Source organism: Leucobacter chinensis, assembly GCF_019049105.1.
Lineage (GTDB): Bacteria > Actinomycetota > Actinomycetes > Actinomycetales > Microbacteriaceae > Leucobacter_A > Leucobacter_A chinensis.
Genome location: NZ_JAHQZR010000005.1, coordinates 114,512 through 229,512, shown reverse-complemented (window position 1 = coordinate 229,512; position 115,001 = coordinate 114,512). Strand labels below are relative to the sequence as shown.

General features: G+C 60.2%; 106 protein-coding genes and 1 tRNA gene (2 of these 107 running past the window's edge). 36 read left to right on the top strand and 71 right to left on the bottom strand.

All coding sequences use genetic code 11. From position 1 onward, the window contains the following. From KTJ78_RS07110 to KTJ78_RS07100, 3 genes are all read right to left on the bottom strand, one after another. Nucleotides 1–535: the 5' portion of an ABC transporter permease gene (locus KTJ78_RS07110; RefSeq protein ID WP_217133945.1), read on the bottom strand. Its footprint begins 392 nt before the window's first position; 535 of the gene's 927 nt are visible here — the first part of the coding sequence; the start codon lies at nt 533–535; its stop codon lies off the left edge, out of view. Between the two features lie 166 nt (nt 536–701). Beyond that, nucleotides 702–2,315, bottom strand: coding sequence for a peptide ABC transporter substrate-binding protein (locus tag KTJ78_RS07105; RefSeq protein WP_217133943.1), 1,614 nt, complete (start codon nt 2,313–2,315; stop codon nt 702–704). Nucleotides 2,316–2,544: 229 nt separating this feature from the next. After that, the gene (locus KTJ78_RS07100; protein ID WP_217133941.1) at nt 2,545–3,171 is read right to left on the bottom strand and encodes a hypothetical protein; all 627 of its coding nucleotides are present in this window, start codon (nt 3,169–3,171) and stop codon (nt 2,545–2,547) included. 97 nt (nt 3,172–3,268) lie between these two features. Between KTJ78_RS07100 and KTJ78_RS07095 the strand changes: the two genes are divergently transcribed. From KTJ78_RS07095 to KTJ78_RS07055, 9 genes are all read left to right on the top strand, one after another. Next, complete coding sequence (locus KTJ78_RS07095) at nt 3,269–3,853, top strand: 3'-5' exonuclease (RefSeq protein WP_217133939.1); 585 nt, start codon at nt 3,269–3,271, stop codon at nt 3,851–3,853. An 84-nt stretch (nt 3,854–3,937) separates the two neighbouring features. After that, a complete protein-coding gene (gene ychF / locus KTJ78_RS07090; RefSeq protein WP_217133936.1) occupies nt 3,938–5,011 on the top strand; it encodes a redox-regulated ATPase YchF in 1,074 nt (357 codons plus the stop codon). A 71-nt stretch (nt 5,012–5,082) separates the two neighbouring features. Then, entirely contained in the window at nt 5,083–5,550 is a 468-nt protein-coding gene (locus KTJ78_RS07085; RefSeq protein ID WP_217133933.1) for a hypothetical protein, read from the top strand. Nucleotides 5,551–6,802: 1,252 nt separating this feature from the next. Beyond that, nucleotides 6,803–7,255 carry a MarR family transcriptional regulator gene (locus KTJ78_RS07080; protein WP_217133932.1) on the top strand — a complete coding sequence of 151 codons (453 nt, stop codon included), beginning with the start codon at nt 6,803–6,805 and terminating at the stop codon, nt 7,253–7,255. A gap of 62 nt (nt 7,256–7,317) precedes the next feature. Continuing rightward, nucleotides 7,318–8,322, top strand: coding sequence for an ABC transporter substrate-binding protein (locus KTJ78_RS07075; protein ID WP_217133931.1), 1,005 nt, complete (start codon nt 7,318–7,320; stop codon nt 8,320–8,322). 69 nt (nt 8,323–8,391) lie between these two features. After that, a complete protein-coding gene (locus KTJ78_RS07070; RefSeq protein ID WP_217133929.1) occupies nt 8,392–9,207 on the top strand; it encodes an ABC transporter permease in 816 nt (271 codons plus the stop codon). A gap of 3 nt (nt 9,208–9,210) precedes the next feature. Further along, nucleotides 9,211–9,984 carry an ABC transporter ATP-binding protein gene (locus KTJ78_RS07065; protein WP_217133928.1) on the top strand — a complete coding sequence of 258 codons (774 nt, stop codon included), beginning with the start codon at nt 9,211–9,213 and terminating at the stop codon, nt 9,982–9,984. Next, nucleotides 9,981–10,799 carry an ABC transporter permease gene (locus tag KTJ78_RS13565; protein ID WP_217133927.1) on the top strand — a complete coding sequence of 273 codons (819 nt, stop codon included), beginning with the start codon at nt 9,981–9,983 and terminating at the stop codon, nt 10,797–10,799. Before KTJ78_RS07065 ends, KTJ78_RS13565 begins: the two co-directional genes overlap by 4 nt. 245 nt (nt 10,800–11,044) lie before the next feature. Beyond that, on the top strand, nt 11,045–11,752 hold the full coding sequence (locus tag KTJ78_RS07055) for a hypothetical protein (protein ID WP_217133925.1): 708 nt from the start codon (nt 11,045–11,047) through the stop codon (nt 11,750–11,752). Between the two features lie 139 nt (nt 11,753–11,891). On the opposite strand, the gene KTJ78_RS07050 is transcribed toward KTJ78_RS07055, so the two are convergent. From KTJ78_RS07050 to fepB, 6 genes are all read right to left on the bottom strand, one after another. Further along, nucleotides 11,892–12,944 (bottom strand): acyltransferase family protein, encoded by a 1,053-nt coding sequence (locus tag KTJ78_RS07050; RefSeq protein WP_217133922.1) that lies wholly within the window; start codon nt 12,942–12,944, stop codon nt 11,892–11,894. A 333-nt stretch (nt 12,945–13,277) separates the two neighbouring features. Further along, nucleotides 13,278–14,108, bottom strand: coding sequence for a siderophore-interacting protein (locus tag KTJ78_RS07045; RefSeq protein ID WP_217133921.1), 831 nt, complete (start codon nt 14,106–14,108; stop codon nt 13,278–13,280). Next, entirely contained in the window at nt 14,105–14,980 is an 876-nt protein-coding gene (locus KTJ78_RS07040) for an ABC transporter ATP-binding protein (RefSeq protein WP_217133920.1), read from the bottom strand. Before KTJ78_RS07040 ends, KTJ78_RS07045 begins: the two co-directional genes overlap by 4 nt. A gap of 15 nt (nt 14,981–14,995) precedes the next feature. Next, nucleotides 14,996–16,042, bottom strand: coding sequence for a FecCD family ABC transporter permease (locus KTJ78_RS07035; protein ID WP_217133919.1), 1,047 nt, complete (start codon nt 16,040–16,042; stop codon nt 14,996–14,998). Further along, complete coding sequence (locus KTJ78_RS07030; protein WP_369808020.1) at nt 16,039–17,133, bottom strand: FecCD family ABC transporter permease; 1,095 nt, start codon at nt 17,131–17,133, stop codon at nt 16,039–16,041. Before KTJ78_RS07030 ends, KTJ78_RS07035 begins: the two co-directional genes overlap by 4 nt. A gap of 10 nt (nt 17,134–17,143) precedes the next feature. Further along, on the bottom strand, nt 17,144–18,142 hold the full coding sequence (fepB, locus tag KTJ78_RS07025; protein ID WP_217133918.1) for a Fe2+-enterobactin ABC transporter substrate-binding protein: 999 nt from the start codon (nt 18,140–18,142) through the stop codon (nt 17,144–17,146). Between the two features lie 109 nt (nt 18,143–18,251). Here fepB and KTJ78_RS07020 point away from each other — a divergent pair, with 109 nt between their 5' ends. Beyond that, nucleotides 18,252–19,763, top strand: coding sequence for an AraC family transcriptional regulator (locus KTJ78_RS07020; RefSeq protein ID WP_217133916.1), 1,512 nt, complete (start codon nt 18,252–18,254; stop codon nt 19,761–19,763). Between the two features lie 25 nt (nt 19,764–19,788). On the opposite strand, the gene KTJ78_RS07015 is transcribed toward KTJ78_RS07020, so the two are convergent. After that, nucleotides 19,789–20,964: a hypothetical protein gene (locus KTJ78_RS07015; RefSeq protein ID WP_217133914.1), complete on the bottom strand. Its 1,176-nt coding sequence runs from the start codon at nt 20,962–20,964 to the stop codon at nt 19,789–19,791. A 96-nt stretch (nt 20,965–21,060) separates the two neighbouring features. Further along, a complete protein-coding gene (locus KTJ78_RS07010; protein ID WP_217133913.1) occupies nt 21,061–22,692 on the bottom strand; it encodes a putative Ig domain-containing protein in 1,632 nt (543 codons plus the stop codon). A gap of 1,273 nt (nt 22,693–23,965) precedes the next feature. On the opposite strand from KTJ78_RS07010, the gene KTJ78_RS07005 reads away from it, so the two are divergent. The 3 genes from KTJ78_RS07005 (at nt 23,966) to KTJ78_RS06995 (ending at nt 26,853) form a co-directional block, all read left to right on the top strand. Beyond that, entirely contained in the window at nt 23,966–24,346 is a 381-nt protein-coding gene (locus KTJ78_RS07005; protein ID WP_217133911.1) for a DUF5684 domain-containing protein, read from the top strand. A gap of 53 nt (nt 24,347–24,399) precedes the next feature. After that, on the top strand, nt 24,400–25,215 hold the full coding sequence (locus KTJ78_RS07000) for an alpha/beta fold hydrolase (RefSeq protein ID WP_369808019.1): 816 nt from the start codon (nt 24,400–24,402) through the stop codon (nt 25,213–25,215). A gap of 666 nt (nt 25,216–25,881) precedes the next feature. Next, a complete protein-coding gene (locus KTJ78_RS06995) occupies nt 25,882–26,853 on the top strand; it encodes a helix-turn-helix transcriptional regulator (RefSeq protein ID WP_217133909.1) in 972 nt (323 codons plus the stop codon). 221 nt (nt 26,854–27,074) lie between these two features. On the opposite strand, the gene KTJ78_RS06990 is transcribed toward KTJ78_RS06995, so the two are convergent. From KTJ78_RS06990 to thrC, 4 genes are all read right to left on the bottom strand, one after another. Then, on the bottom strand, nt 27,075–27,974 hold the full coding sequence (locus tag KTJ78_RS06990) for a class C sortase (protein WP_217133907.1): 900 nt from the start codon (nt 27,972–27,974) through the stop codon (nt 27,075–27,077). A gap of 137 nt (nt 27,975–28,111) precedes the next feature. Next, nucleotides 28,112–29,659 carry a SpaH/EbpB family LPXTG-anchored major pilin gene (locus KTJ78_RS06985; protein ID WP_217133905.1) on the bottom strand — a complete coding sequence of 516 codons (1,548 nt, stop codon included), beginning with the start codon at nt 29,657–29,659 and terminating at the stop codon, nt 28,112–28,114. A 69-nt stretch (nt 29,660–29,728) separates the two neighbouring features. Continuing rightward, a complete protein-coding gene (locus tag KTJ78_RS06980) occupies nt 29,729–33,646 on the bottom strand; it encodes a SpaA isopeptide-forming pilin-related protein (protein ID WP_217133902.1) in 3,918 nt (1,305 codons plus the stop codon). Between the two features lie 844 nt (nt 33,647–34,490). Continuing rightward, the gene (gene thrC / locus KTJ78_RS06975; RefSeq protein ID WP_217133901.1) at nt 34,491–35,948 is read right to left on the bottom strand and encodes a threonine synthase; all 1,458 of its coding nucleotides are present in this window, start codon (nt 35,946–35,948) and stop codon (nt 34,491–34,493) included. Between the two features lie 184 nt (nt 35,949–36,132). On the opposite strand from thrC, the gene KTJ78_RS06970 reads away from it, so the two are divergent. Further along, nucleotides 36,133–36,495, top strand: a complete 363-nt coding sequence (locus tag KTJ78_RS06970; RefSeq protein WP_217134032.1) for a zinc ribbon domain-containing protein YjdM — start codon at nt 36,133–36,135, stop codon at nt 36,493–36,495. A gap of 68 nt (nt 36,496–36,563) precedes the next feature. Continuing rightward, nucleotides 36,564–37,355: a TIGR00645 family protein gene (locus KTJ78_RS06965; protein ID WP_369808018.1), complete on the top strand. Its 792-nt coding sequence runs from the start codon at nt 36,564–36,566 to the stop codon at nt 37,353–37,355. A gap of 87 nt (nt 37,356–37,442) precedes the next feature. Here KTJ78_RS06965 and KTJ78_RS06960 read toward each other — a convergent pair whose 3' ends face one another. Then, on the bottom strand, nt 37,443–39,107 hold the full coding sequence (locus tag KTJ78_RS06960; protein WP_217133900.1) for a choice-of-anchor A family protein: 1,665 nt from the start codon (nt 39,105–39,107) through the stop codon (nt 37,443–37,445). A gap of 310 nt (nt 39,108–39,417) precedes the next feature. On the opposite strand from KTJ78_RS06960, the gene KTJ78_RS06955 reads away from it, so the two are divergent. Next, nucleotides 39,418–39,993: a GNAT family N-acetyltransferase gene (locus KTJ78_RS06955; RefSeq protein WP_217133899.1), complete on the top strand. Its 576-nt coding sequence runs from the start codon at nt 39,418–39,420 to the stop codon at nt 39,991–39,993. Nucleotides 39,994–40,066: 73 nt separating this feature from the next. Here KTJ78_RS06955 and KTJ78_RS06950 read toward each other — a convergent pair whose 3' ends face one another. After that, nucleotides 40,067–41,458 carry an amino acid permease gene (locus KTJ78_RS06950; protein ID WP_217133898.1) on the bottom strand — a complete coding sequence of 464 codons (1,392 nt, stop codon included), beginning with the start codon at nt 41,456–41,458 and terminating at the stop codon, nt 40,067–40,069. A 40-nt stretch (nt 41,459–41,498) separates the two neighbouring features. Next, entirely contained in the window at nt 41,499–42,770 is a 1,272-nt protein-coding gene (gene kynU / locus KTJ78_RS06945; RefSeq protein ID WP_217133897.1) for a kynureninase, read from the bottom strand. A gap of 219 nt (nt 42,771–42,989) precedes the next feature. On the opposite strand from kynU, the gene KTJ78_RS06940 reads away from it, so the two are divergent. Beyond that, nucleotides 42,990–43,451, top strand: coding sequence for an Lrp/AsnC family transcriptional regulator (locus tag KTJ78_RS06940; RefSeq protein WP_217133896.1), 462 nt, complete (start codon nt 42,990–42,992; stop codon nt 43,449–43,451). A 115-nt stretch (nt 43,452–43,566) separates the two neighbouring features. Next, entirely contained in the window at nt 43,567–43,791 is a 225-nt protein-coding gene (locus KTJ78_RS06935) for a DUF4287 domain-containing protein (protein WP_217133895.1), read from the top strand. 62 nt (nt 43,792–43,853) lie between these two features. Here the strand turns inward: KTJ78_RS06935 and KTJ78_RS06930 are convergent, their stop codons facing one another. Further along, nucleotides 43,854–44,654 (bottom strand): CPBP family intramembrane glutamic endopeptidase, encoded by an 801-nt coding sequence (locus tag KTJ78_RS06930; protein ID WP_217133893.1) that lies wholly within the window; start codon nt 44,652–44,654, stop codon nt 43,854–43,856. Between the two features lie 32 nt (nt 44,655–44,686). Further along, on the bottom strand, nt 44,687–45,670 hold the full coding sequence (gene glpX, locus KTJ78_RS06925; RefSeq protein ID WP_217133891.1) for a class II fructose-bisphosphatase: 984 nt from the start codon (nt 45,668–45,670) through the stop codon (nt 44,687–44,689). Between the two features lie 134 nt (nt 45,671–45,804). Here glpX and fbaA point away from each other — a divergent pair, with 134 nt between their 5' ends. Further along, nucleotides 45,805–46,833: a class II fructose-bisphosphate aldolase gene (gene fbaA / locus KTJ78_RS06920; RefSeq protein ID WP_217133889.1), complete on the top strand. Its 1,029-nt coding sequence runs from the start codon at nt 45,805–45,807 to the stop codon at nt 46,831–46,833. Between the two features lie 18 nt (nt 46,834–46,851). Then, nucleotides 46,852–47,718 (top strand): DUF6264 family protein, encoded by an 867-nt coding sequence (locus KTJ78_RS06915; protein WP_217134040.1) that lies wholly within the window; start codon nt 46,852–46,854, stop codon nt 47,716–47,718. Nucleotides 47,719–47,908: 190 nt separating this feature from the next. On the opposite strand, the gene KTJ78_RS06910 is transcribed toward KTJ78_RS06915, so the two are convergent. From KTJ78_RS06910 to galU, 3 genes are all read right to left on the bottom strand, one after another. Then, complete coding sequence (locus KTJ78_RS06910) at nt 47,909–48,982, bottom strand: AAA family ATPase (RefSeq protein ID WP_217133888.1); 1,074 nt, start codon at nt 48,980–48,982, stop codon at nt 47,909–47,911. 89 nt (nt 48,983–49,071) lie between these two features. Further along, nucleotides 49,072–49,656 (bottom strand): GNAT family N-acetyltransferase, encoded by a 585-nt coding sequence (locus KTJ78_RS06905; RefSeq protein WP_369808016.1) that lies wholly within the window; start codon nt 49,654–49,656, stop codon nt 49,072–49,074. A 5-nt stretch (nt 49,657–49,661) separates the two neighbouring features. Next, entirely contained in the window at nt 49,662–50,564 is a 903-nt protein-coding gene (gene galU, locus KTJ78_RS06900; protein ID WP_217133887.1) for a UTP--glucose-1-phosphate uridylyltransferase GalU, read from the bottom strand. A 61-nt stretch (nt 50,565–50,625) separates the two neighbouring features. On the opposite strand from galU, the gene KTJ78_RS06895 reads away from it, so the two are divergent. Continuing rightward, nucleotides 50,626–51,216 carry a 5-formyltetrahydrofolate cyclo-ligase gene (locus KTJ78_RS06895; protein ID WP_217133886.1) on the top strand — a complete coding sequence of 197 codons (591 nt, stop codon included), beginning with the start codon at nt 50,626–50,628 and terminating at the stop codon, nt 51,214–51,216. Nucleotides 51,217–51,373: 157 nt separating this feature from the next. Here KTJ78_RS06895 and KTJ78_RS06890 read toward each other — a convergent pair whose 3' ends face one another. The 6 genes from KTJ78_RS06890 to KTJ78_RS06865 all read right to left on the bottom strand — a co-directional run bounded on the left by KTJ78_RS06890 (nt 51,374) and on the right by KTJ78_RS06865 (nt 59,631). After that, a complete protein-coding gene (locus tag KTJ78_RS06890) occupies nt 51,374–51,586 on the bottom strand; it encodes a hypothetical protein (RefSeq protein ID WP_217133885.1) in 213 nt (70 codons plus the stop codon). Between the two features lies 1 nt (nt 51,587). Beyond that, nucleotides 51,588–55,601, bottom strand: coding sequence for a DUF4011 domain-containing protein (locus KTJ78_RS06885; RefSeq protein WP_217133884.1), 4,014 nt, complete (start codon nt 55,599–55,601; stop codon nt 51,588–51,590). A gap of 198 nt (nt 55,602–55,799) precedes the next feature. Beyond that, a complete protein-coding gene (locus tag KTJ78_RS06880) occupies nt 55,800–57,089 on the bottom strand; it encodes a uracil-xanthine permease family protein (RefSeq protein ID WP_217133883.1) in 1,290 nt (429 codons plus the stop codon). A gap of 126 nt (nt 57,090–57,215) precedes the next feature. Next, on the bottom strand, nt 57,216–58,637 hold the full coding sequence (locus KTJ78_RS06875) for an NAD(P)/FAD-dependent oxidoreductase (RefSeq protein ID WP_217133882.1): 1,422 nt from the start codon (nt 58,635–58,637) through the stop codon (nt 57,216–57,218). Between the two features lie 47 nt (nt 58,638–58,684). Further along, nucleotides 58,685–58,858, bottom strand: coding sequence for an HPP family protein (locus KTJ78_RS06870; RefSeq protein WP_217133881.1), 174 nt, complete (start codon nt 58,856–58,858; stop codon nt 58,685–58,687). Between the two features lie 17 nt (nt 58,859–58,875). Beyond that, nucleotides 58,876–59,631 carry a CYTH domain-containing protein gene (locus KTJ78_RS06865; protein ID WP_217133879.1) on the bottom strand — a complete coding sequence of 252 codons (756 nt, stop codon included), beginning with the start codon at nt 59,629–59,631 and terminating at the stop codon, nt 58,876–58,878. A gap of 95 nt (nt 59,632–59,726) precedes the next feature. Between KTJ78_RS06865 and mscL the strand changes: the two genes are divergently transcribed. After that, nucleotides 59,727–60,113 (top strand): large conductance mechanosensitive channel protein MscL, encoded by a 387-nt coding sequence (gene mscL, locus KTJ78_RS06860; protein ID WP_217133877.1) that lies wholly within the window; start codon nt 59,727–59,729, stop codon nt 60,111–60,113. A 26-nt stretch (nt 60,114–60,139) separates the two neighbouring features. Here mscL and KTJ78_RS06855 read toward each other — a convergent pair whose 3' ends face one another. The 4 genes from KTJ78_RS06855 to KTJ78_RS06840 are packed head-to-tail and all read right to left on the bottom strand — an operon-like array spanning nt 60,140 to nt 62,314. After that, complete coding sequence (locus KTJ78_RS06855) at nt 60,140–60,310, bottom strand: hypothetical protein (protein WP_217133876.1); 171 nt, start codon at nt 60,308–60,310, stop codon at nt 60,140–60,142. Nucleotides 60,311–60,363: 53 nt separating this feature from the next. Further along, entirely contained in the window at nt 60,364–61,353 is a 990-nt protein-coding gene (locus KTJ78_RS06850; protein WP_217133874.1) for a M56 family metallopeptidase, read from the bottom strand. Continuing rightward, entirely contained in the window at nt 61,353–61,751 is a 399-nt protein-coding gene (locus KTJ78_RS06845) for a BlaI/MecI/CopY family transcriptional regulator (protein ID WP_217133872.1), read from the bottom strand. Before KTJ78_RS06845 ends, KTJ78_RS06850 begins: the two co-directional genes overlap by 1 nt. Further along, nucleotides 61,748–62,314: a hypothetical protein gene (locus KTJ78_RS06840; protein WP_217133870.1), complete on the bottom strand. Its 567-nt coding sequence runs from the start codon at nt 62,312–62,314 to the stop codon at nt 61,748–61,750. Before KTJ78_RS06840 ends, KTJ78_RS06845 begins: the two co-directional genes overlap by 4 nt. Nucleotides 62,315–62,495: 181 nt before the next feature. On the opposite strand from KTJ78_RS06840, the gene KTJ78_RS06835 reads away from it, so the two are divergent. Then, entirely contained in the window at nt 62,496–63,191 is a 696-nt protein-coding gene (locus tag KTJ78_RS06835; protein WP_217133868.1) for a DsbA family protein, read from the top strand. On the opposite strand, the gene KTJ78_RS06830 is transcribed toward KTJ78_RS06835, so the two are convergent. Next, entirely contained in the window at nt 63,181–64,044 is an 864-nt protein-coding gene (locus tag KTJ78_RS06830) for a cytochrome c biogenesis CcdA family protein (protein ID WP_217133867.1), read from the bottom strand. The two genes, KTJ78_RS06835 and KTJ78_RS06830, sit on opposite strands and share 11 nt — an antisense overlap. 4 nt (nt 64,045–64,048) lie before the next feature. Continuing rightward, nucleotides 64,049–64,741, bottom strand: a complete 693-nt coding sequence (locus tag KTJ78_RS06825) for a DsbA family protein (RefSeq protein WP_217133866.1) — start codon at nt 64,739–64,741, stop codon at nt 64,049–64,051. 177 nt (nt 64,742–64,918) lie between these two features. Between KTJ78_RS06825 and KTJ78_RS06820 the strand changes: the two genes are divergently transcribed. The 3 genes from KTJ78_RS06820 (at nt 64,919) to KTJ78_RS06810 (ending at nt 68,155) form a co-directional block, all read left to right on the top strand. Beyond that, complete coding sequence (locus KTJ78_RS06820; RefSeq protein WP_217133865.1) at nt 64,919–65,566, top strand: hypothetical protein; 648 nt, start codon at nt 64,919–64,921, stop codon at nt 65,564–65,566. 100 nt (nt 65,567–65,666) lie between these two features. Continuing rightward, nucleotides 65,667–66,386 (top strand): YcnI family copper-binding membrane protein, encoded by a 720-nt coding sequence (locus tag KTJ78_RS06815; protein WP_217133864.1) that lies wholly within the window; start codon nt 65,667–65,669, stop codon nt 66,384–66,386. Between the two features lie 2 nt (nt 66,387–66,388). After that, nucleotides 66,389–68,155 (top strand): copper resistance CopC/CopD family protein, encoded by a 1,767-nt coding sequence (locus KTJ78_RS06810; RefSeq protein ID WP_217133863.1) that lies wholly within the window; start codon nt 66,389–66,391, stop codon nt 68,153–68,155. 54 nt (nt 68,156–68,209) lie between these two features. On the opposite strand, the gene KTJ78_RS06805 is transcribed toward KTJ78_RS06810, so the two are convergent. Next, on the bottom strand, nt 68,210–71,122 hold the full coding sequence (locus KTJ78_RS06805) for an aminotransferase (protein ID WP_369808015.1): 2,913 nt from the start codon (nt 71,120–71,122) through the stop codon (nt 68,210–68,212). Between the two features lie 118 nt (nt 71,123–71,240). On the opposite strand from KTJ78_RS06805, the gene KTJ78_RS06800 reads away from it, so the two are divergent. Next, entirely contained in the window at nt 71,241–71,705 is a 465-nt protein-coding gene (locus KTJ78_RS06800) for an Lrp/AsnC family transcriptional regulator (protein ID WP_217133862.1), read from the top strand. Nucleotides 71,706–71,712: 7 nt separating this feature from the next. Here the strand turns inward: KTJ78_RS06800 and KTJ78_RS06795 are convergent, their stop codons facing one another. The 3 genes from KTJ78_RS06795 to KTJ78_RS06785 all read right to left on the bottom strand — a co-directional run bounded on the left by KTJ78_RS06795 (nt 71,713) and on the right by KTJ78_RS06785 (nt 74,792). Beyond that, on the bottom strand, nt 71,713–72,102 hold the full coding sequence (locus KTJ78_RS06795) for a nuclear transport factor 2 family protein (RefSeq protein WP_217133860.1): 390 nt from the start codon (nt 72,100–72,102) through the stop codon (nt 71,713–71,715). Nucleotides 72,103–72,121: 19 nt separating this feature from the next. Then, the gene (locus KTJ78_RS06790; protein ID WP_217133858.1) at nt 72,122–74,140 is read right to left on the bottom strand and encodes an NADPH-dependent 2,4-dienoyl-CoA reductase; all 2,019 of its coding nucleotides are present in this window, start codon (nt 74,138–74,140) and stop codon (nt 72,122–72,124) included. Between the two features lie 79 nt (nt 74,141–74,219). After that, the gene (locus KTJ78_RS06785) at nt 74,220–74,792 is read right to left on the bottom strand and encodes a PadR family transcriptional regulator (RefSeq protein ID WP_217133856.1); all 573 of its coding nucleotides are present in this window, start codon (nt 74,790–74,792) and stop codon (nt 74,220–74,222) included. Nucleotides 74,793–75,112: 320 nt separating this feature from the next. Between KTJ78_RS06785 and KTJ78_RS06780 the strand changes: the two genes are divergently transcribed. The 3 genes from KTJ78_RS06780 (at nt 75,113) to KTJ78_RS06770 (ending at nt 81,252) form a co-directional block, all read left to right on the top strand. Then, a complete protein-coding gene (locus KTJ78_RS06780) occupies nt 75,113–77,569 on the top strand; it encodes an HAD-IC family P-type ATPase (RefSeq protein ID WP_217133854.1) in 2,457 nt (818 codons plus the stop codon). A 50-nt stretch (nt 77,570–77,619) separates the two neighbouring features. Beyond that, a complete protein-coding gene (locus KTJ78_RS06775; protein ID WP_217133852.1) occupies nt 77,620–78,243 on the top strand; it encodes a TetR/AcrR family transcriptional regulator in 624 nt (207 codons plus the stop codon). 231 nt (nt 78,244–78,474) lie between these two features. Further along, on the top strand, nt 78,475–81,252 hold the full coding sequence (locus KTJ78_RS06770; protein ID WP_217133850.1) for a helix-turn-helix domain-containing protein: 2,778 nt from the start codon (nt 78,475–78,477) through the stop codon (nt 81,250–81,252). On the opposite strand, the gene KTJ78_RS06765 is transcribed toward KTJ78_RS06770, so the two are convergent. The 24 genes from KTJ78_RS06765 to KTJ78_RS06650 all read right to left on the bottom strand — a co-directional run bounded on the left by KTJ78_RS06765 (nt 81,245) and on the right by KTJ78_RS06650 (nt 103,831). Next, a complete protein-coding gene (locus KTJ78_RS06765; protein WP_217133849.1) occupies nt 81,245–82,063 on the bottom strand; it encodes an LAVTG motif-containing sortase-dependent surface protein in 819 nt (272 codons plus the stop codon). The two genes, KTJ78_RS06770 and KTJ78_RS06765, sit on opposite strands and share 8 nt — an antisense overlap. Further along, nucleotides 82,060–82,791 carry a hypothetical protein gene (locus tag KTJ78_RS06760; RefSeq protein WP_217133848.1) on the bottom strand — a complete coding sequence of 244 codons (732 nt, stop codon included), beginning with the start codon at nt 82,789–82,791 and terminating at the stop codon, nt 82,060–82,062. The genes KTJ78_RS06765 and KTJ78_RS06760 overlap by 4 nt, the downstream gene beginning before the upstream one ends. Before the next feature lie 11 nt (nt 82,792–82,802). After that, the gene (locus KTJ78_RS06755; RefSeq protein ID WP_217133847.1) at nt 82,803–83,402 is read right to left on the bottom strand and encodes a hypothetical protein; all 600 of its coding nucleotides are present in this window, start codon (nt 83,400–83,402) and stop codon (nt 82,803–82,805) included. A 1-nt stretch (nt 83,403) separates the two neighbouring features. Further along, the gene (locus KTJ78_RS06750; protein WP_217133846.1) at nt 83,404–84,009 is read right to left on the bottom strand and encodes a signal peptidase I; all 606 of its coding nucleotides are present in this window, start codon (nt 84,007–84,009) and stop codon (nt 83,404–83,406) included. A 71-nt stretch (nt 84,010–84,080) separates the two neighbouring features. Further along, nucleotides 84,081–84,683: an alternate-type signal peptide domain-containing protein gene (locus KTJ78_RS06745; protein ID WP_217133845.1), complete on the bottom strand. Its 603-nt coding sequence runs from the start codon at nt 84,681–84,683 to the stop codon at nt 84,081–84,083. A gap of 70 nt (nt 84,684–84,753) precedes the next feature. Then, entirely contained in the window at nt 84,754–86,895 is a 2,142-nt protein-coding gene (locus tag KTJ78_RS13905) for a CLIPPER-2 domain-containing protein (RefSeq protein ID WP_217133844.1), read from the bottom strand. A gap of 471 nt (nt 86,896–87,366) precedes the next feature. Next, nucleotides 87,367–88,710, bottom strand: coding sequence for an acetyl-CoA carboxylase biotin carboxylase subunit (locus tag KTJ78_RS06735; protein WP_217133842.1), 1,344 nt, complete (start codon nt 88,708–88,710; stop codon nt 87,367–87,369). A gap of 16 nt (nt 88,711–88,726) precedes the next feature. Next, nucleotides 88,727–90,283 carry a class I adenylate-forming enzyme family protein gene (locus KTJ78_RS06730; RefSeq protein WP_217133840.1) on the bottom strand — a complete coding sequence of 519 codons (1,557 nt, stop codon included), beginning with the start codon at nt 90,281–90,283 and terminating at the stop codon, nt 88,727–88,729. Beyond that, on the bottom strand, nt 90,280–90,498 hold the full coding sequence (locus tag KTJ78_RS06725) for an acyl-CoA carboxylase biotin carboxyl carrier protein subunit (RefSeq protein ID WP_217133837.1): 219 nt from the start codon (nt 90,496–90,498) through the stop codon (nt 90,280–90,282). Before KTJ78_RS06725 ends, KTJ78_RS06730 begins: the two co-directional genes overlap by 4 nt. 39 nt (nt 90,499–90,537) lie before the next feature. Further along, entirely contained in the window at nt 90,538–92,025 is a 1,488-nt protein-coding gene (locus KTJ78_RS06720) for an acyl-CoA carboxylase subunit beta (RefSeq protein WP_217133836.1), read from the bottom strand. Nucleotides 92,026–92,102: 77 nt separating this feature from the next. Continuing rightward, nucleotides 92,103–94,823 carry an AMP-binding protein gene (locus tag KTJ78_RS06715; protein ID WP_217133835.1) on the bottom strand — a complete coding sequence of 907 codons (2,721 nt, stop codon included), beginning with the start codon at nt 94,821–94,823 and terminating at the stop codon, nt 92,103–92,105. An 18-nt stretch (nt 94,824–94,841) separates the two neighbouring features. After that, nucleotides 94,842–95,465 (bottom strand): TetR/AcrR family transcriptional regulator, encoded by a 624-nt coding sequence (locus KTJ78_RS06710; RefSeq protein ID WP_217133834.1) that lies wholly within the window; start codon nt 95,463–95,465, stop codon nt 94,842–94,844. Between the two features lie 3 nt (nt 95,466–95,468). Then, the gene (locus KTJ78_RS06705) at nt 95,469–96,551 is read right to left on the bottom strand and encodes a YkvI family membrane protein (protein WP_217133833.1); all 1,083 of its coding nucleotides are present in this window, start codon (nt 96,549–96,551) and stop codon (nt 95,469–95,471) included. Nucleotides 96,552–97,702: 1,151 nt separating this feature from the next. Next, nucleotides 97,703–98,269 (bottom strand): hypothetical protein, encoded by a 567-nt coding sequence (locus tag KTJ78_RS06700; protein WP_217133831.1) that lies wholly within the window; start codon nt 98,267–98,269, stop codon nt 97,703–97,705. 163 nt (nt 98,270–98,432) lie between these two features. Continuing rightward, nucleotides 98,433–99,278, bottom strand: coding sequence for a phage major capsid protein (locus tag KTJ78_RS06695; RefSeq protein WP_217133829.1), 846 nt, complete (start codon nt 99,276–99,278; stop codon nt 98,433–98,435). A gap of 177 nt (nt 99,279–99,455) precedes the next feature. Continuing rightward, complete coding sequence (locus tag KTJ78_RS06690) at nt 99,456–99,920, bottom strand: hypothetical protein (RefSeq protein WP_217133826.1); 465 nt, start codon at nt 99,918–99,920, stop codon at nt 99,456–99,458. A 50-nt stretch (nt 99,921–99,970) separates the two neighbouring features. Then, the gene (locus KTJ78_RS06685) at nt 99,971–100,669 is read right to left on the bottom strand and encodes a hypothetical protein (protein ID WP_217133824.1); all 699 of its coding nucleotides are present in this window, start codon (nt 100,667–100,669) and stop codon (nt 99,971–99,973) included. Nucleotides 100,670–100,856: 187 nt separating this feature from the next. After that, nucleotides 100,857–102,047: an AAA family ATPase gene (locus KTJ78_RS06680; protein WP_217133823.1), complete on the bottom strand. Its 1,191-nt coding sequence runs from the start codon at nt 102,045–102,047 to the stop codon at nt 100,857–100,859. Next, nucleotides 102,016–102,390 (bottom strand): hypothetical protein, encoded by a 375-nt coding sequence (locus tag KTJ78_RS06675; protein ID WP_217133822.1) that lies wholly within the window; start codon nt 102,388–102,390, stop codon nt 102,016–102,018. Before KTJ78_RS06675 ends, KTJ78_RS06680 begins: the two co-directional genes overlap by 32 nt. Further along, a complete protein-coding gene (locus KTJ78_RS13900) occupies nt 102,353–102,616 on the bottom strand; it encodes a DUF3039 domain-containing protein (protein WP_217133821.1) in 264 nt (87 codons plus the stop codon). Before KTJ78_RS13900 ends, KTJ78_RS06675 begins: the two co-directional genes overlap by 38 nt. Beyond that, nucleotides 102,613–102,939 (bottom strand): hypothetical protein, encoded by a 327-nt coding sequence (locus tag KTJ78_RS06665; RefSeq protein ID WP_217133820.1) that lies wholly within the window; start codon nt 102,937–102,939, stop codon nt 102,613–102,615. The genes KTJ78_RS13900 and KTJ78_RS06665 overlap by 4 nt, the downstream gene beginning before the upstream one ends. Further along, entirely contained in the window at nt 102,940–103,272 is a 333-nt protein-coding gene (locus tag KTJ78_RS06660) for a hypothetical protein (RefSeq protein ID WP_217133818.1), read from the bottom strand. After that, complete coding sequence (locus KTJ78_RS06655; protein ID WP_217133817.1) at nt 103,272–103,514, bottom strand: hypothetical protein; 243 nt, start codon at nt 103,512–103,514, stop codon at nt 103,272–103,274. The genes KTJ78_RS06660 and KTJ78_RS06655 overlap by 1 nt, the downstream gene beginning before the upstream one ends. Nucleotides 103,515–103,591: 77 nt before the next feature. Further along, nucleotides 103,592–103,831: a helix-turn-helix transcriptional regulator gene (locus KTJ78_RS06650; protein ID WP_254259449.1), complete on the bottom strand. Its 240-nt coding sequence runs from the start codon at nt 103,829–103,831 to the stop codon at nt 103,592–103,594. Between the two features lie 77 nt (nt 103,832–103,908). Here KTJ78_RS06650 and KTJ78_RS06645 point away from each other — a divergent pair, with 77 nt between their 5' ends. Continuing rightward, a complete protein-coding gene (locus KTJ78_RS06645) occupies nt 103,909–104,472 on the top strand; it encodes a helix-turn-helix domain-containing protein (protein ID WP_217133815.1) in 564 nt (187 codons plus the stop codon). After that, nucleotides 104,465–105,583, top strand: a complete 1,119-nt coding sequence (locus KTJ78_RS06640; RefSeq protein WP_217133813.1) for a tyrosine-type recombinase/integrase — start codon at nt 104,465–104,467, stop codon at nt 105,581–105,583. Before KTJ78_RS06645 ends, KTJ78_RS06640 begins: the two co-directional genes overlap by 8 nt. Nucleotides 105,584–105,637: 54 nt before the next feature. On the opposite strand, the gene KTJ78_RS06635 is transcribed toward KTJ78_RS06640, so the two are convergent. The 6 genes from KTJ78_RS06635 to KTJ78_RS06610 all read right to left on the bottom strand — a co-directional run bounded on the left by KTJ78_RS06635 (nt 105,638) and on the right by KTJ78_RS06610 (nt 110,114). Continuing rightward, nucleotides 105,638–105,710, bottom strand: a tRNA-Arg gene (locus KTJ78_RS06635). Nucleotides 105,711–105,765: 55 nt separating this feature from the next. Then, nucleotides 105,766–106,086, bottom strand: a complete 321-nt coding sequence (locus KTJ78_RS06630; RefSeq protein ID WP_369808013.1) for a transcriptional regulator — start codon at nt 106,084–106,086, stop codon at nt 105,766–105,768. Further along, nucleotides 106,083–106,997 carry a hypothetical protein gene (locus tag KTJ78_RS06625; RefSeq protein ID WP_217133811.1) on the bottom strand — a complete coding sequence of 305 codons (915 nt, stop codon included), beginning with the start codon at nt 106,995–106,997 and terminating at the stop codon, nt 106,083–106,085. The genes KTJ78_RS06630 and KTJ78_RS06625 overlap by 4 nt, the downstream gene beginning before the upstream one ends. 125 nt (nt 106,998–107,122) lie before the next feature. Continuing rightward, nucleotides 107,123–107,881, bottom strand: a complete 759-nt coding sequence (locus KTJ78_RS06620; protein ID WP_254259448.1) for an NlpC/P60 family protein — start codon at nt 107,879–107,881, stop codon at nt 107,123–107,125. Between the two features lie 140 nt (nt 107,882–108,021). After that, the gene (gdhA, locus tag KTJ78_RS06615) at nt 108,022–109,374 is read right to left on the bottom strand and encodes an NADP-specific glutamate dehydrogenase (RefSeq protein WP_369808012.1); all 1,353 of its coding nucleotides are present in this window, start codon (nt 109,372–109,374) and stop codon (nt 108,022–108,024) included. Nucleotides 109,375–109,418: 44 nt separating this feature from the next. Continuing rightward, nucleotides 109,419–110,114, bottom strand: a complete 696-nt coding sequence (locus KTJ78_RS06610; RefSeq protein WP_217133809.1) for an iron-dependent transcriptional repressor DtxR — start codon at nt 110,112–110,114, stop codon at nt 109,419–109,421. Nucleotides 110,115–110,213: 99 nt separating this feature from the next. On the opposite strand from KTJ78_RS06610, the gene serC reads away from it, so the two are divergent. Continuing rightward, nucleotides 110,214–111,329: a phosphoserine transaminase gene (serC, locus tag KTJ78_RS06605; RefSeq protein ID WP_217133807.1), complete on the top strand. Its 1,116-nt coding sequence runs from the start codon at nt 110,214–110,216 to the stop codon at nt 111,327–111,329. A 152-nt stretch (nt 111,330–111,481) separates the two neighbouring features. Here serC and KTJ78_RS06600 read toward each other — a convergent pair whose 3' ends face one another. Next, a complete protein-coding gene (locus tag KTJ78_RS06600) occupies nt 111,482–112,099 on the bottom strand; it encodes a DUF3027 domain-containing protein (protein WP_254259447.1) in 618 nt (205 codons plus the stop codon). Beyond that, on the bottom strand, nt 112,083–112,460 hold the full coding sequence (locus tag KTJ78_RS06595) for a cold-shock protein (protein ID WP_217133805.1): 378 nt from the start codon (nt 112,458–112,460) through the stop codon (nt 112,083–112,085). Before KTJ78_RS06595 ends, KTJ78_RS06600 begins: the two co-directional genes overlap by 17 nt. Before the next feature lie 187 nt (nt 112,461–112,647). Between KTJ78_RS06595 and KTJ78_RS06590 the strand changes: the two genes are divergently transcribed. The 3 genes in view from KTJ78_RS06590 to KTJ78_RS06580 are tightly spaced (at most 11 nt apart) and all read left to right on the top strand, a layout consistent with a single transcriptional unit that may run on beyond the window. Further along, nucleotides 112,648–112,917 carry a hypothetical protein gene (locus KTJ78_RS06590; RefSeq protein WP_217133803.1) on the top strand — a complete coding sequence of 90 codons (270 nt, stop codon included), beginning with the start codon at nt 112,648–112,650 and terminating at the stop codon, nt 112,915–112,917. A gap of 8 nt (nt 112,918–112,925) precedes the next feature. Continuing rightward, nucleotides 112,926–114,782 carry a helicase-associated domain-containing protein gene (locus KTJ78_RS06585; protein WP_217133801.1) on the top strand — a complete coding sequence of 619 codons (1,857 nt, stop codon included), beginning with the start codon at nt 112,926–112,928 and terminating at the stop codon, nt 114,780–114,782. A gap of 11 nt (nt 114,783–114,793) precedes the next feature. Continuing rightward, on the top strand, nt 114,794–115,001 hold the start of the coding sequence (locus tag KTJ78_RS06580; protein ID WP_217133799.1) for a DNA repair helicase XPB. It continues 1,451 nt past the right edge of the window; only the first 208 of its 1,659 coding nucleotides appear in the window; its start codon is at nt 114,794–114,796; its stop codon lies off the right edge, out of view.

The following is a 115,001-nucleotide window of genomic DNA, read 5'->3' as shown; positions in this document are numbered from 1 at the left end:
CTGGCAGGAGCAATTCTTGAATCGGGGCACCGCCGCTGACCGTCGGCTTAAACCAGCCAAGCTGAATGCCAAGACCGTACTGTGCGATGAAGGCGATCACGAAGATCGGAATGCTCATGAAGAGCAGGGCGATGATCAGGTTAATGTTGTCAAAGAACTTGCCCTTGCGAAGCCCCGAGAAGAGACCCACGATAATCGCGATGACGAGTTCGATTGCGATTGCCATGAGCGAGAGCTTGATGGTAACCGGGAAGGTGCGGCCAAGAATCTGCGTGACCGGCTCGCCTGAGAAGCTGATACCAAAGTCGCCAACAAAAATGCCCTTCAAGTAGAGCAAGTATTGCACCAAGAATGGCTTATCAAGGTTGTATTGTTCCCTGAGCCGTTCAATGACCGCGTCGCTCGGAACTTTTTCGCCGAACATGGCCGCCACCGGATCGCCCGGCATCGCAAAGACCATAAAGTAGATCAGAAACGTTGTGCCCAGTAGAACAGGGATGACCTGCAGCACTCGGAAGATGATGTATCTCAGCATTGTGAGATCTCCCTATTGTTTTCTTGCATGAAGCGTATTCTCTCGCAAAATCGTTCAGGCTCTCAAGCCCTGTGTCTGAAACCGTTAAAGCGTCATTGCGTGAACGGGTTACACGTAGACAAGCAAGAGGCCCTGGACTGTAAGCCCAGGGCCTCTTGTCGCTGTGCTATTTCTTGGTGATCTCGTTGAAGATCGGCACTGAGTTCCAGCCGAACGTCACGTTGTCAACCGACTCGCTCCAGCCACCAGTGGTGCCCTGGTACCAGAGAGGAATCGATGGGAGATCTTCAAGAAGGATTTCCTGAGCCTCGTGGAACTTCTTCACGGTCTCTTCGTGATCGGTTGCCTCGACGCCTTCCTTGAGAAGCTTGTCAAACTCGGGGTTTGCGTAGAAACCGTGGTTCGAGCTTGAACCGGTTGCGTAGAGCGGGTACAGGTAGTTGTATGCACCCGGGTAGTCGCCCTGCCAGCCCGCACGGAAGGGGCCACCAACGACGTCCTGCTCGCGGTCATCGAGGAACGCGGGGAACGTTGGGTAAAGCTTCGGAGCTGATTCAACACCGAGGTTCTGGTTCCACTGGTTCGCAACTGCCTCGATCCACACCTGGTGTGGGCCGTCTGAGTTGGTTGCAACTTCGATGCTGCCCTCGAAGGGGCTGATCTCGTCTGCCTCGGCCCAGAGCTTCTTGGCCTCGTCAGCGTTGAACTTGAGCTTCTCTGCGCCCTTGAGCTTGTCGGTGTAACCGTCAACAACGGGTGACGTGAAGTCAGTTGCAGGGATGTTCGTGCCGTTGAAGATCACGTCGATGAGCTCGTCACGGTCAATGGCCATTGAGAGAGCCGCACGACGCAGCTTGCCCTCTTCGCCCTTGAAGTGCTCAAGGTTCTCTGAGATGGTCAGCGTGGTGAGCAGTGCGCCACCCTGGAAGACCGCACGGTCACCGAGCGTGTCCTGGAACACGTCGAATGCCGTGTCAGGAATCTGGTCGAGCACGTCAAGGTTCCCTGCCTCAAGATCGGTGTACGCGGCATCGAGTGATGCGTAGACCTTCATGTGCAGACCGTCGTTTGCAACCTCACGGGGGCCAACGTAGGTATCGTTCTTGACGAGGTTGAGCTCGACATCGTGCTTCCAAGCGTTATCGCCATCGAGCTTGTAGAGACCGTTGCCGATGGGGTTCTGCCCAAATGCATCCATGTCTTCGAAGGCGACATCAGGCAGCGGGTAGTACGCCGAGTAGCCGAGACGGTCTGCGAAGTCAGGCGTTGCGTCGATGGTGAAGGTGTGGTCGTCAACGACGACGAGGCCTTCCATCGCTTCCTTGTCGTCTGCCTCGCTGAAGCCAGCAATGTCGGCAAAGAAGGTCTGGTTACCGAGAACGTTTGCAGGGTTTGCCGCGTAGTTCCAGGCATCAACGAAGTTCTTCGCGAGAACAGGAGTGCCGTCAGAGAACACCGCGTCGTCGCGAAGCTTCACTTCCCACAGTCCATCATCGTTGAGCTCGATTGACTCGGCTACACCCATCTGGGTCTGGCCGTCGGCATCGTAGTACACGAGGCCTTCCCACAGAGCGTCAACAACCTTGCCGCCACCAACCTCGGTGGTATCAGCAGGAATCAAACCTTTTTGTGGCTCGGTGATGTTCACCGAGATAATGCCGCCGCCCGTAGCGGTGCCTTCGCCTTTGTCACCTTCGTTGCTCGATGAGCAACTGGTGAGAACGAGTGCACCCGCGGCAGCCATGGCGATTACACCAAAGCCGATACGTGATCGTTTCACTATCTTTCTCCTTATGTAAACGTCGCACGCCGAAAGGGAGCCATAACGACCCGATGCTTGGCGTATGAACATTCAAATCATATCTGTTCGCGCTGTGCTTCTTCCTGTACCCGCAATAACGCAGTCATAACGATTGCACACAATAAAAGGGCGTTCAGTGTTGTTGAAACTCCACTGAACGCCCTGAAAAACGTCTCAAATACTGATATTTGAGCGGTTTTGGCCCGCTTTACGAGAGCGGCTTAGCCGTCTCTTCCATGTGTCTCACGAGCCCGAGCAACTCGGTATAGAGCGCCTCGTTTTCGGTGCACATCTGCTGGGGCGAGTACGCCTTGAAAGATCCATCTTCCATACGTTCAAGACCCCACTGCCCGCGCTGCGCCGAGCACGACTCGGGCAGCGAGTCGATCAGCGACGAATACTGCAGCACGAGATACCGGTTGCCATCTTCAAGCTTGTACCGCCACTCCATACCGAACTTGTTCGGCACCTCGGTGCTCATATGCCAACCCTCGTGCTCGACATCGAGCGAGAACGTCGTGCCAACCGAAACGTCAGCGGTGTCAATCGCATCGTCAGGACGGTTCGGGTCTACCTCAGGCTCTTCTGGCTCTTCAGGCTTTGGGTCAGGCTTTGGCTGCGGATCGGGCTTCACTGGCTCAGGCTTGACCGGTTCGGTCACCTCTGGCTTGTCGGTGTTGTCATCGCCACCCTGAGCACCCGCGAGGTTCATAACGATCAGAGAAACAAGAATCGCAATAATAGCGACCGCGCCGGTCACAATCCACGGGATGAGGTGAGGGCTACGTTCGCGCTCTTCCACCTCTTCAAAGTTGAAGATATTTTCATCGTTCACGTGGCTTAGCCTACCTGCGAAACTGCGAGTTTCCTTGCAATATGCCGCATTCTCGCTCCAAAACTTCACTGTCAGACCCGTGTGACATGATCTTTTCGTGCCCATAGACTTCACTGCCATCGACTTTGAAACCGCCAACTCTTCGAGTGCTTCTGCTTGCCAGGTAGGCCTCGTTCGCGTGCGCGATGGCGTGGTCGTCGAACGCGAAGACTGGCTCATCAGACCGCCAGAGCAGCATGCAACATTCGAGCCCTTCAACGTGCACCTGCACGGCGTCAGCGAGGAGATGACGCGTGGCGCCGAACGCTGGGAAGAGCAGCTCCCCCGCCTACTCAACTTCGTGGGCAGCGATGTTGTGGTGGCACATAACGCAGGCTTTGACATGGGCGTCATTCGCGCCTCTTGCTCGGTCACCGTGCAACCGACGCCCAAATTCAAGTATCTGTGTAGCGTGCAGGTCTCGCGCAAAACGTACGAGATTCCCTCTCATTCACTTCCATTCGCCGCGGCAGAGGCAGGCTTTACCGAGTTTCAGCACCACAACGCACTCGCCGATGCCGAAGCGTGTGCCGCCATCATCGTCGACGCTGCAGCGCGGGCCGAGGCGCCAGACGTGACCACCCTCGCAAAGACGCTCGGGCTCAAGGTCGCGACGTTGAAGGCGATCCCACTGAAACTGTAGAGGGGGTGGCGAAAGGGGCGATCCGCCGCTCATCTCACGCGATTCTGACGCCCCGCCACAGCCGCGTCGCCTAGAATGGCGTACGTGGCTCTAACTATCGGTATCGTCGGCCTTCCTAACGTCGGCAAATCAACTCTGTTCAACGCGCTGACCCGCAACCAGGTTCTCGCGGCTAACTACCCGTTCGCAACGATCGAACCCAACGTCGGTGTCGTGAACCTGCCAGACGAGCGGCTCAACAAGCTCGCCGAGATCTTCGGCTCAGAGCGCATTCTGCCCGCCCCCGTCAGCTTCGTCGACATCGCCGGCATCGTGCGCGGTGCGAGCGAGGGCGAGGGCCTCGGCAACCAGTTTCTCGCGAACATTCGTGAAGCCGACGCGATCGCGCAGGTGGTGCGCGGCTTCAGCGACCCCGATGTGATTCACGTCGATGGCTCGGTGAACCCAGCGAGCGACATGGAGACGATCAACACCGAGCTCATTCTCGCCGATCTGCAGACCCTCGAGAAGGCTCTCGTACGCTACGAGAAAGAGCTCAAATCGAAGAAGATCGACCCCGCCGTCGTCGACACTGCCAAGGCAGCAGTCACCGCGCTCAACGAGGGCAAACTGCTCTCGCTCGCCGGCATCGACCTCGAACCCATTCGCGAGCTCGGGCTGCTCACCGGCAAGCCCTTCCTCTACGTCTTCAACGTTGACGAAGACATTCTGCAAAACCAGGGTCGCCTCGACGAGCTGGCCGCACTGGTTGCCCCCGCTAAGGCAATCTTTCTCGATGCGAAGCTCGAGAGCGAGCTCATCGAGCTCGACCCCGACGAGGCACGCGAACTACTCGAGAGCGTCGGCCAGGCCGAGAGCGGCCTCGACCAACTCGCCCGCGTCGGCTTCTCGACGCTCGGCCTGCAGACCTACCTGACTGCTGGCCCCAAAGAGGCCCGCGCCTGGACCATTCCGGTCGGCGCCACTGCCCCGCAGGCCGCCGGCGTCATTCACGGCGACTTTGAAAAGGGCTTCATCAAGGGCGAGATCATCTCGTTCGAAGACCTCCTTGAGACCGGCTCGGTCGCCGAGGCTCGCGCCAAGGGCAAGGCCCGCATGGAGGGCAAGGAATACGTCATGCAGGATGGCGACGTTTGCGAGTGGCGGTTTAACGTCTAGGCCGAAATAGGGGGAGGGGCTGCGTATGCGCTTAAGCGCATACCGCTGCAGATCAACCTTTGGAGGTAAGTGTGAGTAGTGATCGGTGGACTGATACTCGTGTCGAGCGCGCGGCTGTGCTTGCAGTCGAACGTTCGGTAATTGAACATACGGAGCTGATTACCGCGACTCCAGCTACTGACTTTGGTATCGACCTTCTCGCCTTTCACACGGCCCCCTTCGGCGCTGTGCCAATTCAAGTCAAGGGTGCTTCGTCGGGACTCACCGTGTGGCGAAAGTACACAAGTACGCCCCTGATTATCGCCTACGTGCTTGACCCACTAGGTGACGTTCCGACAACCTGCATCATGACGGGTGATGATGCCTGGCAATTGCCCTTCGAGTACGCCGAGCGAGGTGGCGGAGCCAAGGGACATGATTGTGAGAACGACTCCTACCGTTGGCCGTCAGTGACCAAACTCCTGCACGAGCTCCTCATCGAGCGGCAAGCCACTAAAGCGCGCTGGAATGCCTTATTCGAGGAAGTCAGGGCGCGTTGACAATGCAGTTTAAGTGCGTCATCAGTGCTTGGTGACTTAGGGGCGTGCTTTCTGGAAGAAGCAGTCGATGTTGCCTGACCTGTCGAGCTTAAGCGTGAAGGAGCTCCTCCAGCTAGAAGCAGGGGTTGTGAGTGAGTTACGCAGTCGTAGTCTCGTACGAACGAACAATAAGCCTTTAGGCGATATCGCTGAGCAAATTGTGCTAGCTGCTCGTGGGGGATTCCTTGAGCCAAACTCGACTCGGTCACACGATATTACTGATTCAGAGGGGCGACGAATTCAAGTGAAGGCGATGGGCGGTAGATCGGCTGGCCGGTCTGGGCAATTCAGCCCTTTTCGGAGTTTCGATTTTGACACCGCAGTCTTCTTAATATTTGAAGCAAGCACCTTCAACTTGCTGCTGGCACGGGAGGTTGCGGCGAGCGATGTCAAAGCCGTGGCACCATACAGCGCCCACACGAATGGGCGAGCACCGACATTGAGACGGATCGAGAATCTGGGAACCGACGTGTCACCTGAGATGAGAAGCGCCTACGAGTCGCTTGACGGCAACGTCTGGTGATAGCACTTAACGTCTAGGCGCGCCCTCACCCAGCTCATTGAGTTGCGAGAGCTCTGCCCTGCCCTGCCCAGTGCGTCGATGTAGGACGATGGCGTCGTGTGGTTCGCCGAGTATTTTGGCGCTAAGGCCGCTCGTCACACGTGCATTCGGCCGCATCTCGGGCACATCAATACGGCAGCAGAGCGCACCGACGCCAATACGCATCCCGCAGTAGCGCACCCCAAACCGCTTGCTGCGTCACAGCCGACCGCACTTCATAAGCGCGCCGCTTGATGATCTGTGTTTCATCGTGAATGAGCACAAGACAGCGCGTTCCCTCATGACGTTGACATCGCAACGCAGGCCGGTTTGCTTCGCCACCAGCTCATCACGGGCTGCTGTACCCCTACTGCCGTGAACTTTCGCTTCGTCTCAGGCAGTGAGGTGTCAGCGAACGCACACCCTCTATGCCATTTCTCCTGCCCGCTCCAGGCTGCCCTCAAAGTCCAAAACTATATCTTTCGTCTGGGCTAGCCCAATGATTCCTTCATGAGGGTTCGCCTCTTTGCATGCATATATTTAAAAAGTATCCGAAATGATATATGAATTCCTATATTCCCCTTGTTTTCTGGGATCAAGCATGAATATATTGTTAACAGGTTCACATTAACAAGTGAATGACCTTGACTTCTGAGCTCAATGAGGAGACTGATGCACGAGTTGAAGCACATGCTGCCCACGCAATTTCTACGGATGCGTGAGCTCATGATGGTCCGCTTTCGAGCCGTTTTTGCGACGGTCAATATGACTGATGCTCAGTGGCGCACCCTCCGAGCGGTGCATGAAGCAGGCACAATCGATTTCGCCGTGCTCTCTGAGCGAGCGCTTGTAGCGAAGCCAAGCTTGTCACGGGTACTCAGCAGCCTCGAAGCGAGAGGTTTCGTAGCCCGTTCGGGCGTCGCATCTGATCTGCGCCAAGTCAAAGTTTCATTGACTGAAGAGGGCAACGCGTTCGTCATCTCAATGTGGCCGCTCATCGACGCCGTATACGAAAGCCTCGAACACGATCTCGGGCCGGTTCGCTTGGCGGAAGTTTCTGAGGCTGTAGCGCACTGCATCACTCTTCTCGAAGACGCAGACACCGCTCACACGACTACGCGGTAGACGACGACACCCACAAACCAGAATTTTCATTCCCACCCAACACCTAAGAAACAGAGGAAAACATGACGAAGAAACATCGTTCCTGGGCACTGCGTTCAGGCGTATTAGTCACAGGACTCGCACTTGCACTCTCAGGTTGCGCAAGCGATGACAAAGGCAGCGGATCGGACGAGGGTGGCAAAGAAGCTACTGGATCAATCGTTCTTGGCTACCCTGGAGGACTCGGCCCGGGCGACGCGCCTTCGGCCCTCGCCCTCGAGACGCTCAAAGAAGAGGGCTGGGAAACGGAGTTCATCGAGTTTGATTCGCCAGACGTTCAGACCCAGGCCTTGCTGCGCGGAGACGTGAACTTCGCAGCAATGGGGCCCGCAACCGTGATGTCAGCAAATATCGCTGGTGCAGACATCAAAATGATCACAAACGACGTTCGCAATGACCTTCAAATCATTGTTGCCCCAGATATTGAAGAGTGCTCTGACCTTGATGGCAAGCCCGTCGCTTACCACTCAGAAGGGTCAACGAGCACTGCACATCTTAAACGGTGGCTGGAAGACACATGCCCCGATGCGAAGCCTGAGTTCCTTGTCATCTCGGGCTCGGCAAACCGAGCAACAGCCTTGCTCGAGGGCCAGATTGCCGGAACGGTTGTGCGCCTCGAAGACTGGATCCCTGCAATCAAGGGCAACGAAGGCAAGGCAAAGGTACTCACCTCGCTCTCAGAAGATCAGAGTGAACTACTCGCCCACACAATCACTGCTTCAGCTAAGACCATCGACAACGACTCTGCAATGGTCGAAACGTATCTCGATGCACTCCAAAAAGAATTCACTGCTCTGCACGAAGACCCAGCGGCATACGCCGAGCGAGCTGCAGAACTGCTCGGCATGGAAGTTGACGACCTCGTTGACGTCTATACACAGCTCGTGGAGCAGGGCATGCTGACCGAGACCGTGGGCATTGACCTTGCAGAGGTCGACGCAACCCTGAAGTTTTACCAGGACAACGGCAGCGTTCCCGAGGGAGAACTGACCGCGACCGACGTCGCAGACGATCAGTTCAACCGCTAACCCTTGCCTGTGGTGGTTGCTGCGAATTGGCAGCAACCACCACAACTACACCCAGAAAGGTGCAGTCTCATGACGACAGCTCTCGCAGCGGGAAAGAGCACCCAACGGCAGATTAAAATTCTGCGTTTAGGCACACCAGTTTCACCCCTCAAGACCGTTCTACTGCGCGTCGCAGCAATCGCCGCGTTCGCGCTCTTCTGGGAGTTCGGCGCTCGAGCAGCCGATTCCCTCCTCATCCCCACCTTCACCAAGACGATGAAGGGGCTCTACGAAATCGCTTTTGTCTCGGGCGAACTCTGGCCCGCGCTTCTCACAAGCAATATCGCCCTCTTCTGGGGTTACCTGATTGCGGTAGCAATTGGCGTGCCAGTCGGTCTTGCGATGGCACGTTGGAAAGTTGTTGACCAGGCGCTCTCTCCAATCACCGCAGCAAGTCTCGCGTTGCCGATCTCTCCGCTGATCCCCATCATTCTTATCGCGTTCGGTCTCGGACTCGTGCCGAAGCTTCTCGTGATCGTGCTCTTCTCCTGGGTCTACATCGTGACGAATGTGCGCGCTGGTGTGCGCACCGTTCCCAAAACCCTTGGAGAGATGGCAAAAAGCTTTGGTGCCAGCGAAGCTCAGGTCTGGCGCCGCATCCTTATTCCCGGCGCGTTGCCCGCAATTTTTTCGGGGCTTCGAATCGGCCTGAGCCGAGCCTTTGCCGGCATGGTAATCGTTGAGCTCATTATGTTGCCCGTTGGTATTGGGGCTTCAATGCTCGATTATCGCGGCACATTCCAATCAGATTTGCTTTACGCGACAACCATCGCGGTGGTACTCGAGGCTGTGCTTCTGGCAACGCTGATGCAGTCAGCCGAACGACGTCTTATGAAATGGAAATAACACATGATTACTGTGACTGATCTTTCTCACCGGTACGTAACCGAGGGCCGCGGCGAGACGCTTGCGCTCTCTGATGTAAACCTCGAGATTCAAGACAATGAGTTCATTACCCTTCTCGGCCCGTCAGGCTGTGGCAAAACAACGCTCATGCGTGCCATCGGCGGCCTCGAAAACCCGACCGGTGGTGAGGTTATTGTGAACGGCAAACGCGTCGCCGGGCCTAACCTCGACTGCTCTGTCGTCTTTCAGAACTTCGCGCTACTGCCATGGGCATCGATTCTCGATAACGTGGCTTTCGGCCTGGAAATGCGTGGCATGAAAAAGTCTGAAGCTCGTGAACGGGCTCAGGAGTTCGTTGAAAAAGTAGGGCTCAAAGGTTTTGAAGACAAGTATCCCAAGGAGCTCTCGGGCGGCATGCAGCAACGTGTTGGCCTGGCCAGAGCTCTCGCCGTCGAAACACCGATCATTCTGATGGATGAGCCTTTCGGTGCGCTCGACCAACAAACCCGCCGCTATATGCAAGAGGAGCTTCTTTCAATCTGGGAGAAAGACAAGAAAACCGTTGTCTTCGTGACCCACGATATGGAAGAAGCCGTTCTCTTGGCTGACCGAGTCGTGCTTATGTCGGCCCGCCCCGGTCGCGTTGAAGAGGTCATTGACGTCAATATTCCGAGGCCGCGCAATCAAGAAGGTATCGAGCGAACCAAAGAATTCATCGAGCTCAAAGAGTACCTCTGGAGCCGCCTGCGTGACATGTATCAACTGGGGGTAAAGTGACTTCGACACTCGATACCCGCGCGGTCTCGTTAAAGGATGCTCCGCCAGCCCCGCAGAAGCCGCTCCCTCAGCGACTCCTTCGTTCCTTCATCGTCAATTGGGGATCACTCATCGTGCTCGGCGTCATCTGGGAGATCCTGGGGCACACGCTCAAGCTTCAATGGCTGCCACCGCTGAGCGCTGTTGTGAAAGAACTGTGGCGGTTATTTGCCACCAATGAGCTACCGCAACACCTGCTTTCGAGCTTCACGATGCTTGGAATAGGCCTTGGGCTAGCAATCATCGTCGGTCTCGTTGTAGGCACGCTCATGGGTGTATTTTCAACGGTCTACACCGCGCTCGATGTGTACGTGAATGCGCTGTTCGTGACACCGTCGCTCATCTTTGCGCCAATCTTATTCGCCGTATTCGGGCTCTCAGACATCACGCGCATTTCGGTGGTCTTTCTCTACGGTGTTTTCGTGATCATCATCAATACAGCAACTGCGATTCGTAACGTTGAACGACCGCTACTCGATATGGCCGCATCATACGGTGCTTCACGATGGCAGACTGTCATGAGAGTGGTGATTCCGTCGGCTTTCCCGATGATTCTCGCCGGCCTCCGTCTTTCAGTTGGCCGCTCTGTCAAGGGCATGATCAACGGTGAAATGTTCATCGCGCTCGTCGGTATCGGCGGCCTTGTCTCGAGCTTCAGTAAGCAATATAACTTCAGCGCGGTGTGGGCAATCTCACTCTTCATCATGCTTATTGCGATTCTGCTGAACCAAATCATTGGTCAGATCGAAAAACGCTTTACAAGTTGGGTTGGGTAGCACTCGCTCTTCTCACGAAAGTGCAAGTGCTGACGGCCGTGCGGTCACTCTCACACAGCACGTGGTCAAAAAGTGTCGATATTCCTCAAATCTTCGATACTTTTTGACCACACGGCGCTATCGCAGCGTTGGGTATGAGGCCTGCAGCAGCCTCCATCGAGCCCCAAACGCAACACACCCGGAGCACGTTCTTCGGTAGAGTGCCCACAGAGAGGCTTTCTATACGGCGAGAGGGACGAACACAGATGACGTCGCAGCGAAGCAAGCAGGCGTACCAAACGAAGCGCACGCGCCGGCTGCTATGCACTCCAGCGGCAGCGCTCATCGGCGCACTCGCCCTCGCAGGATGCAGCACCGCCGAAGAAGCGCCGGAACCGACCATCCAAAAACCAGAGACAGTGAAGCCCGCCGAAACCCAGGACGCAACAGGCACCGCAGATGAAGACACAGAGTCGAGGTTTGTACTGCCCGGGCTCTGCGAAGATCTGAACCCCAAGGCCGCTGAAGATTCGCAGAAGGCCATTGCTGATCTCGACATGGTCGTTAAGGTAGAGCCGGTTGGCCTCACGGTGTTCAACCAGTTCTCTGGCCCTCGGGCTGAAGAGGCGTTTCAGTCAGCCATCGAGGTCACTGGCTGCCAATACCCGCTCTATCTCCACGGGCAAAGCGTCTGGCAATGGGCTGCCGAAATCCCCGAGGCTCAAAGCGCTGACTTCATAGCGGCGCTTGAGGCTGACTATGACGAGACCGAAATCGATGGCACTCGGGTGTTTGCTCACACGATGACGCACACCTCAAATGAGGGTGGCCCGTTCGAGAGCCAGATCGTTCACACCGCATACGTTCCCTTCGGCGACGGTCTCTGGCTCGCGAGTATGTATATGGGCAATGAGCCGCTCGATTACGTTGCCGAGGCAATCGCTTCGATGAAGCAATGGAACGATATCGACTAGCGCAAACGCCGCGAAGGGGCGCCGCCTCCGGCTAACATCGCTGCTTCGCCCCCGCACCGAGATTCGCCCTCCCCGCACCGAGTTTTGCTTTCCCCGCACCGAGATCAGCCCAAAATGAGCAAACGCAGCTCGTCCGTTCTCACCGAAATCGATTCGACTCACGAACGTTGGTTTCGCTCACGACATTGCCAAGCGTAATCGCTGGTTTCTCTACGAGATGCCACGATGCTAGCCCGAGCGCGATCGAGGTGGGTAGCACAATCGCGATGCTCTGCCACAGGGGCACGACGCCCGCACAAAGAATGAGGGTTTGTTGCACGGGAAAGCCCCACAGGTACATGCCATATGAGGGGTCGCCGATTCGGTGCAACGTATGACTCAATCGGCTCTTCCGTGAGCCGACCACCACGACAACATACGGTAAGACGATGAACACAACGATGAGGCCGGCCGTTCCGTCGAGCAACACCAGCAGGGCCGCGCCAAGCAGCCCTGGCCACAACGGGTAGCGTCCGGGTCTCGGTACGTCGGCGAACAACGAGCCCAGCACAAAGAAGGTGACTGCGATTGCAGTGGTGCGAAGCGGCCCCGAAAGGTACGGCCCAACAACGATGATCACAAGCACGACCGCCAAGAGCGCCCGAATAATACTGCTCGCCCGAGCCCCGAGAAGGCCGAGCACAGCGAGCATGAGGTAACACGAGAACTCAGGCCCAAGGCTCCAGAGCGAACCATTGACGGGAGAGATCGGGTTGGTAATGAATACGCCGGGCAAGTCGTACTCTGCGAGCAGCACGAGATTCATGAGGTAACGCCAGAACGGCCCTGTGCCCCAATAGTCGCTCGCGGGAAACGTCGTAACCACGGGCCCAAGCACCAGGAGGGTCAAGATGACGACGACGAAGAGCCCTGGAAAGATCCGCAACGTCCTGCGAATAATGAAGGCCCCAAAGCGCTGGCTCCGGCGCCAACTGCGCGCTAGCAAGTACCCGCTGATGACAAAGAACGTGTACACGCCGAAGTGGTGAATCTTGATCCCGGCGATCGCTGGCGCCCCTCCTACGCCAGAGAGCGGCCAGGTATGGCCGATAATCACGAGCGAAGCGGCGAGCACCCTCAGCGCATCGAAAAGGTTGGTTCCGCGGAGCACTCCCGTCGAACCTCGACGAATGTCTGCTTTGCCACCTATCATCCCCATATACTGCACTTGTTGGATGAATGGCGCACCAAAACACGCCGCGATGGGCAAGCGTGCGGATCAACGCAGCCCCCTACCCCGCACGCGCTTCTCCCGGCACCTTCTCGTGGCGCGTGGCCAGGCCAAATTTTACAGTTCGCGGCATGTTACGGCCTGTGGCGGCTTAGGCCCACGTGTCGAGAGGTCAAAAAGTGTCGAAAATCACGAGAAATTCGACACTTTTTGACCTCTCGATGGGGCCGCGATGAGGCGCGAGGGGGCAGAGGCGCGGGGCCGCGGGAGCGGAGGCGCGGGAGCGGAGGCGCGGGAGCGCCCGGCGCCGCGCCCCTAAATCGCGAGGGCGAGATCGTCGAGCTCGGTCACCGTGCCACCCGAGGCGAGCGCCTCTTCGTACGCGGCGAGACGACGCTCGTCGATCTGCGTGTTCGTGGTGTTCTGCTTCCAGTATCCGAAGACGGCAACGTCGTCTTTCGTGAGGCCGACGGTCTTGCGGAAGAACGAGCGAATCTGCTTCATCTCGTCACGCTCGCCGGCGCCCCAGACGACGACGTTCGAGGGGTCCTCGAGCGTTTCGAGCTGAGCGGTGAAGCCGTTCCCAGGGGCGATGCGCGTGAGTGTCAGGCCGGGAACGACGGGAAGCTCAGCGAAGGCGACCTCGTCATTGGTTGCGATCCACCCGCGTCCGGGAAGCTCACCCTCGACCTGGTCGAGAATCGCGTAGACCGCGGGAATCGAGGTGGCATCGGCAAACAGCACCGTCGAGCGGCCGTTTGACTCGGGGAACGTGAAGTGCGGGCGCGGGCCACCGAACGAGACGGTGTCGCCGATCGCGAGGCTTGCGAGCCAGCGCATCATGGGGCTGTCGGCTCCGTGGCGCACGACGTCGACGTCAACCGTCTTGTCGGCCTCGTTGAACGAGCGCACGGTGTACACGCGCGACTCAGAGCCGAAACGCTCATCGAGGTAAAAGCGCATCGCAACGTTGGGGCGCTGCCACAGCGCATCGTCGGCAAAGCCGGGAACGTGCAGAACAATACGGGCGAGCTCTGGCGTCACGTCGTGTATCTCACGCACGGTTGCGGTGTCGAGCTGCAGGCCACGGTTGTGGTCGTCAGACTGAATCGCGCTGGTCTTGTGCAGTGGTGTTGACTCGGTCATACGAGCTCCTCTTCTGCCATGGGCGCCTGGCCCTCGGCGGTCGATGTGGTGGTTCGGTCGGCAGCCGCACGCAGATCGCGCGGCACAATCAGGGGCCGTCCCGTTTCGGGGTCGGCGATGACGAGCGCTTCGAGGTCGAAGACGTCACGCAGAAGCTCTGGTGTGATGAGCTCGTCGGGGGTTCCGTGGGCCACGACTGCCCCGTCGCGCATCGCGACAATATGGGTTGCGTAACGCGCGGCAAGGTTCAGGTCGTGCAGCACGGCGACGAGGGTGCGACCGCTCTCGTGCAGGCGCGAGCAGAGGTCAAGCACGTCAATCTGGTGAGCGATATCGAGGTAGGTGGTCGGCTCATCGAGCAGCAAGACTGGCGTGTCTTGGGCGAGGGCCATCGCGATCCACACCCGCTGCCGCTGCCCGCCGCTCAGCTCTTCGACGAGGCGATCGGCGTGCTCAAGCATGCTCACCTCGGCGAGGGCGCCCGTGACGGCGGCTTCGTCGCTCGGGCTCCACTGTTTGAAGATGCTCTGGTGTGGGTTACGACCCCGCGCGACCAGGTCGGCGACCGTGATGGCCGAGGGGGTGACGGGCGACTGCGTGAGCGTCGCGATCGTGCGCGCGATCTCTTTGGGCCGCATGCCCGCGAGGTCGAGCCCCTCGAGGGTCACCTGCCCCGATACCGGGCGGATCATGCGCGACAGCGCACGCAAGAGCGTCGATTTGCCGCAGCCGTTCGGTCCGATGATCACAGTGAACCCGTTCGGCTCGATGTCGAGGCTCAGGTCGGTTGCGATCGTGGCAGAGGGGTATGCGAGCGTGAGCGCCTCGGCCGTAAGCCGAGAGCCTTGCGCGGGGTTCGCGGGGTTCGTCATGGTTTTATCGGTCTCCTAGATGCGCCGCGCGAGCAGCCAGAGCAGGTATGCGCCGCCGAGCACGCTCGTAATGAGGCCCACGGGGGTGCGCATACCGAGGTCGAGGTTTTGGGTGAGCAAGTCGGCGGCGACAAGCAAGAATGCGCCAACGAGCGCCGAGAGCCCCACGAGTACGCCCGGCACCTGCACAAGGCGTCTGGCGATCTGCCCAGAAGCAAACGCGATGAAAGCGATGGGGCCGGCCGCCGCGGTCGCAACGGCGGCCGCCATGACGGCGAGCAGCAGCGCAATGAACCGGGTGCGTTCAACCCGCACGCCAATCGCGGCGGCGCTGTCGTCGCCCATCTCGATGAGTGCAAGGTCGCGGCCGAGCCAGCCGAGCAGTGGAGCGAGCACGACGAGGGCGATAATTGTCGCGGTGGCGTGCTGCCACCCACGCCCGGTGAGCGAGCCTGCTGACCAGAGCTGCGCGAGCATCGCATCGGTCACGTTGGCCCGCGCAATGAGCAGCGACGAGAGAGCGCTGACGACCGCGCCAACACCGATGCCAACGAGCACGAGCCGCAGCCCTCCCGTGACACCATCACGGCGTGCAAGAAAATACACAATGAGCGCGGTAACGAGCCCACCGATCACCGCTGCGATTGCTGTTGCGAGCATTCCGCCCCGCAGCACCACGATTTGAAAGACCGCACCGGTTGCTGCGCCCGCAGTAAATCCGATGATGTCGGGCGAACCGAGCGGGTTTTTGGAAAGCGACTGAAAGACCGCACCACTTATGCCGAGCAGGGCTCCCACGCACAGCGCGGTGAAGGCCCTCGGGATGCGCCTGCCGAGCACCGAGCGACTGAGCGACGGCCTGGCCTCCCCCGTGAACACCGAAACGAGTTCGGGCACGCTGAGCGGCTTGGTGCCGAGCATGATGGTCGCGACGATGAGCGCGAGCAGAATCGCACCGACGATCGCCGAGACGGCGAGCACGCGGGGGCGCACGCGAAGGGTGAGGCCACGGCGGCCGAGCACCGATCCGCTCACAATGCTTGGCTGGCGCACCGCGGTCATAGTGCCGACACCTTGCGTGAGCGCACGAGGGCGACGAAGAGTGGGCCACCGAAGAGCGCGGCGGCGATGCCGGTTTGCAATTCAGAGGGGGCCGTGATGAAGCGGCCGAGCGTGTCGGCGGTGACGAGTAGAGTCGCCCCAATGATCGTTGCAGCGGGAAGGAGGCGATGATGCTCATTGCCTGAGGCGAAGCGGGCGATGTGGGCAGCGCCGAGCCCGATGAAGCCGATAGGGCCGGCGGCAGCGGTTGCCGCGCCTGCGAGCAGCACGACGGCGAGCGCCGCGGCAATTCGGGTTGAAAGAATGCGCGTGCCGAGCGACGCTGCGACGTCGTCGCCGAGCGCGATCGCGTTGAGCGGGCCCGCGAGTAAGAGCGCGAAGGCAATGCCCACGAGCACGAAGGGTACAACGGTGGCAATCACGTCGAACCCTCTGCTCTGCAGTGAGCCAATTGACCAGAATCGAAAGGTATTGAAGGCGGCCTCGTTACTCAAGACCACCATTTGGGTGAGCGCGCCCAAAACGATGCTCACGGCGGTGCCGGCGAGCGCAATGCGAACCGGACTCGCAGCGTTACCCCGAGCCGTGCCCAACAAGTAGACGACCACCGCCGCGACCGCGGCACCGAGAAAGGCGAACCAGATATAGCCGCGAGGCGTCGTGATGCCGAACAGGCTCATCGCGATCACGACGAACAGCGAGGCCCCCGCGTTAATGCCCAGGATGCCGGGGTCGGCGAGAGGGTTGCGCGTAACCGATTGCATGAGTGCGCCCGCGAGCCCGAGCGCGGCACCAACGATGATGCCGAGCACGATGCGTGGCAAACGGGACTGTACGATCACGAGGTGATCGTTGTTTGAGGGGTCATACGAGAAGATCGCCTCGATGACCACCGGAGGGGCAATCGGGTTTGACCCGAAGCCCAAGCCAGCGACCGCGGCGACGAAGAGCAGCAGCAGGGTCACGACCATGACTGCTGCGGTGCGACGCGCGGGGGCCCGGCGCGGGCCGGGCTTTGCACCCGTACCCGAACCCACACCGGGCCCTGCCCCGCGACCGCTGCCGGCCACGCTCTTCGACACGACGGTCACTGGCTACCGACTACTTCGAGAAAGTATCGACGACGAGCTCTACCGTCAGCTTCGCGCTGTAGTAGTCGAGCCTGAATGCCTGGGTTCCAAGTGAGAACACACGGTCTTCAGCCACAGCGGGCTGGTTTGCGAGCAGCGGATCAGCACTGAAGTCACCGACCGCGTCGCCACCGCCCATCGCCACGACAAAGATGCTCTTGGCATTTGCGAGGCCGTTGGCCATGTTCTCGCTCGTGAGCACGTCGATCTCGCCACCCTTTTGGCCGTCGGCCTTGAGATCCTGGTCAACCTGCTCGTACGTGAAGCCGAGCGACTGAATGAGCTGAGCCTGCGGGCTCGTGGGGGTGTAGGCCCACGCACCTTCGGCGCCCATGTACACGAGGCCGGTCACGGGCTGCTCTGGAAGATCAATCTTCTTCGCCTCACCGGCGACCCACTCGTCGTACTCTGCGAGCACATCGGTCGCCTTCTGCTCGAGGCCGGTGATCTTGCCGAGCTCGGTGGTGAGGTCTTGCCACGTGTCGTTGCCGTAATCGAGCAGTACGGTTGGGGCGATCTCTGAGAGCTGGTCGTAGGCCTCAAGCGTTGCGTCGCCGCCATTTGACGAACCGATAATGAGGTCGGGCTCGAACTGATCGATCGCGTCGATATCGAGGGTTAGGTTGCCGTAGGCCACCTCAACGCCGCGCTCATCGGCAACGTCAGCCCACTGTGTGAAGAAGCCTTTGTCGTCGGTAAGCGGGGTGGGCGCAGCCGCACCCGTTGCAACGAGCGGAGCCTCAAGCGCGAGCAGGCTGCCCGTGATCGAGGGCGAGGTCGAGACGATGCGCAGCGGCTTCTCGTCAATCGTGGTCTCGCCAGCCTCGTGGGTAATCTCGCGTGGCCATTCGCCCTCGGTCTCGGCCGCGGGCGCGGTGTCTTCGGCTGCTTCGGGTGCAGCAGTGCCACAGCCCACGAGCAGCAACGCGGCGGCCGCCGCAGCGAACATTGCCGGCAGTGTTTTTGCCATACGAGATGACCCTTTCTCAAGATACGATTCTTCAGTCGCGGCACAGGGGCACGCGCTACCATCAAAGTTAGCTAAGCCTTACCTAGATCAGTTGATTGAAAGTGACAACGTGTTACCAGCCTCAACCCACGCACCCGTCTTGCTCGACGAGCCCGCGCTCTATGCCGTGCTCGTGGGCGAGGCAACCGTTCGCGTGGGGCAGGCTACCCATACTGTCGCCGAGCGAAACGGCCTGTACGTGGCGGCGGGCGAGACCGTGCACGTTGACCCAAGGCCCGGCAGCGTCGTCATTCCTGTTCCAGCGGTCGGCGTTCGCGCCGCATCACACAGCAGCGTCACGATTCGCGACGAAGAGTGGCCAGGCCTCTTGCATGCCTTCACTGCGTCGCTTGGCCATCTCGATGGCCCCGGGGCCCCCGTCGAGGTACACGGGGGCGCGGCTGAAGGCCTCGCCGCCCCTACCCCGCCCCGCTCACCAGAGCTTCGGGCGCTCGCCGATGCGCTCATCGCCCACCCCTCGTCAGACATCGCCACGTGGCTCGCAGAAACTGCTCCCGGGTGGAGCAGGCGCACCGCGCAACGCCGCTTCGTCGCCGAGACCGGGCTCACCATCAGCGCATGGCTGCGTCGCGCCCGCGTGCACCGCGCGGCGCAGCACCTCGCCGAGGCCAGAGACCTTGAGTGGATCGCCCACCTCGTCGGCTACCAGAGCGTCGCAGGCTTCATTCGTGCCTTTGCCGACGAAGCAGGCATGACCCCTGGGCAGTGGAGAAGCGCAAGAATGAACAGCAACGCTGCCAGCGCAAGGCTTGTCTTTCGCGATGCCTCTACCGAGCATGGGCAGCGCACCTGGACACGCGTGAACGGAGCCCACGTTGCCGTTTGGGCTGCCATGGGTGAGGCAACGCTCTGGGTACGAGGCAAGGCACTCACGCTTTCTGAGGGAGAGGCCGCGATCATTCCAGCGGGAATGCCCAATGCGCTCGAGATCCCTGAGGGGTCGCTCCTTATCCCCGTTGGGTTTCGATCTGGAGTAACGGGCGGCCTCGGGGTCACAACGCACGCGGCAACGCTCGGCCCACTCGGTTCACTCATCTCTGGCGAAACCGGCATCGAAACGGTCGCTTCGATGCTCGCCGCGTACACGAGTATTGGTGCGGTCGATGTGCACCCCGATCGGGGGTTCGCTGCGGTGCTCGCCGGGTCAGCTTTGCAGGACGATGACAGCGACGACGCTCTCCTTGCGAGCTTCGCGAGTTTCTGCTCCAAAGCGCCCGACGTCGAGACTGCTATTGCGGCCCGGCACCTCGGGTGCGGCGAGCGCACACTCCACCGCATCGTGGCAGACAAGACCGGTGAGACCCTCGCCGCCTGGCGCAGGCTCTCACGCATGACCGGTGCGCGAAACCGTCTTGGCGAGGGGGCACGCCCGTCAGAGATCTCACGCGACCTCGGGTACGCACACTTGCCTGCATTCAGCCGCGCATTTCGAGAGGTTCACGGGGCAAGCCCAGCGAGCCTCAATGTGCCAAACTTACTCTTCTCGAGAGGGGCCTGGGGCCGTTGGGCCCCGACCCCACGAGTGAGCGCCCGTAACGCATCTGACACCATCAGTTCGTAGCACGGCAGCAGGCACAGCCCCGCTGCTACTGCTCGGTGAGTGTCACCTGGCCGCTCCCATCGCCCTCAAACACAAGCGAATACTTTCGGTAGTCAGTCTCGAGGCTGCCGCCAATCTCAACGGCGCCGCTCTTTTCAAGCGATGGTCCCGTTTCGCCATCGACCTCGATAAACCCACGGTTGAGGTACATACTGAGCGACGCGAGGTCATCAATCCCAGCGTCACTCGCGGCCTTCTGCGCTCCGGGAAGCAGAGCCTCCCAGGCAATGTCTCGCACCGAGAACTGCTCCCCCGCGGTTTCGGGCTGAATCGAGGCGGGGCCTTCGTGCGAGACGACGCCACCACGGTAGATCCACACATCGGTGTCTTGCGAGCCCGCGACGACCGGGGCCGTGTAGTGCACGTAATCATGAGTGATCACAACCGAGACGGCATTGTCGTGGCCAGTCTCGCCAGTGAGCGCTTCGATCGCACGCTCAAGCGTTGCTGGCTGCATCACATCGGCTGCCCTCTCGCCGTGCTGCCAAGCTTCAATCGTGTTCATGACGCCCTCACGGTACGGCAACACGACAAGCGCGGCCGCAGCAACCAACGCGAGAACGTACAGCCCGATGCGCCATGTGCGACCTTTCGCACCTGTGCCCAGAAGCGGTTTCGTGCGTTTGCCTTCTGGGTTCAGCTGGCCCCGGCCGGGAACACGCACCGGCCCTGCCGCAGAGGCTTCGGGCACTTCAAGCTGTCCTAGCTCGTCACGCAATGCGCCATCGTCGAGCAGTGCCACGTCTGGCTCCCCCTCAGCAAGCACCGCAACCTCATGCACGCTGCCCGGCTGATACCGCGGCACGTCGGTGACCCGAACGACCCTGCGTGTTTCGGTGCGGTAGGCGGCCGCATCGCGTGGCTGAACCGTGAGTGTGAGCACGCACACGGGTTGATCGTTTATTTGCGTACCGGTCTGCTGCAGGCTGTCGATGCGCGCACGGCCGACTCGGCCCGCCTGTCTCGCCGCGAGAACGGTCTTGGGCGAGGGCATCGCCACAGCCGTTGCCGACTTCGCAACGAGCAGCAGCGTGCCGCACAGCACGGTCAGACAGAGGCCCAGAGGAATCGCCCACGTTGCGCCTCCCGGCGGGCCTACGACCTGAACGACGAGGCCGCCGAGGCCCAGACCAATGCCGATGAAGGTGAGTATACGAAGCACGCGCAACAGTTTAAAGGTCATTTTGCGCCAAAAACAAAAACGCTGCCGGCTCTCTGCAGAGAGAACCGGCAGCGTTTTACCGAGAATGGGCCTTGCTTATGCGGCTGACTTTCGTCGCATAAGCAACGCTATGCCCGTCAAAACGACGCCACCTGCGCTGGCAAGCAGCCACGCTGGCACGACACCACCGGTATTTGGTAGCTCAGGGCCAGGGGTTACCGGCGGCTCTGGTTGTACCGGCGGGTCAGGAATGACCGGCGGATCGGGATTAACCGGAGGCTCAGGATCAACCGGAGGCTCCGGGTCAACCGGCTTTTCGCCAACTGTTACCGAGTACCCAGCATCGATACGGTTGCCGTGCTTATCGGTCGCCCTTACCGCAAGATCAAAGACCCCCTGCTCGGTGGGCACACCAGACAGCACTCCATCTGGGCCGAATTCAAGACCCGGCACCTCGCCCGAGAGCAGGGTGTAACGGTTCGTTTCGTCGCCGATCGCCTCGTCGTTGATGAAGCCCTCAGTCGCGATGAAAGAAAACGAGTAATCGGTTTCGAGGTGGCCTGCGACAGGATCGTCGTTCACGAAGGTAGCCCGCTCAACAGGGTACGCAATGACCGCTGAGAAGGGAGGGCCATTGGCAACAATCGGCTTCGAAACGCCTACCCGAACCTCTGTAGCCCCTTCATCGCCTTCATTACCGTTAAGACCGCGCCAGATTGCGCCCTCGCCGTCTTCCGTTGGCTCTGCAAGCTCAGAGACCGCTTGTCGCTGGCCGTATGCCATCGAGAAGCTGTCGGCCACATCAATCTTGGTGTATTCGTCGGCACCCTCGGGCACCAGCACCGGTGGCCCGGTGACCGTTTGCGCCTGGAAGCCAACCGTTCGAAGCTTTGGCATCGTCTCAATGTATGAGAGGTCGCTCACGTGGTTGCGGTTGATGTTGAGCAGTTCGAGTTCTCGCTTGCCGTCAAGCGGCTCGATGCTTTCGATCTGAGCGCTGGCGGCCCCCACAGAGGTGAGCCGAGCCATGCCCCTCAGCGGCTCAAGATCAGACACTTCGGTGTTTTGAAAGTTGATGTCGGTGAGGGTCGTAACCCCGGTCAACGGGTCAAGGTCGGTCACCTTGGTGTATGCGACCTGCAACCACTCGAGTGCGGTATTGCCTCGCAGCCCTTCAAGCGAATCAACCGCGGTACGGTTCAACTCAAGCCAGTTAATTTGAGGAATCGTCGAGAGCGACGAGATATCGCTGAGCCCCGGGTTGTTGCTCGCCTTAATCTGGGTAAGCGCAGGCAGGTCGCGCAGCGGCTCGAACGTCTCAATTTGGTTGTTCTGGACATGCATAATCTGCATGCTCTCGGCATGTTCAAGCCCGGTGAGGTCTGTAATGCCTCGACCCTCGCCATCAAGCCAGTAGAGGCGTCGCACATCACCAACGCTGAGCGTTGCTTCATTGGAGTTCGTGAGACGGCTCACAATGCTCTTGAGCACCGGGTCGGGCATGTATACGAGTTCATCATCGTTCGCGCGGCTCATAGGTTCAGGCTTATAGTCATGCTCTGAAGCGTTGCCTTCTGGAATTGCCACGTCGTCAAGATCGATGTTCGTGTACGTCGGCTTCTCTGCACCATGCGCTTCGACCGTTGGCAGCACGAGAGAGAGGCCTGCGCCCAGCACCATCGCCCCAAAGCACGAGAGCAGCGCTTGCCACCTACGCTTATCAGCCATTAACGAAACTTGCTTCACGTAGTTTCTCCCCTCCAACGTCAAAGCTAGAATTCAAACACCCACAGGAGTAGATGCCTGTCTATGCCTAAACCATCCCATACCAGGCGAGCAGAATTCGAGTATTGGGACGCGTATCTTGTTGGGAAACACGCGTAATTCGTGTCGCTCGTCTCGTACGCACACTTGCCAGGCCTGCGCTCCGGCCATCACCCCGTGAATGAGCAGCTAAAGATCCCTGGCCCAACAATAACGGCGACTGCACAGGCAGTCCGAGGAGGGGCTCTGCACAGTCGCCAGCGGTACGGCGAATACGACGCTTTACCCTGTGGCGTGGGGGGGGGGCTATGCCGCAGGGGCACCGCAATCGTTCCCGTTCCCGCTCACCTAATTTGACATAACAGCGCGTAGCCCCTGGCACAATGCGCGCTCTGCACGTCAGGTTTGCGCCAGACGACATCAATTCGCCACCATAACCCACGTCACGATTCGTTAAAGACTCTCTGTAAGTAAAATGCGCACCGAATCGCATCGCACCTAGAGAATGTAGGTGAGTCGCTCGATTCCTGAAACAAGCTCTCATACGCGGCCGGCACGCAAACCCCCGCAACAAGCGCGGGTGCCTACCCAGCAGAGATCTCACACGACCTTAGTCGTGCGCACCTTCTGAATTCAACTGAGTCCGTCACGAGACACATGGGTCAAGCCCGGCAAGACGCGATGCGCCGAACCTGCTCTTCCCATGAGTAGCAGCGAACCGCGAGGTGCTACCGCAAAGAGTGGCACTGAGACCCTTCTGCCAATATCAGTTCATGAGGGGCTGGACTACCACATCGCGTCCTGAGAACTTCGGCGTTGGCAGTGCTACCATATAAAGGTGTTCGGTGGCTCCGCGGGACTTCTGGGGGGGGGATATCACGCGCAGCCACCGGCGGTAAAAACGGCCAAGCGCATCTGCGATTCGGGGGACTGTGGGTCACAGAAACAGGCCGTTTCTTGCTCTCCGCATACATAATCTCGCATACTTTCGAACAGTTGCGTAATCTCACTTCGCCAGGCGGCTTCTTTTTTGCGCTTGATGACATGCGTGTTTTTGATCGCAGTGCTTCCGTGAAAACTGGACCAAAAAGAGACCTCTTTCAACACCCGTCGAGCGCTTAGACTTTGTCTTTTCTCGGCTCAGCCTGCGAAAACCACCAACTTAGTTCGACGCAGCATGAAGTGCCACAGCCGAGGCCGACCCGCACGTCAGCCACCGAGGACTTATGATGAAACCATGGTCAACTTTGGTGAACTTTTTACAGCTGCAAGTATCGCAAGTTTCTCAGCAGTTGGTCTCGCTTTTTATCTCCTGCTCGCGATCGCGATCTGGCGTGTCTTCTCGAAGGCCGGCTACTCAGGCATTCTCGCTTTTATTCCCATCGTCAATCTCGTTATTCTCGTAAAGATCGCCGGTTACTCGGGCTGGTTTGTCCTGCTATACCTCATTCCCGTGGTAAACCTCATCCTCGCAGCGTTCGTTGCGGTACGTGTGGGGGAAAACTTCGGTAAGGGCCCAGTGTTTTCCATTTTCCTACTCTGGCTCTTTCCAGTCATCGGCTTTTTTATCATTGGCCTTGGCAACTCGACCTATAGAGAACCGGTCACGCGCTACTAAGCTAAAGGGCTTGCTCATCACCAACAGCTTCAGAAGCCAGGTAGATTAGAAGAGTGACTCCACCGACCTCATCACATGTGCACTCCACTCTGGTTGCCGAGAACCCGAGCAGAACGAAGCAACGCATTGTGTTTCTTCACGGACTGTTTGGCAGAGGCAAAAATTTCACGCGCATCGCAAATGCTCTGCTTCCTGAAGCCGAAAGCCTACTGATTGACCTCCCCAACCATGGTCAATCAGCTTGGACTGAAGACCTGAGTTACAACGAGCTCGCCGACTTGGTTGCCCAACACATTCGCGAGACTTGCGACGAGCAGCTCCCTATCGACCTCGTTGGTCATTCCATGGGCGGCAAAGTGGCAATGACGCTAGCCTTGCGACACCCAGACCTTGTGCGCAGACTCGTGGTCATCGATATTTCGCCGACGAATACAGTCTCTAACCGTGGTCAATTCGATCACCTACTCGGCTCACTCGCAACCATTGATCTTGCTGTTCTTGAGAAACGCACCGATGCTGCTGCCCAGCTCAAACCACTCATTCCTGATGACGGCGTGCGTGGGTTCCTCCTCCAAAACTTGCGTCGCAATGATGAGGGATTCGTTTGGGAGCCGAACTTGCACCTGCTCCACGCAAAGCTGCCAACCATCATGTCTTTTCCAGATGTTAACGGAGCAACGTACACCGGCCCTGTTCTCTGGGTAGCAGGCTCGGATTCCCCTTATATTAGTGACGCTGACGAGCCAACCATGCGCTCACTCTTTCCGAAGACTATACGCCTGACGGTGCACGGAGCAGGCCATTGGGTGCACGCTGAAAAACCCGATGAGGTCATTTCAGCGCTCCGCAGTTTCTTCATAGACGAGTAGCTACACCATTCATTCACACAACCGCGGGACCACGCGACCACGCGACCACGGGACCGAACATCGCCGATAAGTCTTCAAAGCGCGATGTAATGCAGCGTTTCACAGCTTCGCGGCCCGCCCTCCGCGCTTAGACTGACATCCGCTCGATACCAGATACCAAATAGTGCTGTGCCCGTGCATTGGTCGTCTTAGATCATGGGAAGCTGCAGAACACGCAAGCAACCTCAGGTTGACGTTAAGCTCGCATAAGCATTCTCGTGCTCCTTCGCTGGGCCCGAGCTTACCCCCGAGGTTTTCCAGCAAGACAAGATGCGGCTGCGCAATGAAGCTGTCATACAAATATTACGCAGCCGCAGGCGGAAAAGGAAAGACAGGGGTAACGCCTGGGGGGGGGTGAAAAATAACGCTTCCCCTGCCCGGTCCTTTCTTTCCGCTTTCATAACCTCTCAGAAACCACCGCAAAAAGATAACGCAGTGCGTTTGCTGAAAGGCTTTACGCGTTGTTCGACACCCGGGCTTCCACATGGCCTCAAACGCTGAAGCAATAACTCCACCCCATCTGTTTCTCATCGATACATAATCAATGGGCAACAGTTGTTGGCTTCGATGCTATTCTTAAGACTGGTATTTGCTCATGGGGGGGCAGACATCCAGGAGGCCGTTCGCATGAACAGTCGCAAACTTCAGCAAAATTTTATAAGGGAACCTTCATACGGCACCTCGCTCGAGCCCCGTTCTCTCACAGCCATGAGCAGAACAACATTTCATGGACGAGGCCTCGAAGAGCTGCAGATTTCACGTGCTGCTATGGAGTTCCTTGCTACAACCAACCTCGTGTTCGAGCAGTTAACAGACAGCAAACTCGTCTCGGTTCGCTCTGTCTCGTTTCCACAAGTTCGGTTTGTTCACGTACACCTGCCCGAGTCAAGGGTCTTGTGGCCGAGAACCGTAGAGTCGCAGCATACTGCCACGTTGATCTTTAGCAGAGCTGGTCGGTTCAAGATTCTCTCCGAGGCTAAGTTTTTCACCCGTTCTCCTGGCGTAGCGCTGATTCCTCCTGGCAAAACCGCTATCAGGTTTGAGACGACCGAACCCATCAATGAAGCCATCTACCTCAGCATCCGAGAGCCGCTCTTCGCAGATATCCTCTCGGCCCAGCAGGCGAATAGCCCGGCCACGGCCCTGAACGTGCAGTCGCTCCAGCCCTTACTGACGTTTGTAATGTCGGCATGCGGCATTACAAACGTTGATAACCCGGTTGCAGAACCGCTACAGACAGCAGCTTACGAGGTTACGCGCAGCTTGCTCATGGCGACCTTTGGCGACCAAGAAGGAGAGCAGCCTAGTCTCTTTACTCGGGCCCACAGCTATATTATGAAGCATTACTCAGAAAAAACGTTGACTATACAACAGGTCGCAGCGCACACCGACACTTCAGTACGCAACCTTCAACAAACCTTCCAAAAAGAAGGAACGAGTTTTACAGAACTTTTACACACAGTACGCAGCACCGCCGCACTGCAGTTGAAAGAAGAATTCCCTACACTGAAGCTCATACAGATTGCCGAAAAGTGCGGCTTTGGTTCGCTATCTTCCCTGCACCGAGCGTTTCGTTCTGCTCGCTCACACCGCGTTTAAAAACCGAGCAGAAATCATCTCCTGGTGCGCTATGCACACGTGGCACTCCGATTCTTATGATGGGTTGTTGTCACGGGGGGGGATTAAGTGGGGCCTCGGCGATACCTTGGCCCCACTTTCTCGCACGTTCAATACTGCTTGAAGCGCCACACAAGCCCTGCGTGATTCGCAGTGAGGCTTACACCGAGAATTGCGCTGAAATGATTTTTCTCACGGTTCACTTACTGACGGCTCTTTCTCGGCCTTGTCGACATACGGTAATAAGCAATGGCAAGTCCAAGGGAGCCAATGACAGCAACAGCCCACCATGGAAATCCTGGCAAATCTGACTGTTTACCGGCTTCATCGATTACCGTTTGTGGTGTGGGTGCGACCCGCTCACCAGTGACGAGAATTCTATGGGTGTTCACCCCGAGTGGTGTACAGGTGATGAGTGTCACAAGATCTTCGCCTGCGACCTGGTGCAGTGTCTCTGTGTCTTCGGGCGCCACAACTTGAACCTCGTTCACCTCGTAGTGCAGCACTTCACCGAAAGTTTCGAGCGTGAAGACATCGCCTTTCTCAATTTTATCGAGGTCGGTAAACATTCTGGCGCTCGCAAGCCCTCGATGCCCAGTAATCACCGACCGGGTGCTCTCTCCGCCAACTGGAAGCGACGTACCTTCAAGGTGCCCGAGGCCTTTCAAAAGAGTGTCCTCATCGGTCCCGTGATATATCGGTAAATCAACGTCAATCGCGGGAATCCTGAGCCGCGACATCATTCCGCTCGGCGTCTTCAGTTGTTCACTGTAAGGCGAGGCTCCGCTCTCGCGCGCTTCGCCAGCCCCCATAGGAATGTGCCCGCCAGCTGAGAGTATGGCACCTGCCGAAAGAGCCTCGTTATAGGCATGCGCGTTCCTCAGCTGCACTTCTCGCTCGGGTGAAACGCCATCAAGCTCTGTAGCGTAGTCGCCCGTCACACTTGACTGGTTGTATTGCGATAGCCACGCCGAAGCGGTGGGGTATAAGAGAATCGTCACCCCAACAATCCAGCAGACAATCGTCACCCAGGTTGAAGCACCCGCCTTGCGGCGTTGAGCAGTACTCGGCTCGGTAGCACTCTGATCCGGTGCATTCTTCACTATTTCCTGCTGCTTGAAAGGTTGCTCTTGAGTCTCGTTTAACACGGCACTCCTGTAATGTTTGGTCCTGAATTTTGTTCGTGAGTGTAAAAAGGGCCGACCCACTTTCGTGGATCGGCCCCTCCGAGCAAGTTAGATTATGCCTGCTGCTTGCGACGTGAAACCATCACTGAACCGGCTGCAACCGCGACAAGCGCGATACCGCTGATGATCATCAGTACCTGGCCAGCTCCACCCGTGAGGGGCAGCTCAGGAACTTCCTGCTGAACGTTTTCGATTTGCTTCTCAACGTTGGCAGTTTCGCCGGTCTTAATCTCAATGCGGTGCTCGTTGTCCTCAGGCAGTACGAAGCCCGCGGGAGCCTTAACCTCAATCAGCCTGTAGCAGCGCTGATCGAAGCCCTTCGTTTCTTCGCCCGTATCGCTCACCGAGTCGTTACCAACCCAGAGACCAGGAATGTTCACAACACCGCCTGTGCCCGAAGTAACCACGAGTTCCTTGGCCGTGTCTTTAGGGTCCATTACGCTCTCGAACGTTGTCTCCGCGGTGCACTCTGCGGTGTTACCCATTGCGACCGTGAATTCTGCGCCTTCGAGGCCCTTCTCGCTCGGGTCAATCTTGGTGACCTTTGCCTGGCCCCACCGTGACTTGACGGTGTTGGTTGGGTTCTCTGGCTCGGGGTTTTCTGGATCGCCGGGGCCGCCCGAGGTCCAGTCCATGTCATTGACATTGACGTAAGCCGTGTTATCGAACTCGCCATCACCGATGGTGTCGATCGTCGTTGGGAAAGTGAGCTTAACAACGTCACCCGCTTTAAGCTTGGCAAGGCCCGTGTCGGTGAGGGCAACAGTGAGCTTCTGCCCGACGAGCTCAGAGGTGAAGTCGCCTTCTTCAAGGTCGACCCCAGCAACAGACACCTTGGCCGATTCAGCGTTACCGGTGAGGCGGCTATCGAGCGTATCGCTGATGATGAACTTCTTGTAGGTCTCGCCCTTTTCCAAGCCAGGGACGATCTGTTCAACCGAGAACTTCACAACCGAAGTCACCGCACCGGTAACACCGGTCTGGTCTTCGATGCGCTTCACCGGCTTATCGCCGACCGAGTTCTTTGGGTATACGTTGACGTCGTAGATCCAGGTCCCGTCAGCGTCTTTACCGTTAATGGTCGGGGTTGGCACCGTAACGATAAAGGGATCAGCCTTTTTCGTCACGTTTGCGGGTGCGTCTATCTCGCGAACCAGGTAAGCGCCAAGGTTCAGTGAGTCGACTGCGGGAGCGCTACCGTCTGCGCCAGTCACAACCGTCTTACAGTCGACGAGATCACGTTCGCCAAGTTTCTGACCGGTTTGTGCCGCGATAAGCTGCGGGCCAGTAACTGCTCGTACCTGATCCCAGCCGGTGTTCCCACCAGTGGTCAGGTCGATACCCTCAATATTGCACACCTCGAAGGTTACGCCCGCGATGGGCTTCGATGGATTCTGTCCGGTGCCACCGGGGTTCTGGGAGCCATCACCAGGGTTAGCAAATTTGTGAATGAGGATCGAGCCCTTGGTCTCAGGGTCAACCTTGATGTTATCGGCAAGAGCTGCCGAGGTGCCTACGAACAGGCCAGCCGAAGCGAGAGCGATGGTCGCTGTCGCTGCGAGGCTGCGCCGTAAGGCACGCGGTGCAGTGTTGTTTGACATTATTGTCTTTACCTTTCTTAAGATGCCGAATACCCGGCTACTTCTCTGTACTGCAAGCAATACAGAAACTTATACACACTCTTCGAGTCGTTTGTGACGCTGCGTCCTAATCACCATCGCTGCTGTGAGGGCCAGGAAAAGCCCGCCCGCGATCATGAAGAGATACGTACCAATGCCACCGGTGAGGGGCAGGGTGGGTACCTCGACTTGGTCGTTGATGATCTTGCCCAGATCAACAACGGTGTCGCCCGAAATCGTGACTGGAATCGGCTTCGTCAGTTTCATGAAGCCTGCGGGGGCAACCGTTTCAACCAAGTGATAGGTGCCCGTAGCGACCTGCGTCAGCCTAAATTTGCCAGCTTCCGGGTCTTTATCAACGCCCTGGCACTGTTCAGCGTCTTCTTGCACACAGTCAGTGATGGCGACAACAGAACCGTCGGTAATCGGGTTGCCGTCGTCGTCTACTGGAATAAGCTCCCACTGAGATCCAGCGAGCCGTTTAGACTGTACGTCAGTTTTCTGCCACACAAGGTCAGCACCGGGCTTCGCATTGGTGATTGACCCTATTTCATACGTCCATGTCTCTTCGTTTAGGTGTCCTGGCCCGACCGTGATAACCACGGGATCTTCAAGGAGCACGTAGCCCTCAGGTGCCTTCGTTTCCCGGAGTTCATATGTTCCCCACGGAACGTTCTCGAGTGTAAATTTGCCCGCTGCTGCGCTCTTATCTTCACCATCGCAGGGAGTTTCAGAGCAATCGGCTATCACCCGTGGCCAGTCACCTCGAGGAAGGCGTTCGTTCTCACCGACGATCGGTGTCAGGCTCCATTCAGAGCCTGCAAGCAGCTTGCCGTCAGCAGCGTCAGTCTTTTGCCAGGATAGGTCAGGTGTCAGCTCAAGACCAACGCGTGGCCCCTCAGTCGCGGTAAAGGCTTTACCGTTTGAGTTGTACACGCCGGCTGCAGCCACGTTGTTCCAGGCAATTTTCGTGATGTCGCCGCCAGGGCCTGCTTGTGCGGGGAAGGAGATGACCTGCTGGTCAAGGGGTTTCCACACCATTGAACCGAAATCGACTCGAATTGCCGTGACCGTACTCCAGTCAGCCGGCTCTGCAGCAGACCAGCTGTCTTCACACTGAGCCGGGGCACTACCCCGCGCAGGAAACACGCCACCAAACGAGGCGAGCAGCTCACCGCGGCAGGGGTTTGCACTCGTCGAGTACTCCGCTCTGACCCCGCTTGGCAACCCAGTAACAGGCCCTGTCATAAAGACATCAAATTCAGAGCCTCGAGGTTCAGCGCCAGGTTTCACACCGTGGTCTCCGACCCTCGGAAGCATGTCGTAGACGACGATATTTCGCGTATCGATGTTGCCTGAATTCACCACGGGAATTCGATAGTCGGCAAGCCCTTCTTTCGAAGTTGACCCAACACCGTCAGCGACGATGAAGTCGGAATCACGGCTGCCCTTGACCTCTTTCGCCACAGTGACGCCCGCCGATTCTTGCACGGTATATGCTTTTTGTGCTCGACAGCCGGCGTCTACGCCCGGGCCATGATCCTGATACTTTTTCCTATCAAAATTTTGCCACGTGGTTTCTTTGTCGAGTTCAGTCGAGTCTGCCATTCCCGAGCAACGCAAAAACTCTTCTTCCGCTTCTTCAGCCTGCGTCAGCTGGTAATTTCTCGTACTTCCGCTCGGAGTTCCCTCTTTGACACGCACGTCGAAACCTACGTTAAGAATATCGGCGATGTCTCCGAAATCTGGATCTTCAATCAGAAGTCCCCCGCCATCGGGCGCATCGGGAAAATCAATCACCACTTTCGTTCTGATTTCTCCGTCAATCGTTACCTCAGAGAGAGCAACCCTCGGCTTGCCGAGCTTCTCGAGGGCGGCACTCTCAGGACGTGCGTATTCTGGGTATGCATCGCCCCATGGAGAATCGAAGTGTAGATAGACAGGGTTCTCGGGGTCAAGCGGCGCGTACTCAAGGTTGGCTGGAAGAATATCAGTGATGATCGGGGTAAAACGAGCCTGCTGCTTCTGTTCTTGGGTCATACCGTCCCATCCGGTGCGTTGGGTAAGCACTTCAACGCGCAAGTGTTGACCCGGGATAACACTTGGCTGTGCATCTTTGTTCACATTAGGGAGCAGCTGGGGGTTGTACATGCGTTTCGTGGTTTCGAGCTCCAGTGGGCTCCTCACCACACGGAGAAAACCGCACCGCCCAGGGAAATCAGGATCGACTTTGGTGTTGTTCGTCGTAGCACTCCCTCCCTGCCAGGTAATGGTGTTATCGGCGGTGCAGTTCTCGACAGTCACCCACGACGGGTGCTCAGATGCTGGAGTCACTCCCGGCGCCGGTTGCTCAGCTTTCCCGTCATAGAAATGTGGTTGGTATTCTCCGGCTGCGACTTCTTGTGAGTTGTCTTCGGGCACGTGATCGCTAACTGTTCCAAAGAGTAAGAGCGAACCGTTCGTACCAACGGTGATCTCATTCTCATCGAGTGAGAACTGCGTGATCCATTCGCCATCTCCCATAGCAATAGGTTGCTTAGTCTCAAGCCCTTCGCAGAGCCGTACTGAAGTATCACCCTCGTCAGAGCTGCCAGGAATCACACAAACCCCAGTGCGTCCCAAGTTCGTGGTCCAGTTCACATGCAACTCGGGCATGCTCATAGTGGCGCCAAACGCAATATCAACGAAGGCAGGAGTAGCACAGTCAGTCTTCTCGGGCGAAGGTGAGGTAAGCGCACAAGGCAGGGTATCGGTCATTGACCACTTCGCAGGGACACTGCGCGACTTGTCTTCAACACTGAATCTGTAGAGAAACCCTTTGGCGGCGTTGCTCCAGTGCGCTTTTGCGCCACGCGTGAACTCAGACCCTCTCTCATTTGAAGCGCTGTAAGGCTGTTCCTTTTGAAGAACAAACTCACCCTCGGCGCCTATTCTGAGGGGGTGTGAGGCTTGTGCTGAAGCTGACAGCACATTGTCTCGGAGCCAGGGCTTTGCCGTAACGTCTACGGTGTTGGTTTGTAATTGTGTCGGATCAAGCGCGGCCTCACCGAACACTGACTCCGGGTAGATCACCGTGACATACACCGGGTCACCAAAATAATAATTACAGGTGAATTTTCCGTCTGCTTCTTGAACCCCTGCGTCACCGTACTGCCATGTAACAGTGTGTGAGGCTTCATCATACTGCCCACCAGCTGTCGCCCGAACGAAGACCGAACCCTCGGGCAGCTGATCAACAATGGTCATGTCTGTGATAGCCACATGACCCACGCGGCCCTTGTTATTGCAGATGTTAATAAAGGGTTCGCGCCCACCCCCGGGCGTCCACTGAAATTCATAACCCGGTTCAATCTTGTACGTTACTTCGCTGTCAACGTATGGCCTCTCAGCACTCGGCGCTGACTTCGTCTTCACGACCTTGATCTTGTCATCGGCAGTAATGGTCGCAGGGGCAGAAACCTGTTCACTCGACCCAATCGAGGTGGAAAAGCTCGCTTCTGGAGTAATCGTTGTTCCGTCTGGGGTTACCCAGTTTTCAGTTTTCAACATGAAGCTCACCGCTCCAGTCGAACCCGGTGCGAGGGTCTCAGGAAACTTCCAAACAATTTTTTGATTAGCACCGTCTTCTTGAACCTCGGCCGGATAGCTCACGCCGTTAATCACCACCGCTGTGTAACTTTCAACGGGCAAGCGAATGCCATCGGGATCGCTTGGCTTAACGACAACCTCAAGCTGTGCCCCTTGACACTGGGTGGCCGTTGTGCTGCCGCATTGCCATTCCACCGCAAACGACACATTTTCTCCCGCGAGCACCTCGGTATCAACCGGGGCAATTTTCACAGAGACATTATTGCTCGATGCGAGAGCGGGAACGCTCAAGCCGGTCATGAGCACAAACAGCGCGAGAGCACCCGCCAAGAGGCCGCGCACACCGCGCCCCCTCATCGGGTCGTTCTTTCGAGATCTCATTCTTCCTCCGCTGGCTAACCAACACTTCTACCCTCTGCGCTTGCTCACGTTCTTGACACCGAGCAAAACCCAGCGTCATAGCTCAAAGCCACAAAGCTGCCGGCGCAAAGGCCACATTCACGTACGGCTTCATTCGCCCGTACAGGTCAATACAACCCAATCCAAGACTTGATGCATAGACAGTGCGCCGAACGAAACTTAAAAGCGCGCGATCTGCAACTTTTGACTCCTACACCGACACACAGCAACTGCAGAAGACCGGTAACCTCATCTGCAGCAACGCGGCACAACGTTCTTTGACCGGTCAAAAACCCTCACCATTCATCGGTTTAGCAACGTGACTTTTTCCGGAAACGTGCCGCCGTTGGCTTCCTGAGTACTAACGTCGAGGCCGAACCGAGACGCTCTCGCCCTCGAGGTTTCGGTTAGGAGAGCAGGTACGCTTGCCATTTCGCCTCGCCACAACAACGGTGTTGTTCCAGGCAAACCGCGCGCCAGGCCACGACACCTCAACATTATGCGAAGCGAATGATGGGCTAATGATTGACCTTGTCGTCGAACCTATTCTGTGCGTGCCTCATTCAGCCGGCGATCGCAGTGCTCGGCCCGTTCAAGCACCTTCGGAACTCTCGCCTCAGCACTTTACGAGATTGCGAGAAGTTCGCTCAAGGTAACCCACCAAAAGGCGATTCCGACGACGATAAGGTGGTCACGCGGTCACGGTGTTCGAACACCGTGCGTTTACCGCTCACCGGAGAGTATTCAACACTCTCTGCTGGGCTCAGCGAAGCATCGCACGTTGAACTTCGCCCAGCAGCAGGCCTACTTGTTCAGAGGCGTAACGTTAGTCTCGCGTCGCGTTGGCCTCGATAAACTGCCGGAGCGTTGGGGCATCATTCGGCATCTCAGTGACGCGCTGCGGCAGGTCAAGCAGCCCCGCGAGGTGCTCAGGCATGCCCAGAGCGATACCGGTAGCCTCGAACACGATCTCAGGGAATTTCTCGGGCTTGGCCGTCTCAAGCACAAGCATCGGCACATCAGCCTCAAGGTACTGTGCCGCAACCTTCACGCCATCAGCGGTGTGCGGGTCGATGATGGGCCCGCCAGCTTCATGCACTTCGCGAATGGTCTGGACACGGTCTTCGTGCGTGCTCGTGCCGCTGACGAGACCGAACTCTGCTTCGAAGCGTGGCAGTTCGGCAGAGAGGTCGAGCTCACCGGTTGCGTCAAGCTTGAGCCACGCCTCAGCGAGTCGCTGAGGGTCTCGGCCAAGCAGGTCAAAGATGAAACGCTCAAGGTTTGATGCCTTCGAGATATCCATCGAGGGGCTCGAGGTCGCGTGGGTCTCGGCTGACGAACGGGGGCGGTAGATACCGGTGCGAAAGAACTCGTCAAGCACATTGTTCTCGTTTGCCGCGAGCACGAGGCGGTGAATGGGCAGGCCCATCTGCCGCGCGTAATGGCCCGAAAGAATATTGCCGAAGTTGCCTGACGGCACCGTGACAGAGATACGGTACGTCTCGCGCTCTTCGGCGTTCACAGCATCGGTTGCTCGCAACCACGCCCAGAAGTAATAAGCGACCTGAGCACTGATGCGGCCGAGGTTAATCGAGTTGACCGTGCCGAGGTTATAAGCCTGCTTGAAGTCAAGGTCACCCGAGACGACTTTGAGCAAGTTTTGGCAATCGTCAAACACACCCTCGACCGCGAGGTTGTGAATGTTCTCGTCGGTGAGCGAGTACATTTGGGCTCGCTGAAAGTCGCTCATGCGACCCTGCGGCGAAAGCATAAATACCGAGATGCCTTCTTTGCCACGGAGCGCGTACTCGGCTGCCGAACCGGTATCACCCGAGGTCGCACCGATGATATTCAGCACGGTGCCCTTGCGCGCGAGCGCATACTCCATCGACTGACCGAGGTACTGCATCGCCATGTCTTTAAAGGCGAGGGTCGGCCCTTCGCTGAGGCCCACCAGCGTCAACGCACCGGGCTTGACAGGAGTGTTTGACTCGAAGCCAAGTGGTACGAGCGGCACCACTTCGTCAGCCACGAACTTGCCGTGCCCATAAGCGTCACGGCACATTCGGTCAAGATCGCTACGATCAATATCGGTGGCAAAAAGCGCGAGCACCTCGGCTGCGAGAGCAGCGTAGTCAAGCCCTCGCCAGCTCTCGATCTGCGTGGCGGTCACCTCTGGCATCGTGGCCGGTACCGCGAGGCCACCGTCGATAGCGAGCCCTTCAAGCAGTGCTTCACTGTACGAGATAGGCTGCATGCCGCCGCGAGTCGAAATGTATTTCACCGATACTCCTTATAGCTTTACCCCCATTCTATTAGCAGAGCCCGTCACCCAAGACGGCATACCTTCGCAGCAACCGGCACAAAACAGCGCATCGTTGCTTTGCTCAGTGTTACAGTGGCGGTGGCTGTGCCAGCCGAAACCCTAACGAAAGAATCGCGCCGTGACTGACACCGTTGATCCTGTAATGCCACCATGCCCCGAATGCCAGAGTGAATACACCTATGATTCGGGGGCACTCCTCGCCTGCCCCATGTGCGGCCACGAGTGGGCTGCAGGCCAGGCCAGTGACTCATCGGAGGGCGAGAGCAGCGATACAGCAGCAGTGATACGCGATGCTGTCGGCAACATCTTGAACGATGGTGACGACGTGACGCTCGCGAAGTCAGTCAAGATTGCCGGTGGCGGCGGTGGCACTATCAAGGCAGGCACCAAGGTGCGAGGTATACGCCTCACCGCCGACAAGGGTGATGGCCACGACATCGATGCCAAAATCGCCGGTGTTGGCCGCCTGCAGCTCAAATCGAGCGTCGTGAAAAAGATCTCGTAGGCGTGCAGGCCCCGCCTGGGGCCAAACTCACAGCCTGCACCGGCAATACTCAGCCTACGATATTGCTTGTGAATCGTCAGACTACTCAGCCCATACAAGAACCTCACCGACCCTCCGGCCCGAGCGCCGCGTCGCGCACACTCGCAGGATTTATCTTTGCAAGCCGGTGGCTGCAGGCGCCCCTCTACCTCGGTCTCATCATCGCGCAGGCGGTGTACGTCGTGCTCTTCTTTGTCGAGCTGTGGCACCTGCTGCATAAGGTGATTCTCGAGGGAACCATCTCAGAGACCGACGTCATGCTGAGCGTGCTCGCACTCATCGACATTGTCATGATCGCCAACCTACTCATCATGGTGATCATTGGTGGCTACGAAACCTTTGTCTCAAAGATTCGCGTCACAGGTCACCACGACGAGCCAGACTGGCTCTCGCACGTAAATGCCAACCTGCTCAAGGTCAAACTCGCGATCTCGATTATCTCGATCTCATCGATCCATCTGCTCAAAACGTTTATTGAGGTCGGCCGCATGGAAGACGGCCTCGTGTTCGACGCCAAAGGCAACGTCATCTACTCGAGCGAGGGCGTGTTCTGGGAAGTCATGATTCACCTCGCCTTCATTGTCTCGGCCTTGGCACTCGCGTGGATCGACCGCATGAGCCACCATGCTCCCGAAGCCCCCGCGGCTCCCGTCGCCCCCGCCGCGATTCCCGTAACAGTGCTGCCCGCGGCAACCCTGCCTACAGAGGGCCTCGTGGCCACGGCGCCGGCTGCTGAAGCTCACGGTGCTCCGAGCGCCGCTCCGGCACACCAGTGCACGTGCGGGCATGAGGCTGCGGGCGGTCAAGAGCCGAACGTTTAATTCATCCCGTTGAAGATGAATGCCCCTTACACCTCTCGGTGCAAGGGGCATTCATTGCTTCACGGGCGTTCACAGCGTGAAGACGCCCTACTCGTGTGTTTGCTCCAGGTTGCGCCTGCGAGCAGTTACGACCGTTGCAAAACCGGCCATGAGCAGCGTGATCGCTCCGGCAACCAAGCCGGCAGCCGGTGCGCCACCGGTTGCGGCAAGGCCCGACGCTTTCTCGGTGGGCTGAGCTGGCTTCTCAGCCTCAAAAGCTCCAAAGCTTTCTCCCCGTGGCCCGGCTGAGTCGTTCGGCACAGCAGGCTCGTTCGGATCGTTCGGCACGGCGGGCTCGTCGGGCTCATTCGGCTGAGCTGGCTCACCCGGTTCAGGAATATCTGGGTCTTCGCATGCCACCTTCTCAAGCACGACCTGCATGGTTGCACGTTTCGCATCGGGTGAGAGCTTCCAGCCCTTCGCCTGAGCGAGCAGCGCTTTACCCGTAGCCGTTGCAATAACGGTCACGGTTGCACCGGCTTTCACCTCGCCGTCGATCGAGAATTTCACTCCTGCGAGGTCAGCGAAATCGATCACGGGCTGAACGATCTTGCCCTCGTCTAGGCAAACAGCATGCGTTACCTTCGGTGAGACCAGTTCGATAAACGGTTCGGGCTCGATGGGGTCACCCGGTTCTCCTACCGGGGGCACCGGTGTGCATGAGAATGCATCACTGTCAAGAAATGGGAAAGCGTGAAACTCACTGCCCGCACGGTTGTGCTCGAGGTCGCCCGCAACCCAAAAGCGACCGTTGGTGCCGGCAGCTTCCATGACCGTCGAAGAATCGGGGTTGGCTACGAGCACGGTTCCTGGAAACTGAGCACCGTTACCGATGGTTACGGTGCTTGCCTCAGAAATATTCCACAGGAGACGCTGCGTGAGCGCACCGAATTCAGCTGCATGAACGTTTGAGGGGTCGAGAATAACCCTATTTGCGTCGGCTACCGATTGAAGTGCGAAGTGAGCCGTATCGCCGGTCACGTTGACCACGACGATCGCTTCGGGGTGAATGTCTCTGTACTGCAGCGTACCCATCTGCGTAAGCTCGTCCTGGGTCACGGTAAAGACCTGACGGTTCTTCGTACCGTCCCCGGTGAGCACGAGCGTGTCGCCGTCAACGGTGACTTCTCCGGTCGCTGGCATGGCCGCGTATTTTGCTGACTGCTGCTGCAGGTGCACACCAACCCCTGCCCATTTGCCTAGTGCCTCGGCTTTGCCGAGCCCCGGCAGCACAGTACCGCCGTTGGCGTCGAGCCCACCCTCGGGTGCCGTGAGAGTTCCGCCAACACGTACCTTCCCGCCAATACCGTGGCCGAGATCAATGCGGCCCGAGCTAACGGTCATGTCACCGCCCACGACGAGCATGTCGCTCATCGGTTCAGGGGTCATGAGCGACCCCACGCCAACAACACCCATGTTGTAGAGCAAGCCACTGTCAAAGGTTGCGTCACCTTCAACAACGAGCAGCCCTTCGAGTTCAGCGCCGACACGGTACTCGAAGTTTCCGCCAACGTAGACGTTTGCCTGCTGGTCAACCGGGAATTTCGGGTCGCCAGTACCGAGGCCCGAATCTCCCGGAATGCACGCGGAACCGACTGGTGCAGGCTCCGGTGAAACTACTGTGGCACTTGCCGCAACTGGCACGGCGACGAGCGCAGCTCCTGCGAGAAAAGCGGTGCCCACCACCTTTGAAAGCATGCTTGATACAGACATGCAGAACCCCCATTCTGCGCAGAACAGTACTGCGACCTACGATTCCCCTTGATGATCGTTTGCCGCGAGGGCTTCTCTCGACGCCCGGCGTGCGGCAACCCTGGATAATCTATCCGGGAACCTCGGCGTGTTCAACTTGTGTTACATGGTTTTGATTATCGAACACAAAACGAACACGGTTTCGAAGCTTTCTTAGAGAAATGGCACAGCGAGAGCCCAAAATAGGGGCTGCGCAGTGCACGATATTACCGAAACACGTTTTCCTGTGAATCATGCCAAGCACGTTCTGTACCCTTACAACAGAAACATCATGACGTTTTCACACCGGCTGAGCGACTCCGCCTCGCTTGAGCTTATGACCCCAGAGTGCACACCCGACATCTACGACCTCACCCGCACAAACCACTCGCGCCTGCGCGAATGGGCAGCCTGGGCGCAGGACGACCCGACCTTTGAGTGGGCCACCGCCTACGTGCACGGAAGGGTCGAGGCGTATTTTCAGGGCAATGCCGTTCCGTGTGTCGTCTATGAGAGCGGCAAGGCTGTTGGATGCATCGAGCTGCGCATTGACCAGGATCGCGCAATTGGAGACATTGGCTACTGGCTCGACGCAGCCGCCGAGGGCAAAGGCCTCGTCACTCGCGCCTGCAGAGCCATGATCGAACACGGCAAGAGCCTCGACCTGCAACGCTTCGAGCTGCGCATCGCGACCGAAAACGAGCGTAGCTCGGCGGTCGCTGAGCGCCTAGGTTTTGAGCTCGAAGGCGTTCTGAAACAAACCACCCCGGTGCAGGGACGCCGCCTCGACACGGGGCTTTACGCCCTACTCGTCGGTGACGAAACCGACGAGCCGGTTGCTAAGGCAGAGGCCGCACCGGCGGCCTAGCCGGGATCCGCCGCACGCGCGCAGAGGGCCCGGTGCTGAGTCAGCACCGGGCCCTCGACAGCACGCTCACCGGCTATTCGGCAGGGCTCGCTTGCTTTGCGCGGCTCTTCTTTGCGCGCATAATCACGTACCCGATAAGAGTCACGACGAGCATGAGCGCCCCGAAGGGCAAGGTGGCTCTGAACTCGTCGGTGAAGTAGGTTGAAAGCGCGATCGCGAGCATGAGACCGGCACCGAAGTAGGCCCCAATGCGTGAGCCTGGGATCTTGTACGAGAGCGTTTCGCCGTCGCGGGCCACACGCCGACGAAACGCGATGTGTGTCACGAAGATCATGAACCACGTAAACATTGCACCAAACATCGAGATGGCGAACATCATCGTGAAGGCCTCCCCCGGGAAGAGCACGTAGATCACGGTCGCCACGGCAATACCGATGCACGACAGCACGAGCGCGTTGATCGGAGTCCCGTTGCCGGCGACCTTGCCGAGTGCCCGCGGAGCCTCACCCGCGCGGGCGAGCGAGAACATCATGCGGGTCGAGATGTAGAGCTGGCTATTCATGGCTGAGAGCGCTGCGATAATCACGACGAAGTTCAGGATCGAGTCGGCAAACGGGATGCCGATGACCTGCATAACCGTCACGAAGGGGCTCCCGCCCTCGAGAATCTCTGACATGGGTGCGATCGAAACAATGAGCGACAGTGTCAAGAAGTAGAACACGACGAGCCTGAAGATCGTGGCCTTGAAGGCCTTCTTGACCGCGCGCTCCGGCTCTTTTGCCTCGCCTGCCGCGACCGCAATCATCTCGATGCTCAGGTAGCTGAAGATCGCGACGATGACTCCGAACCACATGCCCGAGATACCGTTGGGCATGAACCCTCCGTCAGCGCCCCAGTTCTGGAAACCGTACTCCTGCTTACCCGCGAAAAACACGAGCCAGGCGGCGACAATGATGAAGGCGAGAATAGCAAATACTTTGATCGCCGAGAACCAGTACTCGAGGGTCCCGAAGCTCTTGACGTTCATCGCGTTCACACCGATAAGAGCGCCCGAGAACACGACCACCCAGACCCACGGTGGAACGCCGGGGAACCAGAATTGCATGTACTCGCCGACCGCCGTGACCTCAGTGCCGACCGCGAGCACGATGCACAGCCAGTACATGTAGCGCACCAGAAACCCGTAGACCGGGCCGAGGTAGTGCTCGGCATAGGCGCCGAACGAACCGGAGGTCGGGTGCTTCACCGTCATTTCGGCGAGCACGCCCATGAGCATGAGTGCAATAGCGCCGCCTATGAGGTAACTCACGATGACGCTCGGCCCGGCGAAGCCGATAGCAAACTTGCTGCCTAAGAACAGCCCCGTGCCAATCGCTCCGCCGAGCGCGATCATGCTGAGCTGACCTGCGGTCAGGCTCTTTTGCAGACCGATCTCGCGGGTCTGAATATCACTAAATTCTTTCATCAGTTGTCCTTCTTCATTGAAGTTCCCCCCGAAATTCGGGTTAGGTTACCGCGCCACGAACCTGAAATTCGGGGGCGCGCCACAGCTCTTCATCAAGCACGCGGCGAAGCGTCTCGACCGCATCCCAGACATCGGCGTAACCGAGGTACAACGGGGTGATACCGAAGCGAAGCACCTCGGGTTCGCGGTAGTCGCCCACCACGCCATTGGCGATGAGCGCCTTCATCACGGCGAAGCCCTCGGGATGCTGGATGCTCACGTGGCTGCCGCGCTCAGACTCTTCACGAGGCGTCACGAGCGTCAGCGGGTGATGCGCGAGGCGTTCTTCAACGAGTCGAATAAAGAGTGATGTGAGGTTGAGTGACTTTTCACGAAGCTGCTGTTGATCGACGCTCAACGCGATGTCGATGCCGCACTCCATTGTGGCGAGCGAGATGATGGGCTGGGTTCCGGTAAGCAGCTTGCGAGCATCGCTCGCGGGACTATACGCAACGTCCATCTCGAAGGGCTCGCTGTGGCCCCACCAGCCAGACAGCGGCTGGCGCGTGCGGGCGAGGTGATCTCCAGAGACCCAGATGAACGCGGGCGAACCCGGGCCGCCGTTCAGGTACTTGTAGGTGCAGCCCACCGCGAAGTCTGCCCCTGCCGCCTCGAGGTTGATGGGAACCGCGCCGACCGAGTGGCACAGATCCCAGATCATGAGTGCGCCGGCCGCGTGCACCGTCTCGGTCACAGCCTTCATGTTCCACAAGCGACCGGTACGGTAGTTCACCTCGGTCAGGAGCACAACGGCAACGTCGTCATTCAGTTCGCCTTCGAGAGATTCAAGGTCGTCAATGAGACACAGCTCGTAGCCCTGATCGAGCATCTCGATGAAGCCCTCGATCATATAGAGATCTGAGGGGAAGTTCTCGCGCTCAGAAATAATGACGCGACGCTCGGGAGCGTCTTCGCGCTGCAGGTTGATCGCGGCGCCGAGCGCCTTAAACACGTTGATCGAGGTGGTGTCGGTCACTACACAGCCACCGTTGGTGCCACCCACGAGGCGCGCAATCTTGCGGCCGAGGCGTACAGGAAGATCGAACCAGCCGTTCGTGTTCCAGCTTTCGATGAGGTCGGTGCCCCACTCCCCAGTGATCACCTGTTGAGCGCGAGCGGGCGCGGCACTCGGCATCACTCCGAGCGAGTTGCCGTCGAGATAAATCATGTCGGCGGGAATCGTGAACTGCCCACGAAGTGAGGCGAGAACGTCAGCCTGATCTGCTTTGACGCAGTGCTCACGGGTTTCGATAGCGCGAATGTCGATCGTCATCGTTTCTTCTTTCTCTTAGGCAGGAAAGACCGCGCGACCGCCCGTGGGTTCAACACCCACTGACCAATCTGCACGCTACGTTCCCTTCATTGCGACTCAGCTTGCGCTCATTGATTCTGACAAACAATAGCCACTTTGCAAACAGAACAGTAAAATATTCGAAAATAGCATGGCTCGTTTTATTTTTTACCGAATCATCGCAGCAAAAGAGGGCGCCGTATGAGTACTTTTCCACTCACCGAGATCGACCGCAAGATCATCACTGAGCTTTCCACCGATGGCAGGCTGCCGTACAAGACGCTCGCAGAACGGGTCGGCATTGCCACCTCGACCTGCCACAGCCGCGTTCAAGCGCTTGAGAAGCGCGGGGTCATTCGGGGCTATCGGGCCGAGATCGATCCACTCGCAGCAGGCCAGCTCGTGAGCGCACTCATACTCATCGGCGTACACCCCATGCAGCGCAGCCTCGTTCCCGTCATTGCCGAAGAACTTCGCGCAATACCCGGCGTGCAGCAGGTCTTTCTCATTGGGGGCGACAAAGATCTCATCGTGCACGTGAGCACCGAGAGCGTGCATTCGCTGCGCAAGCTCATCGCTGAGCACCTCGCGTCGAAGGAAACACTCACCCAAACGCAAACACAGATCGTGTTCGAGCATCTGACCGGGGTTTCACCACTGTAGGCGACGGCAAGTTAGCCCAATGTTCTGCCCAAGATGCGATTCACGCACCCTCTTGTGCCAGCGGGCCTCCCGGCCTTAGTGTGTCAGCACCCAACCATCAGAAAGTGACCAGACCATGAGCGAAACCGTCAAGGGGCCCAAATCATATTTTCCGTCAATCGAGCAAAAATACGAACGACCGATCGCGGCCTGGTTCGAAGAGCTCGAAGCAGTTCGTGGCGAAAAGCACATGCAACAGGTCGAATTCTTAAAGCGTCTCGGCGTTGGCCACGGACACGCCAACGCACTGGTGCACGTGTTTCGTGCTGAGCACGGTGGCGGCGAAGCGGTGACAGAGTAACCGCTGACCTTCGAACCAGTGCACCCCGAGTTCACGCAGCCGGCGATCGACCGCCAAGTCTGTTAACCGAAAAACTGCGGCCACCACGCCATCGCGAGGGGATAACCCGCGAAGCTCACAATGTCGAGCAGCCAGTGGGCGACAACGAGCGGCATGATGCGGCCCCAGCGGTGGTAAACCCAACCGAACACGAGGCCCATGATCACGTTGCCAATGAAGCCGCCGAAGCCCTGGTACAGGTGGTAACTACCGCGCAGGATCGCACACGAGACGATAACCACCCAGGGGGCGACGCCAAGCTGTTTGAGACGATAGAAGAGGTAGGCAACGACCACGAGTTCTTCGGTCAGGGCCGCTTTGAGCGCCTGCAGAACGAGCACCGGCACCGTCCACCAGTAGGCATTCAGCGAGGTAGGAACGACCTGTAGGTTGAGGCCGATCACGAGCATCGTCACGTAAAACGCGAGCCCTGGCACTCCGATCGCCGCGGCGAGTGCGAAGCCGCCGCCAATCTCGCGCAATCGCTCACGGGGTGTTCCACGTGCAACACCCAGCGCCCCCATGTGTGGCCTACGTTCCCGCCACGTCAACCAGACAACCAGCGCGACCGGGGCCAGGCCGAACACGAACGACAACAGCTGCATCGTGAGGTCAAAGCCCGGCCGGTCTGAAAGTGGCCGGTTGATGTGCATCTGTTGCGTGTTGAGCGCTGCCTCGCGCGTGGCAGCCTCAATGAGTTGCACGATCGCGTACACACCAGAGGCCCCGAACGAGAGCGCGAGAACAATCGCGATCTCGAAGCGGAGCCTCGCCCGTGCGTACGGAGTCAGAGGTTCAGAAGCCAACGCCGGTGCAGCCTGCATCGTGAACCCCCGTGTGTGGTTGGTATATCTCTTTAGGCCCAGGGACGCGGTACCGAGTCGGTAGTGACATAGCGGATCGTGCCCGAGTACGAGCGCATAACGACGCTCTCGGTGCGCACGAAGGGACCGCGGCGCTTAACCCCGTCAAGGAAGTCAGACTGCGTGATGCCGGTCGCGACAAAGTAGGTGTTCTCGCTCGCAACGAGGTCGTTTGCCTCAAGCACGCGATCGAGGTCGTGGCCCGCATCGATTGCCTTCTGGCGCTCGTCATCGTCGACGGGCTTCAGAACGCCCTGAATCATGCCACCAAGTGCTTTGACAGCGCAGGCGGTGATGATGCCCTCTGGGGTTCCACCAATGCCGACGCACATGTCAACCGAAGTGTCCCACTCAGCGGCATGGATGCCAGCTGCCACGTCACCGTCCATGAACAGGCGCACGCCTGCGCCCGCGTCGCGGATCTCCTGAATGAGCTCAGCGTGTCGTGGCCGGTCGAGCACGGCAACACGAATGTCAGAGGTTTCGACGCCCTTCGCCTTCGCGAAGGCGCGAACGTTCTCACTCATCGGCTTGCGAATATCGACAACGCCAATGCCCTGAGGGCCACAGACGAGCTTGTCCATGTAAAAGACGGCCGATGGGTCGTACATCGATCCGCGATCAGCAACAGCGATCACCGAAACGGCGCCGGGGCGTCCCTCGGCGGTCAGGCGCGTGCCGTCAATCGGGTCAACGGCCACGTCGCAGGCGGCACCCATGCCGTTGCCGACTCGCTCGCCGTTGTAGAGCCAAGGAGCATCATCTTTTTCGCCCTCACCAATAACGACCGTGCCGTCCATTGACACCGTCGAAAGGAAGCGACGCATCGCATCGACCGCAGCGCCATCGGCCGCGTTCTTGTCTCCACGCCCCACCCAGGGAGTAGCCTGCACAGCAGCAGCTTCAGTCGCACGCACGAGCTCCATCGCGAGGTTGCGATCTGGCTGAAGTGGGCTCAGGGTATTGAGGGTGTTCATTTCGGAAAAACTCCTTAGCGAATCGGATGCCTTCTAAGGGTACGCCATTGACACCTGAAGTTCGCAGTTCTCCCGGCTAAACTGTCAGGTATACGGCCTTTCTGGCCGCCAAGGTGCATCAATAAGGAGATTCAGTGGCAGTCGCAACCCCCGAGCAGTATGCAGCAATGATCGATCGCGCGAAGGAACAAGCCTTCGCTTTTCCAGCCATCAACGTGTCAAGCTCACAGACGCTGCACGCGGTGCTTCAGGGGCTGACCGAGGCTGGCTCTGACGGCATTTTGCAGGTCTCGACCGGTGGCGCCGACTACTTCGCGGGTCACACCACGAAAAACCGTATCGGTGGCGCCATCGCATTTGCGAAGTACGCTGAAGAGGTCGCAAAGGGGTATCCCGTGACCGTCGCTTTGCACACCGACCACTGCCCCAAAGAAAACCTCGAGGGCTTCTTGATGCCCCTCATCGAGGCAAGCGAGGAGCGCGTGCGCGAGGGTGGCGTTGCCTACTTCCAGTCGCACATGTGGGACGGTTCAGCGATTTCACTCAAAGAAAACCTCGAGATCGCCTCGCAACTGCTGCCCCGCATGAAGGCTATTGACTCGATTCTCGAGGTTGAGATTGGCGTCGTTGGCGGCGAAGAAGACGGCGTGAGCCACGAGATCAACGACAAGCTCTACACGACACTCGACGACGCTGCCGCCATGGTCGATGCGCTCGGTCTCGGCGAGCAGGGCCGCTACATGACGGCCCTCACCTTCGGCAACGTGCATGGCGTGTACAAGCCGGGCAAGGTCGAGCTTCGCCCATCACTCCTCAAAGAAATTCAGGACGGGCTGCAGGCCAAATACGGCACCGGCGACAAGCCACTCGACCTCGTGTTCCACGGCGGATCAGGCTCGAGCGCCGAAGAGATCGCCGAAGCCGTGCGCAACGGCGTGATCAAGATGAACATCGACACCGACACCCAGTACGCGTTTACCCGCGGCGCGTTGCACGAGATGTTCACGGGCTACGAAGGCCTGCTGAAGATCGAGGGCGAGGTCGGCAACAAGAAGCAGTACGACCCCCGCGCATGGGGCAAGAAGGCCGAGGCCTCAATGGCTGCCCGCGTCGTTGAAGCGGCACAGCAGCTCGGCTCGGCCGGCAACTCTATCACCGCGTAACGTTTAAGGAGCAGCATCATGAGCGATCAGCAGCCCACCCCTGAAGAGCAGGCCAGCCAGGCGGCGACCGGGGCTCCGGTCTCGGCCGAGCCTGTGGCACCGGTAGCAACGCCCGCTGCGGCGGCAGCCCCCGAGACGGTGCCCGCTGCACCAGCTGCACCAGCTGCGCTGGCTGCAGCACCCGCGCCCGCTGCAGCAGCGGCAGCACCCGCGGCACCCGCTCAGCCTCTTTACGGCGAGATGGCCCCCGAGGGCTGGGTCTCGCCGGCCGCAGCCCAGCAGGGTGACGCTTCGGGCGCTGGCCGCACGGCAGGGGGTGGATCCGCTGGTGCTCCGCGCAATCCCGGCGTTCCGCATAACCTTGGTGTCGCTTCGGGAGCCGGGCAGCAGGCCCCGACGGCAGCCCCCGTCGCGCCCAGCACTACCCCGGGTGCGCCCGTTGCACCGCAGGGAGCGCCCGCACCGCAAGGCCAGAAGAAGTCGAGCTCGACCGGCGACAAAGTCGTAACGATCATTTTGCTCGTGCTCGGCGCCTTCGCCGCGATGCAGTTCGCCCTCGGAATGCTCACCCTCGGCGCCCAACTCGAGATCATCGGCGAGGCGCTCGGAGCCGACAACCTTGATATTCCCTCGTCGATCACAGTGATCCAGTCAATCGGCGCACTGCTCATGCTCTCGATCTACGCGGTTGCTCTGCTCTGGAGCATCCAGCGTTTGCGTCGCGGCAAGCTCACCTTCTGGGTTCCGCTCTCGGCCGGTGTGCTCGCCCTGATCGCACTGTTTGTTATCGCGACGGTCGCTATCGTCATGGTTCCCGAGTTGATCGAATACTCGACACCAGAAAACGTCGAGCTGCTGCTCGACCAGCTGGGGCAGAACGCCTAGCGTTCCCTCCTTGCTGCCGCGCCAAGGCCCCGGCCCCTCTTCAGGGGTGCGGGGCCTTCGTGTATGGGCTGGCCGGGCTGGGTTAGCCCTGCCCGCCTGCCATCGCCAAATTGTTTGCACTTTCGGGCCGAAACCACGTGAAATCAGGTAAAAAGTGCAAACAATTTGCTGGGAGCGGGCAAGCCGCCAGTTAGCTTACGTTGCGGCGGCGGCGCAGTGCGTCTGCAATGTTGGGTGCGCCCTGAGCGGTGTCGCCGACAACGCCCATCGAACGCAGGCGTTCCTGGGCAGCGAGGCGCTTGGTCTTCGCCTCTACGTCGAGCATGGGGCGCGAGTCACGCTGTGCTTCGGCGGCCGAGCCCACGCCAGCAGCGGGAGCCGCAGCGCCAGCAGCCGGAGACTCGCTCGGGGTGGCTGATGCGGGGTGATCCGCGGCAGGGGTTTCAGCAACGGCGCCAGCCATTCGGGGCTTCAGATCGCCCTCGCGCAGCAGGATCGAGTTGGTCTGATTCACGCGCTCAGAGGGCTGCGCGACCTGCTTGCGGGCCTGCGACATCGCCCTCGCGCGCTCGCGCTGCGCGCGGGCACGGGCTTGCTGGGCGAGGTACTCTTCGTGCGAGGTGTCAGGCTCAGGGGTCTCGACCTCAAGGTCGAGCAGCGGCTGCTGCGGGCGGGCGACAGGCTGCGCCGGTGCCGGGGCCTGCTGAGTCTGCTTCGCGGCCTTGCCGGGAGCGAGCACCACGAGCGTCGTAAGCCCGAGCCCAGCCGAGGCAAGCGCTACGAGCAGGGTTGCCGGGCCGAGCCCGCCGATGGCCATGCCTGCTCCGATGAGAATCCCGACGAGGCCGAGCACGGTCGCGAGGGCAGCCACGAGCCGCACCGGCTTCAACCGGGGGTGGCTCAGCTTGGCGCTTCTCAGCTGTGCTTTCTGCATGGCGACTTCTCTCTTGAGCTCATATTCGGCGAGGCGTCCAGCGGCACGCAGCTTTTCTTGCTCGATTTTCTCTGCTGCGGCCTCCTGGCTGCGCATTTGCTTTAACATTTTCTGGTGCTGCAGCGCAGTTTTGGCGGTAGCCTCGACGACGTGCTCTTCGGGCAGCTCAGAGGTCTCGGCAATCATGCGTAGCGTGCGCTGAATGTGGGCGGTATGTTTCTCAGCCGCGCGATACTGACGATTGCGCGACCATGCGGGAATCAACACCACCACCCAGAGCAGCGCGAGCACCACGAGCAGAAGCCCTCCGCCAAACACGCCGCTATCCATGCAACAACCGTAAATGGTGCGCGGGAAAGCCGAACCGCGGCACGCCGAGCGTCATGCAAACACACAGCATGACAGGGTGTATGGCGAAGTTAGCCGAGGCCGAGCGAGTGGGCCCGTTCTTCGCGGGTCACGGCGAAGCAATCATGGTCACGCCAGCCGCCGTCAATATAGATGTAGCGTTCGCGCAAGCCCTCGTAGCGCAGGCCAAGCTTGTCGACAACGCGGCGCGAGGCGACGTTCTCGGGCCGGAGGCAAATCTCAATGCGGTGCAGATCGAGCGAGAAAAGGGCGTGGTCAATGAGCAGTTGCACGGCGGTCGGTGTGATGCCGCGGCCGGCGTACTCCCGCGAGATCCAGTAGCCAATTTGACCCGAGCGCACGGCTCCCCAGGCGATGTCGGCGATGCTGAGTTGGCCCACAACCTCGCCGCGAAACAGCACGACGCAGGGCACGCCGTGGCCCTGACGCATACGCTTGCGCAGATAGCGGATCACCGGGCCAAGCGGCGCTTCACCCGGTGTCTCGAACGTTGCCCCGGGAATCGAGGCCTCCCACGGTGAGAGCCACGCACGGTTTTCGGCGAGCATTCGTCGCAGCGGCTCTGCGTCGCTGCGACGAATGACTCTCACCTCGACGTCACCTTTGGTGAGCGAGAAGCGCGGGTTGAAGGGCACGAAGCCTACTCGAGCGTTTGTGCGAACTCACGAACCCACTCACGCAGGTCGTCACCGAGTTCTGGGTGATCGACGCCGAGCAGCAGATTCGCCTTAATCCAGTCGGCGCGGTCGCCCGTATCGTAGCGGCGACCGCGGAAGACGACGCCGTACACGGGGCGCTCTCCTCCACCCTCGGCGAGGGTGTGGAGCGCGTCTGTGAGCTGAATCTCGCCGCCACGGCCGGGGCCCTGGTTTTCGAGAATGTCAAAGATCTCAGGGCGCAACACGTAACGGCCAATGACCGCGAGGTTCGAGGGAGCCTCTTCTGGCGATGGCTTCTCGACGAGCCCGGTGATCTTCACCACGTCGTCGTCATCGGTCGCTTCGACCGCTGCGCAACCATACAGGTGAATGGCCTCTTTCGGAACCTCCATGAGCGCGATAATCGTCGCTTCACGCGCATCGTGCTCTTCGACCATGCGGGTCAGCAGCGGATCGCGCGCGTCGATCAAGTCGTCACCGAGTAAGACCGCGAACGAGTCATCGCCCACGTGCGCGCGCGCCCGGCCAACCGCGTGGCCAAGGCCGAGGGGCTGGCCCTGGCGCAAGAAGTGCACCTCGCCAAGGTCACTCGCCGCGTGGACGCGGTCGAGACGACCATCGTCGCCCTTGCGTTCGAGTGCAAACTCGAGCTCGGGAACCGAGTCGAAATGGTTCAGCAGGTTGTCTTTGTTACGGCCCGTGATGATGAGCACGTCTTCAAGTCCCGAGTGCACGGCCTCTTCAACCACGTACTGAATCGCTGGCTTGTCGACGAGCGGCAGCATCTCTTTGGGCATTGCCTTTGTCGCAGGCAGAAAGCGGGTGCCAAGACCAGCGGCTGGAATGACCGCCTTCGTGACGCCTGAAGTTGACTTCTTGTTCATGAGGGCAAGCTTAACTCGCTTTTCTGGGCGCTAACAAACGATCAACAGTAGACTGAATCGTATGACAGCCGATATAGACACTCGCAAGCGAGAAATTCGCGAGCGAGTGCGTGTCCAACGCAGGCAAGTAACCGAAGAGCAGAGCAATGCCGAGGCCCACGGCCTCACCGAGCAGCTGCAGCGCCTCGTAGAGGCCCGCGAAGCCCACTCGGTTTCTTGCTACTTTCCTGTCATCGGTGAGCCAAACACCCTGCTCTTTCTTGAGTGGGCCCGAGCCCATGACGTCGACGTCATGCTGCCGATCTCGCGCGAAGACGGTCTACTCGACTGGGTCTCATACAGTGGCCCCGACGCCGAACCCGGCCTTTTCGGCATTCCCGAGCCACAGGGCACACCGCTCAGCCCCATGGCTGTGAACGACGTTGACCTCATGATCATCCCGGCGTGCGCCGTCGACGAGTCGGGCAATCGTCTCGGCTGGGGCCGCGGTTACTTCGACAAGTCGCTCGGCTCGATGGACCAGCGGCCCCCCGTCTTCGCCGTCGTTCGCGAGAACGAGATCTTGGCCGAGGTTCCCGCCGACCTGCACGATGTGCCGATCACGGGCGCGGTGACCCCGGAGGCGATCCACCACTTTCGGTTCGAGAACTAAAGCGCCCGGCTGGCCGGCTCGCTCGGCCACGCGCTGACGCGCCCGCCTCGGCCCGCGCTCGCGCCGATTCGCACCGCGCCGATCCGCCCATCGTATGGTCAAAAAGTGTCGAAATTCGCGCAAGAATCGACACTTTTTGACGGCACGCGGCCGACGCTCAGCCCCAGTGCGGGGGCTTGTCGTTCTTGAGGCGCTCGTCGTTCTCGCCGGCCCCGCGAGCACCCCGCGGTGCCGCGCCCGTCTCGTCCCAGCGTTCGGGGTGGCCGTGCGCCGCCGGTTGCGGATCGCTGCCCGCGGGTGGCGGCGTCACCACCCGCCGGTTGCGACGCTTGGCTGGCTGGGCAGGCTTCGAGTCGTCAGAGGTAGCCATATTAGTGATCGTCAGAAACGATGACACCGGTCTCGTCGTAGTCACCGGCGGCGCCCGCCGGGTCGCTCTGCGCGCCATTGGCCCTAGCGGCTCCGGGCAAGTCGGCCGAGACCGACTCGACGGGGGCGGCGGGCGGCAGGGGCTCAGCGAGTGTGTGCGCGTCGGCCGGGGCGACCGAGACGGTGCCGGTGAGGTTCACCTGACCGGTATCGTTGTGCTCTTCGGTGTGCTGGGGCTCGTAGCCGATCGTTCCGGCGATGCGCAGCGCGACCTCGGCGGGGTTCGCGAAGAGGTCGAAGCTATGCACCCGGTTGTAGTGCCAGCCGAGGCGGCGCAGCACGGCGGGGCGCAGGCGCAGCGTCTCGCGCAGTGAGCCCTCGCGCACGTCGGCGTCGAGGTCGATCGCGATGGCCTTGCCGTTATAGGCGACGGCCAGCGGAATCATGCCCTGGTAGTCGAGCGCCACCGCGAGGCCGAGGGCCTCGAGTTCGGTCGCGAGCTCGGTGAGCATGGGGTCGCGCTCTGAGGGCAGCACCTTGGGCATCGACGGGGTGATCTTGGCCGAGAGCACGTCGAGTAGTTCGACGAGGCCGTGGCGCACGCGGGTCGTCTCGAGATCTTCGGGCATGAAGCTCGTGACGATCGACATGGCGCGGCGGGCCCTCGTCATCGCGACCGCGACGAGGCGTTCACCGCCGGGCTCGGTGAGGCTGCCAAAGTTTGAGAGCACACGCCCGTGCGGGGTGCGGCCGTAGCCGACCGAGAAGATGACGCGGTCGCGGCTCTGCGCTATCGCCTGCTCGAGCGTGAGCACAACGAAGGGTTCAGCGCGCTCGCCGAGCAAGAAGTCTCGGTACTCGGGAAACTTCGCGAAGGCCCGCAAGACCGCCTGCTGCACGCGCACGGCGTGAACGGGGCTCGCGGTGATGACCATGAGCGACTCCTGGGCGTGCTCACTCGCGTGACGCAGCACGAGCTGCACGACGCGGGCAACCTCGCCATCGGGGCTCTCGACGGCGCCTGCCTCACGGTCGGGCAGCCCCTGCCCCTCTTCGACGAACTCGTGCGTGATGCTTGAGTGCCCGAGGAAGGTTCCGGCCCACGGCAGCGAGGCGATCTTGCCCTGGTAAAAGCGTTCGTTGACGAGCTGAATGAGGTCAGCGCCGCCCGCGCGGTAGCTCTGCGTGAGCGCGAACTCGGGCAGCACCTCGGCAAGGTCGGTGAAGGCCGAGCGCGTCTCTGGTTCTTCGGCGACGGGCTCGCCCTTGGCCTTCGCCGGCCTGCTGAACAGGGCCTGCGGGCTCGAGGCCACCGCCGCGCTGGGGTCGCTTGCGGGGGCATTCTTGGCGGATCCGCCAGAGTGCACCGCGGCCGCAGATCCAGCCGCGCCGGCCGCTGCGCCCGAGACCCCAATCGTGAAGGGCGAGGGATGCTGCACGACGGGGTCGCCAAAGGCGACCACCTGCTGGGCCCTTGCGACGGCGCTCAAGGATTCGGCGAAGGTCATCGCGCTCGCGTCAACGAGCAGTACCGTGTCGAAACGCAGGTCGCGCGGCAGGCTCGGCACCTCGTAGGGCGAGACCGCCCACACCGGGGCCAAGGTTTCGAGTAGGTGTGGCGCCGAGGTCGAGATCTCGGCCGGGGTGACCTCGCCCGCGCGCAGCGACTGCCTGAGGGCCTGGGCCTCGGCGGGGTGGTCGAGCACCGCGACCTTCCACGCGTGGCCGAGCTGGGCCGCGAGAGTCGGGCCGTTGGCGCGCTGGTGCGCGTCATCGACGAGCCTGAAGTCTGATTCGAGGCGCTCGATGACGCTCGTGTTGGCGTTGAGCAGCGACTCGTTCGTGCGCAGCATGTACTCGAGCGCCGACTGCCACCAGGCCTGCTCGAGCTCGTTCGCGACCTCTGAGGCCGGCACGTGACGCATCGAGAGGTCTTCGAGCAGCGCGCTCAGATGCGCTTGGCCGAGCCGCTCGACGAGGGCCGTGCGCTCCTGAATGTTTTGCAACACCTCTGACTCACGCGAAAGCTCGGTCATGAGCGCCGCGAGGTCAGGCATGGGCATGTTGCGCAACCGCTCGCCCTGCTGCTCGGGATCGAGCATGACGTCGAGACGGTCGAGATCTTGGTAGGTCTTTTGGAAGGCGACGACGAGGTCTGAGATGCCGACGGGCACTTCTGGGCGCGCGCCAACGACCTCGCTGTACCGCTGCCACAGCACACGCTGCTGCTGAATTTGCACGAGGCGCGAGTACATATCGGTGACCGTGACGCCGGGACGCACGAACTCGCGCGCGAGCTTCTTGAGGCGCCGGCGATTGGCTCCCGACATCTCGTCGCTGCCGCGCGGCGCATGGGCCGCGATGATCTCGGTGAGCGAGCGGTCGAACACCTCTGGCACGAAGCGATCGAGCGTCTCGCGAATGCCGCTCAGAAGGCGCAGGTAGATGCCGAGCTCGGCGACCGAATTGTAGGGGCGCATCGAGGTTTGCGAGACCACGTCGCCCGCCATCTGCGTGAGCCTTGGCAACTCGGTCTCGGCGAGCTCAACCGCGAGCTGGTAGGCCTCGTCGGCCTGATCGCGCGAGGTGAACGAGACGCCGTACCAGGGAGAATCTTCGGGGCCGAACTCGAACTGGCCGAGGCGGGCAACCTCGGTGAGGTCTTCGGCGACGGCGCTTCGATCGAGCGCAAGCTGCGCGAGGCCCTCGTCATCGAGGCGCACGGCGGTCGTGGGAACAACGTCCTGGCGAGTGAGCCGCGACAGGGCGTGCAACGCGTCAAGCGGCGAGACGCCAAGCTTGCGGTCGGGCGTGACGAGCGCACCCTGGTAGTCGGTGAGCACCGTGCGCAGGCGCACGAGCGCCTCGTCAACATCACGGTTCATGCCCGGCTTCGCGTTTTCGGCCCGGCTGATCGATTCGACGAGGTTGCGGCGCAGCGTGCGGGGTGAGGCGGCGAGGCCCGGAAGGCCCACGCGGCCGAGCCGGTAGCTGATGCCGTCGAGGGTCGCACGGCGCGGTGAGACGACGAGCACGCGCTTGCCGGCGTTGACGAGCGCACCGATCGCGTTAACCACGGTTTGCGTGCCGCCCGTTCCAGGCAGCGTGCGCACCACGATCGAGTTGCCCGCCTTGACCTGCGCGAGCACCTCTTCCTGCTGACTGTCGGCGCTCGACAGGTGCGAGTCAGTCTCGGGGGCTCGTTCGTCGATCGGGGTGCCGGTCGCCTGGCCGAAGGACTTCGCGAGCTGGGTTTGCGCGGTCTCTGAGCCGCACACCGCATCGATGACGGGGTGATCAAGCTCGCCGAGTGAGGTGAGGAGTTCGTGAGCGACATCGTGGAACGTTGAGACCACGAGCCGCGGCTGCACCGTGAACCCGTCAACACCCGCCGCGACCTGGCGCAGGCGATCGATGACCGGCTGCGGCTTGAACACGCCGGCCGAGTGCGAGAGTTGCAGCAGTTCGGTCGCGTCAACGCGCACTCCAAACTGCTCTTGCAGGGCGCGCACGAGGGCCACGTTCACAAAGGGGCGCTGCTTGAGCTTCAGCTCGAAGTCGCTGCCGTAACGGCGAATCGCAAGGGGGCGCAGCAGAACCGGAGCGCAAAACTCGTCGCCCTCGAACTCCCACTTCGCAATGCCGATCGCGAGATGCACGGTCTCAAGACCACGCTCGGTGCGCATCTCGACCGCTTTATCGGTCACCCGCCCGGCGCCGACCTTCGCCTGGCGAAGCGCCAGATCGTCACGAATGAGCGCCGAGAGCAGAATTTTGTTGCCGCTGATGAACTGCGGAAGGCCGCCAGGGTGCGTGGTCGAGAGCTCGATCTGGTCGCGGTGAGCGTCGGTGAAGTGCAGAAGCGAGTTCGTGCCGCCAAGCATGCCGATCTCTTCACGCCACTCGGCGTGCTCTGCGGCGAAGCGTTCGACCGGAGCGAGACTCGCTTTTCGAGTGAGCTCGGCTTCGGCGAAGTCGGCGTCGTGAAGGCTCTCGGTCTTGTATTCTTCAGTCATTTCTTCCCCGTTCACCTCGGGTTGAGTCGTGCTCGTGGAGGGGTCGCTGACGGCACGCCCGCGTACGGTCTCTTCATCGAGACCGCTCGGGTTCACGCTATTCTTGCGTTTTTTATCTGCACTCCACACACCGCCACCATAAACGCTGCCGCCATTTTTCGCGGTTTGCCGCACGGTGTGTGGGTGTTTTCACAGGAACTATTTGCGGAGCTTCGTGATGCCCGACATGAGGTGGTACACGACGATTGCCGAAATCGTTCCGAGCGCGATGCCGTTGAAGATCACCGAGCCGAACTGGAAGGTGAAATCGGCGATACCGACGATGAGCGCGACCGCCGCCGTGAACTGGTTGACGGGCTTCGAGAAGTCGACGCCGTTATCGATCCAGATCTTAATGCCGATGAGGCCGATGAGCCCGTAAAGCGCGACCGTCACACCGCCGAGAACCCCCGGTGGAATCGTGTTGATGAGCGCCCCAACCTTCGGCGAGAAGCTCAGCGAGAGGGCAAAAATGCCGGCTACCCAGTAGGCCGCGGTCGAGTACACCCTGGTCGCGGCCATCACGCCGATGTTCTCGCCGTACGTGGTCGTACCTGAACCGCCGCCAAAGCCCGCGAGCACGGTCGAGAGCCCGTCGGCGATGAGAGCGCGGCCGGTGAGCGGATCGAGGTCGCGGTTGATCATGAGACCAACGCTCTTCACGTGCCCCACGTTCTCGGCGATGAGCACGAGCACGACTGGCAGGAACGCGGGCAGGAGGCCCCAGAGCGTCGGATCGGCAAACGGGTTGCCCGGCGTGTGGAACTCAGGCAGGCCGAGCCAGTCGGCCTTCTCGACGGCCTCCAGGTCAACCGCACCGTAGAGCAGCGCTGCGATGTAGCCCACAAACACTCCGAGCACGATCGAGAGGCGACCGATGAGCCCCTTAAAGAGCACCGTGATAAGCAGAATAGCGCCGAGCGTGATGAGCGCAATCGGGGTCGAGTGTGGGTGGAACTCGTTCGACATGAAGTTGTTCTTCACCGCGGGCGCGAGGTTCAAACCGATGAGCGCAACGACGGCGCCCATGACGACCGGGGGCATGAGCGCGTTGATCCACCCCGTTCCGGTCTTCGTCACGATGAAGCCGATGAGGGCGAAGAGAATGCCGGTCGCGAGAATACCGAATGAGGCACGCGAGAGGTCACCCTCGGGGCCCGCTGCCTTCGCAGCCATGATGGGTGCGATGAAGGCGAACGACGAGCCCAGGTAGCTCGGCATCTGGTTGCGCGTGATGAGCAGGAAGAGCATCGTGCCGATGCCCGAGAAGAAGAGGGTCGCCGTTGGCGAGAAGCCCGTAATGAGCGGCACGAGGAAGGTCGCACCGAACATGGCGACGACGTGCTGTGCGCCGAAGCCGATCGTGCGAATCCAGCTCAGTCGTTCTTCTGGCAGAACAATCTCGTCTTGCGAAACGACGTTTCCGTCGCCGTGCAGCTTCCAGGCCATGGGCGTACTCCGTTGGTGTGAGGCGGGGCGGTGTGCGGGCACACGAGGCTGCGCCTCAGAGGTACCTCACATATTCTGGCTGAAAAGGTGGCACATTGGCAACGCCACGCGGTTGAAGAGCCGCGCCTACGAGTCGAAGCCTAGCCCCAACGCATCGAGGGTTTTGAGCAGCGGGTTGCGCTTGCCCTCGCGGTGGTCGGCCTGGTTGAGCGACCAACGAGTGAACTGAATGCCCATCGAGGCGGCGGGCTCTGGCGGGAACGGCAGGGGCACCTCACGCACCATGGGCAGTTCGGTGCGCTCGGTGATGCGGCCGTGCAAGCGGTCGACAACAACGTCGGCCGCGAAGTGCGTCGCACCGACGCCGAGGCCTGTGAAACCCGCGACGTACTGCACACGGCCGCCGAGTGCCTGGCCGAAGAAGGCGCAGAAGCGGGTGCTCGTGTCAATCACCCCGGCCCAGCGGTGGGTGAACTTCACGCCTGCGAGCTGCGGGAAGGTCGTGAAGAAGTGGCGTGCGAGCTTTTCGTGGCTTTCGAGGCGATCTTCGTACTCAGACTTGATCTTGGCGCCGGCGAAATACACCGCGTCATAGCCGCCCCAAAGAATGCGATTGTCGGCCGTGAGACGCGAATAGTGAAACTGGTTGGCCATGTCGGCGAGCCCCTCACGCCCTTTCCAACCGATTGATTCGAGTTGCTCGTCGGTGAGTGGCTCGGTCATGAGCACGTAGTCGTACACTGGCACCGTGTGCCAGCGATACCGTTTGAGGAGCGACGGGAACACGTTGGTGCACAGTGCCACGCGCTGCGCGGTCACGGTGCCGAGGTGAGTGTGCAGCGTCACGGGGCCGTCGGTTTTGCCGTCGAGTTTCGTGACGCGTGACTCTTCGTAGATTTCGACCCCAAGCTCGCGCGCGTGCCGAGCAAGCTCAAGCGCGAGCTTCATGGGGTGCACGATCGCGCAGCCTGTAGCGTCGAAGTCGCTCCCAATGAAGGTCGGCGATGCGATGCGCTCTTGCGTTTCACTGGCGCTGAGGGTCACGACCCCCGGGTTCGGGTCTTCGCCGAGCCACTGCGTCTGGTGGTCTTCGTTTGCCACCGAGAGTTGGCCCGTGCGCTCCCAATCAACGTCGAGCTTGTGCTCGGTAATGAAGCGTTCCATCGCGTCAAGGTTCTCGTGACCGGCCTGGCGAAGCTGCTCAGTGTGATCTGGCCACCGCGCCTCGGCGTTTGCCTCGCCGTGCGTGATGCTGGCTTCGCAGAACCCGCCGTTGCGGCCGGAGGCAGCCCACCCGACTCGCCGGGCTTCGAGCACGACGACCCGTGCATCGGGACGCTCTTCTTTGAGTTTGATCGCGGTCCACAGACCCGCATAGCCCGCACCAACGACGACGTACTCGGCACTCAGGTCTCCGCCGAGTACCGGGTATCTCGTGGTCTGGGGTTTGACGTCGTCGATCCAGAAGCAAGAGAGCTTGGTGTCGCGCAAGGCATCTTCAACGATCTTTGCGGCCGGGCGCTGACGTTCGAACACGGTTTGCTGCACGTCGTCACTCTCACTTTCTGCGGGACCCCATTTGCCCGCCCCTTACGTTACTTCTGCGCGGGTGGTTTCATGAGCATGCCGCTCGCGAGACCAAGGATGATTCCAGTTGGAAGCCACCACCAAAATTGGGTGAGGGCACTAATGATGACACCGGTGACCGCACCTGACACGAGACCGACGATAATCTGCTTTTTCCTGGCCCGCGCATTGATTTCAGACATACCCCAAGCATATTGCGTCAAGCCTCAAGATTGCGTGCGATCTTTCGGAGCTGAGCGACGCGCTCTGCGTCGTCTCCCGCCTCAGGAAACGCTGCCAAACGATCGGCCGCATCAGAGACCGCGAGGGCCGCGAGCTGCTCTGGGCTGTCGCCCCTTCGCGCCGCCGTCTCAAAGGCGGTGCCCATCGCCCTACCAATTTTTGACTCGCTGAGTGAGGGCCTGGCCCCGGCAGCGGTGAGTTCGGGCTCGATCAGAGCGAGCAACGACTCGTCTGCGCCGGGCAGCAACTCGGCCTCCCACTCTCGCCAAACCCGGGCAACGTCGCGTACGCCGTCGTGAGCCCTCACGAGGTCATCGACCACCTCGACCACATCGGCCCCCGTGGCATCACGCAGGACGGTGCTCGTGCGCACCGTCGAGATCGTCGCGATAGGACGGAGCTCGTCAACCCTGCGGCCCACGAGCTCAGCAAGCGAATCGAGCAGCTTGGGCGGCGCCTCATCGCTCACTGGCCACTCCATCTCGTGCACGCCCTCGCTACCGCGCGCCTTGATGTGCCAGCCCGCGTCGTGACCGCCGGTTCGCCTGCGCACGGCGATGCGGTGCCTCGCGAGTAAAAAATCAACGGTATCGCAATAGACCGCCTCAAGCTGGAACACCTCAGGACTCACTGCTTCGAGCCCCGCACGAGCAAAGGAGCTCGGCATCTTCGCATCAAGGCCGACTTCATACTTGCGTTCAATTTCTAGGTGCTCACGGGCTTCGCTCTTCATGCGAAAAGTCTACTGACTACCACCGACAATCTTGATTAAGATTCTTAGAGGGGAGTGCCGCAGAACCGCTGCTGCACCCGAGCAAAGGGGATTCGATGTTCAAGGGCTTTAAAGACTTCATTATGCGCGGCAACGTCATTGACCTCGCGGTTGCCGTGGTCATTGGTGCCGCATTCAACACCGTTGTCGAGCGCGTCGTCGAGTCACTGATCAACCCCATCATTGGTGTGGTGTTCAAGGCAGACTCACTCGATAACGCGCTCATGGTTCCCATCGGTGACAGTGCGATCGCCTTCGGCGCGCTCATCGGCGCCATCATCAACTTTCTCATCGTCGCAGCCGTCGTGTACTTCATCTTCGTCCTCCCGATGAACAAGGCACGTGAGTCGCGACCGGCTGCAGAGATCGAAGAGGCGCCGTCACAAGAAGACCTGCTCACCGAGATCCGCGATCTGCTTCGCGCGCAGCAGACCAAGCAGTAACACTCGGCAATGCCGGGCAGGGCGCTCTAGCCTAGCCCGGTCACCGTCGCGGGGTACACGCAGGTCACGCAGTAGGTCGTGACCGCGAGCAAACCCGCACCAAAGACCGTGGCCCCGAAGGCGACAAAGGCGACCTCTGAGAGGCGTCGCCTCGGGCGGTCAACGTGGCGGTTCTGGGTAGAGGTATGAACAGTCATCGCTCGCTCACTCTCGGTTCGTACGGCGCGACGTTCGCGCCTCATGGTTGGCTTCAGCATCCCGTGAGCACCGCCAGAACATAAGGCAGGTGCACTGCACTCACAATCGCCACGAGCATCACGGCATAGAGGCCAGCAGCCACGGCGAGCGCCCTGCTCGCGGGAGGCAAGGGCTGTCCCGTGAGGTGCCGAATGCGCTCAGATCCAGCGGCGTGCAGCACCGCGTGTGGGGTCGCCTGAGCCTTCGCTTGCGAGGGGTGCAGGTCGGCAGGCTGGCCCAGTTTGAGTAGGGCCGCCGCGAGTGCCGTGGTGCCCGTCTCAGCCTTTGCCGCCTGATCGGCAGCGATTTCAAGGTAGTGCGGCACCGCGTCTCGCACGGCGCGAGTACCGGGCACGTATCGAAAGAAGTGGGTCACGCCGCGAAGCACCGTGAGGCAGCGGTGATGGTGCTGACTCAGGTGCGCCCGCTCGTGGGCAAGCACTGCCGCGAGTTCAGTCTTGTCGAGCAGTTGCACCGTTGCACGGGAAATGACGATACCTCCCGACGTTCCAGGAAGTGAGTAGGCGACGGGCGCCTCATCATTCGTGAGCAGCACCCTCGTACCGAGCAGCGTGCACGGCTTGGCCTTTGCCACGAGTGACGTAGCGAGTGACGCGCGTGCACGCCGCACCGAACCGCTCTCACGAATGAGGCCCGCGGCGACAGCGGCGAGGCCGAGCAGCGGCAGAGCAAGCGGCAGCACCGCGGGAATCGCGAGCGTAACCGTGCTCTCGCCGAGCGGCGAAGCGGCGCTCAGGCACCTGCTACACACGGCGGCCGCCTGCTCGGGTAACCACGCGGGGCCGGTGCTGACCCAGGCGATCACGGGACCGATTGCGACGAGCGCGGCAACCCACAGGAGCGCGGTCGACATGAGTGCGAGAGCCGCAAAGCGCGGCGCACGCGCGAGCGCCGGTGCCGCGTGACGCAACAGCCGCGGGGCCCCGACCGCCGCCACCAGCAGCAGTGCTGGCAGGCTCACGACCATGATCGCGGTAAGCATTAGTCGGCCTTCTCGCCCAACAGCAGTTGCTTGAGCAACGCAACGTCGTCTTCAGGCCTCGTGTTCACGAAGTGCAGAATCGAGGCTGCGCGGTCACCGCTCGCGGTCAAAGCATGATCCATAATGTTCGCGGCGTGCTCTTCGCGACTCTGGCACGCACCGTACAGTGTCGCGTGACCATCTTTGCGGGTGCACACGAGCCCCTTCTTGCGCAGGTTCGTGAGCACCGTGGCGATCGTCGTGTAGGCGGCAGGGGCAGCGAGCTGTTCGATAATCTCGCGAACCGTCTGCGGCGAAGCCTGCCAGAGCACCTCCATCACCTGGGCTTCGAGCGCGCCGAGCCTCGCGGGCTCACCGGCCACGCCCCGTCGGTGTGCTTCGTGATTCACGTCGTTCATGCTGAGACCTCTTCGCGGTAAGGCTGGGCGGGGTTTGGTGTGACCGGGCAGGCGACCTGCCCGCGCAGCCGCCAGACGAGCGCGAGGCACGTGAGTACCAGCGCAACGATCGCGAGCACCGGCTGCAGCGGCGCGAACCAAGTGATAGCGCCCGAGTAGCCAAGGGCGAGGAGCGCGATCTTATTGCAAACTGGGCAGCCAACGGCAAACCAGGTGAGCAGGCCGCCGGCAACGCCCATGCGAGCACTACGCTTCTCAGCCTTCGAGGCGAGATCTGTGTCTGGGGCGACCTGCTGAGCGGAAGATGGGCGCACATAGGTTGCCGTGAGCATGCCCGAGCCAACAGCGGTCAGCGCGAGCACCGGGTAATTCCACCACACCGTATCGATATCGCGAGCGAACCAGGGGTTGGGAATGAGAACGGTGACGATACCGACAAGCAATGCAAAACCGAGAGCGGTTGCCGCAGCGACAAAGAATTGGCGGGGTGTCCAGGCACGCAGCGCCCGCCCGGCCAACCGCAGCTCGCGGCGCACTCTGGTGACCACCCCGTGTTGTGACATTGCACTGCCTTTCACTCAGCCACTAGCCTGGCACCTTGCGCCTTTTGCGTGACCAACGTTTCACCGCTGAGCGATCTCATGCGGTGCCACATAGTCTACTATGCTACATAGTCATCATGTCGATAGGTTCGCACCTCGACCTGAGAACATGCTCAGCACAACACCGCATTGGAGACCAAACTTGACCGGCCCGACAACCCGTTCATACACCGTCAACGTTGGCGTTCCACTCGCCTTTCTCGTCATCATCGCACTCATCGTGGGAGGCTCCTTTCTTGCCGACCGCGGCTGGGAGCCCAAGCCCGACGCGGTCTCAACCACCCAGCAAGAGGAAACGTGGCGGGCCCTGCGTAACCCCGCGGCCGATCCGCTCACGGTTGGCGACGCGGCAGCGCCGACTGAGCTCACGGTGCTCACCGACTACCAGTGCCCGTTCTGCTCCCACTGGAGCCGCGATACCCTGCCCGCACTCTTGCCGTACGTCGAGAGCGAGCAACTGCGCCTCGTGTTTCGCCCCGTGAACCTCTCGGGCGAGGGATCGCGCACCGCGGCGAAGGCACTGTACGCCGCTGCCCTGCAGGGCGAAATCATCGCGATGCACCAGGCACTGTCGAGCGACGCACGGGGCATGAGCGCCGAAGCGCTCGAGGAAGACGCGCTCGTCGAACTCGCGGCGGAGCTCGGGCTCGACCCAGCGCGGTTCAGAGCCGACCTCACCGCCGCCGAGGTGCAGCGAAACGTCGAACGCAAAGAGCGCGAGGGGCTTCGCCTCGGGGTCTCAGAGACCCCCTCGTTCGTGTTCAACGGCGAGTTCATCTCTGGAATACGGCCCACCGAGACCTTCGTGCAGAACCTCGAGGCAACACTCACCGAGTAGCGTTCGAGCTTGCACCCTCGGGATCGCGCTCCCGCCGACGCCTCGCGAACCACCAGGCAAGCAGCGCCCCCGCTGCGAGCAACACCACCGCGATGGCGTCGAAGACAGGGCCGCCGAGCGCTGCCCCCTTCTCGCCGGCCCAGGCCTGCACCGAGGTTGGCACGAGCGAGGGCAGCGAAACCAGCCCGTTCGTGAGCCAGAACAGCACCCCGACGGCGATGATGACGAACCCCGTGATGACCTGGGTCGTGTGCCACTGCCTGCCCCACAGGGTGAAGCCCCTGCCCCGAAGCAAGCGTTGACCCCGCGACCCCATGCGCTCCCAGAGCGCCGCGATGATGACGAGCGGCACGACCATCCCCGCACCGTACACCGCGAGGAGCGCACCCGCGGTGAACGCACTGCCCTGCCCCATCGCGAGCGTGAGCACCGCGCCAAGAATGGGGCCAGCGCAAAACCCCGCAACCCCGCTCACCGAGCCAAGCAGCAGCGTGCGCACAAGGCCACTGCGCTTCGTGGCCCGCTGCTGTAGTCGGCCCGCCCCCGGCAGCACGCGCGCGAGATCGAAACCGTAACCAAACAGCTGCATCATGCCAAGCACGATGAGCACGAGCGACGTAAGCGCGATGACGAGCCCGCGCCGTTGCATGAGCACCGAACCGAGCGCGCCGGCGCCAAGCCCAAAGGGCACGAGCGTGAGCACGAGGCCCAGATAGAACACAGCACCATGCACGAGCAGGCGCAATTTCGTGCCGACGGTCGAGGCAAAAAATGCGGGCAACAACAGTGCGCTGCAGGGGCTCAAGAGCGCGAGGATGCCGCCAAGAAACGCGGTGAGATAACCGATGCTCACCGCGCTACCTCGCTTCGGCGAGCTTACGGTCGACGAGGTCAACAAACACGCTCTCGGGTTGCGCCCCGACGAGCGGCTCGCCGCCCAGCACAAAGGTCGGCGTACCCGATACCCCGAGTTCGCGCCCCTCTGCGGCAAAGCGCTGCACCGTCTCGAGTGACGCCTTTGCCTCGAGGTCGACCAAGAACCGCTCGACATCAAGCCCGAGCGAGCCCGCGAGAGCGCTCAGCGATTCGGCCGAGAGCTGGTCAGGGCTAAGGTGCTCGCCGTCAGGAAACAGCGCGTCGTGGAACTCCCAGAACGCGTCTTGCTGACCCGCCGCGTGCGCCGCGAGAGCCGCACGTTCTGAATCTGCCCCGTACTGATTCACGTCACGCCACTCGATGCGCAGCTCGCCCCGTTCGGCATACTCGAGCATGAGCGGCAGCACATCGTTCGACCACCGTGCACAGAAAGGGCACTGGTAGTCGGAGTACACGACGAGACCGACCGGCGCATCGGCAGGACCAGCTGCCTGAACGTCTGCCTCATCGCGAGCCTCAACGAAGCTCAGGTCAACGGCTTCCTCCTGCTCATCCTGAGTCGCGACCCCCGCTCCACCGTTCTTCACTTGCAAGACGATGAGGGCAATGAGCAGCCCCGCGATCACGATGATACCGAGCGGCACGAACCACGAGCGAAGTGTGCGTGCGGTCATGAAATACCTCCTGTCGCTGCGTGGGTCTCAGCGACCAAACGCATCGTTTTATTACTATGTACGATAGTAGACTATGCACCATAGTACTCACCCGTGAAAAACGTGTCCCACGGGCCCGCCCGGCGATCCGCCGCATACTGACGGCTCGGCTCAGCGCGATCTGCGATACTTGGGCTCATGGAAACACGTTCGCGAATGCCACACCTCGTGCGTGGTTCATTTGCGGCGGTCATCGCGACATTCGGGGCGCTCTTCGCCCACGTGCTCGGCGGCGGTCACGTGCCAGGGCCGCTCGGCCTGTGTGCCCCGCTCATTCTTTCGCTCGCCGTCTGCGTACTGCTGGCGGGACGCACCCTGTCACTCACCCGGCTCAGCATCTCGGTGCTGCTCAGCCAGACGCTGTTTCACACCCTCTTCGTGCTCGGCACTCCCGTCGCAAGGCTCGCCTCAGGCGGCCCCATGCCGAGCGGCGCTCACCACCACGGGCACGGCGCCGCCGAACTCGCCGCCGCGTCAGGCCAGGTCATGACGCACGTGCACGGCGATGCCACCATGTGGTTCTCGCACCTCATTGGAGCCGCGATCACCGTAGCGTTTCTGCACCGCGGCGAGCGCACGCTCATGCACCTCTGGGAGCTCGCACAACGCTTCGTCACCAGGCTGCGTGTCTGGGTCGCCCTCTTGCCCGCCCCCGTGGCGCCTCGAGAAACGGCAAGACAGGCGGCCCAGCACACCGTCACCTGGAGCGTGCTCACACGTCTCAGCAAAGCAACCCTCATCAGGCGTGGGCCTCCCGCCGTTCTGCTGCCAACCGCGAAAGCCTAGGCTCTCGCCATCACTTCACGCCCTCTGAGCGAAGAGCGGCGTGCCCATTTTTGCGCGCGCACAAGCGTTGCTCGCGCCAGCAGAACCAGAAAGAAGACCCATGTCTCACACCACTTCATCACGCAAGCGCACCCTCATCACCGCCTCGGCGGCGTCACTCGGGGCGCTCGCGCTCACCTTTGCGGGCGCCGCTGCCGCGCAGGCGCACGTCGGAGTCAGCACCAACACGAGCGAGGCTGGCGCCTACGCGATTGCGACCGTGAGCGTTCCCCACGGCTGCGACGCCTCGCCCACGACGCAAATCTCGATCAAGATTCCCGAGGGCATCGACGCCGTCACGCCGACGCGCAACGCCTTCTACTCGGTCGAAAAAGTCACCGAAACCCTCGACACCCCCATCACCGACGGACACGGCAACGAGGTCACCGAACGCGTCGCCGAGATCGTGTACACCGCGACGACACCGCTACCTGCCGATCAGCGCGACTCGTTCGAGCTCTCGTTGCAGCTTCCCGAGAACGCCGCCGGCAGCACCCTCTTCTTCCCGACCGTGCAAACGTGCGAAGAGGGAGAGGCCGCCTGGGTGCAGATTCCCGCCGAGGGCCAGGACGAGCACGAGCTCGAGCTTCCCGCCCCCGGTGTCGAGATCACCGAGGCGGGCGCATCGTCGCACGACACCGAGGAAGCAGAAACCGCAGAGGCAGCCGAGCAGAACAACGAGGGTGCGGGCGGGCAAAGCGCCCTCGCGATCACGGGCGTGACGCTCGGCGCGCTCGGCCTCATCACGGGAGCCTTCGCGCTCCTGAGAAACCGTAAATAACCATGCACCTCACCCGAGTGAGGCGCGAGCAGCGCCCCCTGCATACCGCGGGGGCGCTGCTCGCCACAGCCCTCAGCGCACTCCTGCTCGTACTCGGCTTCGGCGCTTCGCCGGCCCTCGCCCACGCCGACCTCTTGGGCACCGTGCCCGAAGACGGGGCGGTGCTCGACGAGGCTCCGACGATGATCGAGCTCAACTATAACGAGCCAGTGCAGCTCATCGACGAGGCGATGCGGCTGTACACGAACGACGCAACTCAGACCGTACTGAACGCCACGACGCACAACACCGCCGTGCACGTCGAGCTGCCCGAATCACTGCCAGAGGGCGCCTACACGCTCTCGTACCGCATCGTCTCAGCCGACGGGCACCCGGTCGGCGGCGTGCTCAGCTTTCAGGTGGGCGACGGCGACTTCGCCGAACCTGAAATCACCGCGTCGCAGGCCGAGGCGACGAGCACCGAGGTCATCGTTTCGGTTCTCACGGGGCTACAGTACTTCGGCCTGCTCGCACTCGCTGGCATCATCATGTTCGGCGCATTCATCGCTCCGAACCGAGCATCGCCAGCTGGTCGCAGCGCTCCCCCCACCGCATCGCCCCAGATGCGGCGTCTCGCGCTCGGTGCCACCGTGACGGCGGCCATCGCGAGCCTCGCGCTCATTCCGGCCTCGGGAGCGAGGGTCGCCGGCAAGGCCTTCGCCTCGTATGTTCCGGGCAGCGGATCGATCGACTTCTTGTCGTCGAATGAGTGGCTCCCCTCGGTCACCTGGCCCGTCGTCGCGACCGCGGCGGCCGCGGTCGGCTTCGGGCTTATCGCGTGCTTCGCGGCTCGAGCGCAGGGGCGAGCGGCCAGGGTGACGGCGCTCGTCGCGGCGGGGCTGGCCCTTGCCTCTCCCGTGCTCGTGGGCCACACCCAAACGGTGCAGCCCATCGCGGCCATGATCGTGGCCGATCTCGGTCACCTCGCGGCCGGGGCTTTCTGGCTTGGCGGCGTGCTCGGGCTGTTGCTCGTCTTCGCCGAGCTGCGTCGGGTGCGAACGTCGACCGATCCCACCGCAAGCGTCAACGGAGCGATCGATACGGTCGAACATTTCTCACGGCTTGCCCCGTGGAGCGTCGCGGTGCTTGCCCTCAGTGGCGGCCTCATGGGCGTGCTCATTCTCGGCTCGGTGAAGGCCCTCTTCACTACCGGGTACGGGCTGCTGCTCATCGCGAAACTCGCGCTGCTGCTCATCGTGGTGGCGGTGGCGGCGTACAACCGATTCTCGCTACTCCCGCGCATCGCGCGTCACGATGAGCCGGAGCGCAGGGCGCAGCAACTGCGTTCGGCGCTTCGCATCGAGGCGGTCGTACTCATCGCGATTCTCGCGGTCACGGGGTTTCTCACCAATTCGAGCCCGAACGAGTCGACGCCATCTGGCGGCGAGTCAGCTCCCACGGCCTCAGAACCACAGCGCTTTGAGACCGAGTCTCAGGGCCTCACGGTTCGTGGCGAGATATCGCCGGGCAGAAGCGGCGAGAACGAGCTGACATTCGCCCTCGAATACGAGGGCGAGGAAGTCACGGTCGAAGAGGTCACGGTCGAGGCTCGGCTCCCAGCCGAAGATCTCGGCCCGCTGACCGCGACGGCCACCCGCGACGAGCAGGCTGGCGACTACGCGGCAACGCTCTCACTGCCTCTCGACGGGGAGTGGAAGGTGCAGCTCATCGTGCGCATCGACACCTACACCCAGCCCATCGCGTTCGTGCCGGTCACGATCGCAGGGTAGCGGATCTGCCGGCCCGTCTCCGCTCGCTGTGAGCGGGCGGGCCGGCAGTTTCTTCTAGGCCTCGGCACCCTTCGCTTCGAGCTCTTCAAGCGTGAGGGCGAGTGCACGCAGGAAGGTCGCGGCGTCGGCCTCGGTGAGCGTGAGCGGCGGCTTCACCTTGAGCACGTTTTGCCGCTCAGAGGTCGCCTGCATGATCACGCCGTGGTCGAGCAGCCGCTCGCACACCCAGGCAGTCTCTTCGGTCGCAGGTTCGAGCGTCTCGCGATCACGCACGAGTTCGACTCCCTGGTAGAGCCCGCTGCCGTGCACTGTGCCGATGATCGGGAAGCGGTCGGCGAGCGCCTCGACCTGTTCGGTGAGGTAGGCCCCCACCCGTTCGGCGTTCTCTTGCAGGCGCTCGTCGCGAATCACATCGAGCACCGCCGAGCCAGCAATCGCGCTCGCGGGCGCCCCTCCCGCCGACGAGAAAAACATGCCCTCGCTGCGCAGCGCGTCAACGATCTCGCGCCGGGTGATCACGATTCCGAGCGGGAACGCGTTGCCCGCAGCCTTCGCGACTGCGAGAATGTCGGGCACCGCGCCCTGCATCGTCGACCCCCAGAATGCCTTGCCGAGGCGGCCGTAGCCCACCTGCACCTCATCGGCGATCGCGAGACCACCCTGCGCGCGAATGCCCTCGTAGGCCTCAGCGAGGTACCCCTCGGGCGGCATGACCCCGCCCGCGTTCCCGAGCACTGGCTCGCAAATAAACGCTGCGGGAGGTCGCCCCTCGTCGCTCAGCGTTGTGGCGACGTCTGCGACCTGGCGGGCATACTTGGCGCCAGCGTCGGCGCCGCGATGCGGGCCGCGGTAGCTGTTCGGCGCGTCGACGAGGTGCACCCACTCGGGCCTGGAGGCGAGCGCATCGGGGTTGTCGAACGCCGAGGTGCTTACGGCGTCTGACGCCATCGTCCAGCCGTGATACCCCTCGCGGGCGGCGATCACGTCGCGGCGACCCGTCGCAACCTGCGCGAGGCGCAGGGCGAGGTCGATCGCCTCCGATCCGCTGTTGACGGGAATCACGGTGTCAAGCGAAGGGTCGGGCGAGTGCTCAAGCAGCTTCTCGGCAAACTCGGCGTAGGCCTCGTAGAGAAAACGCGAGTTCGTGTTGAGCAGGTGCAGCTGGCGGCCCACCGCCTCGCCCAGGTGCGGGTGCGAGTGGCCGATGGCGGTGACGTTGTTGACCATGTCGAGGTACGAGCGACCTTCGGTGTCGATGAGGAGGGTGTTCCAACCGCGTTCCATCTGCGGTGGGTGCTCGTAGTAGCGCTCGGCCGCGCCGCCCATCGAGCGATCGCGGCGCAGGCGCTCGGCCCGCAGCAGCACGATCGGGTCTTCGACCGGGCTCACGCTAAGCAGCACCGAGGGGTCAGCCGAAGCCTGGGTCTCGTACTCGTCGCCCGAGGCGCCGAAGGCCTCGCCCGGTTGCTCGTCGAACATCGAACGCATGATGCGCACGCTGCTGGCTCCCGTGGGGGTGGTGCGTAGCCGACCGATCACCTCGCCTGAGGCGACCTTCTGGCCGCTCTCGACGCCAACCTCGATGCCCTCAAAGCGCAGGGTGACGCCGCAGTCGCGAAGCGTGACAACGCCATCAGCTGCGGTGACCGTGCCCGCAAACGGCGCGCGCACGGCGACCCCCGGCCTCGCCCACACATCGACGCAGCGGGCCTTCGTGGCGGCGGGGCTCATGACGTCGGTTGAAACCCGCGAGAGCCGGCTCTCGCCGAACCGCATGATCGCAACGGGCGCGGTCGCGAGCGCCTCGCGGGCGAGCTCGGCCTCGACGCCGGGAGCTGCCCAGCGACCCCGATCGAGCGCCTCGCTGCGAAGCCCGAGGTCAATGACGGCAGCCTCGCGAATGCCCGAGATCGCCTCGGCGTACGCGAGACCCTCGCGGTGCGGCTTTCCCGCCGCGAGGCGCAGCTGGGCGGTCACGGCCTCGGTGTCAAAGGCGAGGGCGCGCTCGAACACCTCCCACTCGTGCTCAATGCGCTCGCGCGCATAATCATTCTGCGGATCAATGCGCAGCTGGCTCCACCCGCTGACCGCGAGCACCGCACCCCGCAGCACCACGAGTGGCCACAGCGCGGCCGTCTCAGCGTCGGTGAGGGATATCTTGCGGCTGAACCCGCTCACCGCCCGAGCGACGATCGCCATGTCGCCGGTGCGGCCGATGAGGTCGGCGAGCAGCACTGCGAGCTCGGCGGCACGCCACGATTGGACCGTGTCGCCGAGGTCGATGACCCACTTCGTGCCATCTGACGCGCGCATAATGTTGTCGCTCGTGAGGTCGCCATGAATGATCTGCATCGGCAGCTCGCCCCGTAGCGCGGCGATGGCCTCGTCGGCCCGCACCGTCGCCTCGAGGCAGCGCTCACGGCGCTCGTCGGGCAGGTCGCCAATGAGCTGTTCGACGACGGTTCTCGACTGGCTCAGCTCCCACTGAATCGCCCGTTCGGCGTCTGGATTATCGAAACCCTCAAGCGCCAAGAGCGTCTCGGCGGTGAGCAGGCCCAGCTCTTCGGCGAGCGCGCCATCAATCTCGCTCGAGTCTGCGATCGTGGCGCCGTCGACGAGTTCGAACGCGCAAACCCGCAGCACTTCACCGGCCTCGTTTGTGATCGTCGTGCTGCGTTTTCCCTGGCTCGTTGTGAGCACCCTGGGGCTCAAGACACCCCGAGCACGCAACCGGTCTGACACCGACAATTGGAGGGAGAGCACGCTTTCTGGCACCGCGGGGTGGTTGACCTTGATGAGCACCCCGGGCCCCTCGGCGGGGCGCACCATGAAGTTGCGGTCTTGCTGGCTGCCGAGCTCGTGGGCCTCGCCCCGGACCCCGTACGCGTCATGCGCGCACGCAAGAATGTCGTTCGTGCTGACCTCGGGCCTCGCGAGCATCCAGCGAGAGCGTTCCTTCTTCGTCACAATACCCTCCACGCAGTATCGATTTACTTCCTCTTCCACCCACAAGAGTAATGAAATATTACTGAAAAGAAAAGCATAGTCATGTTTAATCACCGAAACTGCGAGATAGGATGGGTATATGCAACAGGAGACGCCCGAAGAACTCGACGCCATCGACCGCGCCCTCATCACGGCGCTGCAAGACGACGGGCGCCTCGGCTACGCCGAACTCGGCACCCTCGTGGGTCTCACCCCGGGCGGCGCGCGCAAGCGGGTCATCAGGCTTGAGCAGCGCGGCATACTGCAAGTGGTCGGCGTCACCGATCCACTCAAGCTCGGCTACCACAGCATGGCCATGGTCGGCATCGTTGCCGATGGCGACCTCGAGGTCGTCGCCCGGGCACTCGACGCGCTCGACAGCGTCATTTACGTCGTGCTCACGGCCGGCCGCTACGACCTGCTCGCAGAGGTCATCGCGACCGACCAGGAGGCACTCTTTCAGGTGATCAACAGTGAGTTGCGGGGCATCGATGGCGTCACCCGGGTCGAAACCTTCACCTACTACGGCATTCGCACCCACCGCTTCGGGTGGGGCACCCGCTAGGCGTTCGTCATGAGGCGGCGTCGGCCTTGATCTGCTCGAAGCGCGCGCCCATCTCTTCAGCGAGCGCCTGCGCAGCGCTCAGTGGCCGCACCATGACCATGAACTCGCTGATGAGCCCCTCATCGTTGAGGCGCAAAAAGTCACAGCCCGTGATGCTCTTGCCCTGCACCCTTGCAGTGAACACGAGCCCCTGATCGCGCGCGCCCTCTTCGCCGAGCACGCGCTCGTAGGTGAAGCCCTCGAGCACCTGAATGACCTGCTTCAGGATCGCGATCGTGATCTTCTTGCCGGGGTACGGCGTGAAGGCGACGGGACTCACAAACACGACGTCGTCGGCGAGCAGCGCCTCGATCGCGGCGAAGTCTCGGGCCTCAACGGCCTCTTGAAATGCTTTCATGATGATTCTTTCCTTTCGGTTACAACCGGGCGGCGAGCCTGGTTCCTTCGTCAATCGCGCGCTTCGCGTCGAGCTCAGAGGCGACGTTGGCCCCGCCAATGACCGTTGCTTCGATGCCCCGATCAGCACACGCGGCCGCGAGGTCTCGGTTGGGCTCCTGCCCCGTGCAGAGCACAACGTTGTCGACCTCGAGCACGTGCGTCTCTTCACCGATGCGCACGTGCAGGCCATCGTCGCCCACGCTCAGGTACTCGGCACCGGCAATCATCTGCACACCGCGGTGACGCAGCTCGGTTCGGTGAATCCATCCCGTGGTCTTGCCGAGCCCCGCACCAACCTTCGTGATCTTGCGCTGCAGCAGAGCGACCGACCGCGCCGGGGTCTCGTGCTGTGGTTTCATGATGCCGCCACGCGCCTCGTACTCCCGGTCAACGCCCCACTGCTCACTGAACTCCTCGGCCGTGGCCGTGAGCTTCTCAGGGCCGGTGAGAAACTGTGCGACGTCGAAGCCGATACCGCCCGCACCCAAGATGGCAACGCTCTGCCCCACCTCGCGCTTATCGCGCAGCACGTCGAGGTAACCGAGTACCGAGGGATGGTCGATGCCCTGAATCTCGGGGGTGCGCGGCTTCACACCGGTCGCGAGCACCACGTCGTCGAAGCCCTCAAGCACCTCGGTGGTCGCCTCGGTCAAGAGCCGCACCTCGATGCCGAGCTCATCGATGCGGTACTGGAAGTAGCGAAGCGTCTCGGCGAACTCGCCTTTGCCGGGCACCTGTAGCGCGACATTGAGCTGCCCGCCAATGATCGCCGAGCGCTCGAAGAGCACCACCCGGTGCCCGCGCTCGGCCGCCGCGACCGCGCAGCTGAGCCCCGCTGGCCCCGCGCCGACAACCGCCACGCGCTTCACGGTTTTCGTGGGCGCGAGGGTGAGCTCGGTCTCGTGGCAGGCTCGCGGATTCACGAGGCACGAGGTGATCTTCATCGAGAAGGTGTGGTCAAGGCAGGCCTGGTTACAGCCGATGCACGTGTTAATAGCGTCGGGCCTGCCCTCGCGAGCTTTGCGCACGAAGTCAGGGTCGGCGAGAAACGGCCTCGCGAGCGACACCATGTCGGCATCACCGCGTTCAAGCACGAGCTCTGCCGCCGCCGGGGTGTTGAGGCGGTTGCCCGTGACAAGCGGCACCTGGACTTCACCCATTACTCGCTTCGTCACCCAGGTAAACGCGCCGCGCGGAACCGAGGTCGCAATCGTCGGAATGCGCGCCTCGTGCCAGCCGATGCCCGTGTTGATAATGCTGGCCCCGGCCGCCTCGATGAGCTTCGCGAGCTCGACGACCTCTTCGATCGTCGATCCGCCGGGCACCAGATCGAGCATCGAGAGGCGATACACGAGGATGAAGTCTTCGCCCACGGCCTCGCGAATGCGACGCACGATTTCGACGGGAAAGCGCACGCGATTTTCGAACGATCCGCCCCACTCGTCTTCGCGCTGGTTCGTGCCCGGGGCGATGAACTCGTTGATGAGGTAGCCCTCTGAGCCCATGACCTCGACGCCGTCGTAACCTGCCTCGCGGGCGAGCAGTGCGCAGCGCACGAAGTCGTCAATCGTCGCCTCGACCTCGGCACTCGTGAGCGCGTGCGGAACGTGTGCCGAGATCGGCGCTTGCAAGGCACTCGGCGCGACAAGACCCGGGTGATGCGCGTAGCGCCCAAAGTGCAGAATTTGCAACGCAATGAGGCCGCCCTCTTCGTGCACCGCATTCGTCACCACCCGGTGCTCGGCTGCTTCTTCGCTGGTCGTGAGCTTTGCGCCGCCCGGGTACGGCCTCGCCGCCTCGTTCGGCGCAATGCCGCCGGTCACAATGAGCGCCGCGCCGCCGCGGGCCCGCTCGCGGTAGAACTCGGCCATGCGATGAAACCCGTCGGGCGCCTCTTCGAGCCCGACGTGCATCGAGCCCATGAGCACACGGTTTGGCAGCGTCACGTGCCCGAGGTCGAGCGGCGCCATAAGGTGAGGGAAAGTCGTCGTTGACATCATGAACCCTTCATAATCAATTATTTGAATATGAGAGTAGCGGATCGCCCCGCCTCTGTCTACCCGAGTCGCGGCGGCTTCACTGCCCCGCCGAGTCCCGCGTCGCGCGAACCGTCAGCGCGTCAATCGCACGCTCGCACCAGGCAATGTTTTCTTGCTCAAAAGCAATGCCTCGCATGAGCGTGAGGTACGGACCGACTCGCTCTGCTTGTGCGAGGTACTCACGCTCGGGCAGCCCATTCAGCAGGTGGTCGCGCCGCTTGAGGTAAAGGCGCAGCTTGACGTGCGCCGCCTCACCCCGAGCGGCGAGCGTGCCTAGCACCGCCTCGCTATCGACAACATCTGAGGCCTGCACGAGCACGAGCAGATCGTCGCGAATCGCACTCGGTTTCGGTGATTTTGTGGCAAAATCCTGCAACACAGCAAGGCCAGCATCAGTGATCGAATAGAGCCGTTTGTTGGGGCGACCACTCTGCACTACGAGATCGGCCTCGATGAGCTCTGCGACACACATCGAATCGAGTTCGCGATATAGCTGCTGCGGGGTCGTCGTCCAAAAATTTGCGACCGAGGCATCGAAGCCCTTAGCAAGGTCGTACCCAGATGCTTCACCGTCGAGCAGTGCCGCAAGAATCGCGTGTTTAAGGGCCATGTGCTCAAGCGTACGGCACCCGGTGACGCCCGCCAAGCTCCTCGATCGTTTGCCAAGACCACTAACGTTGAATATTATTCAATTACTTTAATTTGAATGACGAAATCGAGGGCGGGGCTTGGGGCGCGAGCCATTCGCAGGCTACAAGTACCCGCGCATTATCGCGGTGCGCGAGAGCCTCCCGCCCACCTCGACTGGCAAGATCGTCAAGCGCATGCTCGTAGACGCATAAAGCACTTGCGGGGCGCCCTTGCTGGGCATCTGTGCGCTTTCACTCAGATCACAGCGGTTGTGACGCTTTCATCTGAAAATATATAAGCATGCACGTCTCAGAACCGCAGCAGGGCGCCTCGGCCGAGCCCGGTGACCCATCTCGGTCACTCACCGATGCCCACCCCCTCACGAGCGGCGAGGTGCGTGAGCGCATCGAGCGCGGCGAGGCGAACACCATCGAGTCGAAAACGAGCCGAAGCTTCGGCGACATCTTTCGGGCGAATGTCTTCACGCGGGTCAACATCATCTATGCGGTGCTCTTTGTACTCGTCATGGGAACCGGACACTTCATCGATGGACTCTTCGGGTTCATCATTATCGTCAACAGCACCGTCGGCATGGTGCAAGAGATTCGGGCAAAGCGCACGCTCGACCGCCTCGCGCTCTTAGGCAAGAGCCCCGCCCGTGTCGAACGAGCCGACGGTATTCGCGAGATCGCCCCAGAAGAGATCGTTTTGGGCGATATCGTGCTCCTCTCCGCTGGCGACCAGATTCCCGTCGACGGCACCGTCATCGACGAGGTGGGCCTCGAACTTGACGAGTCGCTGCTCACGGGCGAGTCAGACGCGGTGCAGGGGCACCCTGGGTTCGCGGTACTCTCGGGCAGCTTCGTTGCCGCCGGCTCGGGCCGCTTCGTGACGACCGCCGTGGGCGCCAACGCCTACGCCGCAAAGCTCACGAACGAGGCGAGCGTTTTCAAGAAGCCCGCCTCGCAGCTGCGCGAGGGTATCGACCAGATTCTCAAATACATCACGTGGATCCTCGTTCCCATCGGCGCACTTTCTATCTGGAACCAGCTTGCCGGCGGCCAGGAATGGCGCGACGCGATTCGCGGGCTGGTGGCTGCGCTCGTGCCGATGATTCCCGAGGGCCTCGTGCTCATGACAAGCGTGGCCATGGCCGTTGGCGTTATTCGCCTGGGCAAGCACCAGTGCCTCGTGCAAGACCTTCCCGCAATCGAGCAACTCGCTCGTGTCGACATCGTGTGCACCGACAAGACCGGTACCCTTACCGAAGACGGCATGCGGGTGAGTCGCATCGAGACCGCTGCCGACACCGCTGGCACCCACAGTGCTAACGGCACCGTCGAGACCGTACTGTCAACCATCGGCGCCATTGAAGAAAAACCCAACAGCAGCATGGCCGCTATTCTCGAGCACCTGGGCCACATCACCCCGCTCGCGGCTGCACAGCAGATTGCGTTTTCATCGGCACGCAAGTGGGCGGGCGTCGAACTCGCGGCCGCCGTGCCATTACCCGCTGAGGGAGAGACCACCGAGCGGGAAGGACTCAGCTGGTTTCTTGGCGCCCCCGACATTCTCCTGCCCGAGGGCGACGCCGCCCACGCTCGCGCAGCGGTTCTCGCCGAAGAGGGGCTCAGGGTACTGGCTCTTGTCTCGGCGCCCGCCTCGATTGAACACGAACAGCTGCCGCAGAACGTGACCGCCGAGGCGCTCGTGGTTCTTGACCAGCGGTTGCGCGCTGAAGCCCCGGGAACCATTGATTTTTTCACGAAGCAGCGAGTCTCACTCAAGGTCATCTCGGGTGATAACGCAGCCGCGGTCGGCGCAATCGCCGAGCAGGTTGGTGTGCCCCACGGCCGTGACGCCATCGACGCACGCACCCTCGATCCTGAGTCAGAGAGCTTCGGCAGCGAGGTCGCGCACCACACGACCTTCGGCAGAGTCACGCCCGACCAGAAGCGCTCGATCGTGCACGCGCTCCAGCAAGAGGGGCACGTCGTTGCCATGACGGGTGACGGCGTGAACGACGTGCTCGCCCTCAAAGATGCCGACGTGGGCGTCGCGATGGGCTCGGGGTCTCCAGCAGCCCGAGCGGTCTCGCGCATCGTACTGCTCGACAACTCGTTTGCGACCCTGCCACACGTCGTCGCCGAGGGCCGCAGGGTCATCGGCAACATCGAACGCGTCGCGACGCTCTTTCTCACGAAGACCCTCTACTCGGCTTTGCTCGCTCTGCTCGTTGCCCTCATCGCCGTGCCCTACCCGTTCCTGCCCCGTCACATCACCCTGATCGCCTGGTTTACCATCGGCATCCCCTCCTTCTTCCTCGCCCTGGCCCCGAACGCGGCACGGGCACAAGACGGCTTCGTGCGCAGGGTGCTGAGCGAAGCGGTGCCGGGCGGCATCGGCGCCTCACTCGCAGCCTTTGGCGCCTATGTCACCGCCCGTCAGGTGTTCGGCGTCAGCGACGCGACGCGGGTCATGAACTCGTCAACCTCGTTTCTCGCACTCATCATCGTCGCGTTCTTCGTGCTCGCAATGGTTGCACGCCCCTTCCGACTGTGGAAGGTGGGGCTCGTCGGCACCATGATCGGTTGCTTACTCACGATTATGATCACGCCGCTCGGCAGCCTTGTCTTTGACATCGAGCTGGGCGACTGGCGGGCCATTCTCATAGCCCTGGGCTTTGGTATCGCGGGCATCGCAACCCGTTCGCTCATCTGGCGCGGCATGCGACGTTTCGTACCACCCACCCGCTAGCCGACACCCGTCGCCTGTGTGCGTCGCGCCGCACCGGTACTCTGCTATACATGACCACAACCTCCCGCCAACGGGCCGTTCGTGAAGATCACCTGCGCAACCATGAGCGACTACTCACGGCCGCGATCACGCTATTCGACGAAGAAGGCCCGACCGCTCCCCTGCACCGCATTGCAAAACTCGCCGGGGTGAGCGAGGCCAGCCTCTATCGCCACTTCTCGGGGCGTGACGAGCTCGTGTACCGGGTGTACGATCGGCACGCCACAATGCTCGAAGAGGTCGCGGTTGACACGCTCGAACAGCACGCGCCCGAAGCTGCAGGGGTGAGACTCGAGCGCCTCTGCACCGCCCTCATCACCGCTATGGTGCGCCACCCAAGCTACACGGCAATCACGCTCTGGGCACTGCGAACGCACCCACCCAGAGCCATCGGTGAAGCCTTCGTGAACGCGGTGAGATCACTTGCACAAAGCTGTCGCGACGAAGGCTCACTCGCCAGCGACATCACACCGGGTGACATCATCGCGCTCACCGTCATGGTCGCGTCAACCGCACCCTTGCAGCCACTCATGGGTGATGGGTCGTGGCACCGACTACTCGAGGTTGGCCTGAGGGGCTTCACCCCTCAGGCGGCAAAGGCGGCCGAGCCAGTGGGGATCAAACACCCGAGCTAGACAAGAGCTTGAAGCTAAGCGTAGAGTTACTTTCATCTAGGGATGGGGCCTCCCTCGGGGAGCCTCATGGGGAAATGAATGAGGAACCATGGGTCAATCGCACCCCACGTTCGCGTGCGTCCTGATGACGCTGCCGCGGGCGAGCAACACACAGAGTGCCACCGGGGTAGGAACACCTCCGGCACAGCGCACCGGGCAGCACCCGCTCACGGCGAGAGCCTCAGCATGATCATGAACACGAAACGGGCACGTGAGGCCGAGATTTACCTTGATGCCGCGGGCGCAAGCGACGGCGGCCTCCTCCTTCTCCTTGGAGAGAGCGGCACCGGCAAAACATTCTTCTTACGCAGACTTCGCGAGGCAGCCGAGGCTGCGGCCGTCGGCCCTATTCATGCCGCGGCCGCCGACGAGTTCGAGAGCGAAATACCGTACAGCTTCATCGAACGCCTTATGAGCACGACCCCAGCTGCTCGCACCGCCATCGATCCCGCACACTCTCGAATCGAGATCGCGAGGGAGGTGCTGCTGTCGCTCTCGGGGCATCCGAAGGGCACGATCCGCACCGTTCTTCTCGACGACGTGCACTGGGTCGACGCGGCATCTGAGCGCGTGCTTCGCTACGTCGCGCCTCGGCTCGTCAGCCAGGGGGTATTTCTCGTGTGCTCTGCTCGACCACAGCCGGGCGTCGAAACGCTCGCGTGGCACCTGAGCGATGAAGCACAGTTGCACGCCAACTGGCGCACCGTCGAGTTCACAAAACTCTCGGTCAGCGATATTCGCGAGATGGCCCTCGAACGCTTTGGTACGGGCATCTCGGCGAAGACCGCAGAGCGCATTCAAACCGTGACCGATGGCTCGTTCTCACGAGTGAGCTCGATGTTCGACGGGCTCAGCCCCGAAGAGATTCAGGGCCTACATCTGCGCTCTGACCTGCCCGCGAGGCTCTACCAGCAGCACGACGGCGAGCAGCGCCTCCTTCCCGACCACCAGATGCTCAATGACGCGGGCAGACTCGCGGTCGAGATTGTGGCGCTCGCTGCCGAAACCATCGACTCGGCGACGGTTGCGCACGTTGCCGAAATGCTCGGTGACCCGGTTGACGCCGCTTGGGCAGTGCGGCAGGGGCTCCTCGTCGAGGTTGACTTTGGCGACAGGCTCGCGGCCGCGCACCCGCTCCTCACCGCCTCGGTGAGCGAGAACCTCAGCGAAAGCCGTGCGCAGGAAATACTGCACGCCCTCGCGAGCCACAGCCAGGGGCACCGATCACTCGTGTTCGAGCTGCGTGCCGCAAAGGCACTCACTCCCGAGCTCGAGGCGAGGGTGCGGGACGATGTCACCGCCTCGCTCGGGCAGGGTGACCTGGGGCTCGTCGGCGAGACCCTCAGACGCTGCCTCGACCTCACGACCGGCGAGGCCCGTGACGAGGTGCTCATCGAGCTCACGCTGCACTACCTACAGCACAAGGCAGGCTTTCTCGTACTCGACCTCTTACCCGAGGTTGAGGCGCTGCCAGCAACACCGTTGCGGGAGTGCATCGCAATCTTGTTGCGCGTGTATCGTTTCGAAGACCAGGTGCCGAGGGAGCGCATCGACGCGCTGCTCGGGGTCAACGACCCCTCACCCGAGATGCGCACACTGCAAGCGTTCGTTTCGTTTCTCGCGGTCATCGCGATCATGCGAAGCCGCGACGCCGAGGGCCTTCTGGAATTCATTCCCCGGGCAAAAGAGCTCTGGGCACTTGCGCCCGAGTCGCCCGAAGAACTCACCGACGAACGCATCAGATGGATGGTCGCGCCGAGAGAATACGAGCTCATACTCGATGGATATTCACTCGTCCCGCTCATGATTGAGAGCCGCACCGAGCATCTCGCCGCGCTCCTACCGCAGGCCATCGAACGTGCCAAAGCACTCCGACCGAGCGAGCACAAAATCGACGTGATCGTCTCGCTCGTCGGCACGCTCATATCGTTGAATACCCTCGACACCGCATACGAACTCGCTCACGAGGGGTACGAGCTTCTCGAGGGAAGGCCGAGGCCGTGGGCGGGTGGCGGCATGCGCATCACCTACGCTCACCTGCTCGCGCTCAGGGGTGAGCTCACCGAGGCACTGCGTGTCGTTACTGACGCCGAAGAGCGGGCTCACGAATTTCTTGACGCAGAGGTACGGCTCACGCTCTCGGCGCTACACGCCTGGCTCGCTGCCGTAACCGGCACCGAGGACCCTGCCCCGTATCTACTCGGCGCACAGCGGCTGTACCAGCTGCACTGGGAAGGGTACGGGATCGACCTCGTGCTCATCGCCGAGGTCGAGATTGCCTCGCTCGCGGGCAACCACCGCGAAGTCATCGCACTCACCGAACCCGGCCGCTACCGTTCATTCACTTCGACGAGGCACGGCTTTCTCACCTACCGGGCGCTCTCGCTCATCGAGCTCGCTCGATTCGACGAGGCGGCAGTGCTCATTGAGCGTCTGAGGGGCCTCGACGGGGCCGAGTGGCACGAAACGTACGGCACGATCAGCTGGCTCGAAGCGCGCCTTGCCGACTCACGCCCGGAGAGCCACGCGACATGGGCCGAGATCGACGCGCTCTACCGTGCCGCGGCCGAGACCACCGAGTTGCCGCTGTATCGGGCTCGCACCCTGCGCGACCATGGTCGGGCCGCCGTGGCACATGGCGAGCCCGATAAAGCCACCCCACTCTTTACAGAATCGAAGCGGATCTTCACAGAGCTCGGCACCAGGCCCGATCTCGAAACGCTCGCAGCCGAGGAACACCTCTTGCGTGACGCCGTGCACACGCAAGAAGCCGCCGCAGCGATGCGCCTGACCTCTCGCGAACGCGAGATTGCAGAACTCATCGCCAACGGCGGCTCAACAAGCGACATCGCGCAAACGCTCGTGATCTCACCCGCAACGGTGAGGTTTCACGTGTCAAACGTTCTCGCGAAGCTCGGGCTCACCTCGAGGGGCGAGATCGCGCACGCACTGCGCGGCCCGATTACCTAAGGCGGCGGCGAAGAAGCGCGATCGCCGCCCCGACAAGCACGAGGGAGCCCGCGCCTGCGACGATCCACGGCTCAAAAGCGCCGCCGGTCATTGCGAGCGGCGGGCGATCCGCTCGGGGGCCCGGCTGAGGCTCGGGATCTGTGCCAGGCCCGGGGTCGGGCTTTGGCTTCGGATCGGGGTCAGGGTCGACAGGAGGAACGCTATCGGTGTCGCCCTCGAGCGTGAGCAGCACGTCGAAGGAGGCCGAGCGGTCGGCCACGTTGGCGGTGTTCCCAGAGGTTGCGGCCACATCGAAGTCGTAGCTGAGCGTCAGGGTCTGCTGCTCGCCGCGCTTCACGGCGACCTCAAGCACCTGAGTGCTTCCCAGATCGTGCAGTGCGGTCAGGCTCGCGCTCTCAGCGCCCCAACCGATGAGCACGTCATCGTAGAAGTCGCCCTGGTCGCCAGCCCCGCCATAGTGATCGCCCGCGGGCTTCACGTGGGCCGGATTATTGTGCACATCGGCTGCGCCCGGCGAGAGCAGCTTCACCCCGGTAATCTCGGCACGCAGCACGGCGTCACCGGGGCCAGCGTTCGTCACCGTGATCGAGCGCTCGGCGTGATCGCCGGGAACCGCGACAGGAGCGCCGAAGAACGTCTCGGTGGCGTTTGCCGGGCCATCGTCGTGCCACTCGAGCACCAGAGCACGGCTATCGCTGGCCGATTCACCCGAGTCGGCGTGCGCCGGCGTCGCTGCGAGCACCATGCCGCAGGCAAGCGCAGCCGCGGCGAGCGCCCCCGAGAGCCTGGTCATTGCGTGTTGCTTCTTCATGGGGTCTCCTGCCCTGGCCTAAAGGTTTCGTAGCTGAAGGTCAGCACACGCTCTGGCTCATTGCCCACGTCAAACGATTCGAGAACCCTCGCCGACCATTCGTCAGTGTCGGTAACGGCGAGGTTTGCATCATCAACCGCGGCAACTGTCGCGGTGTTGGTATACGAGCCGACCTCTTCAGGCTCATCGAGGGTCGCAACGAAGCACCAGAACTCGGTTGTTGCCTGCTCACTCGTCGAATAGTCGGCGCTCACCGGCGTTGAGGTGACTTGATCGCCAGCGGCGTTCATCGGCGTCGCCGTCGTCGTCACCGCAGCCTCGACCGTGCACGATGCCGCATCGGCCACCTTGAACACGCTTGATGCTGAGTGCCCTAAGGCACCGTCGCCCCAATCTGGGCTGGCGAGCGTATACCGAAGGCCTTTATTGCCCTGGCTCAGTGACTGCGTTTCAAAGGGGATCGCTACCGACCCATCGGCGATCAAGCGCGTCACCGCGTCGGCTCCGATCGGCACGTCAATGCTCGAGCCCGTCGCCTGCGAGACCGCGCCTGCGTGCCCCGCGGCAAACCCTTGGACTCCTTCGCCGACCTTGATGTCAGCCGTTGCACTGTGATTCCAGAGTGCCGCCGTCGCTCCACCAACAATGGCGACGCCCGCGCAGAACGATACCGCCGCGACGGTCAATGCTTTCAGCGGGACTGCCCGCCGAACCGTTTCGTTTCTCATGATCGGCCTCCTCACCTTCGAATCTGATTCAGCTCGAGCTCAAACGAAGTGACAGCGTCCAAAACCTTCTGCTGTTCTTCACTCATGTCAACCGTGCGGTCGTCGATCCCATCAAACTTCACGTCAAGCTTCACAAGGAAATACTTGACGCTATCCTCATAATCACTCTTGATCACGGGCATTGAGAGGGGCGCTGTGCCAACGGCGGTCGGAGGCGTCAAAAAGATCGGGCCTGTTAAGGAGCTTGCCCGGTACGTCGCGGTGACGCCGTCAGGAAGCACGAGGTCATCGGGCCAAGTGAGCCGCGCCTCAGCAACCATATTGTCGCCCTGCAGTTCAAAGTCAAACCGGTAAGAGGCATGCAGTGTGTCGCCCTTTCGCACCAAGAACGTCGCTGGGTCGATCCCGGTTTGCGGTGTAGCGACATCGCTCGAAGTCTCTGACCATACTGGAGCCGTAGGCTTCACCTTCAGGTTTCCAGAGGTCACAACCGTTCCGGGAGCCACACCAGCCGACCCCCAGAGAGCAGTCGTCGCCCCGGTCGTGCAGGCACCCGCGATGAGCGCCGCCGCCGCGATGGCGGGCAGTGGCCATGTTCGCTTTCTTCCCACGTCATCCTCCAAAATGTTGTGGATCGCGCGCAAGCGCGCTGTCGTCTTCTTGCTGGGCGAGTTCGTCAGGGCCGGCATTGCGGCGCTTACTCGCGGCTGCGAGGCTGAGTGTGACGGCTCCATAGCCGAAGAGCAGCGCGCCAGCACCGTACAGCAGCGTGAGCCGGTGTTGCCCGAGGAACGAAGCAAGGTGACCGATGTACGGTACGTGGTACCGTACTTTGCCCATAACCTGAGCCGCCACAATGGGATCGTCGTCTCGGGTGTTGGCGTCGCCCCGAGTCACGTATTGCGCCCCATCAGCACTCGCACGCACCGCAACAACACGGTGCGTCACGAGGGTTGGATCGCCTGACACCGGCTGAAACACGACAACGTCGCCAATGGCATACTGCTCCTGAGGCGTGGCAACCACCATGTCTCCAGGAGCATACGTCGGTTGCATCGAACCGGTGAGCACCGTCAGTGCGGCGCCGCCGAGCGCACGCGGCACGGCCCCTATCGCGAGAGCAATGCCGAGGCAGAGTACGAGCATGACGAAACCGATGCCTTTCAGCATCGAACGCCACACCCCGGGCTCCTGCTCTCTCACGCTCTTCGTTGCCATGATCATGCTTTCGTATCGAAGCGTTCTCGAGGGCGCGGGTTCTTACCGCGCCCTCGAGAACTCAGCACACTCTACTGACGAACCTGCACGAGCTCGATCGCCGAAGTCTCGAGTGCGGCTGCTGCCTCTACGAGATCGCGATCTTTTGTCTCTGCGTTGAACGTCACAGCAACCTTGACCGTGAGGTCTGCAGTGCCATCGATCGATGCAGGAACCGCAACCGCGTTGCCCGGCGCCCGGTTCTTCAGCGAGACGAGGTCGAGGTTAACGCCCGAGCTGTTGCCCGAAAGCACCTCGTTGCCCGCCGCATCTTCAACCGAGTAGCTCACGTCGATGAACCCCGCGGCGAGCGCGCCACTGAATGCCTGCCCGCCTGCAAGGCGCAGCTCTGCTGCGAGGTTGTCACCCTGCAGCGCGAGATCAACATCGAATGATCCCTCGATGGTGTCGCCGGGAACGACCTTAAAGTCAGCGAGGGTAATCTCGCGCCCCGTGTCGCCACCGGCTGAGATGTCGTTCCACTGTGAGCCGGTGACAGCAACCTCGAGGTTACCCGACTGAATCTCACCACCCGGGGCCTGGACGCTGTCGCTCCAGAGCGCGAAGGTTGAGCCGCCAAGAAGCAGCGCTGCGCCGGCGGCCCCGGCGATAAAACCGGTTGTGGTCTTTTTCATGATTTCTCCTGGTCTTTCGTTCTGTGATGATTGGAGTGGCTAGTGATGGTTCTTGAACGCACGTGCCGCATCAGGGCAGCGCAGTTACCAGGCCTGATGCGAGGCAGGTCGTGGATGCTCCCGGGGCCAACGTGGTTTCAGGGCATACCACCGCCGCAAATGCCAGCTGGTCGTCTTCGACTCGAACGTCTCGAAGCGTGGTTTGCCCAGTGTTCGTCACACGGTAGCTCCAGTGCACCGTGGTGCCCGAAGCGACGTTCGTACCGGCCGCGATCTCGGTTTTGTGATCAGCCGCTGTCCAAGCCTTCTTTTCAAGCAGGATGCTCGATGCGAGCGTCTGCTCGTTGACGAACGTGCACTTCACGGTGTCGCCGGGACCAACCAAGAGCGTGGCTTTGTCCAGACTCTGCGGGTTCGTGGGCTTGTCGTTGATCGAGCAGCTGAGACCCGCAAGCTTCCATCCCTGTGAAACCTGCGTAGCATTCATCTCTTCGTGAACCGAGACCTCTGCACCGGCCGCATTCGGTGAGTCGAACTCGAGCGCATACGAAACCTTGCCCTCAGCATTCGTGTTCTGCTGCGCCGGGCTTTTCAGCACGGCTCCGCTCGCTGCCGCAGCAAACGACCAGCCTGATCCGCCACTGCTCGCTTCTGCCGCACCATACGGCTTGGTGAGTTTGGTGATCTCGACGCTCGCTTGGCAGGTAGCGCCCAGGGCAAGCCCTTCGAGCTGAGCGGCGAGCTCCTGCCAGTCAGACTGGAAGTAATCGGCACCGTTAAAACTTGATCCGGCCGAATAGGAATTCACCCCAGAAACGGCGCGCAGATTACCCGCGCTGCCCTTCGCGCCGCTGCCCGCGCCAATCGCAACCACACGGGTGCCCTTGGCTTTGAGCGCATTAGCCGCGAAAATGGCTCGTTCAACATCAATAAAGTACGTGGTAGTGCCACTACCGCTGTTGCTACCAGCCCCGTAAAACGTAGGCATGCCATCGGTCACCATGATCGCAAGATCGAACGTTGTGGAGCTCTCAGCAGCACGATAAATACCGGCGTCCCAGTTTGTACCGCCGCCAGCGGTATACGAGTTGATCTTGTTGGTGATGGTCTGGAAGTTTTGACCCTGATCAATCTTCGTAAGCGCTAGGTCTGCATTGTTCGATGCGGGTGCTGTATCGGAATACGTAAAGATCGCAACCGATGAACCTGTTCCTTTCAGCGCCTGGACCATACGATTCGCAGAGGCTTTCAAGGTGTTGAGGCCTTGACTTTTGTTGTCGCCCATTGACCCTGAGAGGTCAAGCACCAGCGCAACATTAAGGGTTGCCTGGCAAGTGGGCTGCAACCGAGGGTTCGAGCGTGAGACGGCCCAAGACCCTCCCGAGTCGTTGCCCATAAACGTGCTCCCAGAGGCGTAGGTGTTGCCTTGTCTCAATTGCTTACCTGTTTGAAAGACATAATGAGAGCTGACACCATTGCCACTCCCCGTCTCAAGAGCTGGGTTCACATACCAGTCTTCAGGTGCAGCCTCAGCCGCAACCCAAAAGCGTTTGTCATAATTCACGCCCTGAGCCTGGTCTACACGCCACTTTTTACAGATCACTCCCCACACGACCCAGTCGGTGCAGCTCCTGACCTGAGGCTGGGTCTCTGGAACAACAAACGAGCAATCGCCCTGCGCATCTGAAACGCATGTGGCCCAGGGCTCAGCCACGGGGGTAAGCGACGATGCCTTCGTGCCCGTGTTCAGACGCAACCTCACTCCGTCAACGCCGGTACGGCCCGAACCCTGCCGGTCACCGCCGACCTTGACGGTAATCACCGCGGTATTGCCGCTGGCTGGGGGAACGGCAAAGGGTTGAATCGCCTGCTGAGGAGGGTCTTCGGCTTCTGGTTCAGTGGCAGGCTCACCCGGCTCGTTCATCGCATCGGGTTCAGCACCGACCCCGGCCCCAGGTTCACCCCCAACATCAACGTTGCCAGGAGCGTCGATCTCACCAGTGTCTGCTTCGGGTGAAGGTTGCTGCTCAGTTGAGGTCTCTACCCATTGCTGTTCGCCCTCGGCCTCACTTCCTTCGAGCGCTATCGCAGCGCTCTGCCCCAGCGCACCAAAGAGCAACACAGCGCTTATCGCTGCGAGGCCGCGCATCATGCGCGACTGCTTCGTCGCATGCTTCGCCTGTCGCGCCTCGGTAACTCTACGATCGGTCACGCGTTTCCTCCCCTATTGTTCGCGAACCAACCGATGGCGGTTGGCCGCAAGGGCTTCATGCCACGATCAGAAACGTGACAGAGGGCCCTCCCCTAGGAAGCAAATCTAAAGGCCTGCGAGCGCCAGCACACCGGCCATATGACGGGGCTTTGCGTTGGGAAACCGTTGGGGTGGTGTTGGGGAGCGTTGGGCAACGGTGCTGTCTTACCCCACAGCGTTTCTTCTGAGACCGGCGATCTTCATGAGCAATTCCGCGCACTGCATGAACACAAAGAAGGCCTGCTCGCTTTTAGGGGGAATTGGGTCGCGAGCAGGCCGTGGCAACACCGCATCGGAACAACGTTCATACGCTTCGTGCATGCCGTGCAGAACAGAGTAGGTTTTTTGGGGGTTTACCCGCCTGCACTTATAGAGACACCCCTTCACCGCAGATTCTGACGCGGTAGCGCAAAGTTTCTTCTGAGACCGCGTTCACAGCGGCGCTATCTCGCCTGATGAAAGAAGGCCCGTATCGTAGCTGCCGGCCACAAAGGCAGTGCTACAAGCGATGCTGTGCAGTAATGGGAGGTTGGTAAGCAATGGGTTCACAGCGATCTCAGCGAGTGCAGTATTTGCACGGTCAAGAGCTTCAGCCCGCGTCTCACCCCAAACGCAGATCTTTGCAACAAGCGGATCATAGAACGGGGTCACTTCGTCACCGGCCTTATAGCCTGCATCAACTCTCAGCCAGTCGTGCCGTGGAACGAACAACTCATCAATACGCCCAGGAGAGGGCAGCATTCGCACGGGGTCTTCAGCGTAGAGCCGAAACTCGATCGCATGCCCGTTTGGTGCAGCCTCAGTAATATCAAGTTGCTCTTCAGCAGCGATTCTCAACTGAAGTTCAACGAGATCCAGCCCCGTCACGAGTTCAGTGATCGGATGCTCGACCTGCAACCTTGTGTTCATCTCTAAGAAAGCGAACTCCCCATTCTCGGCATTCACCAAGAACTCGACTGTCCCTGCTCCCTGGTACCCGATGGCCTCGCCCGCACGTACCGCCGCCCGATGTATGGCCTCACGCTGTTCTTCGTCCAGGCCACATGCCGGGGTCTCTTCAACAACTTTCTGAAACCGCCGCTGTACTGAACAATCACGCTCTCCCAACGCGATGACGCTGCCATCGGTGAGACCGAGAATCTGCACCTCAATATGCCGAGCGGGCATAATAAGTTTCTCTAACAAGAGTTTATGCGAACCGAAAACGCGGCTGGCACGCTCAGACGCTGTTTCAAAGGCGGCGACAAGTTGTTCTGGGCCCTTGATCGCCGCCATACCGATACCGCCGCCACCGGCAGCAGCTTTCAACATCAGTGGGTACCCAATCAGCTGTGCCTGTTCCAATGCTTCTTCCGTCGTCGCTGGTGGGGTTTTACTTCCATGGGCAATGGGCACCCCCCGTGCTGCCATGAGTGATCGAGCGTTTACTTTATCGCCCATTGCTTCGATCGTTTCAGGCGTCGGCCCAACAAACACCAGTCCTGCGTTCTTCACAGCCCTCGCGAATTCGGAACTCTCAGAGAGCAAACCGTACCCAGGATGTATGGCCTCCGCCCCGGTCGCGAGTGCCGCCTCAAGAATGCGCTCACTCCTCGCATAAGAAAGGTGGATCGGAGCTGGCCCAATGCCAACTGCTTCGTCGGCGATCTGAACGTGCATAGCGTCAGCGTCTGCTTCTGAATACACCGCAATCGTTCGTATTCCTAGACGTTGTGCGGTGCGAATGATGCGCACCGCAATCTCACCTCGGTTGGCAATGAGTAGCGATTCGAACATGATGCATCTTCCTCTTTTATGAAGCCTGTTCAAGCAAAGCTGCAAGAGCAGCTCGTTGTACTTTGCTTGTGGGGGTTCTCGGTATTCGGTCGGTAGCGATAAAGCATTTGGGAATCATGAACTTCGCCATTCGCCCATTGCACCACTCGCGGAGTTCTTCGCTCTCGAGGCTATTGTTCGACACAATCAGTGCAACAACATCGTGCTCTCCGAGCTCAGCGGCAACACCAAGCACGGCAACCTCACGAATCTCGGGGTGCGACATCAAAACTGATTCGACCTCCTGCGGCGAAACATTTTCACCTCGCACACGAATGAACTCTGAAAGACGATCACGGTAGAAGAGGTTGCCAGAGCTATCGAGAAACCCAAGATCACCGGTAAGAAACCAACCGTTACGCCAAGCAGCTGTGCTTCGCTCAGGGTCATCGAGGTACTCACGCATCATAACGTTCGGCCGAACGGGCTTGAATACGATCTGGCCTTCCTGCCCGGGTGCAACATTCACTCCTGACTCGTCTTGCACCGCAAGCTCAAAATCAGGATTCTCCCTTCCAACGCTCCCTAGTGGAACGGCAGGTTCAAGCGTTGGGATTGTGAGCGGCTCTGCTTCTGACATTCCATATGCGTCGACCATGGGAACTCCGAACCGCTTTTCAAAGCGAGTTTTCAATGCGCCAGGAATATGCCCCGCAATGCCAAATCGCAACCGGTGCTGGGTATCTGTCGGGCTCGGAGGCTGCGCATAGAGCATCTCGAGTACCGTCACGAAACCTCCAAAAACCGTTGCGCCACTCTGCCGTATCTGATCCCAGAAACGTGAAAGCGAGAATCCTTCTACAAGAGCGACACACGCGCCAGCACGAATCGCGAGCGCAAAAACATCCTGCTGAGCGGCAACATGAAACCAGGGAACCCAACAGTGAAAGACATCATCAGCGGTTACTGACCATGCTTCTTGTAAACGTGCTGGCCCGGCGTCAAACATCCCGTGCGGAATCACTACGCCTTTCGAACGCCCCGTGGTCCCTGAACTAAACATCACCGTTGCTGGTGCCGCCGCTGGCACCGGTTCAATACAAGAAATCGCGAGCGCTTCTGGGGTCACAAGGAGTGAAACATCATGAATCCCGGTGGTCCCTACGATCATCGCCGCATACTCTGCGAAGACACCAGCCTCACTGAGCAGTTCAGATCCTTCAGCATCACAGACCAAAACCGAAGGGTCCGAGCGCGTCACAACGTCCGTGAGCACCTCTCCACGGTGCTCACGGTTGAGCGTCACGGGCACGAGACCAGCCGCCTGCGCCGCGATCCACACAATCACTGCCGCAGGACAATTCCCGAGAAAGATCACGATACGACCAGTACGACCGTTTGCGAGGTCCTCAGCGATGAGCCTGGCGGCGATACCCCGCACCAAGGCATCAGCTTCTCCGTAGCTCAGCCGTTCTTCATACCATGTAAGAAACAGCCGTTCGGGGGTGTCACGAGCATGGCGTGCAAGCTGACCGGCTATTCCAGGAACAGTATTTTCGCCGTCTCTTTCAGCCCGTCCATACACCGTGATCACGCCCCCTCGATCGTCATGAGCAGGTCCCCGGTGTTCACCGCCTGGCTCTCGGCGACCTCAAGAGCAACAACCGTTCCCGACCCGGTAGCAACGACAGGAATCTCCATTTTCATCGACTCTAGAATCATGACTTCCTGCTCGGCAGCGACTGTGTCGCCAGCCTGCACTAGTATTTTCCAAACGCTCCCGGTGAGTTCTGAATGAATGTATTGCATGGCTTTCTCCTTTTTGATCAGTGTGTAAAGCGTCCTTGCTTACGGGCGCATGCTCCACGGTTTTTGGCGCGGCCCAAGCTTTGTTCGCATTGAGTGAAGGCTCGCATTCAAAAACTTGGCGATGACGCCGCGAGTTTCACGCGGGTCAATCATCATCTCCATGCCGAAAGCCTCAACTGTTTTCCAAGGGTCAGCCGCCTCAAGCATGCGCTGCTCGATCTCACGACGAAAGGCATCAGGATCATCGGCAGCGTCAATTTCGCGACGAAAGCCAGCTTCAACCCCACCTTCAATCGGCATATCACCCCACTCAGCACTCGGCCAAGCGATACGTAACCCCAGCGCGTCAGGATCGGCTGTCGCTGAAACTGCCATTCCGTAGGCTTTGCGCACATGAATCGTCACAATAGGAACTTCAGCCTCGACGAGCGCTTGAATTGTGCGCATGCCCCAACGCACAACGTTTGCACGCTCCGCGTCTGGCCCCACCATAAAACCTGGAACATCGACGAAGTTGACGATCGGCAAATGAAACGTATTACACAGGTCAGTAAATCGAACTTGTTTCTCTGCGGCAGAGGCATCGAGCGCGCCCGCTAAGTGCATTGGGTTATTTCCAATCAGCCCCACAGAGATACCGTCAATGCGGGCAAACGCGGTAATAATCGCACTGCCCCACCCAGCCCCCATCTCAAAAAACGAATCTCGGTCGGCAATGGCTTCCATGACCTTACGCATTTGGTAAGGTCTACGCCGGTTCTCAGGGATAATGTCGAGAATTTCATCGCATGACCGGTCAACTGGATCATCGCGTTCACCTCTCGCTGGTAACTCCCAAACGTTCTGTGGCAGATAGCTCAGAACGGTTCTGATCTGCTGAATCGCGTCTGTTTCATCGGTGGCTAGGTTATCGATGGCACCAGACACAGAGGTATGCATGGCAGCCCCGCCAAGATCATGTTTATGAACGTCACGCCCAAGAGCCCGTTTAACCACAGGCGGCCCTCCGGCGAAGAGCACGCTACCTTCGCTTATCACGCTGAAGTGGCTGAGAACCGATCTCCCTGCGGTTCCACCGGCAGCGGAGCCCAGCACTGCGACGAGCACCGGAACTTCTCCGAGAAGATCGATGCTCCGCTTCCAGCTCAGCGAACTCACCAAGTATGAGTGCCCCACTTCGTCTTGCGATGAGACGTCGCCGCCGATGCCTTCCATGAATAAGACCAGAGGAATCTTATATTCACTCGCGAGATCTTCGACGAACCCGCCCATGCCACCTTTGTATCTGTCGAGATAGGTTTGAGGGGCACCAGCACGAACCGTGAAGTCTTCTCCCCCGAGAGCTACTTCCCTGCCATCGACCGTAGCCAGACCACACACATAGCTTGACGGCAGTCGCCTGGTGGGATTTCCTGCCGCATCACGCTCAGTAAAACCAGCGAACTCACCTACCTCAGTGAACTGCTCTGCAAGAGACGCGATGCGCTCTCGGATAGTCCGTCTGCCCTGATCGTGCTGTCGTTGCACCCTGGCTTCGCCACCCAACCCAGCCGCGATCTGCTTTTCAGATTCAAGTCGCGCAAGCGCCTCTTTCCAGGTGAAACTCATTTGGAAACCTCCTGCACGGCATTCGGCCCAGCCTCATCAACGAGGTAGGCTTTGCCACCCTGCCAGTAGATTTCTGCGTAGCTGGCGAGAAAATTTTCTGCATCAAAAGCCGTCTCAGGAGCGTGCACTCCCGCTTGGGCTTGCCTCAGGTTTACCGCACCGACGACCGCGGGGCGAGCGGTCTCAAGGCTCATCGATCCGTCAAGACGCCCAGCAGGAAAAACAACAACTCCATCTGCCTCACCGTCTCGGGTACCGACAGCAGCTGCCCCAATATTTCGTGGCAGTACATCACCAATTCGAGCGGTCGCCAACCGCTCCGGCTCCTTACGAATGTCTGAGGCGATCTGTGAAAGAGCAGCATCTGCATCAATTTCTCCCGCCGCAACGCGATCAAGCACCGGCAGCATAATGCGATCGACCCCGGCGCTCACAGTGCCAATATTCAAACAATCACTCATCGCTATCGTGCGTGGAAGCGTCACTGGTTCGGGGTGGCCGATCACGCGGTAAAGCCCAGTCGCCTTCTGCGATGTCGTCACCCGATATGCACGAACCCAGGCACGCTCGGCTACCGTTTCATGATTTCTCCATACGGGAACCTCCGAAGAAGTCTGCACGATCAGGTGTGTATATGCGGCTCGGCCAGCATCGAATGACGCAGCAACCGCTTCGCTCTGCGCTCTGGCTTGCTCAATGCTCATGCCCTCTGCGGAGTTACCCCAAAAAGTCGCTAACGTGTCAACGGTATCGAGTTGCTGACTCGCGATAACCGCAAGGAAGTTTGTCAGTCCCGGGCTTACGCCAAGCCCAACCACAGCTCGCACACCCCGTTCCCTCGCAGCCGCGTCTCGCTTCAGGAGTTCAAGGGTCGGCTCCGGGTCATCACACACATCGATGTAATCGATTCCGCTCTCAATCGCTGCGTCAAGCACCGTTGTGCCCCAGCGATCAAAAGGTCCTGCAGCGTTAATCACCGCATCTGCTCCAGCGAAGGCTGCATGCAGGCTAGCCGGCTCGGCGAGATCAATCGCCACAAAGTTCAGCGTTTCATCACGAGGCCGGACACGGTCAGCGACCGTGACATCCATTCCGTTCTGCGCGAGAAGTTCAGACACGATGCGTGCCCCAACTCGGCCCGACCCTCCGGTAACTACAACCTTCATCTTCTTTGTCCTTTCATAGAGCGCATTGTCAACTTCGACGGTCGCTTGGGTTATGCCCTGCGGCAATAAGTGCTTCTGGATCGAACCAGTTCCTGGCCCACGCACGATCTGAGATTCTTCAACGATTTCGGCGTACCTGGGAACCGCATACCTCGGCAACGAAGCGCGGCAGTACTCGCCGAATAGTTTCAGGTCAAAGCTCTCGTCAACGACAAGAACCGCCTTGACTTCATCTTCACCACCGAGCGCATCATGCACGCCGATTGCCGCGACGGTGCACACACCTGGAGCCATCGCCAGCACGCTTTCAAGTTCGAAAGCCGAGATATTTTCACCCCTTCGACGCAAGCTGTCGCTCTTGCGTCCTAGGTACCAAACGAAACCGTCTTCATCCTGCCGAACAAGGTCACCGGTATGAAACCATCCGTCAGTGAACGCCTGAGCGTTAGCGTCTGACCTGCGCCAGTAGCCCAACGTCCTCGCATAAGGCTGAGCCGGAAGCGTCAGCAGCTCTCCTGGTTTACCGGGCGAAACATCATCACCCGATTCGTTAACGACCCTCACTGCGAACCCTGAAATAGGAGCGCCCATCGCACCCCGACGGCGATGCTCAAGGGTCGAGTACAGCGGCCCGTTTGCTTCGGTTTGCCCGTACATCTGCAGCACCGGGACCCCCCAAGCGTCTTCAAAACACTCGAAAGCTTCTTGTGGCACTGGCGCTGCAAGAACAAGACGCAACCGCTCCAGCGCAGCCTGCGGCGGTTTACCGACTGTGATGAGAGCCGAGAGCATCGAGCCAACCGCCCCAAACCAGGTGGCCTCGAATCGCATGAAATCACGCCAAAAGCCACTCACGCTAAAGTTCTCAGCGAAGGCCAGCGCCGAGCCCCATCGCAAACAGGCGGGCAAAGCGATGTGTGCATCAACGTGGAAGAAAGGCAGAGTGAAATAGCAGGTGTCCCGCTCAGTCAACTCGATCACTGACCCCAGTGTGGCCCCAAAATACGAAAAGTATGCGTGAGGAATCATGACGCCTTTGGAGGCCCCGGTGGTACCCGAGGTGTACAGCAGCGAAGCGAGAGTTGTCGCAGACGGCACCTCGAGAGGTTCACCGAGACTCTCGAGGGTGACCTGCGCCATCGCCTTAAGATCAATACATTGGAGTTCAGGACGTTCTGTGTGAACCGTTGCAAAGAGCTCTTTGTCGCCGATAAGCATGACCGGGTCGCTATCGTCGAGCACGTGCTTGAGCAACGGGCCTTTCAGGGCACTGTTCACTGCGACTTCAACGGCTCCGAGCATCCAGATTCCATACATCGCTGCGAGCATCAGGTGCGAATTCACAGCCATTAAGGCCACTCGATCGCCCGATTGCACCCCTTGATCTCGCAGAAAAAGTGCATACGATCGCGCAGCAAGATCGAATTCAGCAACCGTCATCGTATGCCCAGCCCATTTCAGCAACACTCGATCTGGCGATGCTGCGAGCGCTTGAGCAAGATCGTAAAGTGGCCCCCGTACGTCTGATTCAGGCGGCGAATGATCAATCATGGATTCAAGGTCTTTCTCTTAGGTGATGTCACCGCGCCCGGTCGCCATGCGAACTGCGAACTCACCGTTTGCTGCAGCTGCCTCGTCGACGCTGAGAGCGCCCTCCGGCTTAAACCACAACGGGGTTGTCTCGCACATATTTACAACGGCGAACGTCAAAGCATTGACATCGGGGGTATGGAAAACATTGCTTTCAATACCGAGACGAACGGTCTGGCGAACCATATTGAGATAGGCGCGGAGCAGATCTTCGATCTCGGCAGTCTTGTCAGATGGCAGTGCAGCGATAAGATCAGCAGAAGCTCTCGTCATATTCAGCACGACTTTCGCCTGATCCCGAAAGTTCAATTGCACAGCGGTGTGAGCAATCGCAATGGTTCGTAAGCGGTGCACGGGGTCTTCAACTCCCGAGACTGCAGCTTCAAGCCGGGCATTAAACTCTTCGAGATTCGCTTTCAGGTACTCGAATAAAAGCTCACCTTTTGACTCGAAGTGCCAGTACATCGTGGCTGGTGTTATGCCGGCTGCTCGCGCAATATCGATAACTTTTGTCTTTGCAAAACCGCGCTCGAGAAATAACCTCGCTGCGGTGTGCAGAATCTTGTCACGGGTTTCGTTATCGGGCTGACTGGGTTGCTGCATGAGCTACTCCTTGTTTTCGCGCCCCGCTCTGGGGAGCAGGTACTTGGATCCTTTAATGAACAGCGGAATCCCGAAAACGACGATGAGCAGTACCGCGCCGATGAGGTAGCCCACTGCGATGAGATCAACGATACCAATCTGCGAAAGGATCATCCCAGCGATCAGAGCGCCAAACACGATCCCTGCCTTTTGCGCACCGCTGAGCCTTTTCTCTTTCGACTCTTTGAGGTTGGTGTCAACTCGCAGCACAATCGACTGCACCAGACCAACGGCCGTCGCGATCAACGTCCATCCGACAAGCAGGCCGTACACAACGACGATCCACCCGCCCGCGTCTTGGAGCATGACCAGCCACGGGACAGGAGCGTCAAACACCGTTGCCGAAGGGTAGTAGCTCATGAGGGCAAAGAACGTGAGAAACCATGGGACAACGTAGAGGCCACCGGTCAAAATTCCTGCACCAATTGAGTCTTTGCGTGACTTCAAATGCCGTACAGACATCAGCGTTGACGGGTAAATCACAAACCCAAGGCCAACGTAGATCATACCCATGAACAGCGCATCCAGCAGTGTTGCATCGGGTTTGAGTGAGTGGTTCTGCTCAGCAAACACGGCAACCATCTCGTCCCACCGTGTTGTGATCACGAGCAACGAGAACAAGACGTAACCAGCGATGAGCAAAATCGTGCCGATGCCGTTAAAGCGCTCGATGAGTACCGTCCCGCGAAACGTCACAAGGGCACTGAGGAGTATGACGCCGAGCACGCCGACCCAGTAGTTGAAGCCCAACGTATCGTGCAAGATATTGCCGGTGGCCGACGACAAGACCGCGATGATCAAGACGGCAAATGGAATATAAATCACGTCGAATAGCCACGAGAAACGACCAATGAGGTGTTTCATCATGGCTCGATAATCAAAAAGCTGATACCTGCGTGCCGTTTCATACACCAGAAACCCAAGCAAGGCGCCCAGAAGAGCCATGCCGACACCGGCGGCCCAGCCGTAAGCGCCATAGACGCCGCCAAACTCAATAATCTCGCGACCTGTGGCATAGGCTCCACCAATCGCTACAGCTTGAAACATCAGTGGAGGAACAAATACCCGAGCAACACCAGGTATTGTTCGCTCTTCAGCAAGCGCGTGAGAACTCCCCATCTTCAACTCCCTTGTTGTAGAATAACGGTTATTCGAGAGCGTACTCGCCGATCTCCAGAAAAGCAATAGGCCTTGTGTGCAAGCTCTGTTCTACACACGGTGACACCAATGAGATATCGTGGATCAACGCTCGCTCGTCGGCATTCACTCTGCCGTCGTCACAAGATTCATACCCCAGACTGGTCTGCGTATTAGTCGCTGTGGGTTCGGTGCAGTAAACGGCCTCTCTGTGTCACAAAGCAAAAGCTCAGCCTGAGCAAAAGGCTGCACTCGGCTTAGTCGTCTGCAAGCATTTTCAGGAGAAAGCCAAGCTCATCTCATCAACGAATCTGTCATCGACAAAGGGTCCCGAGGGAGTTGGTAAACCCGGATACGGCGGCGTTTGTTTGAGTATTGTGGGGTCGTCGAGTTGACAAATAATTCGAGACGATCACTTCCAAGCCCACCCATTGGGTTCAACGCGCTGCTGCCTCGATATCAAGTACGAATCGGTGCACAAAATGGATGCGCAACACAAAAATAGCCCCTCACGAATACCGTGAATAGTTGTTTGGGGCAGCGTTTGAGCCGAATATTTTGGTGCCCCAGATAGGAATCGAACCTCCTCAGGGCTACTACGCCAGTAGTTAAGCAAACTTTGGGTAGTTATTAGGCCATTTTTCGATTACGCCGAACATGTTGAATCTTGCCAACTTCTCTCGAATTGTTGTCAAATATGTTGCCAAAACAACGTGCAGACCAAGGGCGAACGTTTTAGGTGCATGCCTAACATAATCGCCCCAGGCCAAGGGTCAGTTTTGAAAACGGGCCCAGACACATCACGCATCTCAAATGCGAGCTCCAACTGAGCGAATGAGACGGTCGCGTTTCAAACGCGACCTCCCACACTGCACACCCACCATTTCGTTGACCCCAACAAAATGATGCCAAACCTTTTACTCAACACCGAGTAAAACCCCCACGGCAGGCTTATCGTCAAAACTGACGAAAACCACCGACCGCGAGAGGGCTCCTCCGGTGTGTGCCTGTGTGGCGTTGTTAGGTGGTGCCGGGGATGAGGTTCGGGGTCTTTCGACTGACTAGCGACTGGGGTTTACTGACACCGCGAGTGAGTTCCGGGCAGCTGTCTCTAGACGTTTGAGACCTTCCTCAAATGCCTCTTGTGCCCTTATGACTGCTACCGCTCTCTTAACTTTGTCTCCGCGTTCGCGAAGATTCTCCTCAGTAAATTTATGTAGCTCGACAGTACTGTGCTTGCGTAGCTTGACAACACACTCGAGTGCGTCCACAAGTTCCTTATCTTTAACGATGACGCGCGACTCTGCGAGACTTCTTTCGCTCTCTCGATTCAGTCTTAGGAGCTCGGTTGCTGTCCAGCTATCAACACTGTCGCGCATATAAGCGTCGAGCTCCTCAAAGCTGTCTAACGCAGCCATGTACAGCGCATTAGTGTGCCTGATGCTGCTCCACTCTCTGAGCGCTGCGATTGTATTGGTGAGACTTCGAAGCTGCGCCTGACGGCGTGTGTCTAGCCTGTCTTGCTTTGCGTGGTGACCGATGACGAGAGCAGAGATGAGAGCACCTGCGATGGTGCCAATGAGAGTTGCCCCAATACCGATGATTGCTATGACGCTCGCTTCACTCATGCCCTGATCCTACAGACAACGCCAGAAGGCCACCCGGTCTGCTGCGACGGGCCTTCGAAAAACCCCAGACCCGTAGGAATGTTTTCCCACAGCACCTCCCCGGTCAAAAAACACCCCCGGGAGGGGGTGGAGGCTACATGGTTTGTGGCCTCCACCTTGGGGGTTATTCGTCTGCGTCGATGGTGAACTTTCCGATTCGGTTTGCGTGTACAGTGTTCCAGCCGAGACGCCATGTGGCTCGCAGTCCTACTTCGTCGGTGTTGAAGTAGATGCTTTCGTCTGTTGCTACTTGTACTGGGCCGACTGCTGAGGCGATTGCTGTTCGGTCGATGACAAGGCCAGTGTTTGCGGTGAGTGAGTTCGAGATGGTCACTGGTAGATCAAGCAGCATTTTCTGGCTGTCGTTTGTTCCTGCTCCAAGGATGTTGAGCTCTGATCCTGATGCTGTCTTGAACTTTCGGAGGGCGGCCCATGCGAGGGGGTCGAGGATGATGCTGGTGGGGGTGCCACCGTTTGATTCGATCTTGGCTACGAGGTCGATGAGCGAGTCGAGGTTATCGGCAACGGGGGTGCCGGTGACGATGTTGCTGATGTTTGCGAGGCCTGTTGGTGGTGCGGTTGCTGGTGGGGTTGGTGCTACCTGGGTGAGGAAGGCTTCGTTTGCTTTCTTCACGATGGCTCGTTGCACACTGGTGGAGAGTTCCTGTGCGGTGCCGAGCTGTCGGTATTGCTCTTGGGAGAGGCGTACGAGCTGGGTGATTTTTGCGGTGTGTACGAGTACTTCGTTGAGGCCGGGTTCGGCTTCGGGAATGGTGCCGGCTTCTGCTGTGAATTGTGCTTCATCGTCGGTGACGTATGCGACTCGGAGTGATGGTGCGTCGCCTTCGATGACTCCGCCGATGAAGGAGTGTTCGAGTACGAGTGCTTCTGGTACTGCTTCTGCGGGGTTGAAGATGTTGTGGTCTGGGCGCCATACCTGTGAAGCGGTGAGCGTCGTAATGTTAGCCATTGGTTGGCCTTTCCGGTGACCAAATAAAGAAACGGCCACCTGTAGAGAATGTGTGATTCTCCGGTGACCGCTGGTCTGTCCGGGTTGCCTTCGAGGCTTTCGGTTAAGGAGGGTTCGGCGCCTGGCCTGGTAGTTCCTTACGTGGTAAGTCTACCAGGCCAGACGTGATGGTGTGTTTTACCACTCTTTTTGGGGTTCGAATGCGCCTGTCCATTGTGAGGCTGCTGAGGGTTCTGCTTCTATGTCAGATCCGCGGTTACCGCCAGAGCCGTCGGTCGCTGCCTTTGGCTTCTCTGGGATTCCGAAGGCGAGTTTGGCTTGGGTGACTGCTGCCGTGATTTTTTCTGTGTCTGGTAGCCCTTCTTCGTTCACGAGGTCTGGCAGGGTTGTTTCGAGTGCCCATACTGCTGCTGGTTTGATGCCGAGTTGTTCGATTGAGCGTTCGACTTCCAGCTTGCGGAGTTCATCGAGTTGGGCTGTGAGTGTGTCGCGTTCTTCTTCTACTTCTCGGAGGCGGCGACGGTATTTCGCGGCATCGCGGTTGCCTTTACTGGTTGCCTCACTGTCTGTGGTGAGGGGTTCGTTTGGTGTCGTTTCCTCGCTGCCGTGTGTGGGCTGGGGGTCTGATTGTTCACTCTGCATTGCTTCGTCTTCCTGAGGGTTTTGGCTAGTTTTGTGCGTCTGGTTACCGGTCACAGGGTGTTCCTCTCGAGTCTGCCGATCATGTTTGTTCGTAGTACGCCTTCTGGGAGGGAGGCATCTCTGAATGCGGCCATGCCAGACGCATGAATTTCACCGTTGGTGACGGTAAGGCTTGTTCCACCTCGCATGAGTGATGCGCGCTGCTCGTCGATGAATACTTTTGAGACTCCGTGTGAGAGTGAGGCTCCTGACCCGTCTGCGGTGATGGTGGCACCGTTTGCGAAGGTGACTCGGCCGCCTCCTGCGCGAGGCTCGATGGTCATGTCACCGACTTTGATTTTGCCGGCGCTTGTCACTTCAAGGTCAGCTTCGATGGTTGTCTTGCCGCGCAGGCGTGTCTCGGCTGTCACGTCGAGCTTTTTCTTGATGCTCGTGTTTCCGCCGAACTCGGTATCGCCGGTGGCTTTCAGTTTCCCGGTAATGTCTGTGTCACCGGTGATCTCGCCTTTGCCTTTCAAATACCAGGGCCCTGTCCAGTCGAAGGTGCCATCGCCGCCGAGCTTGCCGGAGACTTTCGCGGTACCGGTGATTGAGAGCCCGCCGTTCTCGATCGTGATCCAGCCACCGTCGTAGACTCTTAGCCCTGCTGACCCGAAGCTAGCGTTTTGCATCGCTTGTGTCACCATCTGCCTGATGGTGTGCATCAGATCGCTAATTTCCTGTTTCATGCCGGGGTGATGAACAGCCATTATTTTTGCCTTTCGATAGTTTCGTGTGTGTCGCAGAGTTCGTGGATACGGTCTACGAATGTTCGTGCGGTGTCGTATTCGATGAATGCGACGTGTTGTGAACCGGCCATGATTTGGATCACGTCTCGGGTGTTGTCGTTGTTTCTGAATTCGTAGTTTCGGGCTTTGAGGCCGGTGAATTTGTTGCTCATGTGTTCCCTCCAATCGGGGTGACCGGTGCGAGCTTTTCTGTCGAAGGTGCCACGAAGGTGCCGAAGGTGTCACTGTCTGTGAGTGTGGATTCTTCGGCACCTTGGGTGGCACCTTGGGGTTCGAGGTCATCTATCGCCCATACCCAGCCGCCCCCGAAGCTTGCTTTTCGGGAGGCAACTTTAGGGCTCTTAGAGCGTCGTCGTGCGTGCTTAATCTCGTTGTCAGAGAACCCTGCTGCACGGCCTGCCTTGATCACTTCGCCCGCTGGTGCTTCGCACCCGTCTTCGAGTTTTCCCTTCAAATAATCGAGAATGAAGGCCTGTGCTGCGTTACGGTCATCTCCCTCTCCGTCATCACCTGCACCACGGTTGATGATGTCGGACACGCTCACATCGGTTTCCCCGAGATACTCCACCCGGCCAACCGTGGTGAGCTCGTTATCGTCGGTAATGACCTGTGCTGATTCGAGGGTGAACGCGAACGATTCACCACGTGACTGCGAATAGTTGTTCTTGTCGATCGTGACGACACGCTGCCCGGTTTCCTCATCAGTCGCGAACAACATGACCGAACGCACCGCGTCACGAAACGCGTGTGACCCCGAGAGCTTGTCTGACGCGTTCCCTTGCCCCTTGCTGAAGTGCATCACCCCGATCACCGCGATACCAAGCTGCTGCGCAAGTGAAGCAAGAGGGTCGAGCGCTTTACGCACGTCAGCCACCTTGTGCAGGTCGCCGCCCATGCTCGAAGCGATCGGGTCGAGAATGATGAGCTTCGCGCCACTTTGCATGACGGCTTCTCGAATGAGGCCGAGATCCATCGGGAACACTGGCACCGTCTCGTGCGTGTTCTCGTCGGTCACCATCTCGACTTCAAGCTTGAACACACGATCTGTGTCGGCTCCGGCTCCCTCGAGTCGTGGCTTCATGACGGTGCCCCAGTCGTCCTCGTGTGACACGATAAGCACTGACCCGGGGGCGCCGTTCATGTCACCGTCGAGAGTGCCAGCATTCACGTGTGCTGCAACCCAGAGCGCGAAGCTGCTCTTGCCCTCGCCACCCCTACCTGCGAACAGGGTGAGGGTGCCGAGTGGGATCTTGTTGTTCCAGAGCCAGCGTTGCCGTGTTGAAGGGATCTCGCTTGCCGGGGTGAGCTTAAGCTGCCTGACGGCCTCTTGTTGTTCCATTACGCTCCGCTTCTGCCCCTGGGGCAACGTCTGTTCGGTTAATGATGTTGAGTAGCGCGCTCTCGAAAAGTGGCCACAAGAAAGCATCTGCTCGTTGCTGCCGCTTCAGTAGAAGGTCGTGGCGTTGTTTCGGTGTGAATGCGGCCATGTAGAGCCGGTCGCATTCGTGCTCAAGTTGTTTGATGCGCTGCGTTTGCGAGTTCGCGGCGATGCCGTCATTGAACCCGGCCTGGTAGAACGCGGCCACCGGGGCGGGGAGCTGCCACAGTTCGAGCTCCCCACCCATCACCTCGTTCAACCATGTTTCAAGGTGTCGTGAGGCAGTGCGGCTGATGGTGAGCATTGCCCTCCCCCTTCTCTGTTGACGTTTCGGAAGAGAGCGTCATGAACAGTAGCTGGCAGGCAACACAGATAGGGGTGTTCTTGCGCCCGGTGCTTCCTGCAGCGAGCGCCTGCGGGCCTTGTGAGGTACAGAGAACGGTTTCACCACATAATGCATATACGCGCACACCTTCAATGAGTGAGCGGGAGATCTCTGTTTTCGGTACGAAGTGGTTGGTGTAAGTCACTGTCCGTCTCCGATTCCACGCCGGGTGTTGAGCGAAATGACCTCTGCCACCGGGCGCTGTGTGTCTTGCCGAACAAGATCCGCGATTGTAGCGCCAGGCCCAAGACTGTTTAGCTTCTCGATCACATGCGCCGTTTGACGGTTCTGGTTAGTGTGGATCTCGTCAGCGAACATCGTTAACCGGTGCGCCATTTGAAGAAGCACCGAGGGGTCATGTTCTTCGATGAGTAAAGTGTTGCCGTCTTCACTTGTGATGCCGACGCCAATGGTTTCGGGGTGTTCGTCGTCTTGAAAGATGCCGACGATGCGTGCAGTGTCGAACATTTAGATCGCCTCCTCGAACGCAGGAGCACCGGGCTCAGTGCGCCTCACAAGGGGATGCGTCGCTGCCATGAACTCGAGTGAGGCGGCCTCGATACGGTCAAGCTCCGCACGGAGGTCGCGGATCAAGGCGGGAGCCTGCACGATTGGAATCTCCCAGTCCACCATCTCGTGGAGGCTGACCTTCGCGACACCCTCATCGATGATGAACTCTTCACGGAGTACGCCCAGTCCAGGGGCACGGGTGGTGCGAATCATGTGAAAGTCAGGGCAAGAGAGGCTTTTCTCGTGATCCTCTTGGCACCATGTGTATTCGGGGCAGTTGTTCGTAGTCATTACGCCGCTACCTCCTGTGCCTCGTTCTCGATGATGTAGACCGCGACAGATTCAAGAGCCGCAGCCACGGCGAGCGCCTCGGCAGGGGAGAGCGTGAGTCCCGAACCGTTGTCGGCGAGCAGGCGTACCTCTTGATAGGACTGTTCGTCGTAGCAGGGCGCAACCTCAATGCGGGCATTCGTGGTTGCGATCGTCATAGTGGGGTCGAACTGTGCGGGCTTAGCCGCTAGAGTGTTAGTCACTGATTCATTCCTATTCTTAAATGCATTGGTATTGATTACCCCGGTGGCCGCCGGGGTTTTCTTAATTCCTGGGTCCTTCATGCCACTTCCCGAGCTGTCGAAGTCTGTGCAGAGCTTTCGATCCACTCGCGAACTTCACTGAGTTTGTAGAAAACAGTTCGCGGAGTCGGTTTATAAAACCGAGGACCAGTTCCTTTGAATCTGAGTTGGGCCAGATGCGCTTTGCTAAGACCTTCTTGCGCCTCACAAACCTGTTCTGGGGTAATAAACGGTTCTTCCACCTTTTCACCTAACTGTTCTTTTTTTAACACTTTCACGGAGTTTTGTTCCGCACCAGGAACACTATCACACAAAGTTCCGCTACGGGAACATAAAAGCCTGTAGAGTTCTCTACATGACTACAGAAATCTTTGGAACCGACGCCAAAAGCGTTGGTAGTCGAGTTCGCGCTTACCGCAAAGCCGCCGGAATCACAGCTGAACAACTAGCAGAAATCGTTGGTGACGGCATGACACGCACGGCCATCGCAAAGCTTGAGAATGGGCACCGAAAAGAAATATCGACAGAACTGCTCGTAAAGCTAGCCCGGGCCCTCAACACTCCGCCTCTAGCACTGCTGTTACCCCTCCAAGAGCCTGATGCCCCATTCTTCAAGACTGAAGCTGGAACCTACACAATCAGTCAATTCGGAAATTGGGCGCTCGGCATCGAGAGGGGTGAAAGTCACGCAGAAGTGGTTCAAGCCGCCGGACATGTCTCTTATCGAGTAACCAGCGCCTTCAAGCAACTCATCATCGACTCAAACGCAGTTGAAGATGCAAGAAAAGACAGCGATGGCACCCCCCAAGAATCAGCCAAAAGCCAAGCTGAAATTCAGAGACTAGAAGGCTCAATTAAACTCGCTACGAACGCTCTGAGTGATCTATCACAGAGACTCGGGCTCCCCGCTAATGGGTAGTATCTACCCTTACGAAACTTCTAAGGGCGAGAAGCGTTACCGCATCGTCTTTCGCGACGCCAATAACCAGCAAAGCTCCAAGCGCGGGTTCACTGGCCTACGGGAGGCTCAGCGGGCGCTAAACAAACTAGAGACGTCAATCCATGAGGGTAGTTACACCCCTGCCGCTGCTGGCCGCGTCGCCATCAATGATTTAGCGAACGATTGGATCGAGACGAAGAAAGCAACGCTAAAGCCTTCTAGCTACACTGCTCTAGAGGCTTCCTGGCGCAACCACGTAGCCCCTAAATGGGGCGAAACACAGGTCTCAAAAATTAAGCCAGCGTCGGTTCAAAAGTGGATCAACAGTCTCGACAAAAGCCCCAGCGTTATTCGCCGTGCGCACGAGGTACTCGCCGGCATCATCGACACTGCGATACCTACCCATCTCAAAACTAACCCTGCCCGCGGCACCGCTTTGCCTAAGAAAGTAAAGGCCAGCGAGCGCCGCTACCTTACGCACAAAGAGCTCTGGCGTTTAGCCGAAGCGGCTGGCGATCGGAAGACTCTGATCCTTACACTCGGGTATTGCGGGATCAGATGGGGTGAAGCAACGGCGCTTCAAAAACAAGACCTAGATACCGCTCAACAACGGCTTCATGTTAGGCGCAATGTTGTGCTTATCGGTTCAACACACACGCCGGGTACACCCAAGAGCCATAACAACCGACGTGTTCCAGTACCCACCCTTGTATGGCAGTTACTCGAGCAACAGGTTGCTGGACTCCCCCGCACCGGCCTTGTTTTCGACAACGGCTATGGCGGCTACATGAACCCGCCCTCAGGCGGCAAAACAGGGCGTAACTGGTGGGTGAGCGCCCTCAAAACCGCCGGTATCGACTACCTGACCATTCATGACCTCAGGCACACCGCAGCATCACTCGCAGTATCGTCTGGCGCACACGTCAAAGTGATCCAACGAATGCTCGGCCATGCCTCCGCATCAATCACCCTCGATGTGTACGCAGATCTCTTCGAAGATGATTTAGGGCTACTTGTGGAGCGTTTGGATCAGGCAATAGATGAACAAATTGTTGCCAAATCTGTTGCCACGGCGGCATCAGAGGAATAAGAAAGGCCCCGCGAACCGCACCATCATGCGGATCTCAGGGCCATAATCAATCGGTGCCCCAGATAGGAATCGAACCTACGACACCTTCTTTAGGAGAGAAGTGCTCTATCCACTGAGCTACTGAGGCCTGCGTGCATAACTGCACCACTCAGCAAGCTTACAACACCTCAGCGACCTGCGCCTTACGTCCGCTCTGTAATTCCCTCGGCGATCGCCCTGAGCGCGCTGAGGTGACGAGAGAACGCTTGCGATCCGCGTGCCGTCACAATGACGCGGGTACGAGACTGCTGGGCAATCGCTGTCTTGCGCACGGCCACATACTCTTGCTGCTGCAAGTAGGTAATGGCTTTGCTGAGGGTAGAGTCGTGCGCCTCGAGGTTCGTTCGCAGCGTGACGAAGTCGATTTCAAGCCCCGGTTGCAAAACCGCCATGAGCGAGAATCTCAGTGGTGTTTGAAAGGCCGCATCGAGTTCGTGACGGGGGTGACGTTGCTGAGTAGTCACGGCCTGCGAGCTCCAGGGAGTAGCGTTGCCACGATAAAGAGCGCAAACGTCAGCACTGCAAGCACGATATCGACCACCATTGCGGTCGCCGGGTCAAAGAATACATGCCCATACTGCACCATGATTGCAGCAACAAAATTCGACGCCACAGCCACGCTGAACACCGACCATTGAGCCTCGCCCCACTCATAGCCGACCCTTGCGATATTGCCCGGAGCGCGTTGAAGCACCAACAGCATGAACATGACCACCATTGCCGCGAAGTGCACGTAAGCAGCAACCAACGTAAACGGGCTCGCGGCAAGCATCGCGGCGAAGATGACTCCGATAAGCACGGTGTTGCGCTTCACCGGGGCCGAAAGCCGTTGTGGGCTGAGGTACGCTCTGCGCCCCTTGCGCCCCCGAGGCTGCCCCTCTACGGTGTCACGATACGACCGTTCCTTGAGCAGCGCCATGATCGGCTCGAACGACACGACGCCGAACACCCCGAACGGCACGAGAAGGTTCGCAACGAGGTCACCGTTGACGCCCTTCCACACGGCAAAGATGTACACGAGCACGAATACCGCAATCGTTGCAGAGACCACGATTGCGTTCCTCTTCACATCGACTCTTGCCCGCACCCCAAATCGCTCACGTGCCCCAACCGCAAGGGCTGTAAAAACGATGACCGGCATAAGCAGCAATGCGGGCTGTGCACCCGCGTTCCCGGTAAACGAAGCCCGAACCGTAAGCATGAAGACCGCAAGATAGCTGGCGGTCATAACCGCGCCGCACAGCAGCAGGAACCAGTAGCCGGGGTCTGGACGCGCGTTGCCATTCAACGCAGCAAACTGATCGAGCTGCCGCCTGGCAGTAGCAGTGGCGTTCTCGTCAGAGAGCGTTTCTGCATAACCAACCTTACTTTCCATATGGAAAGCTTAAGCCGCGAGAGCGCTCCCACGCAACAACAGCGCGAGCATTACCCGGTTCTGCACGCAGAATGCAAAAGGCCCGAACCGTTTTCCGGTTCGGGCCTTTTGCAAAAGCTTTACTCTTAGAGGCGGATTGCGCCCGTGAGGGGCTCCCAAGCGGCGTGAACGCCGGCACGTACGGTTCCACCAGGGAAGCCGCCGTGAATAGCCATGCCGTTGCCCTCATAAATAGCAACGTGTGCGCCTGAGCGAGCGTTACCGTAGATGAGAATATCACCGGGGGCGAGAGCGTCGATCGAGACCCGGGTACCAAAGGGATCGTACTGCCAGATTGCGGTGCCGAGGTCACCAACGTTGAACCCGATAGCGCGCAGTGAACGCTCTACGAGAGCGGTGCAGTCTTGCTGGTCGCCGAGCTGTGCGATTGCCGCGGCAAGAAGGCCCTGGGCGCCTGCACCAGAGGGAACGTCATTGTAGATGACCGACTCTGAGGTGACAGCACCGGTCGGGTCGACGTTGCGTGCCTCAATAGCTTCGGCTGCGACCTCAGCTTGCGCTTCTTCTTCGCGCAGAGCATCAGCAGCTTCCTGTGCTTCAGCAAGCTCTTGCTTGATAACTTCTTGATCTTCTTCAACGCCTGGCACATCGACAACGAGGGGAACAGCCTCGATATTATCTGTACGGAATTGCTGCGTCTGCGTTGCAGGTGCAACACTCGCAACCACGTCGTCGGGCTGCGCTGCCGCGAACGCGGGGAAAGCGACGGTGCCAATGAGGCCCATGCTCATCACGCCCGCAAATACGGTGCGCGAGATTTTCTTCGTCTTGCTTTCGCTGGTCGTCGACCGGATGGCCAACTCAGTTCCAGTAGTGTTCGTCAAAATCAAGCCTTACATGTGTTTTTTGTATCACAGAATTGCGAGCCGCAATTCCGAACCTTGACCAGGCTAACCCAATGTAACGAATTTGTCACGCTCCGCTTACAAATTGCTCAATGCCTGGTTGAAGCTTTACTGCAAAATCAGCACACGCCCTGAGCAATCATGGCGTCGGCGACCATGACGAATGAGGCGGTGTTCGCGCCGAGAACATAGTCACCGGGTTGCCCGTACCGCTCTGAAGCCTCATACGTCTTATCGTGCACGTTGCGCATGATCGCGTGCAGGCGTGACTCGCTCTTGTCGAAGTCCCAGCGAGAGCGTGCCGCGTTCTGGCTCATCTCGAGTGCAGAGGTTGCCACGCCGCCAGCGTTAGCTGCCTTGCCCGGGGCAAAGAGCACCTTGGCCTCGTGGAAGAGATCAAACGCTTCAGGGGTCGTCGGCATATTCGCGCCCTCGACAACGGCGATCACGCCGTTCTTCAAGAGCGTGCGCGCGTTTTCTTCTGAGATTTCGTTCTGCGTCGCGCACGGGAAGGCGAAGTCTCCCGCGACGTCCCACACCGATCCGCCCTCAACATATCTAGCCGATGGCTTGCGTGCAGCGTATTCGGTGAGGCGGGCACGCTCGACCTCTTTCACCTGCTTGAGCAGGTCGATGTCGATGCCGCCCTCGTCAACGATGTAACCATTCGAGTCTGAAACGGTGATGGCTTTGCCACCCAAGTGCTGAATCTTTTCAGCCGCATAAATAGCGACGTTACCTGACCCCGACACAAGAGCGGTGCGCCCATGAATGCCGTAACCCGCTTTCGCGAGCATCTCTTCAGCAAAGAAGACAGCGCCATAGCCAGTAGCCTGCGTGCGCACCTCTGCGCCACCCCAACCGGTTCCCTTGCCCGTGAGCACGCCTGACTCGTAGCGGTTTGCGAGGCGGCGGTACTGCCCAAAGAGGTAGCCGATCTCACGGCTTCCCACTCCAATGTCGCCCGCGGGAACGTCGGTCTGCTCACCGATGTGACGGCTCAGTTCGGTCATGAAGCTCTGGCAAAAACGCATAACCTCTGCATTACTGCGGCCGCGCGGGTCAAAGTCGGCCCCACCCTTACCAGCACCAATGCCCTGCATCGTAAGCGCATTCTTGAAGATCTGTTCAAAGCCCAGAAACTTCACGATGCCCACGTTCACGCTCGGGTGAAACCTGATGCCTCCCTTGTAAGGGCCGAGTGAAGAGCTGAACTGAATGCGGTAACCGCGGTTCACGTGCACGCGGTTGTTGTCGTCAAACCAGGGCACCCGAAACATGATTTGCCGTTCAGGCTCGATCAGACGTTCAAGCACCCGATTCTCGATGTACTCTGGATGCTCGTGCAGCACGGGAAGTAGAGAATCGAACACCTCGTCGACGGCCTGCAAGTATTCGGGCTGGTGGCGATCTCGCTTGTGGGCGAGCGTGCGCACCTCGTCAAGGTGTTCTTCTGGGCTCTGTAATATCACGTGCTCTCCTTTAAGCGTGTAAACGAAACCTGTTCGTCAGTCGATCATGAAGCGCGTTCGACGAAGACGAACGCGGCGATCTCTGGCGAGAGGTCAAGCGCTTCTTCAGCACCGTCTGTGTGCACCCGCACATGGCCATCAACCTGGCTGAGCGTTGCGTAGTTGCCGGGAATCACGCCGGCTTCGGCGAGCTGCAAGAGCAGCTCTGGGTCGACCTGGGCCGGTTCGGCGAGGCGGCGGATCAACACCCGCACCTCTGCCCCACCTTGAGCAACGTGCGTTGCGGGGGCCGTGGGGGCCTGCTGACGCCCTTGAGGCTCGATGCCGAGCTCAGCGAGGCCTGGAATGGGGTTGCCGTAGGGCGACTCGCTCGGGTTGCCGAGCACCTTGAGGAGCTTGCGCTCGACCTGCTCGCTCATCACGTGCTCCCAGCGGCATGCTTCTTCGTGCACGTACTCCCACTCGAGCCCGATCACGTCAGAGAGCAGTCGCTCTGCAAGACGGTGCTTGCGCATCACCTGCACGGCCTTCTGTTGTCCCTCTTCGGTGAACTCGAGTCGTCGATCTTCGGTCACCACCACGAGCCCGTCGCGTTCCATGCGCCCGATGGTCTGTGAAACCGTCGGGCCTGAGTGGCCAAGCCGCTCTGAAATGCGCGCGCGCAGCGGCGGCACACCCTCCTCTTCCAACTCGAGGATCGTGCGTAGATACATTTCGGTTGTATCGATCAGGTCCGCCATTGCTACCCCTGTCACTGTTCTCAGCAAGAATTGCCAAGTACTAGCTTACCGCCTAGAAAGCGTCTCATTTCACATCTGTGCTCAGACTACAATTTGCTTATGGCAGATATTTCTATTCCACAGGCCCTTCTTCCCCTCGATGGCCGCTTCGGTTGCGGCCCCTCAAAGGTGCGCTCTGAGCAGCTTTCCTTCTTCGAGAGCCTGCAACCGGGTGTCATCGGCACCTCGCACCGCCAGGCCCCCGTGAAGAACCTCGTGCGCAGCGTGCGCGAGGGCCTCCTCGAGCTGTTTAACGCTCCTGAGGGGTACGAAATCATTCTCGGGAACGGTGGGGCGACCTCGTTCTGGGATGCGGCAGTGCACTCGCTCATCGAGCGCCGCAGCCAACACCTGACCTTCGGCGAGTTCGGTTCGAAGTTTGCCAAGGCAGCCGAGGCCGCACCCTTCCTCGAGCAGCCCGACGTGCGCAGTGCCGAAGCAGGAAGCCTCGCGAGCGCGGAGCCTGTCGCTGGCGTTGACGTATACGCATACCCTCACAATGAGACCTCGACCGGTGTAATGGCTCCGGTTGTTCGTGTGAACGGCGATGAGGGCGCCCTCACGGTTGTCGACGCTACGAGCGCCGCCGGCGGCATCGACTTCGATCCCAGCCAGGTTGACGTGTACTACTTCTCGCCCCAGAAGAATTTCGCCTCTGACGGTGGCGTCTGGTTCGCTCTCGTCTCGCCCGCTGCCATCGAGCGCATCGAGCGCGTGACCTCGTCGGGTCGTTACATTCCTGAGACGCTCAACCTGCAGGTTGCCGTTGAAAACTCTCGCAAAGATCAGACGCTCAATACCCCCGCGGTCGCAACGATCGCGCTGATGGACGAGCAGGTGCGGTGGATCAATGCCCAGGGCGGCCTCGCATGGGCCTCGTCTCGCACCGCGCAGTCGTCGGCAATTCTGTACGACTGGGCCGAGCGTCGCGAGGGCCTCTCGCTCTTCGTCGAGAACCCCGATCACCGTTCACAGGTCGTCGTCACGATCGATTTCGACGATTCGATCGACGCCTCGGCAATCTCGAAAGCACTGCGCGCCAACGGCGTCGTTGACACCGAGCCCTACCGCAAGCTCGGTCGCAACCAGCTGCGCATCGCGACCTTCACCGCGATCGAACCCGATGACGTGCTCGCGCTCACCGCGTGCATCGATTACGTGATCGAGCGCCTCTAAGCGCCCCTCCCCGCGGCCGACCCTCGTGCCCTGCCGCGACACAACACGAACGCCCCTTCCCTCACGGGTTGGGGCGTTCGTGTTTCACGGCCTCGTGAGCGCTTTAGTGGTCGCTCTCGATATCGTCGCTCTCGACATCGTCGTCTGCTGACTCATCTATCTTCTTCATCGTCAGCATCGTCGTCGCTATCGTCATCAAGCGGTTCGTCAGCGAGCGCATCGATATCGACCCCGTCTACCTCTGAGTCAAAGTCAGAGTAGTCGTTGTCCATGACATCGTCTTCATCATCATCGAAGTCGTCATCATCGTCGTCGAGCTCTCGCGCATCCTCATCAGCGGCCCGCTCTTCTTCGGCAAGCTGCGCCTGCGACTCACGATAGGCTGCGAGTCGCTCAGCCCAGGGCACCCACTCGGGCGCGACGAGAGAATCATCGCCGGGCAACATTTCGACCTCGAGCACGGTCACCGGGTCGTCTGGGCTCACCTGAGCGAGGCTCGCTGCCCAGCGCCAACCGGGGTAGCCGGGCAACAAGCATTCGAAGAACAGCGTCGCTGTAGTTTCGTCTTCGGCTTCGTGACCGACAAACGCGCCGATCGTCTCAACGTCGGTCACCTCTTGGAGCGCGGTGAGCGCGAGGTTTGTCGACTGCACAATGGCCGGCGCAACCGTCACAGCAGCGATCTCAGGAGCAGCATCAGCCGTAGCTCCGGGCAGAGTATCGATACCGGTGTCAGTCTCGGTTTCTGTCGTTTCAGGCATCGAAGTCATCAGCGACCCTTCTCAGCAGTGCCGCGACCTGGCGCGACTGTTGACGTTCTGGGTATTGACCGCCCTTGAGGCGCCCGCCAATGCCGTCGAGCAGTTTCACGAGGTCTTCAACGATGATTGCCATGTCGTCGGCTGGTTTGCGGTTACGCCGCGAAGCGCGCGGAGCATCGAGTACCCTTACCGAAAGGGCCTGAGGGCCACGCCTGCCGTCGGCAACGCTGTACTCAACGCGAGTTCCCGCTGTCACCGTGGCATCATCAGGAATCACCGATGCGTGCAGATACACCTGCTGCCCGTCTTCGCCCGAGATAAAACCGAATCCCTTTTCTTCGTCGAAGAACCTGACCTTGCCGCTTGGCATGCTTGTTCCTTTCTTCGTGACCACGGCCGCCCGTGCAAGAGCAAGAGCATTGCAAACCGTGAAGGCTGCGGGCCGTAGTGTGCGCTTATGCGGGCCTATCGTCACCCGTGCGCGGTATTCACTTCTGTAATGAGCTTCAGTCTACCGGTTATGCCTTGATTCAGCTTTGGCGGGTATTCTTAATCTGATGTCAACTGAAACCAATAACCCGAGTCTTGTCGAGAAGGTTCTCGCGTATTCATCACTGTCGATCATTGCGCTCGCGATCATCTCATTTTTCGCCACCCTCATCGCGGCTCTCGTGGGAGTCGAGCGAGAGGTCCTGGCCGAGGGTTTTTGGCCCGTTATCACGTGGATCGGCTACGTTGGTCTGCCCATCGGTTTTGTGCTCATGATGACGTTGCTCGTCATCACACGCCGCCGCCGTAAGCGCGAATTTCTGAACGAACAACGCTAGAACCGACCATGCTCAGTACGGTTCGGCTTGCGCAAACCCTCGCGGGCTTTGATCGTGCAGCACTGCAACACCTGCTTATCGAGCGGGACCTCGACGGCGAGATTCCGCACCTCACCGAACTCGCGATTCGTCTCCTGAATGAGGCGAACATCACCAGAGTGCTGCGACGCCTCACGCTGCTCGAGCTCACCGTGCTGCGGGGTCTCGGGCGCGAAGAAGACGCGACGCAAAGCGCCGAAGCATCGCACGGCATCGCGGCCGACAGCCCCGAGACCTTCGCACAGCTCAAGGCGCTCGGCCTTTGCACCGACGAGGGAACCCTCCCCGAGGTGCAGGAGGCACTCGCAGGCCTCATCGAGACACACGGCGCGCTGCCTGCCCCACGAGACTTTCTCGCCCTCGATGAGAGCGAATACGCCGAGACAGAGCCAGCAAGCGACTGGCCTCAACGCGCTTTTCTTGAGGCCCAACGTGCCGTGCTCACCCTGCAGTTTGCCCGCGAGACTCCGCTGAAACTCACCCGGGCCCGCACAATGACAAAAGTGTCTGAGCGCGCCCTCTGCGAGGCAACGTTCGCGCCAGAGAGCTCGGTTGCGTTCACGACCGCTGCCCTCACCTTCATCGGTGCCCTGCGCCCCGAAGCTCAGCAGCTCATCGTCACCGAAAACGCCGGGGTGTGGGCGACGCTCCCCCACCCCACCCGCTGGGTCGCGCTCGCCTCGGCGATATTGAAGAGCATGCCACAGCTACTCCGCGCTGCCCTCTCGGTGCCCGGTCGCAATCTCTCGGCCATCATCGAGCATACGACCACCGTCACCTACCCGCTCATGGGCCAGCCAGAGCGCGAAGCACTGTCACTGTTTGCCGAGCGTTGTGAGCACTTTGCGATCACCTCAAACGGCGTGTTCACTCCCGCCGCAGAACGGCTGCTCGCTGAGCCAGCCGATATCTCGGGGGCGATCCGCCTCGCTCATGAGCACTTTCCCGCGACCGTCGCGGGGGTCTATTTGCAGCCTGATCTCAGCGTTATCGCGCCGGGCCCGCTCGACCCACGGCAGGGTCTCGCGCTGCTGCAGCTCGCCGATCTCACCGCACCGGGCCTCGCAACCACGTTCATGCTGAGCGAGCGCTCGCTCACGGCCGCGCTCGAGCGGGGGTGGAGCGTGCCCGAGATGCGTGATTTCTTTGCCGAGACCGCACTCACCCCGCTGCCTCAACCGCTCGAATACCTGCTCAAAGACCTTGCCGAGCGGCACGGCACCCTCGAGGTAGAGCCGCTCAACAACACCGACGGTGCGACAATCGTGCGCGTTCGTGACGAGCGACTCGCGCGTGAGCTGCTCGCCGACTCGAGACTGCAGTTGCTTTCGCTCACCGCGACCGAGAAGCCGACCGAGCTCTTCACACGGTTCAGCCAACCGCACGTCATGGCGCTCCTGCTCGATGCGAGGTATCCGGCGAGCAACGCCAACCGATCGCGAGCACGCTCTGACGACGCGGCCGCGCACGCTGATCGCGACGAGGCCGAGACGGTGCGCTTCATCGAGCAGATCGCGCCGGCCCACCGCCACGACGAAACGCAAACGCAACGCGAGTGGGCCGAGCAACAAGCCGCTCAGCTCACCGAGGGCACCCAGGGCGGCGCTGGCCTCGACATCGTTCCCGTGCTTGAGCTCGCGGCGCGAACGGGCGAGACCATGCGCATCACCGTGAGCGACGGCAAACGCGAGCACCTGCTCGACCTGCAGCCGGTCTCGGTCTCGCAGGGCCGTCTGCGGGCGATCGACCCGAAAGCGCAGCTCGAACGCACCGTCTCGGTGCGCGCGATTACCGCGGTCGAGCCCATTCACAACACCGAGGGGTAAACTAGGCCGCTATGGAACTTGGCCCCCTCATCATTCAGAGTGACCACACCGCGCTGCTCGAAGTCGCTCACCCCGACTCTGAAAACGCTCGCCACGACCTCGCCGTGTTTGCCGAGCTGGAGCGTGCCCCCGAGCACGTGCACACCTACCGCATCACTCGGCTGGGCCTATGGAACGCGCGCGCCGCAGGTCACACCGCCGACGAGGTGATCGCAACGC

What these genes read in the sequence shown, in the direction of transcription:
- KTJ78_RS06665 (WP_217133820.1), bottom strand. Translation starts at nt 102,939, where the DNA reads ATGTTCGACACTGCACGCATCGTCGGCATCTTTCAAGACGACGAACAC.
- KTJ78_RS06995 (WP_217133909.1), top strand. Translation starts at nt 25,882, where the DNA reads ATGAACAGTCGCAAACTTCAGCAAAATTTTATAAGGGAACCTTCATAC.
- KTJ78_RS06780 (WP_217133854.1), top strand. Translation starts at nt 75,113, where the DNA reads ATGCACGTCTCAGAACCGCAGCAGGGCGCCTCGGCCGAGCCCGGTGAC.
- KTJ78_RS07080 (WP_217133932.1), top strand. Translation starts at nt 6,803, where the DNA reads ATGCACGAGTTGAAGCACATGCTGCCCACGCAATTTCTACGGATGCGT.
- KTJ78_RS07070 (WP_217133929.1), top strand. Translation starts at nt 8,392, where the DNA reads ATGACGACAGCTCTCGCAGCGGGAAAGAGCACCCAACGGCAGATTAAA.
- KTJ78_RS06845 (WP_217133872.1), bottom strand. Translation starts at nt 61,751, where the DNA reads ATGAACGACGTGAATCACGAAGCACACCGACGGGGCGTGGCCGGTGAG.
- KTJ78_RS06910 (WP_217133888.1), bottom strand. Translation starts at nt 48,982, where the DNA reads ATGGATAGCGGCGTGTTTGGCGGAGGGCTTCTGCTCGTGGTGCTCGCG.
- KTJ78_RS06765 (WP_217133849.1), bottom strand. Translation starts at nt 82,063, where the DNA reads ATGAAGAAGCAACACGCAATGACCAGGCTCTCGGGGGCGCTCGCCGCG.
- fepB (WP_217133918.1), bottom strand. Translation starts at nt 18,142, where the DNA reads ATGGCAAAAACACTGCCGGCAATGTTCGCTGCGGCGGCCGCCGCGTTG.
- KTJ78_RS06930 (WP_217133893.1), bottom strand. Translation starts at nt 44,654, where the DNA reads ATGCAGGCTGCACCGGCGTTGGCTTCTGAACCTCTGACTCCGTACGCA.
- KTJ78_RS06590 (WP_217133803.1), top strand. Translation starts at nt 112,648, where the DNA reads ATGTCAACTGAAACCAATAACCCGAGTCTTGTCGAGAAGGTTCTCGCG.
- KTJ78_RS07035 (WP_217133919.1), bottom strand. Translation starts at nt 16,042, where the DNA reads ATGACCGCGGTGCGCCAGCCAAGCATTGTGAGCGGATCGGTGCTCGGC.
- KTJ78_RS06795 (WP_217133860.1), bottom strand. Translation starts at nt 72,102, where the DNA reads ATGAAAGCATTTCAAGAGGCCGTTGAGGCCCGAGACTTCGCCGCGATC.
- KTJ78_RS06675 (WP_217133822.1), bottom strand. Translation starts at nt 102,390, where the DNA reads ATGCTCACCATCAGCCGCACTGCCTCACGACACCTTGAAACATGGTTG.
- KTJ78_RS06840 (WP_217133870.1), bottom strand. Translation starts at nt 62,314, where the DNA reads ATGTCACAACACGGGGTGGTCACCAGAGTGCGCCGCGAGCTGCGGTTG.
- KTJ78_RS06690 (WP_217133826.1), bottom strand. Translation starts at nt 99,920, where the DNA reads ATGCAGAGTGAACAATCAGACCCCCAGCCCACACACGGCAGCGAGGAA.
- KTJ78_RS06600 (WP_254259447.1), bottom strand. Translation starts at nt 112,099, where the DNA reads ATGACTTCGATGCCTGAAACGACAGAAACCGAGACTGACACCGGTATC.
- KTJ78_RS07050 (WP_217133922.1), bottom strand. Translation starts at nt 12,944, where the DNA reads ATGATAGGTGGCAAAGCAGACATTCGTCGAGGTTCGACGGGAGTGCTC.
- KTJ78_RS06915 (WP_217134040.1), top strand. Translation starts at nt 46,852, where the DNA reads ATGAGCGATCAGCAGCCCACCCCTGAAGAGCAGGCCAGCCAGGCGGCG.
- KTJ78_RS07055 (WP_217133925.1), top strand. Translation starts at nt 11,045, where the DNA reads ATGACGTCGCAGCGAAGCAAGCAGGCGTACCAAACGAAGCGCACGCGC.
- KTJ78_RS06725 (WP_217133837.1), bottom strand. Translation starts at nt 90,498, where the DNA reads ATGCAATACATTCATTCAGAACTCACCGGGAGCGTTTGGAAAATACTA.
- KTJ78_RS07045 (WP_217133921.1), bottom strand. Translation starts at nt 14,108, where the DNA reads ATGACCGAGTCAACACCACTGCACAAGACCAGCGCGATTCAGTCTGAC.
- KTJ78_RS06680 (WP_217133823.1), bottom strand. Translation starts at nt 102,047, where the DNA reads ATGGAACAACAAGAGGCCGTCAGGCAGCTTAAGCTCACCCCGGCAAGC.
- KTJ78_RS06980 (WP_217133902.1), bottom strand. Translation starts at nt 33,646, where the DNA reads ATGAGATCTCGAAAGAACGACCCGATGAGGGGGCGCGGTGTGCGCGGC.
- KTJ78_RS06855 (WP_217133876.1), bottom strand. Translation starts at nt 60,310, where the DNA reads ATGACTGTTCATACCTCTACCCAGAACCGCCACGTTGACCGCCCGAGG.
- KTJ78_RS07040 (WP_217133920.1), bottom strand. Translation starts at nt 14,980, where the DNA reads ATGACGAACCCCGCGAACCCCGCGCAAGGCTCTCGGCTTACGGCCGAG.
- KTJ78_RS07005 (WP_217133911.1), top strand. Translation starts at nt 23,966, where the DNA reads ATGGTCAACTTTGGTGAACTTTTTACAGCTGCAAGTATCGCAAGTTTC.
- KTJ78_RS06770 (WP_217133850.1), top strand. Translation starts at nt 78,475, where the DNA reads ATGAACACGAAACGGGCACGTGAGGCCGAGATTTACCTTGATGCCGCG.
- KTJ78_RS06645 (WP_217133815.1), top strand. Translation starts at nt 103,909, where the DNA reads ATGACTACAGAAATCTTTGGAACCGACGCCAAAAGCGTTGGTAGTCGA.
- KTJ78_RS06750 (WP_217133846.1), bottom strand. Translation starts at nt 84,009, where the DNA reads ATGGCAACGAAGAGCGTGAGAGAGCAGGAGCCCGGGGTGTGGCGTTCG.
- KTJ78_RS06820 (WP_217133865.1), top strand. Translation starts at nt 64,919, where the DNA reads ATGGAAACACGTTCGCGAATGCCACACCTCGTGCGTGGTTCATTTGCG.
- KTJ78_RS06625 (WP_217133811.1), bottom strand. Translation starts at nt 106,997, where the DNA reads ATGGAAAGTAAGGTTGGTTATGCAGAAACGCTCTCTGACGAGAACGCC.
- KTJ78_RS06610 (WP_217133809.1), bottom strand. Translation starts at nt 110,114, where the DNA reads ATGGCGGACCTGATCGATACAACCGAAATGTATCTACGCACGATCCTC.
- KTJ78_RS06850 (WP_217133874.1), bottom strand. Translation starts at nt 61,353, where the DNA reads ATGCTTACCGCGATCATGGTCGTGAGCCTGCCAGCACTGCTGCTGGTG.
- KTJ78_RS06775 (WP_217133852.1), top strand. Translation starts at nt 77,620, where the DNA reads ATGACCACAACCTCCCGCCAACGGGCCGTTCGTGAAGATCACCTGCGC.
- KTJ78_RS06785 (WP_217133856.1), bottom strand. Translation starts at nt 74,792, where the DNA reads ATGGCCCTTAAACACGCGATTCTTGCGGCACTGCTCGACGGTGAAGCA.
- KTJ78_RS06935 (WP_217133895.1), top strand. Translation starts at nt 43,567, where the DNA reads ATGAGCGAAACCGTCAAGGGGCCCAAATCATATTTTCCGTCAATCGAG.
- KTJ78_RS06710 (WP_217133834.1), bottom strand. Translation starts at nt 95,465, where the DNA reads ATGCAGCAACCCAGTCAGCCCGATAACGAAACCCGTGACAAGATTCTG.
- KTJ78_RS06865 (WP_217133879.1), bottom strand. Translation starts at nt 59,631, where the DNA reads ATGAAGAGCGAAGCCCGTGAGCACCTAGAAATTGAACGCAAGTATGAA.
- galU (WP_217133887.1), bottom strand. Translation starts at nt 50,564, where the DNA reads ATGAACAAGAAGTCAACTTCAGGCGTCACGAAGGCGGTCATTCCAGCC.
- KTJ78_RS06940 (WP_217133896.1), top strand. Translation starts at nt 42,990, where the DNA reads ATGAGTACTTTTCCACTCACCGAGATCGACCGCAAGATCATCACTGAG.
- KTJ78_RS06685 (WP_217133824.1), bottom strand. Translation starts at nt 100,669, where the DNA reads ATGGCTGTTCATCACCCCGGCATGAAACAGGAAATTAGCGATCTGATG.
- KTJ78_RS07010 (WP_217133913.1), bottom strand. Translation starts at nt 22,692, where the DNA reads ATGGCTGATAAGCGTAGGTGGCAAGCGCTGCTCTCGTGCTTTGGGGCG.
- KTJ78_RS06585 (WP_217133801.1), top strand. Translation starts at nt 112,926, where the DNA reads ATGCTCAGTACGGTTCGGCTTGCGCAAACCCTCGCGGGCTTTGATCGT.
- KTJ78_RS06985 (WP_217133905.1), bottom strand. Translation starts at nt 29,659, where the DNA reads ATGTCAAACAACACTGCACCGCGTGCCTTACGGCGCAGCCTCGCAGCG.
- KTJ78_RS06705 (WP_217133833.1), bottom strand. Translation starts at nt 96,551, where the DNA reads ATGTTTCAAGCTGTAGCGATTGGTGGAGCCTATGCCACAGGTCGCGAG.
- KTJ78_RS06970 (WP_217134032.1), top strand. Translation starts at nt 36,133, where the DNA reads ATGCCACCATGCCCCGAATGCCAGAGTGAATACACCTATGATTCGGGG.
- mscL (WP_217133877.1), top strand. Translation starts at nt 59,727, where the DNA reads ATGTTCAAGGGCTTTAAAGACTTCATTATGCGCGGCAACGTCATTGAC.
- KTJ78_RS06885 (WP_217133884.1), bottom strand. Translation starts at nt 55,601, where the DNA reads ATGACTGAAGAATACAAGACCGAGAGCCTTCACGACGCCGACTTCGCC.
- glpX (WP_217133891.1), bottom strand. Translation starts at nt 45,670, where the DNA reads ATGAACACCCTCAATACCCTGAGCCCACTTCAGCCAGATCGCAACCTC.
- KTJ78_RS06955 (WP_217133899.1), top strand. Translation starts at nt 39,418, where the DNA reads ATGACGTTTTCACACCGGCTGAGCGACTCCGCCTCGCTTGAGCTTATG.
- KTJ78_RS06825 (WP_217133866.1), bottom strand. Translation starts at nt 64,741, where the DNA reads ATGACCGCACGCACACTTCGCTCGTGGTTCGTGCCGCTCGGTATCATC.
- KTJ78_RS06700 (WP_217133831.1), bottom strand. Translation starts at nt 98,269, where the DNA reads ATGAGTGAAGCGAGCGTCATAGCAATCATCGGTATTGGGGCAACTCTC.
- KTJ78_RS06735 (WP_217133842.1), bottom strand. Translation starts at nt 88,710, where the DNA reads ATGTTCGAATCGCTACTCATTGCCAACCGAGGTGAGATTGCGGTGCGC.
- kynU (WP_217133897.1), bottom strand. Translation starts at nt 42,770, where the DNA reads ATGACGATCGACATTCGCGCTATCGAAACCCGTGAGCACTGCGTCAAA.
- KTJ78_RS06890 (WP_217133885.1), bottom strand. Translation starts at nt 51,586, where the DNA reads ATGGCTACCTCTGACGACTCGAAGCCTGCCCAGCCAGCCAAGCGTCGC.
- KTJ78_RS06880 (WP_217133883.1), bottom strand. Translation starts at nt 57,089, where the DNA reads ATGGCCTGGAAGCTGCACGGCGACGGAAACGTCGTTTCGCAAGACGAG.
- KTJ78_RS06660 (WP_217133818.1), bottom strand. Translation starts at nt 103,272, where the DNA reads ATGACTACGAACAACTGCCCCGAATACACATGGTGCCAAGAGGATCAC.
- KTJ78_RS06640 (WP_217133813.1), top strand. Translation starts at nt 104,465, where the DNA reads ATGGGTAGTATCTACCCTTACGAAACTTCTAAGGGCGAGAAGCGTTAC.
- KTJ78_RS06800 (WP_217133862.1), top strand. Translation starts at nt 71,241, where the DNA reads ATGCAACAGGAGACGCCCGAAGAACTCGACGCCATCGACCGCGCCCTC.
- serC (WP_217133807.1), top strand. Translation starts at nt 110,214, where the DNA reads ATGGCAGATATTTCTATTCCACAGGCCCTTCTTCCCCTCGATGGCCGC.
- KTJ78_RS06950 (WP_217133898.1), bottom strand. Translation starts at nt 41,458, where the DNA reads ATGAAAGAATTTAGTGATATTCAGACCCGCGAGATCGGTCTGCAAAAG.
- KTJ78_RS06960 (WP_217133900.1), bottom strand. Translation starts at nt 39,107, where the DNA reads ATGTCTGTATCAAGCATGCTTTCAAAGGTGGTGGGCACCGCTTTTCTC.
- KTJ78_RS06760 (WP_217133848.1), bottom strand. Translation starts at nt 82,791, where the DNA reads ATGAGAAACGAAACGGTTCGGCGGGCAGTCCCGCTGAAAGCATTGACC.
- KTJ78_RS06815 (WP_217133864.1), top strand. Translation starts at nt 65,667, where the DNA reads ATGTCTCACACCACTTCATCACGCAAGCGCACCCTCATCACCGCCTCG.
- KTJ78_RS06695 (WP_217133829.1), bottom strand. Translation starts at nt 99,278, where the DNA reads ATGGCTAACATTACGACGCTCACCGCTTCACAGGTATGGCGCCCAGAC.
- KTJ78_RS07065 (WP_217133928.1), top strand. Translation starts at nt 9,211, where the DNA reads ATGATTACTGTGACTGATCTTTCTCACCGGTACGTAACCGAGGGCCGC.
- KTJ78_RS06715 (WP_217133835.1), bottom strand. Translation starts at nt 94,823, where the DNA reads ATGATTGATCATTCGCCGCCTGAATCAGACGTACGGGGGCCACTTTAC.
- KTJ78_RS06810 (WP_217133863.1), top strand. Translation starts at nt 66,389, where the DNA reads ATGCACCTCACCCGAGTGAGGCGCGAGCAGCGCCCCCTGCATACCGCG.
- KTJ78_RS06745 (WP_217133845.1), bottom strand. Translation starts at nt 84,683, where the DNA reads ATGAAAAAGACCACAACCGGTTTTATCGCCGGGGCCGCCGGCGCAGCG.
- KTJ78_RS06790 (WP_217133858.1), bottom strand. Translation starts at nt 74,140, where the DNA reads ATGTCAACGACGACTTTCCCTCACCTTATGGCGCCGCTCGACCTCGGG.
- KTJ78_RS06595 (WP_217133805.1), bottom strand. Translation starts at nt 112,460, where the DNA reads ATGCCAAGCGGCAAGGTCAGGTTCTTCGACGAAGAAAAGGGATTCGGT.
- KTJ78_RS07075 (WP_217133931.1), top strand. Translation starts at nt 7,318, where the DNA reads ATGACGAAGAAACATCGTTCCTGGGCACTGCGTTCAGGCGTATTAGTC.
- KTJ78_RS06870 (WP_217133881.1), bottom strand. Translation starts at nt 58,858, where the DNA reads ATGTCTGAAATCAATGCGCGGGCCAGGAAAAAGCAGATTATCGTCGGT.
- KTJ78_RS06895 (WP_217133886.1), top strand. Translation starts at nt 50,626, where the DNA reads ATGACAGCCGATATAGACACTCGCAAGCGAGAAATTCGCGAGCGAGTG.